100 protein-coding genes and 8 pseudogenes (2 of these 108 only partly in view) are annotated in these 114,645 nt (G+C 72.8%); 55 read left to right on the forward strand and 53 right to left on the reverse strand.

Features of this window, described 5'->3' with window-relative positions; genetic code table 11:
• Positions 1-202, reverse strand: partial view of an adenylyltransferase/cytidyltransferase family protein gene (locus KRR39_RS14615; protein ID WP_216937947.1) — the 5' portion only. 260 nt of this gene lie to the left of the window's left edge; 202 of the gene's 462 nt are visible here — the first part of the coding sequence; it begins with the start codon at positions 200-202; its stop codon lies off the left edge, out of view.
• Between the two features lie 60 nt (positions 203-262).
• Between KRR39_RS14615 and KRR39_RS14620 the strand changes: the two genes are divergently transcribed.
• A complete protein-coding gene (locus tag KRR39_RS14620) occupies positions 263-1,021 on the forward strand; it encodes a TIGR03089 family protein (RefSeq protein ID WP_216937955.1) in 759 nt (252 codons plus the stop codon).
• Positions 1,022-1,034: 13 nt separating this feature from the next.
• Here KRR39_RS14620 and KRR39_RS14625 read toward each other — a convergent pair whose 3' ends face one another.
• From KRR39_RS14625 to KRR39_RS14655, 7 genes are all read right to left on the reverse strand, one after another.
• On the reverse strand, positions 1,035-3,827 hold the full coding sequence (locus KRR39_RS14625) for an FG-GAP-like repeat-containing protein (RefSeq protein ID WP_216937957.1): 2,793 nt from the start codon (positions 3,825-3,827) through the stop codon (positions 1,035-1,037).
• A 434-nt stretch (positions 3,828-4,261) separates the two neighbouring features.
• On the reverse strand, positions 4,262-5,056 hold the full coding sequence (locus KRR39_RS14630; protein WP_216937959.1) for an ABC transporter ATP-binding protein: 795 nt from the start codon (positions 5,054-5,056) through the stop codon (positions 4,262-4,264).
• A 1-nt stretch (position 5,057) separates the two neighbouring features.
• Positions 5,058-6,020 carry an ABC transporter permease gene (locus tag KRR39_RS14635; protein ID WP_254185156.1) on the reverse strand — a complete coding sequence of 321 codons (963 nt, stop codon included), beginning with the start codon at positions 6,018-6,020 and terminating at the stop codon, positions 5,058-5,060.
• A complete protein-coding gene (locus KRR39_RS14640; protein WP_216937960.1) occupies positions 6,017-8,023 on the reverse strand; it encodes a glycosyltransferase in 2,007 nt (668 codons plus the stop codon). Before KRR39_RS14640 ends, KRR39_RS14635 begins: the two co-directional genes overlap by 4 nt.
• A complete protein-coding gene (glf, locus tag KRR39_RS14645; protein WP_216937962.1) occupies positions 8,020-9,192 on the reverse strand; it encodes a UDP-galactopyranose mutase in 1,173 nt (390 codons plus the stop codon). Before glf ends, KRR39_RS14640 begins: the two co-directional genes overlap by 4 nt.
• A gap of 81 nt (positions 9,193-9,273) precedes the next feature.
• Positions 9,274-11,070, reverse strand: a complete 1,797-nt coding sequence (locus KRR39_RS24940) for a glycosyltransferase (protein WP_254185157.1) — start codon at positions 11,068-11,070, stop codon at positions 9,274-9,276.
• A gap of 10 nt (positions 11,071-11,080) precedes the next feature.
• Positions 11,081-12,526, reverse strand: a complete 1,446-nt coding sequence (locus tag KRR39_RS14655) for an LCP family protein (RefSeq protein WP_216937963.1) — start codon at positions 12,524-12,526, stop codon at positions 11,081-11,083.
• A gap of 240 nt (positions 12,527-12,766) precedes the next feature.
• Between KRR39_RS14655 and KRR39_RS14660 the strand changes: the two genes are divergently transcribed.
• From KRR39_RS14660 to KRR39_RS14670, 3 genes are read left to right on the forward strand one after another with little or no spacing between them, the layout of a single operon-like run.
• On the forward strand, positions 12,767-14,104 hold the full coding sequence (locus KRR39_RS14660; protein WP_216937965.1) for an LCP family protein: 1,338 nt from the start codon (positions 12,767-12,769) through the stop codon (positions 14,102-14,104).
• Complete coding sequence (locus tag KRR39_RS14665) at positions 14,101-14,979, forward strand: crotonase/enoyl-CoA hydratase family protein (RefSeq protein WP_216937967.1); 879 nt, start codon at positions 14,101-14,103, stop codon at positions 14,977-14,979. Before KRR39_RS14660 ends, KRR39_RS14665 begins: the two co-directional genes overlap by 4 nt.
• A gap of 1 nt (position 14,980) precedes the next feature.
• Positions 14,981-15,205, forward strand: a complete 225-nt coding sequence (locus KRR39_RS14670) for a hypothetical protein (protein ID WP_216937968.1) — start codon at positions 14,981-14,983, stop codon at positions 15,203-15,205.
• A gap of 1 nt (position 15,206) precedes the next feature.
• On the opposite strand, the gene KRR39_RS14675 is transcribed toward KRR39_RS14670, so the two are convergent.
• The gene (locus KRR39_RS14675; protein WP_302053593.1) at positions 15,207-16,340 is read right to left on the reverse strand and encodes a carboxylate-amine ligase; all 1,134 of its coding nucleotides are present in this window, start codon (positions 16,338-16,340) and stop codon (positions 15,207-15,209) included.
• A 72-nt stretch (positions 16,341-16,412) separates the two neighbouring features.
• Here KRR39_RS14675 and KRR39_RS26180 point away from each other — a divergent pair.
• From KRR39_RS26180 to KRR39_RS14695, 4 genes and pseudogenes are all read left to right on the forward strand, one after another.
• Positions 16,413-16,979 (forward strand): annotated as a pseudogene (locus KRR39_RS26180) (molybdopterin-dependent oxidoreductase); the annotation flags it as partial.
• A gap of 19 nt (positions 16,980-16,998) precedes the next feature.
• On the forward strand, positions 16,999-17,469 hold the full coding sequence (locus tag KRR39_RS14685) for a molybdopterin-binding protein (RefSeq protein ID WP_216937972.1): 471 nt from the start codon (positions 16,999-17,001) through the stop codon (positions 17,467-17,469).
• A gap of 4 nt (positions 17,470-17,473) precedes the next feature.
• Positions 17,474-18,847: an FAD-binding oxidoreductase gene (locus KRR39_RS14690; protein WP_216937974.1), complete on the forward strand. Its 1,374-nt coding sequence runs from the start codon at positions 17,474-17,476 to the stop codon at positions 18,845-18,847.
• A gap of 135 nt (positions 18,848-18,982) precedes the next feature.
• Complete coding sequence (locus KRR39_RS14695) at positions 18,983-19,411, forward strand: hypothetical protein (RefSeq protein ID WP_216937976.1); 429 nt, start codon at positions 18,983-18,985, stop codon at positions 19,409-19,411.
• Between the two features lie 39 nt (positions 19,412-19,450).
• On the opposite strand, the gene KRR39_RS14700 is transcribed toward KRR39_RS14695, so the two are convergent.
• Positions 19,451-20,620 carry an acyl-CoA dehydrogenase family protein gene (locus KRR39_RS14700; RefSeq protein WP_216937978.1) on the reverse strand — a complete coding sequence of 390 codons (1,170 nt, stop codon included), beginning with the start codon at positions 20,618-20,620 and terminating at the stop codon, positions 19,451-19,453.
• Between the two features lie 62 nt (positions 20,621-20,682).
• A complete protein-coding gene (locus tag KRR39_RS14705) occupies positions 20,683-21,819 on the reverse strand; it encodes a serine hydrolase domain-containing protein (protein WP_216937979.1) in 1,137 nt (378 codons plus the stop codon).
• 52 nt (positions 21,820-21,871) lie between these two features.
• Here KRR39_RS14705 and KRR39_RS14710 point away from each other — a divergent pair, with 52 nt between their 5' ends.
• The 4 genes and pseudogenes from KRR39_RS14710 (at position 21,872) to KRR39_RS26560 (ending at position 24,397) form a co-directional block, all read left to right on the forward strand.
• Entirely contained in the window at positions 21,872-22,300 is a 429-nt protein-coding gene (locus KRR39_RS14710) for a CoA-binding protein (RefSeq protein ID WP_216937982.1), read from the forward strand.
• A pseudogene (locus tag KRR39_RS24945) lies at positions 22,300-22,374 on the forward strand (hypothetical protein); the annotation flags it as partial. The gene KRR39_RS14710 and the pseudogene KRR39_RS24945, both read left to right, overlap by 1 nt.
• Positions 22,375-22,399: 25 nt before the next feature.
• Positions 22,400-23,533 (forward strand): annotated as a pseudogene (locus KRR39_RS26555) (prolyl oligopeptidase family protein); the annotation flags it as partial.
• Between the two features lie 108 nt (positions 23,534-23,641).
• Positions 23,642-24,397, forward strand: coding sequence for a prolyl oligopeptidase family serine peptidase (locus KRR39_RS26560; RefSeq protein WP_436972058.1), 756 nt, complete (start codon positions 23,642-23,644; stop codon positions 24,395-24,397).
• A 9-nt stretch (positions 24,398-24,406) separates the two neighbouring features.
• Here the strand turns inward: KRR39_RS26560 and purE are convergent, their stop codons facing one another.
• The 6 genes from purE to KRR39_RS14745 all read right to left on the reverse strand — a co-directional run bounded on the left by purE (position 24,407) and on the right by KRR39_RS14745 (position 28,932).
• Positions 24,407-24,916: a 5-(carboxyamino)imidazole ribonucleotide mutase gene (gene purE / locus KRR39_RS14720; RefSeq protein WP_216937984.1), complete on the reverse strand. Its 510-nt coding sequence runs from the start codon at positions 24,914-24,916 to the stop codon at positions 24,407-24,409.
• Entirely contained in the window at positions 24,913-26,037 is a 1,125-nt protein-coding gene (locus tag KRR39_RS14725) for a 5-(carboxyamino)imidazole ribonucleotide synthase (RefSeq protein ID WP_216937986.1), read from the reverse strand. The genes purE and KRR39_RS14725 overlap by 4 nt, the downstream gene beginning before the upstream one ends.
• A gap of 101 nt (positions 26,038-26,138) precedes the next feature.
• On the reverse strand, positions 26,139-26,486 hold the full coding sequence (locus KRR39_RS14730; protein ID WP_216937988.1) for a winged helix-turn-helix domain-containing protein: 348 nt from the start codon (positions 26,484-26,486) through the stop codon (positions 26,139-26,141).
• 133 nt (positions 26,487-26,619) lie between these two features.
• Positions 26,620-27,606 (reverse strand): adenylate/guanylate cyclase domain-containing protein, encoded by a 987-nt coding sequence (locus KRR39_RS14735; RefSeq protein ID WP_216937990.1) that lies wholly within the window; start codon positions 27,604-27,606, stop codon positions 26,620-26,622.
• Positions 27,593-28,114: a PH domain-containing protein gene (locus tag KRR39_RS14740; protein WP_216937991.1), complete on the reverse strand. Its 522-nt coding sequence runs from the start codon at positions 28,112-28,114 to the stop codon at positions 27,593-27,595. The genes KRR39_RS14735 and KRR39_RS14740 overlap by 14 nt, the downstream gene beginning before the upstream one ends.
• Positions 28,115-28,140: 26 nt before the next feature.
• Positions 28,141-28,932, reverse strand: coding sequence for a biotin--[acetyl-CoA-carboxylase] ligase (locus tag KRR39_RS14745; RefSeq protein WP_254185159.1), 792 nt, complete (start codon positions 28,930-28,932; stop codon positions 28,141-28,143).
• Positions 28,933-28,984: 52 nt separating this feature from the next.
• Here KRR39_RS14745 and KRR39_RS14750 point away from each other — a divergent pair, with 52 nt between their 5' ends.
• Entirely contained in the window at positions 28,985-30,892 is a 1,908-nt protein-coding gene (locus KRR39_RS14750) for an acyl-CoA carboxylase epsilon subunit (RefSeq protein WP_367303745.1), read from the forward strand.
• Between the two features lie 106 nt (positions 30,893-30,998).
• Here the strand turns inward: KRR39_RS14750 and KRR39_RS14755 are convergent, their stop codons facing one another.
• Positions 30,999-32,444 carry an MFS transporter gene (locus tag KRR39_RS14755; RefSeq protein ID WP_216937995.1) on the reverse strand — a complete coding sequence of 482 codons (1,446 nt, stop codon included), beginning with the start codon at positions 32,442-32,444 and terminating at the stop codon, positions 30,999-31,001.
• Positions 32,445-32,516: 72 nt separating this feature from the next.
• Here KRR39_RS14755 and KRR39_RS14760 point away from each other — a divergent pair, with 72 nt between their 5' ends.
• From KRR39_RS14760 to KRR39_RS14780, 5 genes and pseudogenes are all read left to right on the forward strand, one after another.
• Positions 32,517-33,164 carry a TetR/AcrR family transcriptional regulator gene (locus KRR39_RS14760; protein WP_254185160.1) on the forward strand — a complete coding sequence of 216 codons (648 nt, stop codon included), beginning with the start codon at positions 32,517-32,519 and terminating at the stop codon, positions 33,162-33,164.
• A gap of 129 nt (positions 33,165-33,293) precedes the next feature.
• A pseudogene (locus KRR39_RS14765) lies at positions 33,294-34,493 on the forward strand (DUF885 domain-containing protein); the annotation flags it as partial.
• A 369-nt stretch (positions 34,494-34,862) separates the two neighbouring features.
• Entirely contained in the window at positions 34,863-35,510 is a 648-nt protein-coding gene (locus KRR39_RS14770) for a Maf family protein (RefSeq protein WP_216937997.1), read from the forward strand.
• Positions 35,511-35,578: 68 nt separating this feature from the next.
• Positions 35,579-36,316, forward strand: a complete 738-nt coding sequence (locus tag KRR39_RS14775; protein ID WP_216937999.1) for a glycosyltransferase family 2 protein — start codon at positions 35,579-35,581, stop codon at positions 36,314-36,316.
• Positions 36,313-36,687, forward strand: coding sequence for a DUF2304 domain-containing protein (locus tag KRR39_RS14780; protein WP_216938001.1), 375 nt, complete (start codon positions 36,313-36,315; stop codon positions 36,685-36,687). Before KRR39_RS14775 ends, KRR39_RS14780 begins: the two co-directional genes overlap by 4 nt.
• 33 nt (positions 36,688-36,720) lie before the next feature.
• Here KRR39_RS14780 and KRR39_RS14785 read toward each other — a convergent pair whose 3' ends face one another.
• Entirely contained in the window at positions 36,721-37,515 is a 795-nt protein-coding gene (locus KRR39_RS14785; protein WP_216938003.1) for a glycosyltransferase family 2 protein, read from the reverse strand.
• Between the two features lie 43 nt (positions 37,516-37,558).
• Entirely contained in the window at positions 37,559-38,527 is a 969-nt protein-coding gene (locus KRR39_RS14790; protein WP_254185161.1) for a GDP-mannose 4,6-dehydratase, read from the reverse strand.
• A gap of 178 nt (positions 38,528-38,705) precedes the next feature.
• Between KRR39_RS14790 and KRR39_RS14795 the strand changes: the two genes are divergently transcribed.
• The gene (locus KRR39_RS14795; protein ID WP_216938006.1) at positions 38,706-39,821 is read left to right on the forward strand and encodes a glycosyltransferase family 4 protein; all 1,116 of its coding nucleotides are present in this window, start codon (positions 38,706-38,708) and stop codon (positions 39,819-39,821) included.
• Between the two features lie 18 nt (positions 39,822-39,839).
• Here KRR39_RS14795 and KRR39_RS14800 read toward each other — a convergent pair whose 3' ends face one another.
• Entirely contained in the window at positions 39,840-40,310 is a 471-nt protein-coding gene (locus tag KRR39_RS14800) for a GtrA family protein (RefSeq protein ID WP_216938008.1), read from the reverse strand.
• 27 nt (positions 40,311-40,337) lie between these two features.
• The gene (locus KRR39_RS14805) at positions 40,338-41,528 is read right to left on the reverse strand and encodes an acyl-CoA dehydrogenase family protein (protein WP_216938010.1); all 1,191 of its coding nucleotides are present in this window, start codon (positions 41,526-41,528) and stop codon (positions 40,338-40,340) included.
• A gap of 77 nt (positions 41,529-41,605) precedes the next feature.
• Between KRR39_RS14805 and KRR39_RS14810 the strand changes: the two genes are divergently transcribed.
• From KRR39_RS14810 to KRR39_RS14845, 9 genes and pseudogenes are all read left to right on the forward strand, one after another.
• On the forward strand, positions 41,606-42,007 hold the full coding sequence (locus KRR39_RS14810; RefSeq protein ID WP_216938012.1) for a MerR family transcriptional regulator: 402 nt from the start codon (positions 41,606-41,608) through the stop codon (positions 42,005-42,007).
• A gap of 79 nt (positions 42,008-42,086) precedes the next feature.
• Positions 42,087-43,046 carry an NAD-dependent epimerase/dehydratase family protein gene (locus KRR39_RS14815; RefSeq protein ID WP_216938014.1) on the forward strand — a complete coding sequence of 320 codons (960 nt, stop codon included), beginning with the start codon at positions 42,087-42,089 and terminating at the stop codon, positions 43,044-43,046.
• A gap of 81 nt (positions 43,047-43,127) precedes the next feature.
• Positions 43,128-44,915 carry an acetyl/propionyl/methylcrotonyl-CoA carboxylase subunit alpha gene (locus tag KRR39_RS14820; RefSeq protein WP_216938016.1) on the forward strand — a complete coding sequence of 596 codons (1,788 nt, stop codon included), beginning with the start codon at positions 43,128-43,130 and terminating at the stop codon, positions 44,913-44,915.
• Positions 44,916-45,304: 389 nt separating this feature from the next.
• Complete coding sequence (locus KRR39_RS14825) at positions 45,305-45,745, forward strand: hypothetical protein (protein ID WP_216938018.1); 441 nt, start codon at positions 45,305-45,307, stop codon at positions 45,743-45,745.
• A gap of 100 nt (positions 45,746-45,845) precedes the next feature.
• Complete coding sequence (locus tag KRR39_RS14830; RefSeq protein WP_216938020.1) at positions 45,846-46,988, forward strand: glycosyltransferase family 4 protein; 1,143 nt, start codon at positions 45,846-45,848, stop codon at positions 46,986-46,988.
• A gap of 165 nt (positions 46,989-47,153) precedes the next feature.
• Positions 47,154-47,360, forward strand: coding sequence for a hypothetical protein (locus tag KRR39_RS14835; protein WP_216938022.1), 207 nt, complete (start codon positions 47,154-47,156; stop codon positions 47,358-47,360).
• A 2-nt stretch (positions 47,361-47,362) separates the two neighbouring features.
• A complete protein-coding gene (locus KRR39_RS14840; protein ID WP_216938024.1) occupies positions 47,363-48,178 on the forward strand; it encodes a hypothetical protein in 816 nt (271 codons plus the stop codon).
• Between the two features lie 44 nt (positions 48,179-48,222).
• A pseudogene (locus tag KRR39_RS24960) lies at positions 48,223-48,276 on the forward strand (hypothetical protein); the annotation flags it as partial.
• Positions 48,277-48,349: 73 nt separating this feature from the next.
• A complete protein-coding gene (locus tag KRR39_RS14845; protein WP_254185162.1) occupies positions 48,350-51,616 on the forward strand; it encodes a pyruvate carboxylase in 3,267 nt (1,088 codons plus the stop codon).
• Between the two features lie 115 nt (positions 51,617-51,731).
• On the opposite strand, the gene KRR39_RS14850 is transcribed toward KRR39_RS14845, so the two are convergent.
• Positions 51,732-52,964 (reverse strand): SpoIID/LytB domain-containing protein, encoded by a 1,233-nt coding sequence (locus tag KRR39_RS14850; RefSeq protein ID WP_216938026.1) that lies wholly within the window; start codon positions 52,962-52,964, stop codon positions 51,732-51,734.
• Positions 52,965-53,156: 192 nt separating this feature from the next.
• Between KRR39_RS14850 and KRR39_RS14855 the strand changes: the two genes are divergently transcribed.
• On the forward strand, positions 53,157-54,026 hold the full coding sequence (locus KRR39_RS14855) for a hypothetical protein (RefSeq protein WP_216938028.1): 870 nt from the start codon (positions 53,157-53,159) through the stop codon (positions 54,024-54,026).
• A gap of 34 nt (positions 54,027-54,060) precedes the next feature.
• On the opposite strand, the gene KRR39_RS14860 is transcribed toward KRR39_RS14855, so the two are convergent.
• Complete coding sequence (locus KRR39_RS14860; protein ID WP_216938031.1) at positions 54,061-55,461, reverse strand: NAD(P)H-quinone dehydrogenase; 1,401 nt, start codon at positions 55,459-55,461, stop codon at positions 54,061-54,063.
• 65 nt (positions 55,462-55,526) lie between these two features.
• Here KRR39_RS14860 and KRR39_RS14865 point away from each other — a divergent pair, with 65 nt between their 5' ends.
• The 6 genes from KRR39_RS14865 to KRR39_RS14890 all read left to right on the forward strand — a co-directional run bounded on the left by KRR39_RS14865 (position 55,527) and on the right by KRR39_RS14890 (position 62,609).
• On the forward strand, positions 55,527-55,979 hold the full coding sequence (locus KRR39_RS14865; RefSeq protein ID WP_216938033.1) for a gamma-glutamylcyclotransferase family protein: 453 nt from the start codon (positions 55,527-55,529) through the stop codon (positions 55,977-55,979).
• A 43-nt stretch (positions 55,980-56,022) separates the two neighbouring features.
• Complete coding sequence (locus tag KRR39_RS14870) at positions 56,023-56,817, forward strand: purine-nucleoside phosphorylase (RefSeq protein WP_216938035.1); 795 nt, start codon at positions 56,023-56,025, stop codon at positions 56,815-56,817.
• Between the two features lie 3 nt (positions 56,818-56,820).
• Positions 56,821-57,648 (forward strand): NAD-dependent epimerase/dehydratase family protein, encoded by an 828-nt coding sequence (locus tag KRR39_RS14875; RefSeq protein WP_216938037.1) that lies wholly within the window; start codon positions 56,821-56,823, stop codon positions 57,646-57,648.
• Positions 57,649-57,741: 93 nt separating this feature from the next.
• Positions 57,742-60,486 (forward strand): putative bifunctional diguanylate cyclase/phosphodiesterase, encoded by a 2,745-nt coding sequence (locus tag KRR39_RS14880; RefSeq protein WP_216938045.1) that lies wholly within the window; start codon positions 57,742-57,744, stop codon positions 60,484-60,486.
• Positions 60,487-60,537: 51 nt separating this feature from the next.
• Positions 60,538-62,217 (forward strand): phospho-sugar mutase, encoded by a 1,680-nt coding sequence (locus KRR39_RS14885; protein WP_216938047.1) that lies wholly within the window; start codon positions 60,538-60,540, stop codon positions 62,215-62,217.
• 23 nt (positions 62,218-62,240) lie between these two features.
• Positions 62,241-62,609: a VOC family protein gene (locus tag KRR39_RS14890; RefSeq protein ID WP_216938062.1), complete on the forward strand. Its 369-nt coding sequence runs from the start codon at positions 62,241-62,243 to the stop codon at positions 62,607-62,609.
• A gap of 12 nt (positions 62,610-62,621) precedes the next feature.
• Here KRR39_RS14890 and KRR39_RS14895 read toward each other — a convergent pair whose 3' ends face one another.
• Positions 62,622-63,293, reverse strand: a complete 672-nt coding sequence (locus KRR39_RS14895; RefSeq protein WP_216938064.1) for a hypothetical protein — start codon at positions 63,291-63,293, stop codon at positions 62,622-62,624.
• 65 nt (positions 63,294-63,358) lie between these two features.
• Between KRR39_RS14895 and deoC the strand changes: the two genes are divergently transcribed.
• The 6 genes and pseudogenes from deoC to KRR39_RS24975 all read left to right on the forward strand — a co-directional run.
• Positions 63,359-64,360 (forward strand): deoxyribose-phosphate aldolase, encoded by a 1,002-nt coding sequence (deoC, locus tag KRR39_RS14900; protein WP_254185163.1) that lies wholly within the window; start codon positions 63,359-63,361, stop codon positions 64,358-64,360.
• Positions 64,353-65,015, forward strand: coding sequence for an aldehyde dehydrogenase family protein (locus tag KRR39_RS24965; protein WP_254185164.1), 663 nt, complete (start codon positions 64,353-64,355; stop codon positions 65,013-65,015). The genes deoC and KRR39_RS24965 overlap by 8 nt, the downstream gene beginning before the upstream one ends.
• Complete coding sequence (locus tag KRR39_RS24970) at positions 64,990-65,796, forward strand: aldehyde dehydrogenase family protein (protein WP_254185165.1); 807 nt, start codon at positions 64,990-64,992, stop codon at positions 65,794-65,796. The genes KRR39_RS24965 and KRR39_RS24970 overlap by 26 nt, the downstream gene beginning before the upstream one ends.
• A 96-nt stretch (positions 65,797-65,892) precedes the next feature.
• Positions 65,893-66,678: an aldehyde dehydrogenase family protein gene (locus KRR39_RS14910; RefSeq protein WP_254185166.1), complete on the forward strand. Its 786-nt coding sequence runs from the start codon at positions 65,893-65,895 to the stop codon at positions 66,676-66,678.
• 3 nt (positions 66,679-66,681) lie between these two features.
• On the forward strand, positions 66,682-67,320 hold the full coding sequence (locus KRR39_RS14915; RefSeq protein ID WP_216938065.1) for an ATP-binding protein: 639 nt from the start codon (positions 66,682-66,684) through the stop codon (positions 67,318-67,320).
• Positions 67,321-67,540: 220 nt separating this feature from the next.
• A pseudogene (locus KRR39_RS24975) lies at positions 67,541-67,918 on the forward strand (DUF1097 family protein); the annotation flags it as partial.
• Between the two features lie 303 nt (positions 67,919-68,221).
• Here KRR39_RS24975 and trhA read toward each other — a convergent pair.
• The 4 genes and pseudogenes from trhA to KRR39_RS26185 all read right to left on the reverse strand — a co-directional run.
• On the reverse strand, positions 68,222-68,899 hold the full coding sequence (trhA, locus tag KRR39_RS14925; protein ID WP_254185167.1) for a PAQR family membrane homeostasis protein TrhA: 678 nt from the start codon (positions 68,897-68,899) through the stop codon (positions 68,222-68,224).
• 190 nt (positions 68,900-69,089) lie between these two features.
• Positions 69,090-71,399 (reverse strand): MMPL family transporter, encoded by a 2,310-nt coding sequence (locus KRR39_RS14930; RefSeq protein ID WP_216938067.1) that lies wholly within the window; start codon positions 71,397-71,399, stop codon positions 69,090-69,092.
• A 72-nt stretch (positions 71,400-71,471) separates the two neighbouring features.
• Positions 71,472-71,861 (reverse strand): hypothetical protein, encoded by a 390-nt coding sequence (locus KRR39_RS14935; RefSeq protein WP_216938069.1) that lies wholly within the window; start codon positions 71,859-71,861, stop codon positions 71,472-71,474.
• A gap of 37 nt (positions 71,862-71,898) precedes the next feature.
• Positions 71,899-72,087: pseudogene (locus KRR39_RS26185) on the reverse strand (TetR/AcrR family transcriptional regulator); the annotation flags it as partial.
• A gap of 241 nt (positions 72,088-72,328) precedes the next feature.
• On the opposite strand from KRR39_RS26185, the gene KRR39_RS14945 reads away from it, so the two are divergent.
• Together KRR39_RS14945 and KRR39_RS14950 are read left to right on the forward strand one after the other, a co-directional pair.
• Positions 72,329-74,368, forward strand: coding sequence for an RCC1-like domain-containing protein (locus KRR39_RS14945; protein ID WP_216938071.1), 2,040 nt, complete (start codon positions 72,329-72,331; stop codon positions 74,366-74,368).
• Between the two features lie 114 nt (positions 74,369-74,482).
• Positions 74,483-75,355, forward strand: a complete 873-nt coding sequence (locus KRR39_RS14950) for an oxidoreductase (RefSeq protein ID WP_216938073.1) — start codon at positions 74,483-74,485, stop codon at positions 75,353-75,355.
• Positions 75,356-75,359: 4 nt separating this feature from the next.
• On the opposite strand, the gene KRR39_RS14955 is transcribed toward KRR39_RS14950, so the two are convergent.
• Positions 75,360-76,463, reverse strand: a complete 1,104-nt coding sequence (locus KRR39_RS14955) for an adenosine deaminase (protein WP_216938075.1) — start codon at positions 76,461-76,463, stop codon at positions 75,360-75,362.
• A gap of 48 nt (positions 76,464-76,511) precedes the next feature.
• On the opposite strand from KRR39_RS14955, the gene KRR39_RS14960 reads away from it, so the two are divergent.
• A complete protein-coding gene (locus KRR39_RS14960; RefSeq protein ID WP_216938077.1) occupies positions 76,512-76,964 on the forward strand; it encodes a MaoC family dehydratase in 453 nt (150 codons plus the stop codon).
• A gap of 92 nt (positions 76,965-77,056) precedes the next feature.
• On the opposite strand, the gene KRR39_RS14965 is transcribed toward KRR39_RS14960, so the two are convergent.
• The 11 genes from KRR39_RS14965 to KRR39_RS15015 all read right to left on the reverse strand — a co-directional run bounded on the left by KRR39_RS14965 (position 77,057) and on the right by KRR39_RS15015 (position 90,480).
• Positions 77,057-78,355, reverse strand: a complete 1,299-nt coding sequence (locus KRR39_RS14965; protein WP_216938084.1) for a thymidine phosphorylase — start codon at positions 78,353-78,355, stop codon at positions 77,057-77,059.
• Between the two features lie 22 nt (positions 78,356-78,377).
• The gene (locus KRR39_RS14970) at positions 78,378-78,737 is read right to left on the reverse strand and encodes a cytochrome P450 (protein ID WP_216938086.1); all 360 of its coding nucleotides are present in this window, start codon (positions 78,735-78,737) and stop codon (positions 78,378-78,380) included.
• Positions 78,670-79,506: a cytochrome P450 family protein gene (locus KRR39_RS14975; protein WP_216938088.1), complete on the reverse strand. Its 837-nt coding sequence runs from the start codon at positions 79,504-79,506 to the stop codon at positions 78,670-78,672. Before KRR39_RS14975 ends, KRR39_RS14970 begins: the two co-directional genes overlap by 68 nt.
• Before the next feature lie 16 nt (positions 79,507-79,522).
• Positions 79,523-79,930, reverse strand: coding sequence for a cytidine deaminase (locus KRR39_RS14980; RefSeq protein ID WP_302053503.1), 408 nt, complete (start codon positions 79,928-79,930; stop codon positions 79,523-79,525).
• 1 nt (position 79,931) lies between these two features.
• The gene (locus tag KRR39_RS14985) at positions 79,932-81,188 is read right to left on the reverse strand and encodes an ABC transporter permease (RefSeq protein ID WP_216938090.1); all 1,257 of its coding nucleotides are present in this window, start codon (positions 81,186-81,188) and stop codon (positions 79,932-79,934) included.
• Positions 81,185-82,273 (reverse strand): ABC transporter permease, encoded by a 1,089-nt coding sequence (locus KRR39_RS14990; protein ID WP_216938092.1) that lies wholly within the window; start codon positions 82,271-82,273, stop codon positions 81,185-81,187. The genes KRR39_RS14985 and KRR39_RS14990 overlap by 4 nt, the downstream gene beginning before the upstream one ends.
• On the reverse strand, positions 82,273-83,877 hold the full coding sequence (locus KRR39_RS14995; RefSeq protein WP_254185168.1) for an ABC transporter ATP-binding protein: 1,605 nt from the start codon (positions 83,875-83,877) through the stop codon (positions 82,273-82,275). Before KRR39_RS14995 ends, KRR39_RS14990 begins: the two co-directional genes overlap by 1 nt.
• Before the next feature lie 108 nt (positions 83,878-83,985).
• Positions 83,986-85,047 carry a BMP family lipoprotein gene (locus tag KRR39_RS15000; protein ID WP_216938094.1) on the reverse strand — a complete coding sequence of 354 codons (1,062 nt, stop codon included), beginning with the start codon at positions 85,045-85,047 and terminating at the stop codon, positions 83,986-83,988.
• Between the two features lie 177 nt (positions 85,048-85,224).
• A complete protein-coding gene (locus KRR39_RS15005) occupies positions 85,225-86,409 on the reverse strand; it encodes an amidohydrolase (protein WP_216938096.1) in 1,185 nt (394 codons plus the stop codon).
• Between the two features lie 85 nt (positions 86,410-86,494).
• Entirely contained in the window at positions 86,495-88,735 is a 2,241-nt protein-coding gene (locus KRR39_RS15010) for a S8 family serine peptidase (RefSeq protein WP_216938098.1), read from the reverse strand.
• Between the two features lie 119 nt (positions 88,736-88,854).
• The gene (locus KRR39_RS15015) at positions 88,855-90,480 is read right to left on the reverse strand and encodes an acyl-CoA mutase large subunit family protein (RefSeq protein ID WP_216938099.1); all 1,626 of its coding nucleotides are present in this window, start codon (positions 90,478-90,480) and stop codon (positions 88,855-88,857) included.
• A gap of 98 nt (positions 90,481-90,578) precedes the next feature.
• Here KRR39_RS15015 and KRR39_RS15020 point away from each other — a divergent pair, with 98 nt between their 5' ends.
• The 6 genes from KRR39_RS15020 (at position 90,579) to KRR39_RS15045 (ending at position 96,890) form a co-directional block, all read left to right on the forward strand.
• Positions 90,579-91,988 (forward strand): amidase family protein, encoded by a 1,410-nt coding sequence (locus KRR39_RS15020; protein WP_254185169.1) that lies wholly within the window; start codon positions 90,579-90,581, stop codon positions 91,986-91,988.
• A gap of 1,166 nt (positions 91,989-93,154) precedes the next feature.
• On the forward strand, positions 93,155-93,559 hold the full coding sequence (gene sdhC / locus KRR39_RS15025; protein ID WP_302053504.1) for a succinate dehydrogenase, cytochrome b556 subunit: 405 nt from the start codon (positions 93,155-93,157) through the stop codon (positions 93,557-93,559).
• A 3-nt stretch (positions 93,560-93,562) separates the two neighbouring features.
• Positions 93,563-93,997 carry a succinate dehydrogenase hydrophobic membrane anchor subunit gene (locus tag KRR39_RS15030; RefSeq protein WP_216938103.1) on the forward strand — a complete coding sequence of 145 codons (435 nt, stop codon included), beginning with the start codon at positions 93,563-93,565 and terminating at the stop codon, positions 93,995-93,997.
• Positions 93,998-94,008: 11 nt separating this feature from the next.
• Positions 94,009-95,742, forward strand: coding sequence for a succinate dehydrogenase flavoprotein subunit (gene sdhA, locus KRR39_RS15035; protein WP_216938105.1), 1,734 nt, complete (start codon positions 94,009-94,011; stop codon positions 95,740-95,742).
• Positions 95,742-96,500 (forward strand): succinate dehydrogenase iron-sulfur subunit, encoded by a 759-nt coding sequence (locus tag KRR39_RS15040; RefSeq protein WP_254185171.1) that lies wholly within the window; start codon positions 95,742-95,744, stop codon positions 96,498-96,500. Before sdhA ends, KRR39_RS15040 begins: the two co-directional genes overlap by 1 nt.
• A 102-nt stretch (positions 96,501-96,602) precedes the next feature.
• Positions 96,603-96,890, forward strand: a complete 288-nt coding sequence (locus KRR39_RS15045; RefSeq protein WP_216938107.1) for a DUF1707 domain-containing protein — start codon at positions 96,603-96,605, stop codon at positions 96,888-96,890.
• A gap of 13 nt (positions 96,891-96,903) precedes the next feature.
• Here the strand turns inward: KRR39_RS15045 and KRR39_RS15050 are convergent, their stop codons facing one another.
• From KRR39_RS15050 to KRR39_RS15075, 6 genes and pseudogenes are all read right to left on the reverse strand, one after another.
• On the reverse strand, positions 96,904-97,155 hold the full coding sequence (locus KRR39_RS15050; RefSeq protein WP_216938108.1) for an SCO4848 family membrane protein: 252 nt from the start codon (positions 97,153-97,155) through the stop codon (positions 96,904-96,906).
• On the reverse strand, positions 97,152-98,045 hold the full coding sequence (locus KRR39_RS15055; RefSeq protein WP_216938110.1) for an alpha/beta fold hydrolase: 894 nt from the start codon (positions 98,043-98,045) through the stop codon (positions 97,152-97,154). The genes KRR39_RS15050 and KRR39_RS15055 overlap by 4 nt, the downstream gene beginning before the upstream one ends.
• Entirely contained in the window at positions 98,042-99,112 is a 1,071-nt protein-coding gene (locus KRR39_RS15060) for a YihY/virulence factor BrkB family protein (RefSeq protein WP_216938112.1), read from the reverse strand. Before KRR39_RS15060 ends, KRR39_RS15055 begins: the two co-directional genes overlap by 4 nt.
• 9 nt (positions 99,113-99,121) lie before the next feature.
• Positions 99,122-99,649, reverse strand: a complete 528-nt coding sequence (locus tag KRR39_RS15065; RefSeq protein ID WP_216938114.1) for a 2'-5' RNA ligase family protein — start codon at positions 99,647-99,649, stop codon at positions 99,122-99,124.
• 151 nt (positions 99,650-99,800) lie between these two features.
• A pseudogene (gene trpS, locus KRR39_RS15070) lies at positions 99,801-100,703 on the reverse strand (tryptophan--tRNA ligase); the annotation flags it as partial.
• Positions 100,704-100,776: 73 nt separating this feature from the next.
• The gene (locus KRR39_RS15075; RefSeq protein ID WP_216938116.1) at positions 100,777-102,192 is read right to left on the reverse strand and encodes a hemolysin family protein; all 1,416 of its coding nucleotides are present in this window, start codon (positions 102,190-102,192) and stop codon (positions 100,777-100,779) included.
• A gap of 74 nt (positions 102,193-102,266) precedes the next feature.
• On the opposite strand from KRR39_RS15075, the gene KRR39_RS15080 reads away from it, so the two are divergent.
• Positions 102,267-103,421 carry a GNAT family N-acetyltransferase gene (locus KRR39_RS15080; protein ID WP_216938123.1) on the forward strand — a complete coding sequence of 385 codons (1,155 nt, stop codon included), beginning with the start codon at positions 102,267-102,269 and terminating at the stop codon, positions 103,419-103,421.
• On the opposite strand, the gene KRR39_RS15085 is transcribed toward KRR39_RS15080, so the two are convergent.
• Positions 103,373-104,635, reverse strand: a complete 1,263-nt coding sequence (locus KRR39_RS15085) for an MFS transporter (protein ID WP_254185172.1) — start codon at positions 104,633-104,635, stop codon at positions 103,373-103,375. The two genes, KRR39_RS15080 and KRR39_RS15085, sit on opposite strands and share 49 nt — an antisense overlap.
• A gap of 193 nt (positions 104,636-104,828) precedes the next feature.
• Here KRR39_RS15085 and KRR39_RS15090 point away from each other — a divergent pair, with 193 nt between their 5' ends.
• Positions 104,829-105,452 carry a sulfite oxidase-like oxidoreductase gene (locus tag KRR39_RS15090; protein WP_216938125.1) on the forward strand — a complete coding sequence of 208 codons (624 nt, stop codon included), beginning with the start codon at positions 104,829-104,831 and terminating at the stop codon, positions 105,450-105,452.
• Entirely contained in the window at positions 105,452-106,174 is a 723-nt protein-coding gene (locus KRR39_RS15095) for an FAD-binding oxidoreductase (RefSeq protein ID WP_254185173.1), read from the forward strand. Before KRR39_RS15090 ends, KRR39_RS15095 begins: the two co-directional genes overlap by 1 nt.
• 69 nt (positions 106,175-106,243) lie before the next feature.
• Here the strand turns inward: KRR39_RS15095 and KRR39_RS15100 are convergent, their stop codons facing one another.
• Positions 106,244-108,463, reverse strand: a complete 2,220-nt coding sequence (locus KRR39_RS15100; protein WP_216938127.1) for an NADP-dependent isocitrate dehydrogenase — start codon at positions 108,461-108,463, stop codon at positions 106,244-106,246.
• A 309-nt stretch (positions 108,464-108,772) separates the two neighbouring features.
• Here KRR39_RS15100 and KRR39_RS15105 point away from each other — a divergent pair, with 309 nt between their 5' ends.
• Positions 108,773-109,189, forward strand: a complete 417-nt coding sequence (locus tag KRR39_RS15105; protein WP_367303746.1) for a DUF2231 domain-containing protein — start codon at positions 108,773-108,775, stop codon at positions 109,187-109,189.
• Between the two features lie 437 nt (positions 109,190-109,626).
• Here KRR39_RS15105 and KRR39_RS15110 read toward each other — a convergent pair whose 3' ends face one another.
• The gene (locus KRR39_RS15110) at positions 109,627-111,630 is read right to left on the reverse strand and encodes a glycogen debranching N-terminal domain-containing protein (protein ID WP_216938132.1); all 2,004 of its coding nucleotides are present in this window, start codon (positions 111,628-111,630) and stop codon (positions 109,627-109,629) included.
• A gap of 100 nt (positions 111,631-111,730) precedes the next feature.
• Here KRR39_RS15110 and KRR39_RS15115 point away from each other — a divergent pair, with 100 nt between their 5' ends.
• On the forward strand, positions 111,731-112,720 hold the full coding sequence (locus tag KRR39_RS15115; protein ID WP_216938134.1) for a malate dehydrogenase: 990 nt from the start codon (positions 111,731-111,733) through the stop codon (positions 112,718-112,720).
• A gap of 49 nt (positions 112,721-112,769) precedes the next feature.
• Here KRR39_RS15115 and KRR39_RS15120 read toward each other — a convergent pair whose 3' ends face one another.
• The 3 genes in view from KRR39_RS15120 to purH are tightly spaced (at most 31 nt apart) and all read right to left on the reverse strand, a layout consistent with a single transcriptional unit that may run on beyond the window.
• Positions 112,770-113,069: a DUF3017 domain-containing protein gene (locus KRR39_RS15120; protein ID WP_216938136.1), complete on the reverse strand. Its 300-nt coding sequence runs from the start codon at positions 113,067-113,069 to the stop codon at positions 112,770-112,772.
• 8 nt (positions 113,070-113,077) lie between these two features.
• The gene (locus KRR39_RS15125; RefSeq protein WP_216938138.1) at positions 113,078-113,935 is read right to left on the reverse strand and encodes a bifunctional methylenetetrahydrofolate dehydrogenase/methenyltetrahydrofolate cyclohydrolase; all 858 of its coding nucleotides are present in this window, start codon (positions 113,933-113,935) and stop codon (positions 113,078-113,080) included.
• Positions 113,936-113,966: 31 nt separating this feature from the next.
• Positions 113,967-114,645, reverse strand: partial view of a bifunctional phosphoribosylaminoimidazolecarboxamide formyltransferase/IMP cyclohydrolase gene (gene purH, locus KRR39_RS15130; protein ID WP_216938141.1) — the 3' end only. The gene runs 920 nt beyond the window's last position; the window shows 679 of its 1,599 coding nt (coding positions 921-1,599); its start codon lies off the right edge, out of view; it ends in the stop codon at positions 113,967-113,969.

Consider the following 114,645-nt stretch of genomic DNA (forward strand, 5'->3'; position numbering starts at 1 on the left):
GCAGCGCGGCCACGATCCGCGTCCGGACGTCCGCGGTCTGGATGATCCGGCCCTTCTTCAGCAGCTGCTGGGCGTCGTTGTTGACCACCACCACGAGGTAGCCGGTGCGCGCCCGGGCCTGCTCGAACAGGTCGAGGTGACCCTGGTGGAAGGGGTTGAAGTAGCCGCTGACGATGCTCGCCCGGCGAGGGTGTTCGGACATGCGCGGCAGTGTAGTCACCGGGGCGGCCGCCCCCGCCCCGACGCCCGGCCGGTCCGTACAGTGCGGGCATGGCCACCCCCCTCCCCCCCGACGTTCCCCGCCGCCCTCGCGGCACTGCTCCGCAGCGACCCGTCCCGGCCCCTGGTCACGTTCTACGACGACGCCACCGGCGAGCGGATCGAGCTGTCGGTGACCACCTACGCCAACTGGGTGGCCAAGACCGCCGGCCTCGCCACCGACGAGCTCGACGCCGAGCGCGGGGGGCTCGTGCTGGTGGACCTGCCGACGCACTGGCAGGGCGCGGTGTGGCTGGGTGCGGCCTGGAGCGTCGGCCTGACGGTGACCGACGACCCGGCGCTCGCGGGCCGGGCCGACCTGGTCGTGTGCGGGCCGGACCGCGTCGCGGCGTACGCCTCCCTCGCGGAGCGGGTGCCGGTGGTCGCCCTGTCGCTGCGGCCGCTCGGCGGCCGGTTCGCCGAGCCGCTGCCGGCGGGGGTGACCGACTACGGCGCCGTGGTGCTGGCGCAGCCGGACGTGTTCGTGGCCTACGACCCGCCGACCGGTGACGACGTGGCCTGGCGCGACGCGGAGGGTACGTCGACCCAGGCCGACCTGCTGGCCGGGGCGGCCGGCGTCGTGACGGCCGGCGGCCGGCTGCTCACCGACGTGAACCCGTGCACCCGGGCCGGCCTGGCGACCGTCCTGGGTCCGCTGGTCGCGGGCGCCGGGGTGGCGTGGGTCCGGCACCCGGACGGGTCCGGGTGGGACCGCCGTGCGGAGCAGGAGCGGGCGACCGACCTGCTCCGCCGGGCGGACTGAGGGCCGCGGGACCTCAGCCGGCGAGGTCGAAGCGCCCCAGGCTGCCCATGAACAGCTTGCGTGCCCCGAACCCGGTCGACGTGCCCGGCAGCGTCCAGAGCGTGCCGGTGCTCCTCTCCCGGGCCAGCAGGTCCTGCCGCTTGTCGCCGGTGACGTCCCCGACGGCCAGCAGCCAGTCGTAGCCGCTGCCCAGCGAGCCGATCCTCGTCGCGCCGGTGAGCCCGCCCGGGCCGTTGCCCGAGTAGAGCACCAGCGACCCGTCGCTGCGCCGCACCAGGCTGTCGGGGGACCCGTCGCCGTTCCAGAGCCCCATCCCGACCTGCTGCGTCGCCGTGACCGCGGCGTACGCCACGTAGCTGGCCCGGAAGCCGGACGAGCCGTTGCTCGGGTAGATCCGCATGGCACCGCCGGAGGGCTGGCCCATCAGGTCGGGGTAGCCGTCGCCGGTGAGGTCGCCCACCGCGGCGAGCAGCCGGACCGACCCGAAGCCGGTGCCGGCCTGCACCGGCGCCGCGAAGGAGCCGGTGCCCTGACCGCGCAGCAGGTACATCACGCCGTCCGCGGACCGCGACATCACGTCGCCCTTGCCGTCGCCGTTCCAGTCGCCGACGTTGAGCAGCAGGTTGGCGCTCGGGAAGGACCGGCCCATCGGGACCAGCGTCTTGCCGTTGGTGGCGCCGCTGCCGGTGAACACCATCAGCCGGCCCTTGGCGTCCCGGCCGACGAGGTCGCCGGCGGCCGAGCCGCGCACCTGTCCGGGCGAGAGCAGCCGGTCGACCCCGGACGCGGCGGTGAACGGCCCGCGACGGGCGGTGAGACCGCCCCGGCCGTTGCCCGGGTAGACCCAGGTCTGCTTGGTGGCGCGGTTGCGCGCCACCACGTCGGGCACGCCGTCCTGGGTGAGGTCGCCGCCCGCGGCCGTCAGGTCGAAGCCGGACCAGCTGCCGGAGAGCAGCCTGCGCGCGCCGAGCCTGCTGCCGGTGCCCGGGACCAGCCACAGCCTGCCGTCGCTGCTGCGGGCGACCAGGTCCGGGTGCCCGTCCTTGTCGAAGTCGCCGGCCCCCGTCGTCGTCGTGTAGCCGCCCCAGTGCAGCGACAGCGTGCGGTGCGTGGCGCCGAAGCCGCCCGAGCCGTCGCCGTAGTAGACGTAGAGCCGCTTGTTGGTGCCGTTGCGGCCGACGACGTCGCCGTGGCCGTCGCCGTTCCAGTCGCCGACGCCGGTGAGCTGGTCGGCCGCGGCGAACCGCTGGCTCGGCTTGATCCCGGTGCCGAAGTGCCCGGTGCCGTCCCCGGGGAGCACCTTGGTGCTGCGGGTCGAGCGGGTGCGGGCGAGGAGGTCCGTCGTGCCGTCACCGGTGACGTCGCCGACGGCGGTGAGCTGGTCGACGCCCGACAGCCCGGAGCGCGCGACCGAGCCCCGCGTGAAGCCGGACTGCCCGCCGCTGCGCAGCACGTAGCCCTGCTTGGTGGTCTTGTCGCGCAGCACCACGTCCGGCGCGGTCGTGCCGGTGAGGTTCGCGGTGCGGTTCCGGCTGGCGAAGGACTTCTGGTAGGCCACGGCGAGCTGCCGGATCCGCGGGATCTGGGCGTAGAGGTACTTCCCGGGGCACGCGGTCTGGCCGACGTCGCGGTGCCCGTTGATCGCCGGGAGGTAGCGCTTGGTGACCCACTGCTTCATGGAGCCGGCGCCGACGCCGTGCAGGCTGAGCTTCCAGGCGAACAGCCGGCCGTAGGCGTCCAGCACGGCCGCCGAGGGCTGGGCGGTCTCGTAGTTGCCGATCGCGGACATCGCGAACGCGTCGTCGTTGTAGCCGAGGGTGTGCGCCCCGACGACGGGACGGTCGACGCCGCCGTACCGGCCCTCCCAGATCCGCCCGAAGCGGTCGACCAGGAAGTTGTAGCCGACGTCCGACCAGCCGCGGGACTGCGTGTGGTAGGCGTAGATGCCGCGGATGATCGCGGGCACCTGGGCGGCGGTGTAGTTGTTCGCGTTCACGGTGTGGTGGACGAAGCCGGCGTGCACCTCGCCGTAGTGCAGCGAGGACGAGTCGCGCATCCGCTCGTCGGCGCCCCACTGGGCCCGCGAGTAGATCATCGGCTTGGCGGTGACCGCGCCCGCGGCCAGCGACGCGTCGTCCGCCGGGTCCGTCGTGGCGGGGTCGGTCGTGGCGGGGTCGGTCGTGGCGGGGTCGGTCGTGGTGGGGTCGGTCGCGGCGGGGTCGGTCGTGGCGGGGTCGGTCGTCGGGACCACCGGCTCGGTGGCCGGGTCGGTCGGGGTGGTCCCGGTCGTGTCGGCCGAGGACAGGTCGAGCGTGCCGGTGTCGATCGCCGGCTTCTCGACGGCCGCGGCGGTCTGGGCGCCCGGGTCGACGAGCGCGAGCTGCATGCCGGCCGGGGCCTGGCCGGAGTCCGTGACGGCCTTGATCTGCACGTCGTCGACGTGGCCGACGTACACCGGGTCGGTACCGGGGCGGGTCCGGCCGGACTCGGCGCTGCCCGCGTCAGGGCCGTGCTCGTCGTGGTACGGCATGGTCTCCCAGTCCGACCAGGTGCCGTCGGTCTCGGTGCGCACGGAGACCTTCAGGGCCTCCTCGGAGACCCGCTCGCCGTCGGCCCAGGTGACGCCGACGGTGGCCAGGCTGTCGACCGGCTGCGGGGCGGACAGCACGGCGAGGTCGTCGGTCTCGGGGTCGCCCTCGGCGGCGGCCAGGGTCGCCTCGCCTCCCGGCGCGCGGGAGGCCGGGCTGCCGGTGCCGAGCGCCTCGAGCCCCCGGCGGTTCACGCCACCCAGCGGTACGGCGGTCACCCGCGGCTTCCACGGGCCGGGAGGAGACCAGCGAGGGCGTGCCGCCCCCGCCCACGGCGGCGTCCGTCACGGAGCTGCTGCCCGACCCGTCACCCGCGGGGACGGGAGCGGTCACGCCGGCGGCGTGCGGACGGGCCGGGGCCACGATGTCCAGGGTCACCATGTTCGCCGCCGGGGCCGCGATGGCGGCCACCAGCGCGAACGCCAGACTCTGCTGGCACAGGAGCACGAATCGGCTTCTGTTCTCGGGCATCGGGGGGTACTCCTGTGGGTCTACGAGATTCACATGAGTACCAAATGTCACAGCAGCAACAGGGGCCCGCAAGGGCTTCCTGCTAACTACAAACGTGTAATTTCCCCTGCCCCGCTGGGGGAAACCCGAACCGTGACCTGCCCGTTATGCCCCCCCGGGACCGCCCGGTGTGGCCGGCGCCTCAGACGTCGGCGCCGAGCTCCTCGTCGTCGTTGTCCTGGTTGTCCTCGGAGCTCACGTCCTCGGCGTCCGTGTCGTCGTACTGCAGGTAGCGGATCCCCTCGTCGACGGGACCGTCGTACCCGAGCACGCCCTTCTCCAGGACCAGCACCCGGTCGCACATCTTGCGCACCGAGTTGGCGGCGTGGCTGACGTAGAGCATCGTGCGGCCCTCGTCGCGGATCTCCTGCATGCGGGCCATGCACTTCTTCTTGAACGGGCGGTCGCCGACGGCGAGCACCTCGTCGATCAGGAAGATGTCGGAGTCGGTGTTCACCGCGACCGCGAAGCCGAGCCGGGAGAACATGCCCGAGGAGTAGTGCCCGACGGGGGTGTCGAGGAACTTCCCGATGTCGGCGAACTCCACGATCGCGTCGAACTTGCGGTCCGTCTCGGCCTCGCTCATGCCCAGGATGGCGGCGTTGAGGTAGACGTTGTCGCGGCCGGTCATCTGCGGGTGGAAGCCGGCGCCGGTGGCGATCAGCCCGGCGATCCGGCCGCGGGTGAGCACCTCGCCCGAGTCCGGCTTCATCACGCCGTTGATGAGCTTGAGCAGCGTGCTCTTCCCGGAGCCGTTCAGTCCCATCAGGCCGACCGACTCGCCCTGCTCGATGGTGAACGACACGTCGTCCACCGCCAGGAAGCTGTCGCTGATCTTGTTGCGCCGCATCGCCGCGATCGTGATCTGCTTGATCGTGCGGTGGTAGCGCATGGTGAACTCTTTGCTCGCGTGGCGAGCGACGATCGACTCGGTCATCTCAGAGCCGCTCGGCGAACTTGCCCTCGAGGCGCGAGAACGCCCGCTGGCAGAGCACCAGGATGACGAAGGAGGCGGCGAGCATGATCCATCCCAGCAGGTAGAGGTGGTGCGGCAGGTCGGGGTAGCCGATCGCCGACGGGTTGCCGCCGGGCAGGCAGTAGGTCGTCACCGTCGCCGAGCAGTCCGGGAACGTCGGGATCCAGATGCCGCGCTGGATCAGGATCACCGCGATCGTCAGCGGGTTGGAGAGGTAGAGGTAGTAGAACCAGCTGTCCCCCATGCTGCTGGTCGCCAGCCGCGAGAAGGGGTACATCATCGGCACGATCCAGTGCGTGAAGAGCATGAAGGTCGCGACGATGTTCTGGAAGTCCTTGAAGAACACGTTCATCGCCGAGAACAGCAGCGCCAGGGCGGTGCCGAGCACCGTGATGATCGCGAACCCGAGGAACAGGGCGAAGACGCCCTGGGTGTCGGGACGCCAGCCCACCGCGATCGAGGCGATGAACAGGATCAGGATCTGCGGGAAGGTGTTGACCGCGGAGACGATCACCGTGGCGACCGGGAACATCTCCCGCGGCATCGCCATCTTGCGGACCAGCGCCTTGTTCTTCACGATCGCGCGGGTGCCGGCGGAGAACGTCTCGGTGAAGAAGTGCACCCCGACCAGCGCGCAGAACAGGTGGATCGCGAAGTTCGGCAGGTCCTTGTGCAGGCCGAGGACCAGGCCGATCACGAAGAAGTACATGGCGAACCGGACCAGCGGCAGCACGTAGGACCACAGCAGGCCGAGGATCGACCCCTGGTAGCGGGAGGTCAGCTCCTTCTGGACGAGCAGCTTGAGCAGGTAGCGACGCTGGAACACGTCGACGAGGCCGCCGCCGGAGAAGGGGGAGGCCAGCGGCGCGTCCGGCGGCGGACGCTTGTCCACCGTCGGCGGCGGCGACTCGGACCGGGTCGTCACGACTCCTCCTTGGCTGACGAGATGTCGAAGGTCTTGGCCCACTGGTCGGGCGAGACGATGTCCGGGAGCGCGCCGCGGTAGCGCCGGGCCAGCTCGGGCCACTCGCGGTAGAGCCGCTGGTGGATGTCCACGGTCCGCTTGAGCAGGTCGCGGAACTCCTCGGTGTCGCGCTGGTACCACGACGCGCTGGTGCCGTCGGGCATCGAGACGACGACGGAGTCGAACTGCGCGATCATCCACCACTTGGCGTCCATCGCGGCCAGCCGGGCCTCCGGGTGCCGCTCGGCGAGCGCGCGCACCGGCCGGGCCTGCCGGACCGCGCTGGTGGCCGCGGCGACGAGCTGCGCTGCCCGCCCCTTGGGCTGGGTCGGGTCCTGGCCCTTCTTCGGCGGCTTCGCGCGACGTACGGCGGGGAACGCCTCGGGGTCGGGCGTGGTCTGCGCGTCGGCGTACTGCTTGCGCTTGGCCTGGAGCTCGGGCAGCTTCGTGAGCAGGTCGCCGTGCAGCTTCTCCGGCCCGGCGAGCACGTCCTCGAGGGCGAGGTGCCGCAGCTCTGCGGTGGAGTACTGCATCGAGAACAGGTGCTTGACCTGGTGGTTGAAGCTCTCCCGGACGATCCGGCCACCCCGCTCGTAGGGCGAGTGCAGCAGCGCCGCGATCGTCCGGTTGCGCTGGTGGAAGTAGGACTGCCAGTCCAGGGCGTCGTTCTTGTCGGTCCACGGGACGTGCCAGACGGCGGCGCCGGGCAGGGTCACCGTCGGGAAGCCGGCCTCGCTCGCGCGGACGCCGAACTCCGAGTCGTCCCACTTGATGAACAGCGGCAGGCTGAGCCCGACCGTGCGCAGCACCTCGGTGGGGATCAGGCACATGAACCAGCCGTTGAAGTCCACGTCGATGCGGCGGTGCAGCCACCGCGAGCTGCGCAGGTTGCGGCCGGCGAAGTCCCAGTCGGTCTCCACCGTGGGCGGGGACTGCCACCAGAACCGGTAGGGGTTGATGATCTCGCCGAAGCTGTGCAGCCGGGCCTTGGAGTAGAGGCTGAACATGTGCCCGCCGACGATCGTCGGGGTGCGGCACAGGTCGCCGAACGTGACCGCGCGCACGATGCTCTCCGGCTCGCAGACCACGTCGTCGTCCATGCACATCATGTACGTCGACCGGCCGGCCTCGAGGGTCTCGAACTGCGAGCGGGCGTAGCCGCCGGAGCCGCCCATGTTGCCCTGCTCGATGAGCCGCAGCTTGCCGCGCAGGGACTCCTCGGCGGCCGGGTAGAGCGCGTCGTCGGCGACCTTCTTGGTGCCCTGCTCGACGACGATGACCTCGTCGAGGACCGCGTGCACGTCCTCGTCGCCACCGATCTGGGCGAGCAGCTTGGCGCAGAAGTCCGGCCGGTTCATCGTGGTGATGCCGATGGTCACGGAGCCGGAGGCGGCCCGGTCCGCGGGCACGTCCGCCACCCAGGTCGCCTCGTGGAGGGTGGCGCCCGACGGCCCGGCGACGATGTCGAACCAGTACCAGCCGCCGTCGCCGAACGGGGTCAGCGGCAGGTCGAAGCGGAACTCCTCGCGGTCCGTGCCGGACGTGGAGGCCGAGTCGACGCGCTGCGAGCGGCCGTTGGGCATCGAGCGGTAGACCACCACCGAGGAGGTCTCCCCGGTCAGCGCGACGTGCAGCGCGACCTCGGAGACGACCGTCCAGCGGCGCCAGTAGCTCGCCGCGAACCCGTTGAAGTAGGTGCCGAACGAGATCCGCTGGCTCTCCGGGACGCGGTAGCTGTGCCGGCCGAGCACCGCGTGCGGGTCGGGCTCCTGCTGGGCGTTGGGCTCGGTCGGCGGGAGCTTGCCGCGCTGGGTCTGGGTGAGGCCGGACTTGTCCACGTCGAGCTCGGGCCGGTCGGGGTCGACGTACAGCGGGAGCACGTCCATGTCCCGGTCGACCGGGAGCACCACCCGCTGCAGGACGCGGCGCACGGTGCCGGGGGTCGTTCCTGTGGTCACGGTCATGCGTCGACTCCTCCGCTCTGCAGCGCCGCTCCGGACTCGAAGTGGGGCTTGAGCTTGTTGTCGTACATCGACAGCGCGGACCCGATGGCCATGTGCATGTCGAGGTACTTGTAGGTGCCGAGCCTGCCTCCGAACAGCACCATGGGCTCCTGCTGGGCGAGCTCGCGGTACTTCAGCAGCTTCTCGCGGTCCTCGGCGGTGTTCACCGGGTAGTACGGCTCGTCGTCCTCCTCCGCGAAGCGGGAGTACTCGTGGACGATGACCGTCTTGCCGGAGATGTAGGTCCGCTCCGGGTGGAAGTGCTTGAACTCGTGGATCCGGGTCCAGGGCACGTCCTGGTCGTTGTAGTTCATCACCGCGCAGCCCTGGAAGTCGTCGACCTCCTTGACCTCGGCCTCGAGGTCGACGGTGCGCCACGACAGGCGCCCCTCGGAGTTGCCGAAGTACTCGTCGACCGGGCCGGTGTAGACGATCGGGACCTTGCCCTTGAACTCGTCGGCCACGTCGAAGAAGTCGGTCTCGAGGCGGACCTCGATGTTCGGGTGGTCGGCCATCCGGGTCAGCCACGCGGTGTACCCGTCGGTGGGGAGGCCCTCGTAGGTGTCGTTGAACCACCGGTTGTCGAAGTTGTAGCGGACCGGGAGGCGGGTGATGATGTCCGCGCTCAGCTTGGTGGGGTCGGTCTGCCACTGCTTGGCGGTGTAGCCCTTGATGAAGGCCTCGTAGAGCGGCCGGCCGATCAGGCTGATCGCCTTCTCCTCGAGGTTCGTCGCCTCCGACGTCTCGATCTCGCTGGCCTGCCCGGCGATCAGCTCGCGGGCCTCGTCCGGGGTGTGGCTCCTGCCGAAGAACTGGTTGATCAGCCCCAGGTTCATCGGGAGCGAGTAGACCTGGCCGTCGTACTGGCCGAAGACCCGGTGCTGGTAGTTCGTGAACGTCGTGAACCGGTTGACGTACTCCCAGACGCGCTCGTTCGAGGTGTGGAAGAGGTGCGCGCCGTAGACGTGCATCTCGATCCCGGTCTCCGGGTCGGCCTCGCTGTACGCGTTCCCGCCGAGGTGGTGGCGGCGCTCGAGCACGAGGACCTTCAGTCCCAGCTCGTTCGCACAGCGTTCGGCGATCGTCAGTCCGAAGAACCCGGATCCGACGATGACGAGGTCAGCGTTCAACACACACTCCTGGTTGGGGAAGCAGCGGTCAGTCTATCGGCCGTCGGCCCGGGGCCCCGCATCCGCGCGGCGTCGACCCGGTCACGCTCCCGCGGCGCCCCGGTTGGCGATCAGGGCGCGGTAGGCGAGCTTGCGCAGGACCTCCGGCACGAGACGGTACCCCCCGCGGACCACGACGTTGCGGAGGTACTGCCCGCGCGTGGTGATGCCGAGCTGCCGGAACCGCCGCTGCACGGCCAGCTCGGAGCGCAGCAGCTCGCGGCCCCCGCGGCGGGCGTAGGCGCCGGCGCCGACCCGGTAGCAGACCAGCGGCTCGGCGAGGTTCGCCGGCCGGGCGCCGGCGTCGACCATCCGGGCGAACAGGAGGTAGTCCTCCATCAGCGCCATGTCGGTGTAACCGCCGGCCGCCTGGACCGCGCTGCGCCGGTAGACCACGGTCGGGTGGTTGAACGGGTCGCGGAAGCGGATCGCGCGGCGGATCTCGTCGGGGTCGGTGGGCGGCGTACGGCGGCCGACCACGTCGTCGATGCCGGTGCCGAACTCCAGCAGCCCGCTGCCCACGATGTCCGCGCCCGCCTCGACCACCGGCAGCTGCTTCTCGAAGCGGGTCGGCACGCTGACGTCGTCGGCGTCCATCCGGGCCACGATCTCGTGGTCGCAGGCGGACAGCCCGCGGTCCAGGGCCGGGCCGAGCCCGAGGTTCTCCTCGATGACGAGGTGGTGGACCGGCACCGGGCTGCCCGCGACCAGGTCCGCGATCGTCCCGGCGAGCAGGTCCGGCACCGGGCCGTCCTGGACGAGCACCACCTGGTCCGGGCGCCGGGTCTGCTCCTGGACGCTGGAGGTGAACGCGTGCGCGAGGAAGCCGGCGTCGTCGCCGCCGTACACCGCGAGCAGCAGGGAGAACGGCTGGCCCGGGCCGACGACCCGCTCCTCCTCGTGCGGCGACCAGCCGGCCTCGCCGAGCACCACGCCGTTGGACCGGGGGCGCGTGGTCAGGCCGGTGCGCAGCCCCGTGCCGAGGCCGCGGGCCAGGGTGCGACGGTCGCCCGAGCGCGCGAAGGTGCGTCCCCAGCGGCGGACCGTCGAGCCGCCGTACAGGAGCTTCTCGGCGGGGCTCAGCCCGGTGCCCCGGGTGAACAGCCAGACCTTGTTGCGGACCTCGTAGAAGAACCGCTCCCCCGGGTCGGCGTCGGTGGACCCGAACACCTTGGTCTTGTGCACGACCACGCTGTCCGGCACCGACAGCCCGGCGCGGCCCCGGATCAGCCGGGTGGAGTACTCGAAGTCGTCGTTCCACAAGAAGTAGTCGGCGACCGGCAGCCCACGTTCGCGGACCACCGCGGCGTCGCACATGATCGAGACGAAGGACGCCGAGCGGACCGGGACGCAGCCCACCTGTGCGGCGGCCGCGCGCTCCCGCGACGAGGCGAAGGGCTTCGGGCGCGGGGTGTTCATCGGGTGGTCGCGGCCGTCGGTCCACACCACGCGGCTCGCGAGCACCGCGGGCCGCCGTGCCGGGCGCCGCCCCGAGCCGGTCGCGGGGTACGTCGACCAGGCGGCGACCAGCCGCTCGGCGGCGGTCGGCGTCGGCACGGTGTCGTCGTCGAGGAGCCACACCAGGTCCGGGGCCAGGGTCAGCGCGCGCTCGATGCCGGCGGCGAAGCCACCGGCGCCACCGGTGTTCGCGGTCAGGTGGACGACGTGCAGACCGGTGTGGTCGCGGGCCAGGAGCTCGGCCGTCCCGTCGGTGCTGGCGTTGTCCACGACCACCACCTCGAGGGGTGCGTGGGTCTGGGCGGCCAGCGCGGCCAGCGACTCCACGAGGAGGTCCCGCCGGTTCCACGTGACGACGACGGCGACGACCCGGGCACTCACAGGCGGCACCCTACCGACCGGTCAGCAGGCGCTCGACAGGTCGGTGGACTCGTTGGCCGCGTAGCCGTCGTGCAGGTTGCCGATCGAGCCGCCCACGGTCGTCTTCCGGCCGTGGGAGTACCCCTTCTTGGCGGTGCTCGACTTCGCGCCCGCCGCGGCCCCGGCGGCCCGGTCGCTGTTCGTGTCGGCGGCCGGCTTGGACCCCCTCGGAGCGGTCGATCGCGGCGCCCACCATCGACTGCACCTTCGCGATGTCGGGGTGACCGGTGTTGATCGTCGGCGGCACGAAGGACACCGTGCCGACCGGCTGCGAGCGGGCCTTCATCGCCAGCTCGGCGAACGTCCCGAGCTGGGAGGCGGGCAGGTCGGTGGTGAGGAGCTGCTCGCTGGCCTTGGCGATCTTCTCGAAGTTCGCGACCACGACCTGCGGGGAGAGCTGCTGCAGCATCGCGTTCATCACGCACTTCTGCCGGGCCATCCGCGAGTAGTCGTCCGCGCTCTCCCGGGAGCGCGCGAACCACAGGGTCTCGAAGCCGTTCAGCCGCTGCACGCCGGGCTCGATGTAGCCGGTGACCGGGCCGCCGACGCCGCCGATCGGGATCCGGTCGCGGACGTTCAGCGTGAGCCCGCCGACCGCCTGGACCATGTTGCGGAACCCCTGGAGGTTGACCATCGCGTAGTAGTTGATGCTCAGCCCGGTGATGCCCTCGACGCCCTCGACGGTGGCCTCGACGCCGGGGTTGGCGTAGCCCTTGAAGAGCTCCTTGTTGTCCTGGGCCCAGGTCGACAGGCTGTTCAGCTCGCAGCCGTCGCAGTCGTAGCCGTCGGGGAACTGCTCGGCCATCACCGAGTCCTTGGCGAACGGGAAGTTCATCATGTTGCGCGGCAGGCCGAACAGGATCGTCTTGCCGGTGTCGGCGTCGATGCTGGCCACGGTCAGGCTGTCGGGGCGCAGGCCCCAGCGGTCCGCGCCCGAGTCGCCGCCGAGCAGCAGCACGTTGTAGCGGCCGTGGGTGGCCGAGGAGGCGGTGCCGTCCCCGAACATCGCGCTGATGAAGCCGCGCTGCACGGCCACCATGTGCGAGGCGAACAGCAGCGAGCCGGCGACCGAGAAGCACAGCGCGCCGTTCAGCCCGACCATCGCGAGCCGCTGCTTCTGCCTCAGCTCCAGGGGCTGGCCGAGCCGCCAGGCGTCCACGAAGAGCACCGCCCAGCCGATCGCGAGGGCGCACAGCAGCAGCCGGATGAAGCCCAGGACGACGGTGTTGCTCGCGAACCAGAAGATGAACCCGTGCCAGACCAGGCCGAGCAGCACGACCGCGACGGCCGTGCCGACGACCGACAGCCACACGCGCAGCGCGATGCGGCCGACGTCGCGGCGACCGGCGACCAGCTGCGCGGAGCCGGGCAGGAACAAGGTCATCAGCAGCAGCGTGACGGCGCGACGGAAGCGCACGCGCGACAGCGCGGCGTCCTGCGAGGAACCGCCGAACCGCGACCCACGCGGTGCGGGAGCGCCTGACCCGGGGGAAGAGACGGGTGGCATGTTGTCTGGGCCTTTCGAGCGGGTGGCTGCGACGGTCAAGTATCACCAGTCACATCCGCCACATCCGTGACGGCGCGCCGGGCGACCGGTCCCGATCCCCCGCCCGCGCCGGTGCCCGGGTCGGACAGGTCCACCCGGTACCGTCTGCGCATGGCAGATCGTCCCGGGGGCAACAGCGACAGCGCCGAGGAGCCGGGCTACGACTGGCTCTACGGCACCCGGCGCCGTGGCGTGGGCGGATCCCCGGAGGCCGCCCGGGGCCCCGCGGGCGCCGACGACCCGACGCAGGTCCAGCCCGTCCAGCCGCGCCCGGCACGGGCCGGGCAGCAGCGTCCCGGCCCCCGCGACCCCGAGCCCACCCAGATGCTGCCGACCGTGCCACGCCCGGACGCCGCGTCCTCCAGCCGGTCCGCGGGCCGCTCCGGCGGCCCCTACGAGACCCCACCGCCCGCCCGGTCCCGCAGCACCGGCAGCTCCGGCGGCTCGGGCGGCCGGCGACCCGTGGCCCCGCCGCCGCCCTCGGGCCCGTCCCGGAGCCGGCCCCGCTTCCGGGTCGGCTGGCTGAAGTACGTCCTGGTGCTGTGGCTGGCGTTCCTGGTCGCCGTCCCGCTGCTGGCCTGGTCGAAGATCGACAAGGTGGACGCGACGCCCAGCGGTGAGCGCCCGTCGTCGCAGCCGGGGACGACGTACCTCCTGGTCGGCAGCGACAGCCGCGAGGGGCTCACCCGCAAGCAGCAGCTCGCGTACGGCGTCGGCCGGGCCGAGGGCCGCCGGACCGACACGATCATGCTGCTGCACACCGGGTCGGGCCCGAACATGCTGATGTCGATCCCGCGCGACTCGATCGTGCCGGTCCCGGGCCACGGCACGACCAAGATCAACGCCGCCTTCGCGTACGGCGGCCCGAAGCTCCTGGTCGAGACCGTCGAGCAGAACACCGGGATCCGGGTGGACGACTACGTCGAGATCGGGTTCGCCGGCTTCATCGGCGTCGTGGACGCCGTCGGCGGCGTGCGGATCTGCCCCAAGCAGGCGATGAAGGACAAGCTCGCCAGCCTCGACATCAAGAAGGGCTGCCAGGAGGTGCAGGGCACCGAGGCGCTCGGCTACGCGCGCTCCCGGCACACCTCCGGGCTCGGCGACATCGCCCGCGCCCAGCACCAGCGCGAGGTGGTCAGCGCGGTCGGCGCCAAGGCCGCCTCCCCGTGGACCGTCCTTAACCCGGTGCGCTACTACCGGCTCGCGATGGCCGGTGCCCAGTCGCTGCGGGTGGGCAAGGACACCGGGATGATCGCGACGATGCGGTTCGCCTGGGCGATGACCCGGGTCGACGGCAAGAACGGGCTGACCTGCGGCGTGCCGATCTCGGACCTCGCGGTGCACTGGGACCCCGAGCGCTCCCGGCGGATGTTCAAGCTGATCCAGGAGGACCGGACCGCCGACATCTCCAGGAGCCTGTGCCGGCAGAGCGGGCTGCGCAACCAGTGAGCGACTACGAGACCCTCGACTGGACCGTCGAGGACCGCATCGCGACGATCACCCTGGACCGTCCCGACCAGCTCAACGCCTTCACCGTCACGATGGCCGACGAGCTCGTGGACGCCTTCGACCGGGCGAGCGCCGACGACGCCGTGGCTGCGGTCGTGGTCACCGGACGCGGCCGGGCCTTCTGCGCCGGCATGGACCTGTCCTCGGACGGCAACGTCTTCGGGCTCGTGGAGTCCCTGGAGCCCACGCTCGAGGACCTGCACCTGCGCCTGGAGGACCCGGAGATCGTCGCCGGGGTCCGGGACACCGGCGGCCGGGTGACGCTGGCGATCTACCGCTGCACCAAGCCCGTGATCGGCGCGGTCAACGGCGCCGCGGTCGGCATCGGCGCCACCATGACCCTGCCGATGGACGTGCGGCTCGCCTCAGACCGGGCCCGGATCGGCTTCGTGTTCGGCCGGCTCGGGATCGTCCCCGAGGCGGCGTCCTCCTGGTTCCTGCCCCGGATCGTCGGGATCAGCCGGGCCCTGGAGTGGGTGTACTCCGCCGACGTCCTGAGCGCCGAGGAGGCGCTCGCCGGCGGACTCGTGCGCTCGGTCCACCCGGACGGGGAGCTGCTCGACGCGGCGTACGCCCTGGCCCGGAAGTTCACCGCGAACCGCTCCCCCGTCGCCACCGCGCTGGCCCGCCAGATGATGTGGCGCAACAGCGCCCAGCCGCACCCGATCGAGGCGCACCGGGTCGACTCGCTGGCGATGTTCTTCACGAGCCGCGGCGACGGCGCCGAGGGCGTGCGGGCGTTCCGCGAGAAGCGCGACCCCGAGTTCACCGGACGGACGACGGACATGCCGCCGTTCTACCCCTGGCAGGAGTGACATGAGCGCGGACTACACGGTCGTCTTCGACCTGTCGCCGACGGCGAAGGGTGCCTACTACGTCGCCGGGGACGTGGTGTGGTTCGACGCCCGGGTCTGCCTGGTGCAGGGCACCGTCCGGCTCGACGGCACCCGGTTCCGGGCCACCCTGCGGGTCGTGCCGCACCCGACGCCGGACCAGCGCCGGGCCGCCGAGGCGTGGCGCCGGCAGATGTACCCGGCCTGACCTACGCCCAGGACTCCTCCGTACGACGGGCCAGGTCCTCGACCACGGCGCGCAACGAGCCGGCCGACTCGAGCACCCGCCGCTGCCGCGTCGCTCCGGTCCCGGTGGCCACCAGCCGCTCGAACGACGCGCTGACCCGGTCCAGGTCCCCGCTCTCCCGGAGGGCCTCGCGGCAGTGCTCCACGGTCGCCTCGAAGACCTCGCGGGCCGGGGCGAGCCGCGCCTCGACGGGGTGCACCAGGTCACCGGCCAGGCCGTGCCGGGCGGCCCGCCAGCCGGCCACCTGGAGCAGGTCGCCGCGCCAGGTCGGCCGGGTCGGGTCGGCGGCCACGGTGGCGACCAGGGCCCGGGCCAGCAGCGCGACGAGCAAGGCGTCCTCCACGTCGGTGCAGACGTCGGCGACCCGGATCTCGACGGTCGGGTAGTCCGCGGCGAGCCGGACGTCGAAGTACAGCATCCCGGCGTCGAGTCCCGCCCCCCAGCCGAGCATCTGCTCGGAGACCGCGCGGTAGGTCGCGACGTCGCCGAACGGCTGGGCCGGTCCGGCGGTGGGCCAGCGGCTCCACACCTGCGAGCGCCAGCTGGCGTGGCCGGTGTCGCGGCCCTGCCAGTAGGGCGAGTTGGCGCCCAGCGCGACCAGCAGCGGCAGCCAGGGCCGGATGCCGTCGACCACCCGGACCGCCTCCGCGTCCGACGCCACGTCGACGTGCATGTGCATGGCGCACACCAGCGACTGGCGGGCCATCTCGCCGTACTCCGCCTGGATCTGCCGGTAGCGGGACTTGGGGGTGAAGTGCTCGTCCTGCTCGGCGAGCACCGGGGTCGCCATCGCCACCGCCCGTGCCCCCGCGGCGGCGGCCGCCTCGCCCACCGCGCGCCGGCCGGCCCGCAACCCGACGAGCAGGTCCTCGGCACGCTCGCAGGGCGGGGTCGAGGTCTCGATCTGCTGGAGGAACAGCTCGTGCCCCACCTCCTCGGGTGCCTCGTTGGCGAGCACGGCGGACTGGGACACGGCGGTCAGCTGACCGGTGGTCGGGTCGACGAGCATCAGCTCTTCCTCGACGCCGATCTTGCGGGGGGGACATGGGGGGCACCGTCCCCCACAGCGCCGGGACCATGCCCCGCCTGTGAGGATGAGCCCGACGGGACGGCGCCCGGCCGAGGGCCGCCGCGGACGGAGGCACGGGTGCAGGGCAAACGCGAGGACATGCTCGTCCACGAGCGGGAGCCGTACAACGCGGAACCCTGCCGTGCCGCGCTCGTAGGGGCGCCGCTCACCCCGGTCGACACGTTCTACAGCCGCAACCACGGGCCGGTGCCGGACCTCGACCCGGAGACCTGGCGGCTCACCGTCGACGGGCTCGTCGGGACCGCGCTGTCCCTGTCGCTGGCCGACCTCAGGACCCGGTTCGAGCGGCACGAGCTGGTGGCGACGCTGCAGTGCGCCGGCAACCGACGCACCGGCCTGCTCGCCGTGCGCGACATCCCCGGCGAGGCACCCTGGGACGGCGGGGCGACGGGCACCGCGTCCTGGGCCGGGGTCCGGCTCGGTGACGTGCTCGCCGAGGCGGGCGTCCTCGAGGGCGCCGCGCACGTCGAGCTGCTGGCTCCCGACCTGGCCGCCGACGCCAGGCCCGTGCAGCCGTTCGGAGGATCCCTGCCGGTCGCCAAGGCGGTCGCGCCCGAGGTGCTGCTGGCCTGGGAGATGAACGGCGAGCCCCTCACCCCGCTGCACGGAGCCCCGGTCCGGGTGGTCGTCCCGGGCTGGATCGGCGCCCGCAGCGTGGAAGTGGGTGGAGCGCGTGCACGTCCGCGCCGACCCCTCGGAGAACTACTTCCAGGCCACGGTCTACCGGCTGCTCCCGGCCGACGGCCGGGCCGCGCCCGGCCGGGGTACGTCGCTCGGCCCGGTCGCCCTCAACACCGAGATCCTGCACCCGGAGCCGGGAGCGGAGGTCGCCGCCGGCCCGGTCGAGGTGAGCGGCTACTCGTTCGCCGGCGACGACCGGGACGTCGTGCGGGTGGACGTGTCGACCGACGGCGGCGAGACCTGGTCGCAGGCCGACCTCGGCGACGACCAGGGCCCGTGGGCCTGGCGGCTGTGGCGGCTCACGGTCGAGCTCCCGGTGGGCGGGACCCGGATCCTCGCCCGCGCCTGGGACAGCACCGGCGCGACGCAGCCGTCCAGCCCGGCGCACGTCTGGAACCCGAAGGGCTACGTCAACAACTCCTGGGCCGACGTCACCGTCCACGCGGTCGACTGACCTCGTGGCCTCCTCCGTGCTGTCCTCGCTGCAGGACCTGCTCCCCGCCGACCGGCTCACCGACGACGCGGCGGTCCTCGCGTCCTACGTCCACGACGAGGCCGAGTGGGCGACCTTCGGCGCCCCCGTCGCGCTGGCGCGTCCCCGCACGACCGCCGAGGTGCAGGCCGTGGTGCTCGCCTGCGTGCGGACCGGCACTCCCCTGGTCACCCGCGGGGCCGGCACCGGGCTGTCCGGCGGCGCCAACGCGGTGGACGGGTGCGTGGTGCTGTCCACCGAGAAGATGACCGCGATCACCGAGATCAACTCCGTCGAACGGCTCGCGGTCGTGCAGCCGGGCGTCGTCAACGACCACCTCCGGGCCGCTTGCGCCGAGCACGGCCTGTGGTACCCGCCCGACCCGGCCAGCGCGCCGTGGTCCACGATCGGCGGCAACGTCGCCACCAACGCCGGCGGCCTCTGCTGCGTGAAGTACGGCGTGACGCGCGACTACGTGCTCGAGCTCGAGGTCGTCAACGGGCTCGGCGAGGTGGTCCGGCTCGGTCGACGTACGGCCAAGGGCGTCGTGGGCTACGACATGGTCGGCCTGATGGTCGGCTCCGAGGGGACGCTGGGCGTCGTCACCGAGGTCACCGTCCGGCTGCGCAACGCCCGAGCGCCGGAGCGGACCGTCGTCGGGTTCTTCGACAGCGTGGTCGACGCCGGCCGGGCCGTCGAGGCGATCGGCGCCGGCGGCGTGGTGCCCTCGGCCCTGGAGCTCGTCGACCGGCACTGCCTGAAGGCCGTCGACGACTGGAAGAACATGGGGCTCTCGGTCGACGCGAACGTCGTGCTGCTCGGCCGCAGCGACACCGCCGGGGCCGCGGGCGACGAGGAGGCGGCCACCATGCTGCGCTGCTTCGAGGAGTCCGGAGCCACGTTCGCTGCGGCGTCGACCGACGCCGCCGAGGCCGAGGCGCTGTTCGACGCCCGCCGGCTCGCCTACCCAGCCCTGGAGCGGCTCGGCCCGCTGCTGACCGAGGACGTCTGCGTCCCCAAGGCGGCGGTGCCGGAGATGCTGGCCCGCGTCGAGGCGGCCTCCGTCCGGCACGACGTGCTGATCGCCAACATCGCGCACGCGGGCGACGGCAACCTGCACCCGTTGATCAGCACCCCGCCCGGCGACGCGGCCGCGCAGTCCCGTGCGCAGGCCGCCTTCCGCGACATCATCGCGGACGCGCTGGCCCTCGGCGGCACGGTCAGCGGGGAGCACGGCGTCGGGCTGCTCAAGCGGGACGGCCTCGCCCAGGAGCTCTCCCCGCAGGTGGTCGCGATGCAGCGGGCGGTCAAGGCGGCGCTCGACCCGCACGGCATCCTCAACCCCGGCAAGGTGCTGTAACGGTGCCCTCTGGCCGCGGCCGCCTACCTCGTTGTGCATAACCACCCCGTAGCCGGCCGGGGATGGCAGGCTTGATGGGCAGACACGGGGGCGCATCGGTGAGCACGGTCGTCTCCCAGAGACGAACGGACCCCGATGAGCGACCACACCACGCCCGAGCCCTCCGGCTACACGCAGCCGATGGCGCCGTACGGGCAGCCACCCCAGCACCCGGCACAGGGTCCGGTCCCGTACGGCCAGCCGCAGCACCCCGGGCAGCCGCCGTACCCGCCCCAGGGCTACGTCACCGCCCCCGTCCCGTACGGCGCCTACCCGCCGATGCAGGTAGCCCCCAAGAGCCCTGGCCTGTCCCTGCTCGCGTCATTCTTCCTGCCCGGGCTGGGCAGCATGATCAACGGCGAGGCGGGCAAGGGCGTGGCGATCCTCCTCTGCTGGATCGTCAGCTGGGTGCTCACAATCGTGCTGATCGGCTTCCTCGGCCTGCTGGGCTTCTGGATCTGGGGGATGGTGGACGGCTACCAGGGCGCCCGCAAGTGGAACCTGGCCCACGGCATCATCAGCTGAGCCGATCCGACGACCGGGACCGCTGGATGCCCGGGCAGATCAGAGCTCGCTCTGGATCCCTGCCAGCAGCTGCCGTGCCATCACGATCCGCTGCACCTGGTTGGTGCCCTCGTAGATCTGGGTGATCTTGGCGTCGCGCATCATCCGCTCGACCGGGTAGTCCTTGGTGAACCCGTAGCCGCCGAGGACCTGCACCGCGTCCACGGTGACCGCCATCGCGGTGTCCGAGGCGAAGCACTTCGCGGCGGCGCCGAAGAACGTGAGGTCCTTGTCGTTGCGCTCGGAGCGGCCGGCCGCGGCGTAGGTGAGCTGGCGGGCCGCCTCCACCTTCATGCCCATGTCGGCGAGCATGAACTGGAGGCCCTGGAAGTCGGCGATCGGCTTGCCGAACTGGGTGCGCTCCTGGGCGTAGTCCAGCGCGTAGTCCAGGGCGCCCTGGGCGATGCCGACGGCCTGCGCGGCGATCGTCACGCGGGTGTGGTCCAGGGTGCGCATCGCGGTCAGGAAGCCGGTGCCCTCCGCTCCGATGATCCGGTCCGCGGGGATCCGCACGTTGTCGAAGTAGACCTCGCGGGTCGGGGACCCCTTGATCCCGAGCTTCTTCTCCGGGGCACCGAAGGAGACGCCGGGGTCGGACTTCTCGACCACGAACGCCGAGATGCCGGTGGACCGCTTGGCGGGGTCGGTGACCGCGAAGACCGTGTAGTACTCCGAGACGCCGGCGTTGGTGATCCAGCGCTTCACGCCGTTGAGGACCCACTCGTCGCCCTCGCGCACGGCGCGGGTCTTCATGGCGGCGGCGTCCGAGCCGGCCTCGGGCTCGGACAGGCAGTAGGAGAACATCGCGGTGCCGGCCGCGACCGGGGAGAGGTACTTCTTCTTCAGCTCCTCGGAGCCGGCCAGGATGATCGGCATCGTGCCGAGCTTGTTGACACCGGGGATCAGCGACGACGAGGCGCAGGCCCGGGCGATCTCCTCGATGACGATGCAGGTCGCGAGCGCGTCGGCCCCCGCGCCGCCGTACTCCTCGCCGATGTGCGGCGCGGCGAAGTCCGAGGCGACCAGTGCGTCGTACGCCGCCTGCGGGAACTCGCTGAGCTCGTCGACCTCGGCCGCGTGCGGGGCGACCTTGGCGTCGCAGACCGCACGCACGGCCTCGCGGATCGCCTGGTGCTCCTCGGACAGCGCGTACAACGGATAGTCGTTCATGCTCGGATCCTACTGCTCAGTAGCCCTGCTGCGGGTGTCGGATACGCCACGTGCGGGGCGCCTCAGACACCGCACAGCGCGGTCTCCAGCACGTCGTGCAGCAGGCCTGCCCGGAGGTCCCGGTCGGTGGTCGCCACCAGCACCACCGAGACGTCGGCGTCCCGGCGCGTGTAGGCCGCCGACACGTAGCCCGAGACGTCGCCCGTGTGACCGACCGCGGGACCGCACCGGGTGGGCAGCCGGGCCAACCCGAGCCCGTAGCCCGACCACTGCCCCAGCCAGCCGGCCCGCGGCCGGGCCATCTCGTCGACGAGCCGCGGCGCGAGGAGCCGGCCGGTGAACAGCGCGTGGAAGAACCGGTCGACGTCCGGGGCGTCGCTCACCAGCCCGGCGGCCGCCCAGCCCCACGTCAGGTCCCACCCGGTGGTGTCCGCCCCGTAGGCGTAGCCGTGTGCGACCGGCGGCTCGTCGATCCGGGCCCGCCGCAACGACGCGCTGCGCATCCCGAGCGGGCCGAACACCTCCCGGTCCAGCACCCGTGCGAGGGGTCGGCCGGTGACCCGCTCGACGACCATCCCGAGCACCGCGTAGTTGGTGTTGGAGTAGGACTGCCCCTGCCCCGGCTGGAACGTCGGCGGCGCCCGGCCGGCGGCGGCGACCAGCGCCTGCTGGTCGACCGGGTGCCGCTTCAGGACCGGCCAGGCCGCCGGGACCCGGTTGTACTCCGCGAGCCCGCTGGTGTGGGACAGCAGGTCGGCGACCGTGATCCGGTCCCCCGCCGGGAGCAGCCCGGGCAGCCACTCCGCCACGGTGTCGTCGAGGAACAGGTCGCCGCGCTGCACCAGCCGCATCACGGCCGCGGCGACCACCGGCTTGGTCAGGCTCGCGACGTGGAACCTCCGGTCCGAGGTCATCGCCGCGCCCGTCCCCACGTCGGCCGCTCCGGCGGTGAGCACCTGGACGTGGCCGCCGCGCCGCAGCACGACGACCACACCCGGTGCGACGTGGGTGGCGACGACGGCCGACAGCATCCGTCGTACGGCGGCCGTGGTCGCGGACCGCCCGGCGCCCGGCGATCCGCTCACCCCGGGCTGCGGGGAGGCGCGCTGCGGACCGGCGGGCAGGCACCCGGCGACGCACGTCAGGGCGACCGTCACGAGCCCGAGCACCCACGACCGCCGCCGGAGCGGCTGCGGCACGGCGTGACCTCCCTCCCGCGCCCCATCTTGGCGGGTCGGTACCGTCTGCACCATGGCACCCACACCCTGGCTCGACCGGGACACCATCCGCTTCCTGCTCGAGGAGTGCGAGACCTGGGCGGTGGTCGGCCTGTCCGGCAACCCCGACCGCACGGCCCACCGGATCGCGCACTTCCTGCAGCAGCAGGGCAAGCGGATCGTGCCCGTGCACCCCGACGCCCCGACGGTCCTCGGCGAGCAGGGGTACGCCGCGCTCGCCGACGTGCCCTTCGAGGTCGACGTCGTCGACGTGTTCCGCCGCTCGGAGCACGCCGGCGCCTTCGCCGACCAGGCCGTCGCGATCGGCGCCCGGGGCGTGTGGTTCCAGCTCGGGGTCGTCGACCACGACGCCTTCCGGCGCACCACCGAGGCCGGCGTCCCGATGGTGATGGACACCTGCCCGGCCATCGAGTGGCCCCGGCTCGCGGCGGCGGGTGCCTGATGGCCGCGCCGCAGGCCCGCCGCGACGACACCGTCGACACGCTGCACGGGCAGCAGGTCGCCGACCCGTACCGGTGGCTGGAGGACCCCGACTCCCCCCGAGACCCGCGCCTGGGTCGTGGAGCAGAACCGGCACAGCCGCGAGCACCTGGACGCCCTGGGGTCCCGCGAGTGGTTCCGCCGCACGATGACCGGTGTCGTCGGCCGCCCGCGCGCGGGCACCCCCGACAAGGTCGGCGGCCGCTACGTCGTCAGCCGCAACGACGGCTCGCAGCAGCAGGACCTCTGGTTCGTCGCGGACACGCTCGACGAGCTCCGGCACGGCGGCCGGCTGCTGCTGGACCCGAACACGTTCTCCGAGGACGGCACCTCCTCCCTGGCCGGCTACCACGCCAGCGAGGACGGCCGCTGGCTGGCCTTCCTGGTCAGCGACGGCGGCAGCGACTGGAGCAGCATCCGGCTGCTCGACCTCGCCGGCGGCCACGAGGTCGACGACGTGGTCCGCAAGGTGAAGTTCAGCGAGGCGACCTGGCTGCCCGACAACTCCTCCTACCTCTACCTCTACTTCCCGACCGAGGGCTCCGGCGTCGGCACCGAGGCGGCCGCGCTGCCCGGCGGCCAGCTGCGGCGGCACTACGTCGGCGAGCCGCAGGACAACGACGAGCTGGTCCTCGAGATCCCCGAGAACCCCCGGATCAGCATCGGCCCGACCCTCTCGCACGACGGCCGCTGGCTCGCGGTCTCGCTGCACGAGGGCACCTCGGAGAAGAACCGGCTGTGGTTCTACCCGGTGCAGACTTCCGACGGCGCCACCGTGATCGGCGAGCCCCTCAAGGTCGTCGACGAGGCGGTCGCCGGCTTCGACCCGGTGCGCTTCGACGGCGACCAGGTCTACCTCTGGACCGACCTCGACGCGCCTCTGGGCCGGGTGGTCCGGCTGGACCTCACGGCGTTCCCCGACACCGGCCGCGCGGACCTCGTCGACGTCGTCCCCGAGAGCGACTCCGCACTGCGCGGGGTGCACGCCGTCGGCGGGGAGCTGCTCGCCGTGCACCTGGTCGACGTACAGCCCCGGCTGACGCGGTACGCCCTGGACGGCTCGGTGCTCGGCACCGTCGACGTGCCCGGCGGTGCGGTGGTCGCGCTCAACGGCGACGTCGACGACGACGAGGTGTTCCTCGGCATGTCGTCGGTGATGCGGCGTACGACGGCCTACCGGCTCGACCTGGCCGGTGGCGACGTCAAGGAGCTCACCGGGCTCGAGCCGGCCGGGGACACCGACTGGACCGCCCCCGAGGTGGTCACCGAGCGGCGTCGGGCGACGAGCACCGACGGCACCGAGGTGCCCTACTTCCTGGTCCGTCGCGCGGACCTGCCGCTGGACGCACCGCGCCCCACGCTGCTCTACGGCTACGGCGGCTTCGACATCCCCGAGCTGGCGACGTTCCGGCCGGTCTTCGCCGGCTGGCTCGCGGCCGGCGGCGTGCTGGTGATCGCGAACCTGCGCGGCGGTGGCGAGTTCGGTGCCGCCTGGCACGACGCGGGGCGGCTCGAGCGCAAGCAGAACGTCTTCGACGACTTCCTCGCGGTCGCCGACCACCTGGTGGCCGAAGGCGTCACGACCCGGGCGCAGCTCGCGCTGCACGGCGGCAGCAACGGTGGTCTGCTGGTCGGCGCGGTGATCACCCAGCGGCCCGACGTGGCGGCGGTCGCGCTGCCCGCCGTGGGCGTGATGGACATGCTGCGCTTCCACCTGTTCACGATCGGCGCGGCCTGGATCTCCGACTTCGGGTCCCCCGAGGACCCGGCGATGTTCGAGACGCTGCTGGCCTACTCGCCGCTGCACAACGTCCGCGAGGGGACGGCCTACCCGGCGACGCTGGTGACCACCGGCGACCACGACGACCGGGTGGTGCCGGCGCACAGCTTCAAGTTCACCGCGGCGCTGCAGCACGCGCACGCCGGGGACGGTCCCGTGCTGGCCCGGATCGAGACCGCCGCGGGGCACGGCCTGGGCAAGCCGGTCTCGGTGGTGGTGGCCGAGTGCACCGACCAGCTCGCGTTCGCCGCCGAGCACACGGGGCTCGTCCCGGGGTGACCGCGCCGGTCAGAAGCCGATCGAGCGCTGCGTCTGGTTGCGGACGACCTTGCCCTTCTCGTGCGCGCTCTCGCGCAGCGAGGCCTGGAACTCCACCATCTTGGTGCGCAGCGACTCGTCGGACGCCGCCAGGATGCGGACGGCGAGCAGGCCGGCGTTGCGCGCGTTGCCGACCGCGACCGTCGCGACCGGCACCCCGGCCGGCATCTGCACGATCGAGAGCAGCGAGTCCATGCCGTCGAGGTACTTCAGGGCCACCGGGACGCCGATGACCGGGAGCGGGGTGACGGCGGCCAGCATGCCGGGCAGGTGGGCGGCCCCGCCGGCGCCGGCGATGATCACCTGCAGCCCGCGGCCCGCGGCGTCCTTGCCGTAGGCCAGCATCTCCTCGGGCATCCGGTGCGCCGAGACGACGTCGGCCTCGAAGCCGACCCCGAACTCCTCGAGCGCATCGGCGGCCGCCTTCATCGTCGGCCAGTCGGAGTCCGACCCCATGACGATCCCGACCTGGGTGTTCATGCGCTCTCCATCCCTAGGTCGCCGCGGAACCACGCGGCCGCGTGCCTCGCCCGCTCGCGCACGTCGTCCAGGTCGTCGCCGTAGGCCGTGACGTGGCCGACCTTGCGGCCGGGCTTCACGTCCTTGCCGTACAGGTGCACCTTGAGGCCCGGGTCGCGCGCGAAGGCGTGCGGGTAGCCGCCGTACAGGTTCTCCGAGACCGCGCCGTGGTCGCCGCCGAGGATGTTCACCATCACCGTCCAGGGCGCGCGGGGAGCCGGCGAGCCGAGCGGCAGGTCGAGGACCGCGCGCAGGTGGTTCTCGAACTGCCCGGTGACCGCCCCGTCCATGCTCCAGTGCCCGGTGTTGTGCGGGCGCATCGCGAGCTCGTTGACCAGCACCCGTCCGTCGGTGGTCTCGAACATCTCCACCGCGAGGATGCCGGTGACATCGAGCTCGCCGGCCACACGCATCGCGATCCGCTGCGCCTCGACGGCGAGGGTCTCGTCGAGGTCGGGCGCGGGGGCGGTGACCTCCCAGCAGACGCCGTCGCGCTGCACCGACTCCACGACGGGGTAGGCCGCGACCTGGCCGGAGGGCGAGCGGGCCACCAGCGCGGACAGCTCGCGCCGGAAGTCGACCTTTTCCTCGGCGAGGATCTGCACCCCCGTGGACTCGGCGACCGCGAACGCGTCGGCGCAGTCGTCCTCGGAGGAGACCACCCAGACGCCCTTGCCGTCGTAGCCGCCGCGGGTGGTCTTGAGCACGACGGGGAAGCCGCCCACCGAGGCGGCGAAGGCGACCGCCTCCGCGGTGTCGGCGACCACCCGGTGCCGCGGGCTGGGCACGCCGAGGGCGTCCAGCCGGGCCCGCATCACGGACTTGTCCTGGGCGTGCACCAGGGCGTCGGGGCCGGGCCGGCAGGCGTGCCCCTCCTCGGTGAGCGTGTGCAGGTGCTCGGTGGGCACGTGCTCGTGGTCGAAGGTGACCACCGAGCAGCCCTCCGCGACGGTGCGGAGCGTGGCGAGGTCGCGGTAGTCGCCGACCAGCGGGTCGCGCACGACCTGCGCGGCGGAGACGTCGGGGCCCTCGGCGAGCAGCCGGATGGGGACGCCGAGGGCGATGGCGGCCTGCGCCATCATCCGGGCCAGCTGCCCCCCCGCCGATGACCGCGAGAGCAGGGGTCGGGACGGAGGAGGGGGCGGTCACGCGACGAGCGTAACCAGGCGCCGGTCGGGTCGGGTCAGGAGGCCGTCTTGGCGATGCGGGCGGCCACGTCGGCGTACACCGGGGCGACGGTCTCGAAGCGCAGCCCGCGGCCGCGGATCGTGGTGATCAGGGTCGGGCGCCGGGTGTCGTCCCCGAGCTTCTTGCGGACCCAGCCGAGGTGCACGTCGATGGTCTTCGCGGACGTCCAGAAGTTGGTCTGCCACACGTCGCGCATCAGCTCCTCGCGGGTGACGATCTCCCCGGGCCGGCTGATCAGGGCATGCAGCAGGTCGAACTCCTTGTTGGACATCCGGATCTCGATCCCGTCGCGCCACACGCGACGCGCGGTCTCGTCGAGCTCCACGCCCTGCACACTCATCATGGGATGAGCGTAAAGAGACAAAACGGACACCGGATGGGGAACTCCCAGATTGACCCGGAATGACTACTCCCGGGTCTAGTCATTCCGGGCGTTCGGCTTCCGAACGGGGCAGCGGCGAGCGTCCGCAGACCGCTCAGTGCCGGCGTACGGCGACCGGCTCGACGATCCCGAACCCGCGCAGCGGGCGGGCCGGCAGCAGCCGCGAGTCGAACAGCCCCGGAGAGAGCCGGTCGGAGGTGGCCCGGTCGGTGATCACCCGGTTGCGCCGGGCCACCCCGGTGAGCCGCGCGGCCATGTTCACCGGCGGGCCGAACACATCGCCGAGCTGCATGATCACCGAACCGGTGGCGAGCCCCAGCCGGACGTCGGGCAGCCGGCTGTCGTGCCCGATCACGTCGACGATGTTCAGCGCGATGTCCATCGCCCGGGTCGGGTCCTCGGAGACGAACAGCACCGAGTCGCCCAGCGTCTTGATCACCCGGCCGCGCTGCTGGGCGACCACGTCGGCGCAGCGCGACTCGAAGATCTCGACCAGGTCGCCGATCCGGTCCTCGTCGAGCTCGTTGGACAGCGCGGTGAACCGGACCAGGTCGGCGAAGCCCACCGTGACCTCGGTGGTGTGCAGGTCGGAGTCGTTGGCGCCGAGCGCCTCGACGCGGGCGACCGCGGCCGCGAGGTGCCGGCGCCACGAGTAGATCAGCAGCTGCTCGAACGGCACGCCGACCTCCTCGACGAGCCGCAGCGCGCTGCCCACCCGGCTGCCGGTGGCCTGGTCGCCGGCCTCCAGCTGCTCGACCCGGGCCGAGAGGGTGGCCACCTCCCAGTCGGCGAGCCGCGCCATCGTCTGGCCGACCGCGCGGGTCAGGCGCACCGCGGTGTCGAAGTCGATCGCCCCGCGGTCCACGGCGCCGACCATGGTGCTCAGCGCCGCGCGGTCGCCGTCGGTGAACGCGGCCTGGTCGCCGGCGTCGGGGAAGCCCAGCGCCCGCCAGAGCCGGCGGGCCTCCTCCAAGGTCACGCCGGCCGCCTCGGCGACCTCCTCGCTGGTGAGCGACGGGTTCTCGCCGAGGATCGCGCCCTCGAGCGCCTGGCGGGTGAAGCGGGGCTCAGGTTCCGTCATCGAGGCGGCGTTCCCGTGCGTCGTCGGTGTGCCCGAAGAGCAGGTCGCTGATCGCGAGGTGCACCTGCTCGGCGTGCGGGATGTCGTGGAGCCGGACGCTCCCGCGCTCGCTGGCGTCGGAGACCACCAGGGTGCCGCAGCCGAGCATCCGGTCGACCAGCCCGTGCTCGTAGGCGACGTCGTTGATCCTGGCCAGCGGGATGTCGTGCCCGCGGCGGCTCAGGATGCCGGTCCGGGTGATCAGCCGCCGGTCGGTGACGGTGTAGGAGGTCGTCATCCAGCGCAGGAACGGCTGGACCACGAGCCGGAGCACGACGACCAGCGCCAGCATCCAGATCACCGCGAGCAGCAGCGGACGCGCGCGGCCGGACGGGAACGTCGAGACGAAGCCGGCGATCGCGGCGACCAGGATCAGCCAGAGGGCCGGCAGCAGCAGCGCCTTGACGTGGGTGCGGGTGGACACCACGACCTGCTCGCCGTCGTTGAGGAGCCGCTGGGAGATCACCACCGGGGAATCATGACACGCAGCGCCCCTCAGACCGGGCGGACGTGCACGACGTCGCCGGCGCCCAGCGCGTGCACCCGGCTCCCGTCGTCGACCAGCAGCCGGCCGTCCTCGTCGACGTCGAGGGCCCGGCCGTGCAGCGGCGCCCCGCCGGGCAGGTCGACCCGGACGTCCCGGCCGATCGTCGAGCAGCTCCGGGTGTACGACGGGCGCAGGCCCTGTCCCGCGGCGCCGACCCAGCCGCCGTACAGGTCGGAGAAGGCGGTCAGCACCGCGACGAGCAGCGCCGAGCGGTCCACCGGCGGGGCGCCCGCGAGCTCCAGGGAGGTGGCCGTGGGCACCGGCAGCTCGTCCGGGGTCGAGGACACGTTGAGCCCGACGCCGACGACGGCCGCCGCCCCGTCCGGTGCCTCGACCCGCTCGACCAGGATGCCGGCGACCTTGCGCTCCTCGACGAGCACGTCGTTGGGCCACTTGAGCACCGCGTCGAGCGGGCTGCTGCGACGTACCCCCTCGACGACGGCCAGCCCGGTCAGCAGCGGCAGCCACGGCCAGCGCGCGACCGGCACCGCCTCGGGCCGGACCAGGAGGGAGAACGTCAGGGCGGCGCGCGGCGGGGTGACCCACACCCGGTCCAGGCGGCCCCGCCCGGCGGTCTGGTGCTCGGTCACGACGACCAGTCCGGGCGCCTCGCCGGCGCGCGCCCGCAGGGCCACGTCGGCGTTCGTCGACGGGGACTCCGGCACCACCTCGACGCGCCAGCCGGGGGCGACCAGGGCGGCCGGGTCGAGCGGTGGGCGGCTGGGAGGGGGGATCGACACAGGCACTAGATTGCACCCCGTGAGCCAAGGATCAGCGAAGCCCGCCCAGGAGATGCCGTCCGACGACCAGCCGGGTCAGGGCACCGAGGTGCCCGAGGGCATCGACATCCACACCACCGCCGGCAAGGTCGCCGACCTCGACCGGCGGCTGCACGAGGCCGTGCACGCGGGCTCCGAGCGGGCCATCGAGAAGCAGCACGCCAAGGGCAAGAAGACAGCCCGCGAACGGGTCCTCGAGCTGCTCGACGAGGACTCCTTCGTGGAGCTCGACGAGCTGGCCCGGCACCGCTCGACGGCGTTCGGCCTGGAGAAGAACCGGCCCTACGGCGACGGCGTGGTCACCGGCTACGGCACCATCGACGGCCGCCAGGTGTGCGTGTTCGCCCAGGACTTCACGGTGTTCGGCGGCTCGCTGGGACAGGTCTTCGGCGAGAAGATCGTCAAGGTCATGGACCTCGCCATGAAGACCGGGTGCCCGATCATCGGCATCAACGACTCCGGCGGCGCGCGCATCCAGGAGGGTGTGGTCTCGCTCGGCCTGTACGGCGAGATCTTCCGGCGCAACGTGCACGCGTCCGGCGTGATCCCGCAGATCTCCTTGATCATGGGCCCCTGCGCCGGTGGCGCGGTGTACTCCCCCGCCGTCACCGACTTCACCGTGATGGTCGACCAGACCTCGCACATGTTCATCACCGGACCCGACGTGATCAAGACCGTCACCGGCGAGGACGTCTCGATGGAGGACCTGGGCGGCGCCCGGTCGCACAACACCAAGTCCGGCAACGCGCACTACATGGGCTCCGACGAGTCCGACGCGATCGACTACGTCAAGGCGCTCATCGGCTTCCTCCCGCAGAACAACCTCGACGAGCCGTTGACCTACGACGAGGTGGCCGACCTGGAGATCGGCGAGGAGGACCGGGCGCTGGACACGCTGATCCCGGACTCGCCCAACCAGCCCTACGACATGCACACGGTGATCGAGTCGGTCGTCGACGACGGCGAGTTCCTCGAGGTCCAGCCGCTGTTCGCGCCGAACCTGCTGATCGGCTTCGGCCGGGTCGAGGGCCGGCCCGTCGGCGTGGTGGCCAACCAGCCGATGCAGTTCGCCGGCACCCTCGACATCGACGCCTCCGAGAAGGCCGCCCGCTTCGTGCGCACCTGCGACGCGTTCAACGTGCCGGTGCTGACCTTCGTCGACGTACCCGGCTTCCTGCCCGGCACCGACCAGGAGTGGAACGGCATCATCCGCCGCGGCGCGAAGCTGATCTACGCCTACGCCGAGGCGACCGTGCCGCTGATCACCGTGATCACCCGCAAGGCCTACGGCGGCGCGTACGACGTGATGGGCTCCAAGCACCTCGGCGCCGACATGAACCTCGCCTGGCCGACCGCGCAGATCGCCGTGATGGGCGCGCAGGGCGCGGTCAACATCCTGTACCGCTCCGAGCTCGCGGACGCCGACGACGCCGACGCCAAGCGCGCCGAGCTGGTGCAGGAGTACGAGGACCACCTGGCCAACCCCTACCTCGCCGCCGAGCGGGGCTACATCGACGCGGTCATCCAGCCGCACGAGACCCGCGGCGAGATCGTCCGGGCCCTGCGGCTGCTGCGCTCCAAGCGCGAGACCCTGCCGCCCAAGAAGCACGGGAACATCCCCCCTGTGACCGGCCCTGTGACCGGCCCTGTGACCGGCCCTGTGACCGGCCCTGTGACCGGCCCGGACGCCGACCCGGCGACTCTGGCGGCGGAACCGCAGCGCCCGCTGCTGCGCGTGGTCAAGGGCGACCCGAGCGACGAGGAGCTGGCCGCCCTGGTCGCGGTCGTCTCCGCCGTGGCGGCCGCGCAGGTCACGACCGCGGCGAAGCCGGTCTCCCCGTGGTCGGCCCCCGCCCGCGGCCACCGCACCCCCCTCGCGGCCGGCCGCGGCGGCTGGCGCGCCAGCTCCCTCCCCCGCTGACCCGGCGACTCTGGTTGCCCGAAAGCCGCCGACCCGGCGACTCTGGTTGCTGACAGGCAACCAGAGGCGCCGGGTCGGGGGCGGTCCGGCCGCCAGAGGCGCCGGGTCAGGGGGTGCGGGGACGGCCGGGGGCGAAGAGGGCGGCCACCACCGCCACCCCGACGGCGGCCGCGCCGACGAGCAGGGCCGGGCCGATCGCACCGGTGTACCCGGTCGGCGTGAGCTCGCCGCCGTTGCCGAGGAACACCGCGGTCAGCCCGGCGACGCCGAGGGCCACGCCGAACTCCCGGATCGTGGAGTTCGCCGAGCTCGCGGTCCCGAAGTCGTCGTCGGACATCCCGTCGAGGACCGCGGTGGCGCTCGGCGCGAAGGTCAGCCCCATGCCCACGCCGGCCATCACCAGGCCCGGCACGAACGAGGCGTACGTCGATCCCGCCTCGGTCACCACGGCGAGCCACACCAGCGCACCGGCCTGCAGGACCAGCCCGCTCACCAGCAGCACCCGCAGCCCGGTCCGCGAGGCCAGCATCCCGGCGACCGGCGCGACCAGCATCGGCGCCGCGGTCCACGGCAGGGTCCGCAGGCCGGCCTCCAGCGGGCTGTAGCCCATCACGATCTGCAGGTTCTGGGCCAGCAGGAACACCGCGCCGAACATCCCGATGGTGAAGCTGAGCCCGATCACGTTCGCCACCGAGAACCCGCGGGACGCGAACAGCCGCAGCGGCAGCACCGCGAAGTCGCGCCGGGAGGTGGACCGGGCGTGCGCGACGTACCCCGGCACCAGCAGCGCCGCCCCGACCAGCGGCACCAGCACCCGCACCGAGCCCCAGCCGTCGTCGTTGCCGTGCACGATCCCCCAGATGCCGAGGAACACCGCGCCGCCGAGCACCAGGGTGCCGCGCACGTCGAGCCGCTGGCGACGGCCGAACGACTCGGGCACCGCGAACCGCAGCAGCGGGGCGGCGACCAGGGCCACCGGGACGTTCAGCCAGAAGATCGCCTGCCAGCTGACCCCCTCGACGACGGCGCCGCCGATCACCGGGCCGAGCGCGACGCCGAGCCCGGACACGCCGCCCCAGATGCCGATCGCCACCGGCCGCATCGCGACCGGGACCGCTGCGGCGAGCAGGGTCAGGGACAGCGGCATCACCGCGGCGGCCCCGAGGCCCTGCACGGCGCGGGCGGCGATCAGCGCCCCGGAGGACAGGCTGAGCGCGGAGGCGATCGAGGCCAGCGTGAACAGGGTGAGCCCGCCGAGCATCATCCGGCGCCGTCCCCAGCGGTCGCCGAGGGTGGCCATCGGCAGCATGAACGTGGCGAAGCTCAGCGTGTAGGCGTTCACGAACCACGCGAGGTCGTCCACCGACGCCGCGAGGTCGGTGCGGATCACCGGCAGCGCGCTGGTCATCACCAGGTTGTCCAGGGTGGCCATGAACATCGGCAGCGAGGTGGCGACGACGGCGAGCCAGACCGGCACCGTCCTGGCGCCGCGGGTCCGTCGGACCGGCTGCGGGTCGCGGGCGACCGGGGCCGGGGTGGTGAGAGAGGCCATCACGTCTCCAAGAAGGCATTGGATGATTACTTAGATCGGCACTCTAAGTAATCAACTGATAACCTGTCAACCATGTCTGCCCCGAAGACCCCGGTCCCCCGCATGAACGCCGACGAGCGACGCACCCAGGTGCTCGCCGCCGCGACCCGGGCCTTCGCGCGCACCGGGTACGCCGGCACCAGCACCGACGTGGTCGCGCGCGAGGCCGGCGTCTCCCAGCCGTACGTCGTGCGGATGTTCGGCACCAAGCACGCGCTGTTCCTCGAGGTCTTCGAGCGGGCCACCCGGCGGATCCAGGACGCGTTCGAGGCGGTCCTCGACGAGCAGCCGTTCGACCCCGAGGACGAGGACGACTGGGGCCGGCTCGGGACCGCCTACACCGACCTGCTCGTCGACCGGGACTTCCTGCTGGTGATGATGCACGGCTTCGCCGCCGGCGACGACGACGCGATCGGGGCGCGGGCGCGGGCCTGCATGGGCGACATCTACGACGTGATCCTCCGGACCGGCTGCACCCCCGAGCGGGCGACCGCCTTCGTGGCGCACGGGATGCTGCTCAACGTGATGCTCGCGATGCGCGCACCCGAGCACGTCGACGAGTCCGGGGCGCTCGCCGACATGACCGCCTGCGCCTTCGGCAGCGAGGGCCTCGACGTGGTCGCGGGCACCGCGGATCAGGCCGGGAAACCCCCGGGACCGGTGGGGGGGACCCGGGTCTAGGGTGCTCGCGTGACCCACGACCCCGCACCCTCCCGTCCCGTCGACGCCCTCGCCGAGCGGTACGTCGACGAGTACGCCGCCCTCGACCCGATCGCCGCCACCTTCATCGGTCTGCCGGGCCACGAGGACGTGCTCACCGACCTCTCCCCCGACGGGTACGCCGCCCGCGCCGACCTGACCCGCCGGGCCCTGGCCGACGCCACCGCGGCGACGCCGAGCGACGAGCGCGAGCAGGTCGCCAAGGACGCGTTCCTCGAGCGGCTCGGCCTCGAGGTGGAGATGGTCGACGCCCACGTCCCGCAGTCCGAGGTGTCGGTGATCGTCAGCGGCCTGCACGAGGTCCGCTCGGTGTTCGACCTGATGAGCACCGAGGGCGAGGAGGCCTGGAGGAACATCGACGCCCGGCTCGCGGCCGTCCCGGCCGCCCTCGAGGGCTACCGGGAGACGCTGTCGCAGGCCGCCGACCAGGGCCACGTCTCGGCGCGCCGGCAGCTCGGCGCGGTCGCCGAGCAGGTGCGCAGCTGGACCGGGCAGGACGGGGGCGACGACTTCTTCCTCGGGCTCGCCGCCCGCAGCGACGTGGACGGTCTTCGCGGCGAGCTCGACCGGCACGCCCGCCGGGCCAGCGAGGCGTTCGCCGACTTCGGCCGCTGGCTGGGGGCGGACCTCGCCCCGCGGGGCCGCGAGCGCGACGCCGTCGGCCGCGAGCGCTACGCCCTCGGCTCGCGCTACTTCCTCGGCGCCACCGTGGACCTCGAGGAGACCTACGCCTGGGGCTTCGAGGAGCTCAAGCGCATCGAGGACGACATGGCCCGGGTGGCCGGCGAGATCGTCCCCGGCGGGTCGGTCGACGACGCGGTCGCCGCCCTGGAGGCCGACCCGGCCCGGCAGATCGCCGGCAAGGAGAACTTCCGGGAGTGGATGCAGGACCTCGCCACCCGCACCCTCGAGGACATGGCCGACACGCACTTCGACATCCCCGGGCCGGTCCGCCGCATCGAGTGCTGCATCGCGCCGACCACGGACGGCGGCATCTACTACACCGGACCCAGCGAGGACTTCTCCCGCCCCGGCCGCATGTGGTGGGCGGTCCCGGACGGCGTCGAGAGCTTCTCCACCTGGCGCGAGGTCACCACGGTGTTCCACGAGGGCGTCCCCGGCCACCACCTGCAGGTCGCCCAGACGGCCTACCGCAAGGAGAAGCTGAACCGCTGGCAGCGGTTGATGTGCTGGGTCTCTGGCCACGGCGAGGGCTGGGCGCTGTACGCCGAGCGGCTGATGGACGAGCTCGGCTACCTCGCCGACCCGGGCGACAAGCTCGGCATGCTCGACGGCCAGGGCTTCCGGGCCGCCCGGGTCGTGGTCGACATCGGCATGCACCTGGAGAAGGAGATCCCCCCGGGACAACCCGTTCGGCTTCCACCCCGGCGAGACCTGGACCCCCGAGCTCGGCCTGGAGTTCATGCGCCAGCACTGCCGGATGGAGGACGCCTTCCTCACCTTCGAGGTGAACCGCTACCTCGGCTGGCCGGGCCAGGCCCCGTCGTACAAGGTGGGCGAGCGGATCTGGCTGCAGGCCCGCGAGGACGCCAAGGCCCGGCTCGGCAGCTCCTTCGACCTCACGTCGTTCCACCGCTCGGCGCTCGACCTCGGCTCGCTCGGCCTCGACCCCCTGCAGGCCGCGCTCGCCCGCATCTCGTGACCCGCCTGGTCCTGGCGAGCGCCTCCCCGGCCCGGCTCGCGACGCTGCGCTCGGCCGGCCTCCACCCCGAGGTGCTGGTCTCCGGGGTGGACGAGTCGGTGGTGACCACCCCCGACCCGGCCGCGCTGGCGTCCGAGCTGGCCTCGCTCAAGGCCCGGGCCGTCGCGGCCCGGGTCCCGGACGCGGTCGTGGTCGGCTGCGACTCGGTGCTCGCGCTGGACGGGTCGGTGCACGGCAAGCCAGCCGACGCCGACGAGGCCCGGAGCCGGTGGCGCGCGATGCGCGGCCGCTCCGGGGTGCTGCACACCGGCCACTGCGTGATCGCCCCCGGCGGGCGCGAGCTGGTCCGCGGCGCCGCCACCACGGTGCACTTCGCGGACGTCGCCGACGACGAGATCGAGGCGTACGTCGCGACCGGCGAGCCGCTCCAGGTCGCCGGCGCGTTCACCGTCGACGGGCTCGGCGGCGCGTTCGTCACCGGCATCGAGGGCGACCACCACAACGTGGTCGGGATCAGCCTCCCGGTGCTGCGCACGATGCTCGCCGAGGTCGGCGTGCCCTGGGTGTCGCTGTGGCGGACCGACCGGTCGCGGGACCCGTCGACGGCGCCCGGAGAGGGCTCCGCGACGGGACACGTGGGGTAAACTCCTGCGCGGTCAGGGGGCGTCACGCCCCAAGCCTCGTTCTCGGCGAGGCCCTTGGAGGGGAATTCATGACAACGGAGACGGTCACGGCGCCTGCTGAGCAGGACACGCTCGGCCCCCACCGGCACGACGACGTCTGCGTCATCGTGCCGATGTACAACGAGGCGGTGGTCATCGGGGACGTGGTCCGCGAGCTGTCGAAGACCTTCTCCCGGGTGGTCTGCGTCGACGACGGCAGCAAGGACGACACGGCCCGTCTCGCCAGCCAGGCCGGCGCCACCGTCGTGCACCACCCCGTGAACCTCGGCCAGGGCGCGGCCCTGCAGACCGGCGTCGACTACGCGCTGCAGTCGGGCGCCCGGTACTTCCTGACCTTCGACGCCGACGGGCAGCACCGCATCGAGGACGCCGTCGCGATGATCGAGCGGCTGCGCGAGGGCGACCTCGACATCGTGCTCGGCTCCCGGTTCCTCGGCACCGAGCTGCAGGTCCCCCGGCTGCGCAAGGCCGTGCTGCGCGCCGCGGTGGTGTTCACCCGGGCCACCACCGGCCTGGCGCTCACCGACACGCACAACGGCCTGCGGGTGATGAACCGCTCCACCGCCGTGCTGTTCAAGATCCGGCTCTGCGGGATGGCGCACGCCTCCGAGATCCTCGACATCGTGGCCCGGCACAAGCTGGCCTACGAGGAGATGCCGATCTCGGTCGTCTACTCCGACTACTCACGCGGCAAGGGGCAGTCCAGCATCAACGCCATCAACGTCCTCGTCGACCTCGTTCTCGCGCGGCTGCGGGTCATCCGATGATCATCAAGCTCATCCTGATCGCCGGGCTGACCCTGGCCGGGCTGTTCGCCTACCGGGCCGGCCGCGGAGCCCGCTCGCTCGCCCTCCGCCGGATCGGCTTCCTCCTGGCGATGGCGCTGTGCATCGTGGCCGTCCTCGCCCCTTCGACGATCTCCGGGGTCGCGCGCCTCGTCGGCGTGGGACGCGGCACCGACCTGGTGCTCTACATCTTCGTGCTGGCGTCGCTGTTCATCTGGATCGGCCTGTACCGCCGGCTGCACGACATGGAGGAGCGGTTCGTCGACCTGGCGCGGCAGATCGCCCTGGGCAAGATCTCCCCGCCGGAGACGCCGTCGGTGGAGGTCCCGGCCAACGGCCACGGCCGCTCCTGACCGGCCGCTCCTGACCGGTCGCCCTGACCGCCGTCAGCCCTCTGCAGCGACCTTGCGCGACCGGGAGCCGACCTGGCGTGCCGCCACCCGGGTGGCCCACCGCACCGGGAGCTCCCAGGCGGGTGCCACCCTGCGCAGACCGGCGGGCAGGTAGCGCCGCTTGATCATCTCGGACTCGGCCAGGGAGGCGTTGCGGTTGGCCACCGTGATCGAGTCGGCGTGCCACCGGAAGGCGGCGACCTCCTGCTTGGTGCTCACGAACCGCCCGCTGCGCTTGAGCCGCAGGAACATGTCGAGGTCCATGGCGTAGCGCAGCGTCTCGTCGTACGGTCCGGCCGCGACCAGGTCCGGGACGCGGGTCATCGAGGCCGGCTGCGGCAGCAGGTTCGGGCCCCAGCCCATGATCCGCGCGGCCAGGTCGCCGGCCCGGCTGACCGCGACGGTGCGGCCGCGCTCGTCGATGTAGGGGCAGGCGCCGTAGGCCACCACGGCGCCGTCCGTGTCGCGGAGCAGCCCCGCGAGCGTCGCCAGCCCGCCGGGCAGCAGCAGGTCGTCGTCGCCCAGCCAGGCGTAGAGCTCCTCGTCGCCCCGCCGGGCGGCGATGCCGGTGTTCACGGCGCCGGACAGCCCGGTCCGGTTGTCGTCGACGACGGTGGCGCCGTGCCGGGCCGCGGTGGCCCGGGCCTCCACGGCCGCGGGAGGCACCACCACCACCAGGTGTACGTCGACCCCCTGCTGGGCGCGCACGCTGGCGAGGGACTCCTCGAGGGTCTCGAGCCGCTCGCCGAGCGTGGGCACGACCACCAGGACCGACGGCTGGCCGGTCACGGGTGGACGGGACGGGTCGTGGGACAGGACATGGCGGAGCTCCTCATGGGGTCTGGGCAGGGGTGGCGTGGTCGAGCGCGTCCAGGTCCGCCTGGACCATGATCCGCACCAGCTCCTCGAACGTGACGGACGGCCGCCACCCCAGGGAGCGCAGCCGGGTCGGGTCGCCGACCAGGGCCCGCGGGTCCGCGGGCCGGTAGAGCGAGGCGTCGATGGTGACGTGGCCCTCCCAGTCGGTGATGCCGACGACCGAGAACGCCTCGCGCACGAATTCGCGCACCGAGCGCGGCTCACCGGTCGCCACGACGTAGTCGTCCGGGCGGTCGGCGTCGAGGATCCGGATCATCCCGTCGACGTGGTCGGGCGCGTAGCCCCAGTCACGCAGCACGTCGATGTTGCCGAGCGTGAGCGGGTCACGGCTGCCGCGCGCGATCGACGCGACCGCGCGGGTGATCTTGCGGGCCACGAACGTCGCGGGCCGCCGGGGAGACTCGTGGTTGTAGAGGATGGCGGCGGTCGCGAACATCCCCCGCCGCCGGTAGACGCCGACCATCGTGTGGGCGAAGTCCTTGGCGGCGCCGTACGGCGTCACCGGGTTGCGGGGCGTGCTCTCGTCCTGCGGGGCGCCGACCGGGTCGCCGAAGATCTCGGCGCTGGAGGCCTGCAGGAACCGCACCTCGCGTCCGGTGCGCTCCCGCAGCCGCCAGGCGGCGTCCAGCAGGCGGACGGCACCCACGCCAATGACGTCGGCCGCCTCCACCGGCTCGTCCCACGAGCGGGCGACCGAGGTCGAGCCGGCGAGGTTGAAGATCCGGTGGGGGGCGACCTCGGCGACCACCGCACCCAGGCGGCAGGCGTCCTGGAGGTCGGCCACGTGCGCGGTCAGCCCGGGCAGCTGGGCCGAGGCGCGCGCGACGTCGGCGGGGTCCCGGACGATCCCGTGCACCTCGGCGCCGGCGGCGAGCAGCCGCTCCGCGAGGTACCAGCCGTCCTGGCCCGAGACTCCCGTCACCAGGGCACTTCCGGGCACGACGTCCGCCACCTCACCACCCCGTCATCCGTGCCGACCCGATGCCGGCAGACGGACCAGGCTAGCCCGTCGGGTCCCGGCGCTCCACGCGACTCCCGCTAGCATCACCGCGTTCACCGCGCCTCCCCGGGAGACGCGCCCGCGACGAGGGTGAGGTTCCATGCCAGACGACGACCGTGCCGCAGGCGGCCGGCCGCTGCGGGTCGCGCTGCCGATGCTGACGCTGGTGCGCGGCGGGATGGGCGGCAGCGAGACCTACGCCCGCGAGCTCACCCGCGGCCTGGCGGACCGGCCCGGCATCGCGGCGACCACCACCGTGGCCGCCGCGGCGGCCGGCTTCTCCCAGGGGGTTCCCGAGCGGGTCGCCCACCGCATCCGCGGCGGCGCGTCGGCGGTCCAGCGCGTGGCCACCCAGCTGCAGGCCGGTCTGCTCAGCCCGTCCCTGCGCCGCGGCCTGCGCAGCGCCGACGTGGTGCACTACCCGCTCTCCGTGCCGTCCCCGCCGCCGCCGAGGGGCGTGCCCTTCGTGCAGACGCTGCTCGACGTGCAGCACCACGACCTGCGCGACCTGTTCGGCCGCGGCGAGGTGGCCTACCGCGCGCTGACCTACGACCGTCCCGCCCGACGGGCGGCCGCGGTGATCACGATCAGCGAGTTCTCCAAGCAGCGGATCGTGCACCACCTCGGCGTGCCGGCCGAGCGGGTGCACGTCGCGCACCTGGGCGTGGACACCGAGCAGTTCGTCGCCCGCCGCGGGGACCGCGAGGACTTCGTGCTCTACCCGGCCCGCGGCTGGCCGCACAAGAACCACGCCCGGCTCCTGGAGGCGATGGAGATCGTCCGCCGGGAGGCGCCCGGACTGCGCCTGGTGCTCACCGGCGGCGGCCTGGACGGGCTGGGGCCGCTGCCGGAGTGGGTCGACAACCGCGGGCTGGTCAGCCGCGAGGAGCTCGTCGGGCTCTACCAGCGCGCCGCGTGCCTGGTGTTCCCGAGCCGCTACGAGGGGTTCGGCCTGCCGCCTCTCGAGGCGATGGCCGCGGGCTGCCCCGTGGCCGCCGCGGACGCCGGCTCCCTGCCGGAGATCTGCGGGGACGCCGCGGCGCTGTTCGACCCCGACGACGCCGCCGCGATGGCGGCCGCCGTGCTGACGGCCCGCGCGCTCGGCGACCGGGGAGTGGACCGCGGCCTCGAGCAGTGCCGGAAGTTCACCTGGGCCGCGTGCGTCGACGTGCACGAGCGCGTGTACGGCGCCGTGGCCGGCGTACGCCGCGGCTGACCGGACCCGCGGAGGGGCTCAGCGGCGGGCCAGCTCGCGCTGCTCGATGCGGGCCGGGCTCAGGAAGATGAACCGGCGGATCGCCCAGAAGCGGGCCAGGGTGCCCAGCGAGAGACCGACCACGTTCGCGGAGATGTTGTCCGCGAACGGGTCGGTGAGCCCGAGGACGTAGCGGGTGAACGACAGGCAGCCCAGCGGGATCACCATCGAGACGATGTTGATCACGAAGAACGCCAGCCGACCGCCGGCCACCCCCACCGCGGAGCGGTTGCGGAACGCCCAGGAGCGGCTGCCGCGGTAGCTGACCACCATGCCGACGGTGTTCGCGATCACGAACGCCCACAGGGGCTGCTCGTGCATCGCGCCGGGTCCACCGACGTAGCCGTGGACCAGCCCGTTGAAGATCACGAACGACACCACCGTGGCGACTCCGCCGACGGTGAGGAACTTGGCGCCCTCGGAGAGGAAGCGCTGCCAACGGAGACCCACGGAGACCCAATGTAGTCGCAGCGCCACTTATTCCACGGGAAGGCCACGCCCGCGGGCGATCAGCATCCGCTGCACCTCGGAGGTGCCCTCGCCGATCTCGAGCACCTTGGCGTCGCGGTAGAAACGGGTGACGGGGTACTCCTCCATGAAGCCGTAGCCGCCGAAGACCTGGGTGGCGATCCGGGTCGCGGTGACCGCCGACTCGGTCGCGTAGAGCTTGGCGATGGCCGCGGCCTGCTTGAACTCCTTCATCGGCCGGCCGGCGTCCTTCATGGCGGCCGCCTTGTAGGTCAGCATCCGGGACGCCTCGAGCATCACCTCGAGGTCGGCGACCTGGAACGCGACGCCCTGCTTGGCGCCGATCGGGACGCCGAAGGTGGTGCGCTCCCCGGCGTACGCCACGGACATGTCCAGGCAGGCCTGGATGCAGCCGACCGCGAGCGCGGCGATCGCGACCCGGCCGTCGTCGAGGGTGGCGAGGAACTGCGCGAAGCCACGGCCCCGCTCGCCGAGCAGGTTGGCCTCGGGGACGCGGGCGTCGGTGAAGGTCAGCGGGTGGGTGTCGGAGGCGTGCCAGCCGAGCTTGTCGTAGGCCGGCTCGGCGGTGAAGCCGGGCGTGCCGGACGGCAGGATGATCGTGCTGACCTCGGCCCGGTCCGGCTTCCCGTCCACCCCGGGGCGGGTGCCGGTGCGGGCGGTCACCGTGACGACGGAGGTGATCTCCGAGCCGGAGTTGGTGATGAACTGCTTGGCGCCGTTGACCACCCACTCCCCGTCGACCAGCTCGGCCTTGGTCCGCGTGGCGCCGGCGTCGGAACCCGCACCGGGCTCGGTGAGCCCGAAGCCCGCGAGCGTGCGGCCGGCCACCAGGTCGGGCAGCCACTGCTGCTTCTGCTCGTCCGTGCCGAAGGTCAGGATCGGGTTGATGCCCAGGCCGACGGCCGCCTCGAGGGTGATGCCCATCGACTGGTCGACCCGGCCGATCTCCTCGATCGCGACGCACAGCGAGGTGAAGTCGCCGTCCTCCCCCATCCCGCCGAACTCCTCGGGCGCGGTCAGGCCCATCAGCCCGAGGTCGCCCATCTTGTGCACGACGTCGGTCGGGAAGTGGTGGTCCTTGTCCCACTGCGCGGCGTGCGGCGCGATCTCGGCGAGGGCGAACTCGCGGACGCTCTTGCGGAAGGTCTCGTGGTCGGGGGACAGCTCGAACGGCGACACGGGGGGCTCCTCTGGCTTTACGCTTACGTGAACGTAAGCAAGACTAGGACGCTTCCGTAGCGGAAGGGCAACACCTGATGGACGACGGAACCGACGACGGGCCGACCTGGTCGATCGCCTCGCTGGCCGAGGAGTTCGGCGTCACCCTGCGCACCATCCGGCACTACGAGGACGTCGGGCTGATCACCCCGGGGCGCCGGGGCACCACCCGGGTGTTCCACGCCCGCGACCGGATCCGGCTGCGGCTGATCCTGCGCGGCAAGCGGCTGGGGTTCTCGCTGCCGGAGATCCGCACGATCGTGAACATGTACGACGAGCAGCCCGGTGAGGCCGGCCAGCTGCAGTACCTCCTGGACCAGATCGAGGTACGACGGGCGGAGCTGGACCAGCTGCGCCGCGACATCGACGAGACGATGGAGGAGCTGGCGCACGTCGAGGACCGCTGCCGCGAGGACCTCGCCGGCCTCGCCCGGGGGTGAGCCGGGCCCCGCTCCCCGCCCACCCGGGCCTCCCGTCACGGCGAGCCGGGCCTCCCGTCGGCCGTGGTTGGATCGGCCCATGCGCTACGCCATCACCGGTGCGACCGGTTTCGTCGGGGGCGCTCTCGCCCGCCAGCTCCGCGCTGCCGGTCACGAGGTGCGCGCGCTGGTCCGCGACCCGTCCGCGGCCGGCGCGCTGGCCGACCTCGGGATCGAGCTGGTGCCCGGCGACCTCGCCGACAGCGCCGCGCTCGACCGGCTGTGCGCGGGCGTGGACGGGCTGTTCCACGTCGCGGGCTGGTACCGGCTCGGCCAGCGCGACCCGTCGGTCGGCGACCTGGTGAACGTCGCGGGCACCCGCTCGGTGCTGGCCGCCGCGCAGCGCGCCGGGGTGCCCAAGGTCGTCTGCACGAGCACGCTGGCGGTGAACTCCGACACCCACGGCGAGGTCCGCGACGAGACCTACCGGCACACCGGTGGCTACACCAGCCACTACGACCGCACCAAGGCGGAGGCGCACCGGGTCGCCGAGCTGTTCGCGGCCGACGGGCTGCCGGTCGTGATCGTCTCGCCGGGGGTCGTCTACGGCCCCGGTGACACCGCCCAGACCGGCGCCCTGCTCGCACAGGTCGTGGCCGGCAGGCGGCCGCAGGTGCCGGCCGGCGGCGAGGGCTGCTGGGCGTACGTCGACGACGTCGCGGCCGGTCACGTGCTGGCCATGGAGCGTGGCGTGCCGGGCCAGACGTACATGCTCGCCGGCCCCCGGACCACGCTGGCCGACGTGCTGCGCCGGACCGCGACGATCGCGGGCACCAAGGGCCCGCGGGTGCTGCCGGACCGCGTGGTGCGGGCGACGGCGTCGCTCACCGGGGCGCTGGGCCGCGTCGTACCCGTGCCGCCGGACTTCGCGGCGGAGACGATGCGCGCCTCGCTGGCGACGTACCTCGGCTCGCCGGCGAAGGCCGAGCGCGAGCTCGGCTGGCGGGCCAGGTCGCTCGACGCGGGGCTGCGGCTCACCGCCGGAGCGCTGCGCGGCTGACCGGCCGGTCCGGCCGGAGGGGGTGCGGGCCCGCGAGCGGAACGTCCTAGACTCCGCGAGAAGGTCGAGCAGCCCAGCAGCATGCCCAGCAGCGAGGAGAGTCACGTGGTCGAGGTCAACCCGCTCCAGAAGGTGCTCGTCGCCAACCGGGGCGAGATCGCCGTCCGGGTGATCCGGGCCTGCAAGGACGCCGGCATCGGCTCCGTCGCGGTGTACGCCGACCCCGACCGTGACGCGCTGTTCGTGCGGCTGGCCGACGAGGCGCACAGCCTCGGCGGCGCGACGCCCGCCGAGTCCTACCTCGACATCGCCAAGATCGTGAAGGTCGCGCGCGACACCGGCGCCGACTCCGTGCACCCCGGCTACGGCTTCCTCGCCGAGAACCGGGACTTCGCGCAGGCCGTGATCGACGCCGGCCTGGTGTGGATCGGTCCCCCGCCGGTCGCCATCGAGAACCTCGGCGACAAGGTCAAGGCCCGGCACATCGCGGAGAAGGTCGGCGCCCCGCTGGTCGCCGGCACCAAGGACCCCGTGGAGAACGCCGAGGAGGTCGTCGCCTTCGCCGAGGAGAACGGCCTGCCGATCGCGATCAAGGCGGCGTTCGGCGGCGGCGGCCGCGGGCTCAAGGTGGCCCGCACGATCGACGAGGTCGCCGAGATGTTCGAGTCGGCAGTCCGCGAGGCGGTCAGCGCGTTCGGCCGCGGCGAGTGCTTCGTGGAGAAGTACCTCGACAAGCCGCGCCACGTCGAGACCCAGTGCCTGGCCGACCAGCACGGCAACGTCGTGGTGGTCTCCACCCGCGACTGCTCGCTGCAGCGTCGGCACCAGAAGCTCGTCGAGGAGGCTCCCGCGCCGTTCCTGACCGACGAGCAGATGAAGACGCTCTACGACTCCTCCAAGGCGATCCTGCGCGAGGCCTCCTACGTCGGCGCCGGCACGTGCGAGTTCCTGGTCGGCCAGGACGGCACGATCTCGTTCCTCGAGGTGAACACCCGCCTGCAGGTCGAGCACCCGGTCTCCGAGGAGGTCACCGGGCTCGACCTGGTCCGCGAGATGTTCCGGATCGCCGCCGGCGAGGAGCTCGGGTACGACGACCCGGAGGTCGTCGGCCACTCCATCGAGTTCCGGATCAACGCCGAGGACCCGGGCGCCAACTTCATGCCGGCACCCGGCACGCTGACCCGCTGGCACGCGCCTGCCGGCCCGGGCGTGCGGCTCGACGGCGGCTACGACCAGGGCGAGACCGTCCCCGGCGCGTTCGACTCGCTGGTCGCCAAGCTGGTCGTCACCGGCCGCGACCGCACCCAGGCCCTGGAGCGCTCCCGCCGCGCGCTGTCCGAGTTCGTCGTCGAGGGCATGCCGACGGTGATCCCGTTCCACCGGACCGTGGTCGACGACCCGGCCTACATCGGCGACGGCCGCACCTTCGGCGTCTACACCAGCTGGATCGAGACCGAGTTCGACAACCAGATCCCGCCGTACGCCGGCGGCGCCGACGACCCCGAGGCGCAGGGCGAGCGGCAGTCCGTCACCGTCGAGGTCGGCGGCCGCCGGCTCGAGGTCGTGCTCCCCGCCGGGTTCGCCGCCGGGGCCGCGGCCGGTCCGGCCAAGAAGCCCAAGCGCGAGAAGAAGAAGGCCGGCGCGGCCGCCGGCGGGGACAGCGTCGCCTCGCCGATGCAGGGCACGATCGTCAAGGTCGCCGTCGAGGAGGGCCAGGAGGTCGCCGAGGGCGACGTGATCGTGGTCCTCGAGGCGATGAAGATGGAGCAGCCCCTCAAGGCCCACAAGGCGGGCACCGTCACCGGCCTGTCCGCGTCCGTCGGCGACAGCGTCACCAGCGGTGCCGTCGTCTGCGAGCTCAAGGACTAGACCCGCAGGGTCCGGTCGTCCGGACGGACCGGACCGACCGGGCCATGCCCGGCCCCGGGCCAGAGGCCACCAAAGCCGGGCATCCCCTCCCGGCGACCGTCGCCCGGGCCGCGCCGGGCCGCGGGAGCGGCGGTCCCGCGACGCCCCGGGCCAGCCCTCGCGGGCCACAGACGCCCCCTCGGGGTAGTCCCTACGTTCGGGACCAGGCCCGTCCCCGCCGGACGAGCGACCCCGGAGGGACACCATGAACCACTTCATCCGCAGCAACGGAAAGCTCCTCGTCGTGGCCGTCGTCTGCCTGACGGCCGGGATGGCCACCCCGGCGCTGGCCGGCGGCGTCGTGCCGTTCGCCAGGAACGCCGACAAGGTCGACGGCAAGCACGCGGTCCGTGCGGGGGGCCTCGGTCAGCGAGCGCGCCGGCAAGCTGGTCGCCACCAGCGGCACGACCGGCCGGCTGCCCGGCAACATCATCGGGAAGGTCCCGGACTCCGAGACCCTCGACGGCCTCGACTCCTCGGCCTTCCTGCGCGGCGTCTCGGTGAAGATGCGCAAGGGCGCGGACTTCAGCGTCGCCCGCAACAACTTCGCCACCGGCACGGTGGACTGCCTGCCCGGCGAGCAGGCGACCGGCGGCGGCGCCTACCCGACCAACAACGTGTTCTTCCCGCAGATCGCGGCGAGCTTCCCGGTCCCGAACGCCGCCTCCTTCGGCAGCTCGAACACCGACACCGTGGCGACCGGCTGGCGGGTGTGGGTGGCGAACACCGACCAGGGCGGGTCCACGGCGCCGACGGTCACCATGACGCCGTACGTGCTGTGCCTCCGGTAGCCCGACCCACGGGCGGCCGCGGGGTGCACATCGGGTGAACACCGCCGCCGGGGCGCCCGTCCGGCGTGCCCCGGGCCCGGCCGGCGGTGACGATGGCCGGATGGACCGACCCGTCACCTTCCTGATGCACGACGCGACCGGGCACGGCGGCGTCGCCCGGTCGGTGCTCAACCTGGCCGGGCACCTCGCCGGGCACCGGGACGTGCGCGTGGTCAGCCTGTTCCGGCGCCACGACGAGCCGGCCTACGCCCTCGACCCGCGGGTCCGGCTCGAGGTGCTGCTCGACGTACGACGCGGGCCGGGGCCGGTGGACCGGTTCCGGCAGCGCCGGCCCACGGGGCTGCGGCCGACGCCGTCGGAGCAGCACCTGACCGGGCTGACCGACCACCTGCTGCGCAAGCGCCTGGGGGCGCTCGAGCCCGGGACCGTGGTCTCGACCCGGCCCTCGCTGCACCTCGCCGCGACCCGCTGGGCCGCCCCGGGCGTCCGGGTCGTCGGCCAGGACCACAAGAACTTCCCGACCCGGTTCGCCAACCGGCGCCAGGCCGCGCTGCTCCGCGCGGCGGTGCCCCGGCTCGACGCCTACGTCGTGCTCACCCACGCCGACGCCGCGGACTACCGGCGGGAGCTGCCCGACGCGCCCGCGGTCCGGGTGATCCGCAACGCGCTGCCGTGGACCCCGGCGCGGACCCCGGCGGCGCTCGACACCAAGGTCGTCGTGGCGGCCGGCCGGCTGGCCCGGGAGAAGGGCTTCGGCCGGATGGTGGACGCCTTCGCGCCGGTGGCCCGCGCGCACCCGGACTGGCAGCTGCACATCCACGGCGAGGGCACCGAGCGCGGGCCGCTGCTGCAGAAGGTGGCGCGGCTCGGGCTCGACGAGCAGGTCCGGCTCCCGGGCTACGCCGACGACTTCCGCTCGGTGCTGGCCGGCGCCGCGGCGTACGCCCTCACCTCGCGCGCCGAGGGCTTCCCGATGGTGCTGATCGAGGCCATGAGCGCCGGGGTGCCGCTGGTCGCGATGGACTGCCCGCGCGGGCCGGGCGAGATCGTCACCGACGGCGCGAACGGCTTCCTCGTCGACGACGGCGACGTGGCCGGCTTCAGCGAGGCGCTGCGCACGCTGGTCGAGGACGACGAGCTGCGCCGGTTGTGCGGCCGGCAGGCGCACGAGGACTCCCGGGCGTACGTCGCCGACGTGGTCGTCGCGGACTGGCTGGACCTGTTCGCGCGACTCGACTCCTGACCCACACGCCGCCGCCACCCGCCGGTCACGCCGCGTTCACCGCGGGGGGTCAGCGTCGGGGCATGAGCCAGCGCGTGTACCTCCACGTCGGGGTCCCGAAGTCCGGCACCACGTTCGTGCAGGCCTCCCTCGCCGCGAACCGCAAGGGTCTGCGGGCCGCGGGGGGTGCTCTACCCCGGCGGCGAGGAGCGGATGTTCCTGGCCGCGGTGGACGTGCGCGGCTCGCACAAGGCGTGGGGCCGCAAGCGGTCCGAGGTCGCGGGCGCCTGGGACCACGTGTGCCGCAAGGCGCGCGGGCACGACGGCGTCACGGTGATCAGCCACGAGCTCCTGGGGGGGGCGCGTCCAGCCGGCAGGTCACCGAGGCGCTGACCATGCTGAAGGGCGTCGAGGTGCACCTGGTGGTCACCGCCCGCGACCCGGCCCGGCAGGCCACCGCGGAGTGGCAGGAGGGCATCAAGCACGGTCGGCGGCTGACGTTCGAGCAGTTCCGCACCCGGGTGCTGAGCAGCTCCTCGGAGACCGACTACGCCCGCCGCTACCGCGCCTCGCAGGACCTGCCCGACGTGCTCTCCCGGTGGGGAGCCACGCTGCCGGCGTCCCGCGTGCACGTGGTGTGCTGCCCGCCGCCGGACGCGGACCCGGGGCTGCTGTGGCAGCGGTTCGCCGGGGTCGTCGGCTTCGACCCCGCGGGGTTCCCGCCCGTCGGCCCGGAGAGCGCCAACCCGTCGCTGGGCACCACCGAGATCGACCTGCTGCGCCGGGTCAACGTCGCCCTCAACAAGCGGCTGGTGCAGCCGGGCTACGGGCAGGTGGTCAAGCAGCTCTACGCCCAGGAGCTGTTGGAGACGGGCCGCTCGCCGCGTCCGGTCGTGCCCCTCGCGATGCACGACGACCTGCGGGTCGTCGGCGAGCGGTGGGCCAAGGAGATCGACACGGCTGGGTACGACGTGCACGGCGACCTGGCCTCGTTGGTCCCCGTCGCCCCCGCGGAGCCCGCTCCGCACCCCGACGACGTACCGCCTCGCGACCAGGTCGACTCGGCGGTCGCGGCGACCGCGGAGCTGCTGCTCGAGGTGCAACGCGGCCGGACCGAGGTGGCGCGGCTCGAGGCGGACAACGCCCGGCTCCGCAAGAAGCGCAAGCTGCTCAAGCGGCGGCTGGGCGAGACCGCGGCCGACCCGGCGTGAGACACGACGTCCGCCGGTGACACGGGCCCACTAGCCTGCAGGGCATGTTCTCCAAGGTCCTGGTCGCCAACCGCGGCGAGATCGCCGTCCGAGCCTTCCGCGCCGCCTACGAGCTCGGGGCGCAGACCGTCGCGGTCTTCCCCCCACGAGGACCGGGGGTCCGAGCACCGGTTGAAGGCGGACGAGGCCTACGAGATCGGCGAGCGGGGCCACCCGGTGCGCGCCTACCTCGACCCGGAGGTCATCGTCGCGGCCGCCGTGAACGCCGGCGCCGACGCGGTCTACCCCGGCTACGGCTTCCTGTCCGAGAACCCCCAGCTCGCCGAGGCCTGCGCGAACGCCGGGATCACCTTCATCGGCCCGACCGCCGAGGTGCTCACCCTCACCGGCAACAAGGCCCGGGCGATCGCCGCCGCCAAGGCCGCCGGCGTGCCCACCCTCGCGTCGGTCGCCCCGGGCACCGACGCCGACGCGCTCATCGAGTCGGCGCAGGGCATGCCCTACCCGCTGTTCGTCAAGGCGGTCGCCGGCGGTGGCGGCCGCGGCATGCGCCGCGTGGACGAGGCCGGCGACCTGCGCGAGGCGATCGAGACCTGCATGCGCGAGGCCGAGGGCGCGTTCGGCGACCCGACCGTGTTCATCGAGCAGGCCGTCGTCGAGCCGCGGCACATCGAGGTGCAGATCCTCGCCGACGGCGCGGGCAACGTCATCCACCTCTTCGAGCGGGACTGCTCGGTGCAGCGCCGCCACCAGAAGGTCGTGGAGATCGCCCCGGCGCCGAACCTCGACCCGGCGATCCGCGAGAGCATGTGCGCGGACGCCGTCCGCTTCGCGACCGAGATCGGCTACCGCAACGCCGGCACCGTGGAGTTCCTGCTCGACCCGGCCGGCAACTACGTGTTCATCGAGATGAACCCGCGGATCCAGGTCGAGCACACGGTCACCGAGGAGGTCACCGACGTCGACCTCGTGCAGGCCCAGATGCGGATCGCGTCCGGCGAGACGCTAGCGGACCTGGGGCTGTCCCAGGACACGATCACCCTGCGCGGCGCCGCGCTGCAGTGCCGGATCACCACCGAGGACCCGGCCAACGGCTTCCGTCCCGACACCGGCCGGATCACCACCTACCGCTCCCCCGGCGGCGCCGGCGTGCGGCTCGACGGCGGCACCACCTACACCGGAGCCGAGGTGAGCGCGCACTTCGACTCGATGCTCGCCAAGCTCACCTGCCGCGGCCGGGACTTCCCCGCCGCCGTGGACCGGGCCCGCCGGGCCGTTGCGGAGTTCCGGATCCGGGGCGTGTCGACGAACATCCCGTTCCTGCAGGCGGTGCTCGACGACCCGGACTTCCGCTCCGGGCACATCACCACCGCGTTCATCGAGGACCACCCGCAGCTGCTGACCGCCCGCTCCTCGGCCGACCGCGGCACCCGGCTGCTGACCTACCTCGCGGACGTGACCGTCAACAAGCCGTACGGCGAGGCGCCGGTCGCCGTCGACCCGGTCAGCAAGCTGCCGCGCGTCGACCTGGCCGTGCCGGCCCCGGACGGCACCCGCCAGGCGCTGCTCGCGCTCGGCCCCGAGGGGTTCGCGCGGGCCCTGCGGGAGCAGAAGGCCGTCGCCGTCACGGACACCACGTTCCGCGACGCGCACCAGTCGCTGCTCGCGACCCGGGTCCGCACCCGCGACCTGACCGCCGTCGCCGGGCACGTCGCCCGTACGACGCCGCAGCTGTGGAGCCTGGAGGCGTGGGGCGGGGCGACGTACGACGTGGCGCTGCGGTTCCTGTCCGAGGACCCGTGGGAGCGGCTCGCCGTGCTGCGCCAGGCGGTGCCGAACATCTGCCTGCAGATGCTGCTGCGCGGGCGCAACACGGTCGGCTACACGCCGTACCCGACGGAGGTCACCGAGGCGTTCGTCCAGGAGGCCGCGCTCACCGGCATCGACGTGTTCCGGATCTTCGACGCGCTCAACGACGTCGAGCAGATGCGCCCGGCGATCGAGGCGGTGCGGGCCACCGGCACGACCGTCGCGGAGGTCGCGCTCTGCTACACCGGCGACCTGTCCAGCCCGGACGAGAAGCTCTACACGCTCGACTACTACCTGCGGCTGGCCGAGCGGATCGTCGCCGCCGGCGCGCACGTGATCGCGATCAAGGACATGGCGGGGCTGCTGCGCGCGCCGGCCGCGCGGACCCTGGTGCGGGCGCTGCGCGAGCGCTTCGACCTGCCCGTGCACCTGCACACCCACGACACCCCCGGCGGGCAGCTCGCGACCCTGGTCGCGGCGATCGAGTCCGGCGTGGACGCGGTGGACGCGGCGACCGCGTCGATGTCGGGCACCACCTCGCAGCCGGCGCTCTCGGCGCTGGTCGCGACGACCGACCACACCGCGCGGGCCACCGGCCTGGACCTCGGCGCCGTGTGCGACCTCGAGCCCTACTGGGAGGCGACCCGCCGGGTCTACGCGCCGTTCGAGTCGGGGCTGCCCTCGCCGACCGGCCGGGTCTACACCCACGAGATCCCCGGCGGGCAGCTGTCCAACCTGCGCCAGCAGGCGATCTCCCTGGGGCTCGGCGAGAAGTTCGAGCAGATCGAGGACATGTACGCCGCCGCGAACCGGATCCTCGGCAACATCGTCAAGGTCACGCCGTCCTCCAAGGTCGTCGGCGACCTCGCGCTGCACCTCGTCGCGGTGGGCGCGGACCCCGACGAGTTCGAGGCCGAGCCCGGCCGGTTCGACGTACCCGACTCCGTCATCGGCTTCCTGTCCGGCGACCTCGGCGACCCGCCCGGCGGCTGGCCCGAGCCGTTCCGGACCAAGGCGCTGGCCGGCCGCACCGTGAAGCCGGCGGTGGCCGAGCTCGACGCCGAGCAGCGAGACGGCCTCCGCCCCGGGGACAGCAGCCGCCGGCGCGGCACGCTCAACCGGCTGCTGTTCCCCGGTCCGAGCAAGGAGTTCGCCGAGTCCCGGCAGAAGTACGGCGACGTCTCGGTGCTGCCCACCGCACACTACCTCTACGGCCTCACCACCGGCGAGGAGCACCAGGTCGAGCTCTCCGAGGGCAAGCGGCTGATCTTCGGCCTGCAGGCCGTCAGCGAGCCCGACGAGCGCGGCATCCGGACGGTGATGTGCACGATCAACGGGCAGCTGCGCCCGGTCAACGTGCGCGACCGCTCGGTCTCCGCCGACGCCCCCACGGTCGAGAAGGCCGACGCCTCGAAGCCCGGCCACGTCGCCGCCCCGTTCGACGGGGTGGTGACGATCGTGGTGGCCGACGGTGACACCGTCGAGGCCGGCGCCACGGTGGCGACGATCGAGGCGATGAAGATGGAGGCCTCGATCACCGCGCCGCTCGGCGGCACCGTCGAGCGGCTGTCGTTCACCGGCACCCAGCAGGTGGAGGGCGGCGACCTGGTGCTGGTCCTGTCTCCCTGAGGGTCCCCAGCCGGCTGCCGACCCGGGCCTTGGTCCTGTCGCGGCGACCGGAGGCCCGGGTCGAGGCGACCGGAGGCCCGGGTCGAGGCGACCGGAGGGCCGGGTCGACCGGGGGTCAGGAGACGGTGAACCAGGAGGAGCGCAGGCCGAAGCGGGCCCGGAACTCGTCGCCGGAGACGGTGACGTCGGACTTGCTGCCGTCCAGGACCAGCGTCCAGACGCGGCCCCTCCACTCGCCGTTCCCGTCGCGCCGGGTGACCCGGATCCGGTTCAGCGTGCCGACCCTGGGGTACGCCCGCTCGACGGACCGCGCGCTGAGCGACAGCGTCCAGGCGTGCACCGGGTTGCCGTCGTAGTCGTCGTACGGGTCGGCGTTCGCGGCGAGGTAGGGCACGCTCCCCGCGGAGGTCCAGCCGCCGCTGCTCGAGGAGAACTGCGTGAACGCCGGCTTGCCGTCGTAGGTGAGGATCTGGCGCGCGGTGGCGGTGACGGCCGCGTTGCTGCGCGGGTCCTCGGCTCCCTGGCCGCCGTACACCTGGCAGTAGGAGGTGTCGCAGATCTGGTAGTAGCGCGTGGGGTACTGGCTGCGCGACCAGGTCGCGTAGGTGCGCGCGGCGACCGACTGCGCCTTGACCGCCTCGGGCTGCCAGGACGCGGGCATCTCGGTCGGGATCACGCCGCGCACGTAGTCGTCCATCGTCAGCACGTTCACGGTGTCGCGGGCCTTGCCGCCGGGGACGGGGGTCGCGGAGCGCAGCGAGCCGCGGTAGCTCCGCTGGCCGGACGGGGTCACGAGCGTGAGCGGGGTGGGCGCGCCGAACTGCGCGTTCCCGACCAGCGTCGGGCGACCGCCGGGCTTCCAGCGGTGCCACGTGTCGGTGAAGTAGTCCACGACGCTCTTGTTGCCCGCGCCGACGGCGATCCGCCAGCGGGTCGCGGCGGCGGGCGTCGTCAGCTGGTACGTCGCCTTGTTGCCGATGTCGTGCAGCCGCAGGCCGGGGACGGCGAGCACGACCACGTCGGAGGTGGTGTCCGCGCTGATCAGCACCCGCACCTTGCCCTCGACCTCGGACCAGGAGGTGCCCGGGTAGTAGAAGTCGATGATCTGCCGGTAGCCGAGGCCCTGCTTGGCAGCCCCCTGGGCGCCGTACTGGGACATCCCGTGGCCGTGCCCGAACCCGTGCCCGCGCAGCACGACGGTCCGCCCGGCCGGGACCGTGAAGGACTGGTCGACGTCGACCCCGGCGGACGACACGGCGGTCAGCGGGACGCTCGCCAGGGGGGTGACGACGAGGCCGGCGAGGGCCAGCGCGGCTGCGCGTCGACGATGGGGAGGACGACTGCTCATCCGGGGGTCCTCCTGCGGGCGCGAGCCAGGAAATTGGTCGGGAAGGGGCTGGTGTGACAGCAGGGTATGCCGGGAAAGGAGTGCCCCAACAGCGAATCGGCGCATCCGGCGGCGGCCTTGAGGAACTACATCGCTGTAGTTCGAAACCCTTGTGGCACAAGGGATTCCGCGCCGCCAGGTAGCCTCGCCGCTATGACCCTCCTGGTGATCCTGGTCCTTGTCGGCGCCGCGGTGCTCGTGGCACGCGCGGTGTCCCGCCGCACCGAGCAGCGGGCCCTCGAGGAGCGCCGGGTCGCCGACCTCGACGCCGTGCGCAAGGTGGCCGACGAGGACGTCACCCGGTTCGGCGAGGAGCTGCAGCGACTCGACACCGACATGCTCACCACCGAGCTCGACGAGCCGACCCGGCAGGACTACCAGCGGGCGCTGGACTCCTACGAGTCCGCCAAGGAGTCGCTCGGCCGGGTCGCCGTCAGCGAGGACGTCCGGCACGTCACCGAGGCGCTCGAGGACGGCCGGTACGCCGTCGCCTGCGTGCACGCGCGCACGTCCGGGCGGCCGCTGCCGGTGCGCCGGCCGCCGTGCTTCTTCAACCCCGCGCACGGACCGTCGACGACCGACGTCGAGTGGGCGCCGGCCGGCGGTCAGCAGCGGCAGATCCCGGTCTGCGCGGCCGACGCCGACCGGCTCGCACAGGGCGCCGAGCCGGACATCCGCACGGTGCAGCAGGGCGTCGGCCGGGTGCCGTACTGGCAGGGCGGCCCGGCCTACTCGCCGTGGGCGTCGGGCTACTTCGGCGGCTACGCGGCCTCGGGCCTGCTGCCGTCGTTCCTGCTGCTGACGATGCTCTCGCCGACCTGGGACGGCGTCGGCGGTGACGGGTTCGACACCGGCGGGGACGGCGGCGGTGACTCAGGAGATGGCGGCGACGGCGGCGACGGCGGCGCGGGTGACGCGGGTGACGGCGGCGGGTACGACGGCGGTGGGGACTCCGGCGGGGACGGTGGCGGCTGGGGCTTCGGCGACGGCGGCGGGTTCGACGGCGGCGGCTTCGACTTCTGACCGGGACCGGGACCGGCAGCAGGCGGGCCCGGGGTCAGGTCTTGAAGACGTGCAGCCGCCGGGCGGCCTCGGCGACGGAGCCGCTCATCGAGGGGTACACCGTGAACGCGTGCGCGAGCTGGTCGGCGGTGAGGTTCTGCGCGACGGCGATGGCGACCGGATGGATCAGCTCGGAGGCGCGCGGGCCGACGACCACCCCGCCGACGATGGTGCCGGTGCCGGGGCGGGCGAACAGCTTCACGAAACCGTCGCGGACCCCCTGCATCTTCGCGCGCGGGTTGCCCGACAGCGGCAGCGTGATGCACTCCGCGTCGATCTCGCCGGCGTCCACGGCGTTCTGCGACCAGCCGACGGTGGCGATCTCCGGGGCGGTGAACACGTTGGACGACACCGTCTTGAGGTCGATCGGCGCGACCGCGTCGCCGAGGAAGTGCCACATCGCGATCCGGCCCTGCATGGCGGCGACCGAGGCGAGCATCAGCACGCCGGTGCAGTCACCCGCGGCGTACACCCCGCGGGCTGCCGTCCTCGACACCCGGTCGACCGACACGAAGCCGCCCTCGTCGAGGGTCACCCCGGCCTCGGCCAGGCCCATGTCGGCGGTGTTCGGCACCGAGCCGAGCGCCAGCAGGCAGTGCGACCCCTCGACCGTGCGACCGTCCGTGAGCGTCACGGTCACGGCGTCCCCGGAGCGGGTCACCGACTGCATCCGTGACTTCGACAGCACGGTCATGCCGCGGCGGGTGAAGACGTCCTCGAGCACCTCGGCGGCGTCGGCGTCCTCCCCGGGCAGCACCCGGTCGCGGCTGGAGACGAGGGTGACCGGGACGCCGAGCGCGTTGTAGGCGCTGGCGAACTCGGCGCCGGTGACGCCCGAGCCGACGACGATCAGGTGCTCGGGGACCTCGTCGAGCTCGTAGACCTGCTCCCAGGTGAGGATCCGCTCGCCGTCGGGCTGGGCGGACCCCAGGGTGCGCGGGGAGGCGCCGGTGGCCAGCAGGATCGCGTCGGCCTCGAGCGTCTCCTCCGGGCCGCCGTCGACCGGGGTGGCGACCACCATCGGCGCCGCCTGCCCGGAGCCGGTCGACGGGTCGAGCCGTCCACGGGCCTTGAGGACCCGCACGCCCTCGCGGGTGAGCCGGCGCTCGATGTCGGCGGACTGCGCCTGCGCCAGGCGCATCACCCGGGCGTTGACGGTGCCGAGCTCGGCGACCAGGGAGCCCTCGAAGCGGATGCCGAGCTCCTTGGCCTCCTCCATGTCGGCCATCAGCTCGGCGGTCGCGATCAGCGTCTTGCTGGGCACGCAGTCGGTGAGCACGGCGGAGCCGCCGAGGCCGTCGGTGTAGACGACGGTGACGTCGGCCCCCAGCTGGGCAGCCACCAGCGCCGCTTCGTACCCGCCGGGACCGCCACCGACCACCACTACACGATTCACGGGGCCCATCCTCGCAAGCCCGAGACACATGTGGGTATCTGCCCCTGGATCGGTAGTCTGCCGCCGTGCCCCTCTACGCCGCCTTCGGGTCGAACATGGACCCCCGTCGCATGGGCGAGCGCTGCCCGCACTCCCCGCTGCAGGGGACCGGCTGGCTGGTCGGCTGGCGGCTGACGTTCGGCGGCGAGGAGCACGGCTGGGACGGCGCCCTGGCCACCATCGTCGAGGACCCGCTCGAACAGGTCTTCGTGGCGATCTACGACATCACCGGCGACGACGAGGAGCACCTGGACGCGCTGGAGAGCGCGGACACCGGGCTCTACCGCAAGACCCGCGTCCGGGTCTCGACGATGACCGGCGAGCAGCTGGTGTGGACCTACGTCCTGGACGCCTACGAGGGCGGCCTGCCCTCCGCGAGCTACCTCGGCATCCTCGCCGAGGCCGCCCAGTCCGCCGACGCCCCCGAGGACTACGTCGCCGCGCTGCGCGCCCGTCCCTGCCGCTCGATCGGCAGCTGAGCCGCGCGAGCCCCCCAGGCGGGCGCCGGATAGGGTGCGCGGCATGACGAGTCCTGCCGACCTCGCCGCCGAAGCGGCTGCCGTGCTCCGTGAGAAGACCGGCGTCGAGACCCACGACGTGGCCCTGGTGATGGGCTCCGGGTGGCTGCCCGCCGTGGACGCCCTGGGCGAGGCCACCGCCGAGCTGAGCACCACCGACCTGCCCGGGTTCGCGCCGCCCGCCGTGCAGGGGCACGCCGGCAAGATCCGGTCGGTGCGCTCGGGGGACCGCAACCTGCTGGTGTTCCTGGGCCGCACCCACTACTACGAGGGCCTCGGGGTCCGCTCGGTGGTGCACGGGGTGCGCACCGCCGCGGCCGCCGGCTGCCGGGTCGCGGTGCTCACCAACGGCTGCGGCGGCCTCAAGGAGACCTGGACGCCCGGCACCCCGGTGCTGATCAGCGACCACATCAACCTCACCGCGGCCTCCCCGATCGAGGGCGCGAACTTCGTCGACCTGACCGACCTGTACTCCCCCCGGCTGCGGGCGCTCTGCCACGAGGTCGAGCCCGGCCTCGACGAGGGCGTCTACTGCCAGTTCACCGGGCCGCACTACGAGACCCCGGCCGAGATCCGGATGGTGCGCGCGATCGGCGGCGACCTGGTCGGCATGTCCACGGTGCTCGAGGCGATCGCCGCCCGCGAGGCCGGCCTGGAGGTGCTCGGCATCTCGCTGGTCACCAACCTGGCCGCCGGGATCACCGGCGAGCCGCTGAACCACGCCGAGGTGCTCGAGGCCGGCAACGCCGCGGCCTCGCGGATGGGCCAGCTGCTCGGTGCGATCCTCCCGAGGGTCTGACGCGTGCGCGTGCTCGTCACCGGCGCCGCCGGCAGCATCGGCGCGGTGCTCTGCGCGGGGCTCGTGGACCGTGGGCACACCGTGGTGGGCCTGGACCTGATCCCGGAGCCGGGCGGCTTCCCCGGCGAGTGGGCGACCGCCGACTGCGCGGACCCGGACGCCGTCGAGGCGGTCTTCGTGGCGGCGGCGCGGACCGGCGCCCTGGAGGCGGTCGTGCACCTCGCCGGCATGCCCACCGAGGCCTCCCTGCCCGAGGAGCTCACCTCGCACGTGGTGACCACCGGCGCCCTGCTCGACGCGATGGTGCGGCACGGCGTCACCCGGATCGTCTACGCCAGCAGCAACCACGCCGTGGGCCGCACCCCGCGCGGTGACGACCTGCTCGAGGTCGACGTACGCCCGCGGCCGGACACCTTCTACGGCGTGGCCAAGGTGGCCGCCGAGGCCCTGCTGTCGCTGTACGCCGACCGCTACGGCCTCGACGCGGTCGCCACCCGGATCGGCAGCTTCCTGGCCGCGCCGGAGAGCGTGCGCCACCTGTCGACCTGGCTGTCGCACGACGACGCGGTGCGGATGTTCGAGGCCGCGCTGACCACCCCCGACCCGGGCTTCGCGGTGCTCTACGGGATCTCCGCGAACACCCGCGCCTGGTGGGACCTGGACGCCGGCCGCGCGCTCGGCTACCACCCCCAGGACGACGCCGAGCGGTACGTCGACCAGGTGACCCGGGACCCGGGGCGCGACGACGTCGAGGGTGCGCACGTCGGCGGCTCCTACCTCTCCGAGACGCTGCACCGCCCCGCGCTGGACGGACCCACCCGTCCGGGCTAGTCCCTTCGGACACTTCCCCCCGCAAACCCCGCGGGTCCGCCCTCCGCCAGCCGAAACTGTGGACGACAGTTCGGGCCGACGGGGAGGGCACCGGTGACTTCCATCGAGCACGTCGTCCGGCCCGAGCCGGCACCGGCGCACCTCGCGCGCACCCCCGGCCGGTCGGAGCGGCGGTACCGCGCCGCGGTCGCGCTCGCCCTGGGGAGCGTGCTGCTCTTCGGGCTGTGGCTCGGCGCCGGGGTGGGCGGCGCGGCCACCCGCCGGCTGGTCAGCGACCTGGTCTTCGTGGTCGCCCCGACCGTGGCCGCGCTGAGCTGCCGGCACGCCCACCGGGTGCGGCACGGCCGGCACACGGGCTGGGCCTGGCTGGCGGCCGGTTGCCTGACCTGGGCCGCGGGGTCGCTGGTGTGGACCGTCTCCGGGACCGTGCTGGACGCGCCCTCACCGTTCCCGTCGCTCGCCGACGTCGGCTACATCGGCTACGCGGTCCCGATCGCGATCGGCATCGCGCAGTTCCCGCGCTCGGCCGGCAACCTGTGGTCCCGGCGCCGGGTCTACCTCGACTCCGTCGTGGTGGCGGGCGCGCTGCTGCTGGTCAGCGCCCTGTGGGTGCTGGGCCCCGTCGTGCACGCCACCAGCGAGCCGCTGGTCCGGTTGGACGCCCTCGCCTACCCGCTCGCCGACGTGCTCGTCGCGTCCTTCGTGCTGGTCCGCTGCATGGTGCTGCCGCAGGCCCGGCTGCGCGTGTGGGTCCCGCTGTGCGTGGGACTGCTGGTGCTCGCGGTCACCGACAGCCGCTACGTCACGCAGACCTTCACCGGCACCTTCCGCTCCGGCGGGATGACCGACCTCGGCTGGCTGCTCAGCTTCCTGCTGGTGGCGCTGGCCGCCCAGGTCCCGGCCGGCGACTCCGACCTGCCGGTCCAGGACGACCTCGGCCGGCCGCCGTCGCTGGCCCAGGAGCTGCTGCCCTACGCCGCCCTCGCGCTGGCCGCCTGGGCCTACCTCACCACGCCGGCCGCCGTCGCCCACCCGGGCCGGTACCTCTGGCTGACCGGGCCGCTGGCACTCGCCGTCGCCGTCCGGCAGCTGCTCGTGGTCGCCGACCACCTGCGGCTCGGCCACGACCTGGGCGCGGCCGTGGAGCGTCGTACGTCGCAGCTGCTGCACCGCGACCAGTGGTGGAAGGACCTGGTGGCCAACCTGTCCGACGTCGTGATCGTCGTCGGCGTCGACGGGGCGGTCGGCTACGTCAGCCCGTCGGCGCACACCGCGCTGAGCCACTGGCAGCGGCTCGCGGACGCCACCGACCTGCAGGCCCAGGTGCACCCCGAGGACAAGCGCGGCACGTTCGACACGATCCGGCCGGTGCTCGAGGGCGAGCACCGCTTCGGCTTCGTGGAGTGCCGGCTGCGCCGCGCGGACGGCAGCTGGGGCTGGTTCGAGGTGACCGCCGTCGGGCAGCTCGACGGACGCGCGCTCCGCGGCGCGGTGCTGACCCTGCACGACGTCAGCGACAGCCACCACCTCACCGACCGGCTGACCCACCAGGCCTACCACGACGCGCTGACCGGGCTCCCGAACCGGGCGCTGCTGATGGAGCGGCTCGACGCGGCGCTGGCCCACGACGACGGGACCGGGTTCGCGCTGCTGCTGATGGACCTCGACGACTTCAAGGTGATCAACGACCGGCACGGGCACGCCTCGGGCGACGCGGTGCTGGAGGTGATCGGCGCCCGCCTGGTGGCGACCGTGCGGGCCGGCGACACCGTGGCCCGGCTCGGCGGTGACGAGTTCGCGCTGCTGCTGTCCGGGTCGCGGGGGTCCGTGCGCCGGACCGCCGAGCGGCTCGTCGAGCAGGTCGTCGCGCCGATCGAGGTCGGCGGTCGCCGGTTCCTGGTGCGCGCCAGCATCGGCGTGGTCTTCCCGGCCCCCGGCGACGTGGAGACGCCGCACTCGCTGCTCTCGCACGCCGACATCGCGCTCTACGAGGCCAAGGCCCGCGACAAGGGCGGGATCGTGGTGATCGACGGCCCGGAGCGCGAGGCCGCCGCCAAGCAGGTCTTCCTCCGCGAGCAGATCGCCCAGCCGGTGCTCGAGGAGTTCTCCGTCGTCTACCAGCCGATCGTCGACCTCGGCAGCGGCGTGGTCCGCGGCGTCGAGGCGCTGCTGCGCTGGCAGCACCCCGAGCTCGGCGCGGTCTCCCCCGCCGACTTCATCCCGATGTCGGAGTACGGCGGCTCGATCCGGGTGCTCGGCTGGCACGTGATGACCGAGGCCTGCACGCAGCTCGGCCGGTGGCGCCGGGAGCTGCCCGACCACCGGCTCGCCGTCGGCATCAACGTGTCCATCCGGCAGCTCGACGAGCCGCGGTTCGCCGAGCGGGTGCTGGCCCTGGTCGCGGCCCACGGGATCGAGCCGGACCAGATCGTCCTGGAGCTCACCGAGCAGGCGCTGGCCGTCGACTTCGAGACCGCCGTGACGGTGGTGGCAGACCTGCGGGCCGGCGGGGTCTCGGTGGCCGTCGACGACTACGGCACCGGCTACTCCTCGCTGCGCTACCTGCACCGCTTCGCCGCGGACGTGGTGAAGATCGACCGGTCCTTCGTGGCGCAGCTCGAGGGCAGCGCGCACACCGAGAAGATCGTCCGCTCGGTCGTGCACATGGCCGAGGGCCTCGACCTCCAGTCCATCGCCGAGGGCATCGAGACCGTCGCCCAGCTCGAGCTGCTGCGCGACCTCGGCTGCGAGCTCGGCCAGGGCTTCCTGTTCTCCCGGCCGGTCCCGCCCGGCGAGATCACCGCGCTGCTGCGGGACGGGCACCCGCTGTCGGTGTGACCCCACCCGGCGCGGGGGCGGCCACTAGTGTTCCGCCCATGAGCGAGACCCGTGACCCCCCAGGAGCTGCTCGGACGTGCCCGCGCCTGGGCCGCCGAGGACCCCGACCCGCAGACCCGCGCCGAGCTGGAGGACCTCCTCGGCCAGGCGTCCGCCGAGACCTGGGCGGACACCACGACCGGGTCCGGTGCGGCCGCGGAGCTCGCCGACGCGTTCGACGGGCGGCTCGAGTTCGGCACCGCCGGCCTGCGCGGGAAGCTCGGCGCCGGCCCCAACCGGATGAACCGGGTCGTGGTCATCCGGGCCGCGGCCGGCCTCGCGGCGTACCTCCTGAAGCAGGGGCACGCCGGCGGCACCGTCGTGGTCGGGTACGACGCCCGGCACAACTCGGCGGTCTTCGCCGAGGACACCGCCGCGGTGATGGTCGGCGCCGGCCTGGACGCCGTGCTGCTCCCCCGCCCGCTGCCCACCCCGGTGCTGGCCTACGCGATCCGGTCGCTCGGCTGCGTCGCCGGTGTGATGGTGACCGCGTCGCACAACCCGCCCGAGGACAACGGCTACAAGGTCTACCTCGGCGACGGCAGCCAGATCGTGCCGCCCGCGGACGCGGAGATCTCCGCCGCGATCGACGCGGTCGGTCCCCTCGACACCGTACGACGGGCCGACGGCTGGACCCGGCTCGGCGAGGACGTCGTCGACTCCTACCTCTCCGACGTCGTCGCCCTCGTCGACCCGGACGGTCCGCGGGACCTCACGGTCGTCTACACGCCGCTGCACGGGGTCGGCGGCGAGACCGTGGCGCGGGTGATGGAGCGGGCCGGGTTCGCGGCACCGCACGTCGCGACAGCCCAGGCCGAGCCGGACCCGGACTTCCCCACCGTGGCGTTCCCCAACCCCGAGGAGCCGGGCGCCATGGACCTCGCGATGGCGCTCGCCGCCGAGGTCGGCGCGGACGTCGTCGTCGCCAACGACCCGGACGCGGACCGGTGCGCGGTGGCGGTGCCGGACGCGCACGGCTGGCGGATGCTGCGCGGCGACGAGGTCGGAGCCCTGCTCGGCGACTTCCTGCTCCGCTCGGGGGCCGAGGGCGTCTACGCCAACTCGATCGTGTCCTCCACGCTGCTCGGCACGCTCGCGGCGGCCGCCGGACAGCCGCACCGCGAGACGCTCACCGGCTTCAAGTGGATCGGCCGCGTCGAGGGCCTCGCGTTCGGCTACGAGGAGGCGCTCGGCTACTGCGTGGCGCCCGGCCTGGTCCGCGACAAGGACGGCGTGTCCGCGCTGCTCCTGGTCCTCGAGCTCGCCGCCCGGCTCAGGAGCGAGGGCCGCACGCTGACCGACCGGCTCGACGACCTGGCCCGCGAGCACGGGCTGCACGCCACCGACCAGCTCTCGGTGCGGGTCACCGACCTCAGCCTGATCGCCGCCGCGATGGACCGGCTGCGCACCGCTCCCCCGGCCACGCTCGGCGGCCTGGCCGTCGAGTCCGTCGACGACCTCGCCGAGGGCGGCGCGGACCTGCCCCCGACCGAGGGTCTGCGCTTCCGGCTGGCCGACCGGGCCCGGGTGATCGTGCGCCCGTCGGGCACCGAGCCCAAGATCAAGTGCTACCTCGAGGTCGTGGTGCCCGTGGAACCCGGCGAGCCGGGCGGCGTGGACGCGGCCCGGATCTCCGCGGCCGGGCGCCTCGACGCGATCCGGGGCGACCTCGCGGCCGCCGCCGGCCTCTGACCCCGATGATGCAAGGAGCACCCATGGACATGCGACTCGAGCTGGTCCCGTTGCGCTCGACCGACGTGGACCGGAGCCTGGCGTTCTACGTCGACCAGGTGGGCTTCGGCCTCGACCACGACGTGCAGCCCGGCAACGGCATGCGGATCGTCCAGCTGACCCCGCCGGGGTCGGCCTGCTCGGTGGTGGTCGGCGTCGGGATCGGTGACCCCGACGCGGCACCCGTGCAGGGTCTGCACCTGGTGGTGGACGACCTCGACGCCGTGCGCGCGTCGCTGGTCGGCACCGGGGTGGCCGTGTCCGAGGTCAGCGACATGGGCGGCGGGGTGCGCTACGCCTACTTCAGCGACCCCGACGGCAACTCGTGGGCGCTGCAGCAGATCTCCCGCTGAGCGGCAGGGCGGCTAGACCCACAGGCTGACCACGAACGCCAGCGCGGTCACGGCCAGCGCCACGATCTCCGGCACGGCGCACGGCTGGCGGACGTGCAGCCCCTCGGTGCTGCCGCCGCGTCGGGCCAGCTCGCGCTTGGCCTGGTCGACGAGCTCCTCGATCCGGGTGACCACGAACGTGTGGTAGCTCATCGCCGTCTGGTCCGGGGCGGCCATCTCGGCCTTGTCGGAGAACTCGCGGCTGCGGCTCTTGCCGGCCAACGACCCCTGGCGTGCGGCCTTGCCGCGCTGGCGCATGTCGGAGACCAGCGACCGGCCGATCCCGATGCAGACGTACCGGCGCTCCCCCACCCAGACGTTGAGTGTCTGGCCCATCGTCACCTCGTCGATGAGCACGTAGGGCAGCAGGGTGTCCCGCACGGAGCCCTGCAGCTTCAGCCGAGCGGTGTACGCCGTGACGCGCGGCCGCAGCTGCGAGACCCAGACCAGCACGCCCGCGAAGGCGGCGGCCAGCGCGATCCGGAGCCCGACGAGCGTGTGCACGCCGATCACCACGTAGCCGACCGCGAGGACCGCCAGCACCACACCGGCCCAGCCCACGAACATCCCGGTGGTGGGCTTGAACCGCTCGAGCACGCGCTCGGCACCGGGCTCGTCCGCGGGGGTCTGCGCTGAGGGGGCCATGGCCCGATTCTGCACCGGCGCGGGCGGTTCTCCGCAACCGGAGGCCCGGTCCTAGGATGGGCGCCGTGACACAGACCCTGAGCTCGACGGCGAGCTCGACGCCCGACGGCGCGCTGCCCGGCCACCTGGCCGAGGCGACCTCGTCCGACGCGTCCCTCCGCCGGTTCCTGCACGGGCTGCCGGGGGTGGACCAGGTCGGCGCCGAGGCGCGGGCCGCGTCGCTCGGCACCCGGTCGATCAAGACCACCGCCAAGGCCTTCGCCCTCGACCTCGCGGTCCGGATGGTCGACCTCACCACGCTGGAGGGGTCCGACACCCCCGGCAAGGTGCGGGCCCTGTGCTCCAAGGCGATGCGGCCCGACCCGGCGGACCCCTCGTGCCCCGCCGCGGCAGCGGTCTGCGTCTACCCCGACATGGTCGCGACCGCCAAGCAGGCGCTCGCCGGCAGCGGGGTGCGCATCGCCTCGGTCGCCACCGCGTTCCCGTCGGGCCGTGCGGCGCGGGACATCAAGCTGGCCGACACGCGTGACGCGGTCGAGGCCGGCGCCGACGAGATCGACATGGTGATCGACCGCGGCGCGTTCCTCTCCGGCCGCTACCTCGACGTGTTCGAGGAGATCGTGGCGGTGCGGGAGGCGTGCGGGGACGCGCACCTCAAGGTGATCTTCGAGACCGGCGAGCTGCAGACCTACGACAACGTCCGCCGGGTCTCCTGGCTCGCGATGATGGCAGGGGCGCACTTCATCAAGACCTCCACCGGCAAGATCCAGCCGGCCGCCACCCTGCCGGTGACGATGGTGATGCTGGAGGCGGTCCGCGACTACCGCGCGGCGACCGGCCAGATGGTCGGCGTGGAAGCCCGCCGGCGGCATCCGCACCGCCAAGGACGCGATCAAGTACCTCGTGATGGTCAACGAGGTGGCCGGCCAGGACTGGCTGGACCCGGACTGGTTCCGCTTCGGCGCCTCCACGCTCCTCAACGACCTGCTCATGCAGCGCACCAAGATGACCACCGGCCGCTACTCCGGTCCCGACTACTTCACGCTGGACTGATCCCCTGTGACTGAGCAGAACCTGTTCGAGTACGCGCCGGCCCTCGAGTCGCGCTCGATCGTCGACATCCGCTCCTCCTACGGCCTGTTCGTGAACGGCGAGTTCGTCGACGCGACCGGCGGCGGGTCGTTCAAGACGATCAGCCCGTCCACCGAGGAGGTCCTCGCCGAGGTCGCCGAGGCGTCGGAGGCCGACGTCGACCTGGCCGTCCGGGCCGCCCGGCGCGCGTACACCCGGGTCTGGTCACGGATGTCGGGCCGCGAGCGCTCGAAGTACCTCTTCCGGATCGCCCGGCTGCTGCAGGAGCGCAGCCGTGAGTTCGCGGTGCTGGAGACGATCGACAACGGCAAGCCGATCAAGGAGTCCCGCGACGTCGACGTCCCGACGGCCGCGGCGCACTTCTTCTACTACGCCGGCTGGGCCGACAAGCTCGGGCACGCCGGCTTCGGCGCGGACCCGCAGCCGCTCGGCGTCGCCGGCCAGGTGATCCCCTGGAACTTCCCGCTGCTGATGCTGGCCTGGAAGATCGCCCCGGCGCTGGCCGCCGGCAACACCGTGGTGCTCAAGCCGGCCGAGACGACCCCCCTGACCGCGCTGCTGTTCGCGGAGGTCTGCCAGCAGGCGGACCTCCCCCCCGGGAGTGGTGAACATCCTCACCGGAGCCGGTGACACCGGCCGGGCGATCGTGGCCCACCCCGACGTCGACAAGGTCGCGTTCACCGGCTCCACCGAGGTGGGCCGGATGATCGCCAAGACGGTCGCCGGCACCGACAAGCGGGTCACCCTCGAGCTGGGCGGCAAGGCCGCGAACATCGTGTTCGACGACGCCCCGGTCGACCAGGCCGTCGAGGGCATCGTCAACGGCATCTTCTTCAACCAGGGCCACGTCTGCTGCGCCGGCTCGCGGCTGCTCGTCCAGGAGTCCGTCGCCGAGGAGGTCCTCGAGCGGCTGAAGCGCCGGATGGCCACCCTGCGCTTGGGCGACCCGCTGGACAAGAACACCGACGTCGGTGCCATCAACTCCGCCGAGCAGCTCGCCAAGATCCGGGAGCTCTCGGACGTCGGCGACGCCGAGGGCGCCGAGCGCTGGTCCCCCGCCTGCGACCTGCCCGCCAAGGGCTTCTGGTTCCCGCCGACGGTGTTCACCGGCGTCTCCCAGGCGCACCGCATCGCCCGCGAGGAGATCTTCGGGCCGGTGCTGTCGGTGCTGACCTTCCGCACCCCGGCCGAGGCCGTGGAGAAGGCGAACAACACGCCGTTCGGCCTGTCCGCCGGCATCTGGACCGACAAGGGCTCGCGGATCCTCTGGGTCGCCGACCAGCTGCGCGCCGGCGTGGTCTGGGCCAACACGTTCAACAAGTTCGACCCGACCAGCCCGTTCGGCGGGTACAAGGAGTCCGGGTACGGCCGCGAGGGCGGTCGCCACGGGCTGGAGGGATACCTGCGATGAGCCCGACCCCCGACACACGGATCGACGTGAAGAAGACCTACAAGCTCTACGTCGGCGGCGCGTTCCCCCCGCTCGGAGTCCGGCCGCACCTACCTCGTGCACGACCACAAGGGCCGGTTCCTCGCGAACGCGTCGGCAGCCTCCCGCAAGGACGCCCGGGACGCGGTGCAGGCCGCCCGGAAGGCCTTCGGCGGCTGGTCCGCCCGCACGGCGTACAACCGGGGCCAGGTCGTCTACCGGATCGCGGAGGTGCTCGAGGGTCGTCGCGTCCAGTTCGTCGACGAGGTGCAGCGCTCCGAGGGGCTGACCAAGCGGCAGGCCGAGGCGGTCGTGGACGCGTCGGTGGACCGGCTGGTCTGGTACGCCGGCTGGGCCGACAAGATCGCGCAGGTCGTCGGCGGCACCAACCCGGTGGCGGCGCCGTTCTTCAACTTCTCGCTGCCCGAGCCCACCGGCGTGGTCGGCGTCCTCGCCCCGCAGCAGTCCTCGCTGCTCGGCCTGGTCAGCGTGGTCGCGCCGGTCGTCGTCACCGGCAACACCTGCGTGGTCGCCTCGTCCCACGAGCGGCCGCTGCCGGCGATCACGTTCTCGGAGGTGCTGGCCACCTCCGACGTGCCCGGCGGCGTGGTCAACGTGCTCACCGGTGCGCTCGCGGACACCGCCCCCACGCTCGCCTCGCACATGGACGTCAACGCCGTCGACCTCACCGGGGTGTCCGGCGACGCCGAGACCGCCCGCGAGCTCGAGGTCGCCGCGGCCGAGAACCTCAAGCGGGTCGTCCGGGCCCGGGCCGCCGAGCCGGACTGGACGCTCGAGCCGGGCATCGACACGATGACCGCGTTCCTCGAGACCAAGACGGTCTGGCACCCGGTCGGCATCTGAGGCGTGCACGCCCAGGTGATCGTGGTGGCCGGGCCGTCCGGCTCCGGCAAGTCACGGCTCTGCAGCCGGCTCCAGGAGCACCCCGGCGTCCCGGTGGTGAACCTCGACGACTTCTACAAGAACGGCGACGACCCGACGCTGCCCCGGATCAGCCTGGCCCCCGGCCAGGAGATCGTCGACTGGGACGACCCCACCTCCTGGTCGCAGGACGACGCCCTCGACGCCCTGGAGCGCCTCTGCCGCGACGGTGCCGCCGACATCCCGGTCTACGACATCGCCCGGGACGGCCGGGTCGGCAGCACCTCGCTCGCGCTGGCGGGAGCGTCGTACGTCGTCGCGGAGGGGCTGTTCGCCCAGGAGGTCGTGCGCGGCTGCCGGGAGCGCGGCCTGCTCGCCGACGCGGTGTGCGTGCGCAACCACCGGCTGGTCACCTTCTGGCGGCGGCTGACCCGCGACCTCCGCGAGCACCGCAAGCCGCCGCTGGTGCTGCTGCGCCGCGGCTGGCTGCTGATGCGGGCCGAGCCCGACGTGGTCGCGCACGCGGTCTCCTGCGGGGCGACGCCGATGACCCCGGACGAGGCGTACACCCGGTTGTCGGCGCTCGTCGTGCCGGTCACCGGGCGGTCGTCCCGACGGGGCTGAGCCGGGACCGCCCGCCCTCGTATCGCAAAGTGAGACCCTGGCCCGCGGACCGGGCACCGACAATCGTCGGGCACCGTCCCCCGCGAGCACGGGTGGTCGATCCACGGGGAGCCGGCGGTGCGACTCGTCACGCCGTCGCCGTCGTCCGGGGCGGCGGCCGGGGCCTGCGCACGGGCGGCCGGGTCGAGTGCCACGCTCCACCGGTCCAGAGGAGTCCCTCATGGTTTCCCGAGCACGATCCGCCGCTCCGCTCGCCCTCGTCATCGCCGTCCTGGCGTTCGCCTGGGTCGAGATCAGCTTGAACTTCACGTTCCACTGGGTCGCCGACGGTGACCTGGGCAACGGCCTGAGCCTGCCGAGCAGCTTCCACCTCATCGTGCCCGCAGCCTTCGTGTCGTGGGGGCTGTTCTTCGCCGCCGGCGCCGACTCGCCGGCCCTCACCAAGGTCCTCGCCGCCTCCGGGATCGGGTCGGTGGGCGGCCTCGTGGTGATGGCCCTGGCCCCCCAGGTCGCCGACCTGCCGGACTTCTGGGGCATCGCCCTGGTGGTCGCGGTCGCCGCGTTCCTGCTCGTGCTGCTGTCGGTCGTCGGGGACTGGTACTACGTGCCGGGGATCTTCGCCGCGTTCGCGGCCACCATCTTCTGGTGGATCGCCACGGGCCTGGACAACTGGGCCGCCGGCGGCGGTGGTGTCGGCAACAGCGTGGCCGCCCTGGGAGACCCGGCCACGGCAGGCGCGGGCGCCTTCGGGGGCGTGCTCTCGACCCCCCTACGGCTGGGTCTGGGCCGACACCCTCGTGTCGCTGCTGATCGGGTGCCTGCTGGGTCTGCTCTCCGTCAAGCTGGCCGGGCTGTTCGCCCCTGTGCAGCAGGCCCAGGAGCTTCCGGCGGACCTGGCGGCTCAGCGCAGCGAGTAGGTCGCGATCGAGACGCCCGCGTAGTGCGCGGCGAACGCGACCACGGTGAAGGTGTGGAACACCTCGTGGAACCCGAACCACTGCGGGACCGGGTTCGGCCGGCGCAGGCCGTAGACCACGCCACCCACGGTGTAGAGCAGGCCGCCGAGCGCGAGCAGCACCACCACCGAGGTGACGTGGTACCGCGCGAAGTCGCCGGCGAAGAACACCGCCGCCCAGCCGAGCGCGATGTAGATCGGGGTGTACACCCACCGCGGGGCGCCGGGGACGAACATCCGGAACGCGATTCCGAGCGCGGCGCCGCCCCAGGCCACGGCGAGCAGCACCACCCGGTCCGAGCCCTCGAGGAGCAGCAGGCTGAACGGGGTGTAGCTGCCCGCGATCAGCAGGAAGATGCTGGCGTGGTCCATCCGGGTGAGCACCAGCTGGACCCGCGGCGACCAGCCGCCGCGGTGCATGGTGGCGGACACCGTGAACAGCACCAGGGCGCAGGTGGCGAAGATGGCCGAGCCGATCCTCGGGGCGCCGCCGGGCGAGAGCAGGACCAGCAGCACGCCACCGACCAGGGCCAGCGGAGCGGTGCCGGCGTGCAGCCAGCCGCGCATCCGGGGACGGACCTCGGCGACCATGTCGGCGACGTGCCCAGCCACGTGCTCGCTCACGGAGTGGGCAGCGGAGACGGAGGGGGGGCACCAGGGAGATATACCCCGTACCGGGCCGCGCGAAGCGGCCTCCGGCTGCCGGTCCAGACCCGTGGGGCAGCAGTGACGGCTGGGGCTCACGCGTCGACATCGGGGCCACCTCTCCGCCGAAGACCGGTCCCCGCCGAACGGACCGGCCCAGCCGGTCGGGCTACCGGACGGGCTGCGTCTCGTCCGCGACCTCGCGGGCGTCGTCGGGGACCCGCATCGCGGTGAGCTTGCCGCCCTCGATGTCGACGTTCGGCAGCAGCCGGTCGAGCCACCTCGGCAGCCACCAGGCGGCGTCGCCGAGCAGGTACATCACCGAGGGGATCAGCACCATCCGCACCACGAAGGCGTCGAGGAAGACGGCCGCGGCGAGCGCGAACCCGATCGACTGGATGAGCGCGTTGTCCTGCAGCATGAAGGCCGCGAACACCGAGATCATGATCGTCGCGGCCGCGGAGACCACCCGGGCACCGTGCCGGAACCCGTCGACGACCGCCTCGCGGGCCGAGGCGCCGTGCACGTAGGCCTCGCGCATCCGGGTCACCAGGAAGACCTGGTAGTCCATCGCCAGGCCGAAGACGATCCCGATCACGATGATCGGCATGAAGCTCACCAGCGGCTGCCCCTCGACCAGGCCGAGGTGGCCCTCCTGGAAGACCAGCACCGTGGCGCCGAGCGTCGCGAGCACCGAGAGCAGGAACCCGAGGGTGGCGGTCAGCGGCACCAGGATCGACCGGAACACCAGCATCAGCAGCAGGAACGCGAGACCGATGACGACCGCGAGGTACGTCGGCAGCGCCTCGGTCAACCGGTCGGAGACGTCGGTCTGGATCGCGGTGATCCCGGTGACGCCCACGGTCGTCGAGGTCTTCGCCTCGATGGCGGACTGGCCGTCGCGCAGGGCGCCGAGCAGGTCCACGGTGGCCTGCGCGTCGGGGCCGCTCCTCGGCGTGACCAGGATCTGGGCCCCGGTGCCGGCCTCGTTCATCCCGACGACCTGCGCGCTGGCGACGTCCCGCTGGCCGGCGGCCCAGTCGACGACCTGGCCGTACGCCGCGGGACGGTCCGCCTCGGCGGCGCCGCGTCCGTCGACGACGAGCAGCAGCGGTGCTTCCCGCCCGGGGCCGAACGCGTCGCTGACCAGGTCGGAGGCCTGGCGCTGCGTGGTGCTGGTTGCCGCCGTCGAGTCGCTGGGCAGCGCGAGGTGCAGGCTCCGGGCCGGCAGGGCCAGGGCGCCCAGGGCGACGACCACGAGCAGCAGGACCGCCACCGGGGCCCGGCCGAGCAGCCGCGCCCACCGGACCCCGTTGTTGTGCAGCCGGCCGTCGGCGTCGCGCTCGACGCGCTCGCGACGTACCCGGCCGCCGAAGGCCTTGGACTTGAGCATGCCCAGCACGGCCGGCAGCAGGGTCAGCGCCACGAGCACCGCCATGAACACGGTGCCGGCGGCGGCGAGGCCCATGCTGGTCAGGAACGGGATCCGCACGATCGCCAGCGCGGACAGGGCGATCAGCACGGTCAGGCCCGCGAACACGACGGCCGACCCGGCGGTGCCGACCGCGCGGCCCACGGCCTCCTGCCGGTCGTCGGTGTGGTGCAGCTCGGTGCGGTAGCGGGACAGGATGAACAGCGTGTAGTCGATGCCGACGGCGAGCCCGATCATCGTGGCCAGGATCGGGGTGGTGGTGCCGACGGTGGTGAAGGCGGTGGCGATGCTGATGCCGGACACGCCGAGACCGACGCCGACGAGGGCCGACAGGATCGGCAGGCCGGACGCGACGAGCGAGCCGAAGGTGATGATCAGCACGACGAGCGCGACGCCGATGCCGAGCAGCTCGCTGGTGCCGCCGGTCTCCACCATCGCCTGCGTGCCCGACCCGTTGGCCTCCGCGGTCAGGCCGTCGGCGCGGGCGTCGGCCAGCACGTCGAGCAGCTTCTGCTGGGTGGCCGGCGCCACGTCCGCGACCGACGCCACGTCGTAGGTCCACGAGACGGTGCCGACCCGGCTGTCCGGGCTCAGTGGCAGCAGCGCCCTGGCGTTGGCACGCGCGACGTCGGCGGGCGTGCCGGACTTCGTCGCGGCGCCGACGGCCTGCCGGTACTGCGCGTCCGAGGCCGGCACCGGGTCGGCCAGCTTCGTCGCCGGCATCTGCGGCAGGGCCTGCAGGTCCCCGACCAGGCGGTCGACGCGGTCGATGTACGCCGGCTCCCGGAGGGTGTGGCCCTGGGGTGCGGCGACCACGACGGTCACGCTCGCCTGGTCCTCGGCGTCCTCGGTGTCGGTGAAGAGCTGCTTCTGCAGGTCCTGCGCGGTGAGCGAGGGGATGCCGGGGATGGAGAACGTGTCGACCATCGGCTTGGAGACCGTGCCGGCCAGCACGCCGACGCCGATCAGCGCGACGAGCCAGGCGGCGACGAACGCCGGCCAGCGGCGGTAGGCGGTCTTGCCGAGGCGGTAGAGCAGGGTGGCCATGGAACAACTCCTGGGGAGGGCGTGGGGCGGCGACGCCGCACCGACCGGTGGACGTGGCAGGGGCGGGACGGGTCAGGTGGCGAGCAGGTCTCGGGCGGTGGCGAGCGACGCGGTGAACAGGGACGAGAGGTCGGTCTCGACGTCGTCGTCGAGGTAGCGCTCCATGGCGATGTGGAAGCAGACGAGCACCAGGCCGATGGCGACGTCGAGGCGGCGCCGGTCGAAGTGCCCGCCCTCGCGCTTCTCGGCGTGCACCACGCAGGACTCCACCGACTGCCGCAGCCGCTCGGCGGCCAGCGCGATCAGGCGCGGGTTCTCGACCATCACCTGCCGGCCGCGGGCGGCGTCCTCCCGCGTCTCGGGGCTGTCCCGCAGGATCGCGAGCACGATCGCCGCGAGGTCGTCGACGAGGTGCCCGGTCGGGCCGCCGGCGCTGAAGGTGCGCAGCAGCTCCTCGTCCATCGACGGCGGGCCCCCCCAGGACGGCGTCGTCCTTGCTCGGGAAGTAGTTGAACAGGGTCCGGCGCGAGACGCCGACCCGCTCGGCGAGCTGCTCCATGGTGAAGCCGTCCAGGCCGTGCTCGAGGACGAGCTGCTGGGCGGACGCGGTGATCCGGTGGGCGGTGAGTGCGCGCTTGCTGATCCGCGACGCGCCCGGACCGGCCTGCTGAATTGCACTCTCCTCCATAGAGTGCAGTTTTGCACCTTGTTTCCGGAAGTGCAAATCTGGTGCGGTCGTCCCTCCTGGCGGCACCCGGCCGGGTAGTCCCTCCGGGCGGTGCCGCTCCGTTCGGGTGGGACTCGGAGCCGAACGGGGGGCGGGCGTCCGCTTCGCCGTCCCGCGCCGGCCGGGCGCCCCTAGGTTGAGCGACGTCGGGCCGCGACCGGGACTGTTCGCGGCCGAATCCCCCTCGACGTCAGGACTCCTCGTGCCCCGCACCCACCGACTGGGTCGTGTCGTCGCCTCGACGACCGTCACCCTCGTCTCCCTCGGCGGTCTGACCGCCCTCGCCCCGCCCGCCTCCGCCGTCCCGCCGACCCTCGGCACCGTCACCGCCTGGGGCAGCAACGACGCGGGGCAGAACGCCGTGCCGGCCAGCCTGGGCGGCCAGGAGGTGGTCGCCGTCTCCGACGCCATCAACAACTCGATGGCGCTCACCGCCGACGGCAAGGTCACCGCCTGGGGATCGGGCGACCCGGTGACCAGGGTGCCGGCCGGCCTGGACCACGTGACCGCCATCTCCGCGGGCTACATGACCGACCTCGCGCTCGACGGCGACGGCAAGGTCACCGCCTGGGGAACGAACTACAACGGTTCGACCGTCGTGCCGGCCAGCCTGGCCACCAAGACCGTGACCAAGATCGCCGCCGGCGTGTACCACGAGCTCGCCCTGGATCAGGACGGCAAGGTCACCGCCTGGGGGCACAACGGCTTTGGCGCCACCAACGTCCCCCCCGTGCTGAATGCCAAGACGGTGACCGCGATCGCGGCCAGCGACCAGACCAGCATGGCACTCACCTCCGACGGCACGATCGTCTTCTGGGGCTACCCCCAGACTGGGCTCACCGCCGTGCCGACCAGCCCCGCCGGCACCCGCTTCGTCGACATCGCGCTCGGCAACCAGAGCGCGATGGCCCTCACGTCCGACGGCCGGGTCGTGGCCTGGGGGACCGGTCCGGCAAGTGTGGTTCCGGGCAGCCTCAACGGCAAGACGGTGACCGCCATCGACGCCGGCATGGGGCACAACACCGCGCTGCTCTCCGACGGCACGGTGGCGTCCTGGGGGAGCAACACCTACGGCGAGAGCGCCGTTCCCGCCGGCCTGACCGGCGTCACCCAGGTCTCCGCCGGCTCCGGGCACACCCTGGCGCTCGTTGGCGGGCGCGCCGGCACCTTCGACACCGCGCCCACCGCATCGATCTCCGGTACGCCGCGGGTCGGCGTGCCGCTGACCGCCTCACCCGGCACCGTGTCACCGACGCCTGACTCCTACACCTACCGCTGGTTCGCCGACGGCACCGCGATCCCCGGCGCCGACCAGGCGACGTACGTGCCGGCCCCGGCGCAGAAGCACACCGCGATCACCGTCACGGTGACCGCGCACCGGGCCCGGTACGTCTCGTCCGCCAGCACGTCCGCACCCACCGCTGACGTGGCGACGAACCTCGCGCCGACCCTCGACCTGACCGTGGCCGACGCCTCGATCCGGCGCGGCAGCTCGACCCGGCTGACCTGGACCTCCCACGAGGCCACCGGCTACCTCACCGCGGCCGGCGGCTGGTACGGCGCCCAGGCCACGTCCGGCACCGCGACCATCCGGCAGAACGCGCTCGGCGCCACCACCTACGTCCTGCGGGCGACCAACGCCAACGGCACCACCACCGCCCAGATCACCTTGCACGTCACCCGCCAGGCCAAGGCGCTCGCCGTCTCCGCCGGCGACGGCCTGCGGCTGCGCGGCACGGACCTGATCGTCACCGCGTCGAGGCTGGACCCCGCCGAGCCCTACACCGTCCGCGTGGCCGGCACCCGGGTCGCCACCGGGACCGCCAACTCGTCGGGTCACGTGGTCCGCACGGTGACGATCCCGAGGAGCACCGACGAGGGCCGCGCCCGCGTCACCGTCACCGGGGCGGAGTCCGACCGCACCGGCCGCGACACCGTGCGGGTGGTCCGGGCCAAGCACCTCGGCCTCGCCCTGGCGAAGAGGGTCCGCGCCTCCGCGCACCAGTCGGTGAGGGTCACCGGCCTCGCCGGGGGCGAGAAGGTCACCGTCCGCTACCAGGGCCGGCGCGTGTCGCCGCAGGGCGCGCACGCCGACGCCCGCGGCACCTACGCGACGACGTTCGGCGTCGCCGCGTCCTGGGGCACCAAGACCGTGCAGGTGACCGGGCGGTTCGCCGGCCGCACCGCGGTCCGGAGCTTCGAGGTCGTCCGGCGCTGCCGGGTCGGGCACATCTGCGGCTGACCCGCTCGACCTGCCCGGCCCGTGACCCACGGACGCCCGCGGAGCTCGCACCCCGAGCCCCGCGGGCGTTCGTCCGCCCGGTCGGCCTTCCCACCGTTGGATAGGTTCGAGGACATGTCCACCTTTCTTCTCGGTACGTCCACCGTGCAGCGCGTCGGCTTCGGCGCCATGCAGCTCCCCGGCCCCGGTGTCTTCGGGCCGCCCCGCGACCACGACGCCGCGATCGCCGTGCTCCGCCGTGCCGTCGAGCTCGGCGTCAACCACATCGACACCGCGCAGTACTACGGCCCCGACGTCTCCAACGCGCTGATCCGCGAGGCCCTGCACCCCTACCCCGAGGACCTCGTGCTGGTCTCCAAGGTCGGTGCCGTCCGCGACGACCAGGGCGGCTGGGTCCCGGCCCAGGAGCCCGCCGACCTGCGCGCCGGCGTCGAGGACAACCTCCGCTCGCTCGGCGTGGAGCGGCTCGGGGCGGTCAACCTGCGCCGGATGCCGGACGACCACCTCCCCGAGGGCATGCAGCCCGTGCCGTTCGAGGACCAGCTCGCCGAGATGGTGGCGCTGCGCGAGGAGGGCAAGATCGCCGGCATCGGCGTCTCCACGGTGACCCTCGCGCAGGTCGAGCTGGCCATCGCGAGCGCCGGGATCGTCTGCGTGCAGAACGCCTTCAGCCTGCTGGACCGCAGCGACGCGGCGGTGCTCGACGCCTGTCGCGACGCGGACGTCGCCTACGTCCCCTACTTCCCGCTCGGCTCCGCGTTCCCGGGGATGCCGAAGGTCACCGAGAACGACGTCGTGCGCGGCATCGCCGGGCGGCTCGGCGCGTCCCCGGCGCAGGTCGGCCTCGCCTGGCTGCTGGCCCACCGGGAGAACGTGCTGCTGATCCCGGGCACGTCGAGCGTCGCGCACCTCGAGGAGAACCTCGCGGCCGGCGAGATCATCCTGTCCGACGACGACGTCGCCGAGCTCGACAAGATCGCCGGCTGACCGCTCAGCTCATCACGCCCAGCACGGCGTACGCCGGCTTGATCTGCTCGTCGATGATCGCGAGCCGCTCGTCGAACGGCAGGAAGGCGGACTTCATCGCGTTGATCGTGAACCAGCGCACGTCGTCCATGCCGTAGCCGAACGCGTCGACCAGCTTGGCCATCTCCTCGGTCATCGAGGTGCCGCTCATCAGCCGGTTGTCGGTGTTGACGGTCACCCGGAACCGCAGCTCGGTGAGCGTCCCGATCGGGTGCTCGGCGATCGAGGAGGCGGCGCCGGTCTGGATGTTGGAGGACGGGCACATCTCCAGCGGGATGCGCTTGTCCCGCACGTAGGACGCGAGCCGGCCCAGGACCGGCGCTCCGTCGGGGCCGGTGTCCACGTCGTCGATGATCCGGACGCCGTGGCCGAGCCGGTCGGCGCCGCACCACTGGATCGCCTGCCAGATCGACGGCAGCCCGAACGCCTCGCCGGCGTGGATCGTGAAGTGCGCGTTCTCGCGCTGGAGGTACTCGAAGGCGTCGAGGTGCCGGGTGGGCGGGTAGCCCGCCTCGGCGCCGGCGATGTCGAAGCCCACGACGCCCTGGTCCCGGTAGGCGGTGGTGAGCTCGGCGATCTCCCGGCTGCGGGCCTGGTGCCGCATCGCGGTCAGCAGCTGGCGTACGACGATCGGCTGCCCGTCGCGCTGCGCCTCGTCCTGCCCCTCGACGAACCCGTCGCGCACCGCCTCGACGACCTGCTCCAGGGTGAGCCCCTCGGCCAGGTGCTGCTCGGGGGCGTAGCGGATCTCGGCGTACACCACGCCGTCGGCGGCGAGGTCGAGGACGGCCTCGCGGGCCACCCGGCGCAGGTTGTCCCGGGTCTGCATCACCGCGACGGTGTGGTCGAACGTCTCGAGGTAGCGCTCGAGGGAGCCGGAGTCCGCGGAGTCGCGGAACCACTTCCCCAGGCTCTCGGCGTCCTGGACCGGCAGCTCGTGCCCGGCGCCGGGCGCCAGGTCGATGATCGTCTGCGGACGCAGCCCACCGTCGAGGTGGTCGTGGAGCAGGACCTTGGGCGCCCGGGCGAGCAGCTCGCGGGACGGGGTACGTTCGGTGCTCTCGGCCATGGGGCACATCCAACCAGGCCGACCGACCATCAAGGAGTAGGGGCGAGCATGCGGGTCTTCACGACGTTCGACGAGCTGTCCGGGGCGGTGGGCCAGGACCTCGGCACCACCGAGTGGTTCGAGGTCACCCAGGAGCGCGTCGACGCGTTCGCGGACGCGACCGGTGACCACCAGTGGATCCACGTGGACGTCGAGAGGGCGAAGGACGGCCCGTTCAAGGGCACCATCGCGCACGGCTACCTCACCTTGTCGCTGATCCCGCAGTTCACCCCCGAGCTGTTCAGCCTCGAGACGCCGGGCGCCAAGCTGAACTACGGCGTCAACAAGGTGCGGTTCCCGAACCCCGTCAAGGTCGGCTCCCGGATCCGCGCGCAGGCCGAGATCGTCGACGTCAGCGACGTACCGGCGGGCAAGCAGCTGGTGACCCGCTACACGATCGAGATCGAGGGCGAGTCCAAGCCGGCCTGCGTCGCCGAGACGGTCGTCCTGCTGCTCTCCTGACCCGGCGCGTCTGGCGGCGCGGCACCCGCCCACCCGGCGCGTCTGGCGGCCGTCCTCGGACGAGAGGCCGCCAGAGGCGCCGGGTGGGCGGGCTAGGGGGCGACCCGGTCGAGGACGATCGGCACCGCGTCGTACGACGTCCCGGCGGGCGAGACCACGACGCCGTCCTCGAGGGCGGCCAGCGCGCGCTCGAACCGCTCGGGCTCGTCGGTGTGCAGCCGCAGGAGGTCCTGCCCCTCGGTGACCGGGTCACCGGGCTTGGCGAGCATCTCGACGCCGGCCGCGGCCTGCACCGGGTCCTCCTTGCGGGACCGGCCGGCGCCCAGCCGCCACGCGGCGAGCCCGACGGCCATCGCGTCGAGGGTGGTGAGCACGCCCGAGGAGGTGGCCCGGACGACGTGGGTCTCGCGCGCGGTCGGCATCGCCGCGTCCGGGTCGCCGCCCTGGGCCGCGATCATCCGTCGCCAGGCGTCCATCGCGGAGCCGTCGCGGAGCCGCTCGGCCGGGTCGACGTCGTGCACGCCGGCGGCCCGGAGCATCTCCCCGGCCAGCGCGAGGGTCAGCTCGACGACGTCGGCGGGGCCCCCGCCGGCGAGCACCTCGACCGACTCGGCGACCTCGAGCCCGTTGCCCGCGGTCAGGCCCAGGGGCGTGGACATGTCGGTGAGCAGCGCGACGGTGGTCACCCCGGCGGCGGTGCCGAGCGCCACCATCGTCTCGGCGAGCTCACGGGCCTGCGCGAGGTCCTTCATGAACGCGCCGCTGCCGACCTTGACGTCGAGGACCAGCGCGCCGGTGCCCTCGGCGATCTTCTTGCTCATGATCGACGACGCGATCAGCGGGATGGCCTCGACGGTGCCGGTCACGTCGCGCAGCGCGTAGAGCTTCTTGTCCGCGGGCGCCAGGCCGGTGCCGGCCGCGCAGATCACCGCGCCGACGTCCTCGAGCTGGCTCAGCATCGCGTCGTTGGACAGGTCGGCCCGCCAGCCGGGGATCGCCTCGAGCTTGTCGAGGGTGCCGCCGGTGTGGCCAAGTCCGCGGCCGGAGAGCTGCGGCACCGCGACCCCGCAGGCCGCCACCAGCGGGGCGAGCGGCAGGGTGATCTTGTCGCCGACGCCGCCGGTCGAGTGCTTGTCGGCGGTGGGCCGCGACAGCGAGGAGAAGTCCATCCGCTCGCCGGAGGCGATCATCGCCGCGGTCCACCGGGAGATCTCCCGCCGGTTCATCCCGTTGAGCAGGATCGCCATCGCCAGCGCCGACATCTGCTCGTCGGCGACCGCGCCGCGGGTGTAGGCGTCGACGACCCAGTCGATCTGCGAGTCGCTCAGCTCGCCGCGGTCGCGCTTGGCGGTGATCACCTCGACGGCGTCGTGCGTCTCGTGACGGGACATGGTGCTCCTCAGGTGTGGTGGGTCAGACGCCCACGGGGACGGAGGTGAAGCCGCGCAGCACGAACGTGCCCCGCGGCTCGGGAGTGCCGGCCAGGTCCAGGCCGGGGAGCTCGCGCAGCAGCAGGCCGAGCGACTCGACGAGCTCCATGCGGGCCAGCGGCGCACCCAGGCAGAAGTGCACGCCGGCGCCGAACGCCAGGTGCGGGTTGGGGTCCCGGTCGGGGCGGAAGGTGTCCGCGTCGGCGAAGACGGCCGGGTCGCGGTTGGCGGCACCGAGCAGCGCCGCGATCCTCTGCCCGGGCTCGACGGTGACGTCACCGACCCGGACCGGCTCGGTCGCGGTGCGCTCGAACAGCTGGAGCGCCGAGTCGTAGCGCAGCATCTCCTCCACGCAGGTCGGCACCTGCTCGGGGGCCGGCCGGGTCCCGGACCGGAGCATCGCGACGAGGCCGTTGCCGAACACGTTGACCGAGGCCTCGTGGCCGGCGTTGAGGAGCAGCACGGCCGACGCCACCACCTCGTCCTCGCTGAGCCCGCCCTCGCCGTCCTGGGCGGCGACGAGGTCGGAGACCAGGTCGCCGCGGGGCTCGGCGGCGCGGGCGCGGGCCAGCGCGCGGATCGTGTCCGCGAACTCCCCCCGCGGCGGTCACGGCGGCGTCGACGACGTCCTGGCCCGGCGCCACCTCGTACATCCGCACGATGGCCTGCGACCACGCCCGCAGCTGCGGCACCAGCCCGGTGGGCACGCCGAGCAGCTCGGCGATCACCAGGACGGGCAGCGGCTCGGCGTACTCCCCCACCACGTCGAACCCGGACCGGTCGACCTCGCGGAGCAGCTGCCCGGCGAGCTCGCGCACCCGGGGCCGGAGCCGCTCGACGTGGCCGCGGTTGAACGCCCCGACGACCAGCCGGCGCAGCCGGGTGTGGACGGGCGGCTCGTTCTCCATCATCTGGTTGCGGTGCAGCAGGTTGAACGGCTCGAGCGCGGCGGCCGGCTCGCGGTCGGTCCAGATCCGGCCGAGCCGGCGGTCCCGCAACACCGCGCTCGCACAAGCGTGGTCGAAGGTGAGGTACGTCGAGGACGGCTCGTGCCACGCCACGCCCCCGAGCCGGCGCTCCTCGGCGAACAACGGGTAGGGGTCGGCCACCACGTCGGCAGCCGTCAGGTCACACCGCGTCGAGCGCATCGGGACCGAACGCGTCCGGGAGCACCTCGCTCATCGGGCGCACCCCCGAGACCGACAGCAGCAGCATCCCCGGCCCACCGTTCTCGAACAGCACCTGGCGACAGCGCCCGCACGGCATGATCACCTCGCCGTCCTTGTTCACGCAGACCGCGTGGGTGAGCCGGCCACCGCCGGTGGCGTGCATCGAGGAGACCATCCCGCACTCGGCGCACAGCCCGAGACCGTACGACGCGTTCTCGACGTTGCAGCCGACCACCAGGCGGCCGTCGTCGACCAGCCCGGCCGCACCGACCTGGTAGTCGGAGTAGGGCGCGTAGCCGCGGCGCATGATCGCGGTCGCCTCCTCGACGAGCCGCGGCCAGGGCTCCTCCTCGGGCGTCCCCGGCACGTCAGCCCGCCTCGCCGCGGCGGTACCTCAACCCGTCGGCGGCGGGCATCCGCAACCGTTGCGCCGAGAACGCGAGCACGAACAGGGTGGCGACGTACGGCGTCATCCGGGTGAAGTCGCCCGGCACCTCGTCGGTGGTGAAGAACCACAGCGCGAACAGCCCGGCGGCGACCACGGTGACGATGCCGGCGCGGCGGGCGCCCCTGCGGAGCTGGTAGATGCCGTAGGCGAGCAGCACGATCGCGATCACGATCAGCAGCGCGTGCACGGCGCCGCCGCCGGCCCGCAGCTGCAGGGCGTCGGTGTAGCCGAACAGCAGCGCGCCGAGGATCAGGCCGCCGGGTCGCCAGTTGCCGAAGATCATCGCCGCGAGACCGATGTAGCCGCGGCCGTTGGTGATGCCGTTCTGGTAGAGCCCGGCGCCGACCAGCACGATGAAGCCGCCGGCCAGGCCCGCGATGGCGCCGGAGACCAGCACCGCGATGATCTTGTAGCGGTAGACGTTGACGCCGAGGGTCTCCGCGGCGCTCGGGCTCTCGCCGCAGGAGCGCAGCCGCAGGCCGAAGGCCGTGCGCCAGAGGATGAAGTACGTCGCCACGATGAGCAGCACCGCGACCACGGTGAGCGAGGACAGGTTGCGGGTCAGCGCACCGAGCACCGAGGCGAGGTCCGAGACCATGAACCAGTGCTTGTCCTCGACGGTCTTGGCCCAGTCCGCCACGGCGGGCAGGTCCAGGGACGCGGGGCCGTCGACCGGCGGGGACTGGGTCGGGCCGCCGCCCTGCAGCCCGGAGAACCACAGGTCCGCGAGGAACGCCGCGACGCCGACGGCCATGATGTTGATCGCGACGCCGGACACGATGTGGTCGACGCCGAAGATCACCGTGGCCAGCGCGTGCAGCGCGCCGCCGATCGCACCGAACGCCATGGCGGCGACGACGCCCTGCCAGGGGCCGTAGAACGTGCCGAAGTAGCCCGCGCCGATCGTGCCGAGGATCATCATGCCCTCGAGGCCGATGTTGACCACGCCGGCGCGTTCGGACCAGAGGCCGGCCAGGCCGGCCAGCGCGATCGGGATGAACGCGGAGATCGCCTCGCGCAGGGTGCCCGCGGAGTCGAGCTCGTTGCTGCCGGTGAGCACCCGGGCGAAGGAGACCAGCGCGAAGGCGACCACCAGCCAGGCCCACACCGGCACCTTGCGGCGCGGGGTGGACACCTCCGCGAGGCCCTGGGCGAGCGGCTCGTTGGCGACGGTCATGCCGGGACCTCCGTCTTCGGTGCGGTCGGGGCGAGCTGTTCGGCCACGGTGCGCTGCTCCTGGGCCTTGGTGTAGCGCCGGACGATCTCGTAGGCGACCACCACGCTGAGCACGAGCACGCCCTGGGTGATCGAGACGATGTCGTTGGAGACCCCCGCGTTGATCTCCAGCAGGCTGCTCTGCTCGACGAGGAACGCGAACAGCAGCGAGCCGAACGCGATGCCGACCGGGTTGTTGCGGCCGAGCAGGGCCACCGCGATGCCGGCGAACCCAAGGCCGGACTGGAACGTGGTGCCGTAGGCGTGCGTGTCACCGAACAGCAGCGGCAGGCCCACGAGCGCGGCGATGCCTCCGGAGATGACCATCGAGATCACCACCATCCGGCGTACGTCGATCCCGCTGGCCACCGCGGCGGTCGCCGAGGCGCCGGTCGCGCGGAGCTCGAAGCCGAACCGGGAGCGGTTCAGCAGCACGGCGTACCCGACCCCGGCGAGCAGCGCGATGACGGCCAGGCCGAGCACCTCGTTGGGGGCGCCGGGGACCAGCGGGAGGCCGGGCACCCAGGAGTCCTTGGGCAGCTGCTTGGTCTGGATGCTGTTGCCGACGATGCCGCCCCACTTGCGCAGCAGGTAGGCCGTCAGCGACACCGCGATGGCGTTCAGCATGATCGTCGAGATCACCTCGGACACCCCGCGGGTGACCTTGAGGAGACCGGCGATGGCGGCCCAGGCCGCGCCGCTGACGATCGCGATCAGGACCGCGACGAGCACGTTGAGCGGGCCGGGCAGCCAGCCCTGGCCGGCGAAGGCGGCAGCCGCGAAGACCGCGACGCGGTACTGCCCCTCGACACCGATGTTGAACAGGTTCATCCGGAACCCGATCGCCGCGGCCAGCGCGGAGAGGTAGAGCACCGAGGAGTTGTTGATGATGTTGACGACGTTGCGGGGCGCCGGCACCGAGAAGATCGTGCTCATGAAGCCGGACACCGAGTTGCCGGCGAGCAGCAGGATCACGACGGTGATCAGCATCGCCATCACGATGGCCAGCACCGGCGCGGCCGCGCCGACGAGGATGCGCCTGAGCATCAGTGGTCCTCCTTGCTCTCGGAGCGGCCGGACCGGGCGTCGTCCGCACCGGTCATCGCCGACCCGAGCTCCTGCGGGGTCACGTCCCGCGGGTCGAAGTCACCGACGAAGCGACCCCGCAGGATCACCTTGATCGAGTCGGACAGGCCGATCAGCTCGTCGAGGTCGGCCGAGATCAGCAGCACGGCCAGGCCCTGGCGGCGCGCCGCACGGATGTGGTCCCAGATCGCGGCCTGGGCCCCGACGTCGACGCCCCGGGTCGGGTGCGAGGCGACCAGCAGGACCGGGTCGCCGCTCATCTCGCGGCCGACGATGAACTTCTGCTGGTTGCCGCCGGACAGCGCGTGCGCGGTGGTCTCGATCGACGGGGTCCGCACGTCGTAGGCGTCGACGATCCGCTGCGCGTCCGTGCGGGCGCCGGCGCGGTCGATCCAGGCGCCCTTCACCGACGGCTCGCGGGTCTGGTGGCCGAGGATCCGGTTCTCCCACAGCGGTGAGTCCAGCAGCAGCCCGTGCCGGTGCCGGTCCTCGGGGATGTAGCCGATCCACTCGCGGCGCTTCTTCGTCGACCAGTCGGAGATGTCGGTGTCGGCGAGCTCGACCCGGCCGGTGGTCGGCTTGCGCATCCCGATCACCACCTCGGTCAGCTCCGTCTGGCCGTTGCCCTCGACGCCGGCGATGCCCAGCACCTCGCCGCGGTGGATCGTCAGCGACACGTCGGTGAGCAGCCGGCGGCCGGCCGCGTCGGTGAGCGTGACGTCGACGAGCTCGAGCATCTCCTCGTCGGTGACCGTGGACTCCTCGGTGTTCGGGGAGGGCAGCTCCGAGCCGACCATCAGCTCGGCGAGCTTGCGCGAGGTCACGTCGGCCGGGCGTACGGCGGCCACGGTGGTGCCGCGACGCACGACCGTGATGTCGTCGGCGACGGCGAGCACCTCGTCGAGCTTGTGGGAGATGAAGATGAGGGTGTGCCCCTCCCTCTTCAGGTCGCGGAGGTTCGCGAACAGCGCGTCGACCTCCTGCGGGACCAGCACGGCGGTCGGCTCGTCGAGGATGATCACCTGGGCGCCGCGGTAGAGCACCTTGAGGATCTCCACGCGCTGCCGCTCGCCGACCCCGAGGCCCTCGACGAGCTCGTCGGGGTCGAGCCCGAAGCCGTAGACCCGCGAGATCTCCTCGACCTTCGAGCGGGCCTTGTCGCCGATGCCGTGGAGCTTCTCCGCGCCGAGCACGACGTTCTCGAGCACGGTGAGGTTGTCCGCGAGCATGAAGTGCTGGAACACCATGCCGATGCCGAGCTTGATGGCGTCGGCCGGCGAGCTCATCGTCACCGGCGTGCCGTCGACCTCGATCGTGCCGTCGTCGGGCTTCTGGACGCCGTACAGGATCTTCATCAGCGTCGACTTGCCGGCGCCGTTCTCCCCCACGATCGCGTGCACCGTGGCGGCGCGGACGTCGATGTCGATGTCGTGGTTGGCGATGACGCCGGGGAACCGCTTCCCGATGCCGCGCAGCCGAACGGCGACCTTCTCGGTGCTCCCGGCGCGGTCGGTGCTGGGTGTCGTGGTGACAGAACCACTGCCTGACGAAGAGATGGCACACACTCCCGGATGGTGAGGTTCGGCTGGACGCGCCACGGGCTCGGACGGAACGCTACCGCGTCCTGTTCCGAGCCCGTGGCCCAGTGATGCTCCCGTGCGAACGGGGGTCGATCAGAGGGTGTTGGGAACCTTGATCTCGCCGGAGACGATCTTCTCCTTGTAGGAGTCGATCTGGTCCTTGATGTCGTCGATCTGGCCGCCACTGGTGGCGTAGCCGACACCGTCGCGCTTGAGGTCGTAGACGTCGAAGCCGGCCTTGGTGGTGCCGTCCTTGAAGGCCTTGGCGAAGTCGTAGACCGCGACGTCGACGCGCTTGAGCGCCGAGGTCAGGATGTGCGACTGCTGGTCCTTGGGGGCGGTGAGGTACTGGTCGGAGTCCACGCCGATGGCGAGCTTGTCCTCGGCCGCGGCCGCCTCGAAGACGCCGTTGCCGGACAGGCCGGACGCGTGGAAGACGATGTCAGCACCGTTGTCGTAGAGCGCCGTCGCGGCTGTCTTGCCACCCGGCGGGTTGGCGAAGGCCTTCTGGTCGGCCTGGTCGGAGAGCCACTTCATCTCGACGGTGGCCTTCGGGTTCACGGCCTTGACGCCCGCCTGGTAGCCGGCGGCGAACGGGTCGATGATCGGACCCTTGACGCCACCCACGAAGCCGACCTTGTTCGTCTTGGTCTTCAGGCCGGCGGCGACACCGACCAGGAACGAGCCCTGCTCGGGGGAGAAGGCCAGGTTGGTGACGTTGTCACCCTCGGCCGCACCGTCCACGATCGCGAACTTCAGCTTCGGGTACTCCTTGGCGACCGTGGTCACCATCGGGGTGTAGACGAAGCCGACCGCGATGATCGGGTCGTAGCCCGCGTCCGCGAGGGTGCGCAGGCGCTCCTCCTTGGCGGAGTCCGGCTCGTCAGGAGCCGCCTCGGACTCCTTGCAGGTCGCGTCGAGGTCCTCGCTGGCCTTCTTGGTGCCGGCCGCGGCCAGGTCGTTGAACGACTTGTCGCCCCGCCCGCCGATGTCGTAGGCCAGGCCGATCTTCGGGCCGCTGCCGCCGGACGCGCAGAGGCCGCCCTTGTCGGAGCTGCCGCTGGCCGAGCTCGTCTGTGTGTCCTTCTTGGCACAACCGGTCACCGCGAGCGCCATGACAGCGGTGACAGCTGCAATCTTGGTCAGCCGACGCAAGATGCCTCCTTGTTTTGTGCGCCACCTGTCAGGCGCAAACCAGGCCACACCCTAATGCCCGGAACCGGTCCGGGAGCCCGCTCACGGGACGCCGCACGAAGTTGTTACCAGTTCGGTAGCAAGCGCGGGTTTCGGAAGAGCCGCGGAGGGTCACGGGCAGTGCCCGGCCGGTCCCCGTCAGGCGTCGAAGGTGGTGAGCACGGCGCCGGCGAGCACCTTGGCGCCCACCCCGATGGCCCGCTCGTCGATGTGCAGGTCGCCCTGGTGCAGGTCGTAGGTGCGGCCGCCCGGCGTGCGGGTGCCCAGCCGGCCCATCGCGCCCGGGATGTCCTCGAGGTACCACGCGAAGTCCTCGCCACCGAGGCTCTGCGGGGTGGACACCTCGCCGTCCTCGCCGAGGACCGCGTGCACGGCGCCCGCGAGCAGGGCGGTCGAGAATGGCTCGTTGACGACCGGCGGGACGCCCCGGACGTAGGTGACCTCCGCCCCGACGCCGTACGGCGCCAGGATCTGCCCGATCAGCCCGCGGACCAGGTCCTCGGCGTCGGCCCAGGCGACCGCGTCCAGCATCCGCAGGGTGCCGGCGCACTCGCCGGAGGCCGGGATGACGTTCTTCGCCGACCCGGCCCGGACCACGCCCCACACCAGGCTGGCGCCGGCCCGCGGGTCGAGGCGGCGGGACAGCGCGCCGGGCAGCTCGGTGACGAGCTTGCCGAGCGCGTAGGTCAGGTCCTCGGTGAGGTGCGGGCGGGAGGTGTGCCCGCCGCGGCCGGTCAGCCGGACGGTGAGCGCGTCGGCGGCCCCGGTCAGCGGACCGACCCGCAGCCCGACCCGGCCGACGTCGATGGTGGGGTCGCAGTGCAGCCCGTAGACGTGGCCGACGCCCTCGAGGGCGCCCGCGGCGATCACCTCCAGCGCGCCGCCGGGCATGACCTCCTCGGCGGGCTGGAACAGCAGGCGGACCCGTCCGGCCAGCGGCGACTGCTCGTGGGCCCGGGCCAGCGCGATGCCGGCGCCGACCAGGGCCGAGGTGTGCACGTCGTGGCCGCAGGCGTGCGCGACGCCGTCCGCGGTGCTGACCCACGGCTCGCCGCCCCGGTCGTCGACCGGGAGGCCGTCGAGGTCGGCACGCAGCGCCACCATCGGGCCGTCCGCGGCGCCCAGCTCGGCGAGCAGCCCGGACTTGGGCAGCAGCTGCACGTCCAGACCGGCGCGCTCCAGCCGTTCGGCGATCAGCGCCGTGGTGCGGGTCTCCTGCCAGGCCAGCTCCGGGTGGGCGTGCAGGTCGCGCCGGAGCGCCACCAGCTCCTCCTCCAGGGCGTCGACGGCGTCGATGCTGAGACGGAGAGGGGAGGGGGGCATGTGAGCAGACGTTACCGGAGCGGACGCGCACGAATGGGGGCGGACCACCGTCGCGGCGGCCCGCCCCACGGTTCGTGCGCAGTGGTTACTTGGCGAACGCGTAGAGCACCGAGTGCGCCACCCCGCCCAGGTCCAGCGTCGCCGAGTGGTCACCCTTGGCGACCGCCCTGCCCGGGCTGTAGCTGACCGTGACGGTCACCGACCCGGTCGCGGGCACGACGACCGACGCCGGTGAGGCGCTGAACGCGTCGTCGCCCTTGACCGTCAACGGCAGCTTCTGGGCGACACCGGTGAGGCCGGTCAGCGTGAGGGTCCGGCTCAGCGCCTTGCCGCTCCCGGACGGCACCGCACCGAACGAGGTGCTGACCGAGGAGAGCGCGACCTCGGCGGTGACCGCCGCGTCGACGTCCTCGAGCCCGGCGCCGATGACCACCGGGTCGGTCTCCTCCTTGCCCAGCACCTTGTAGTTGTCCAGCACACCCTGCTTGGCGGTGTTGGTGATCGCCGAACGGACCTGCCACGCGTCCCACAGCGGGTGGGCCTGGAGGACCACGGCCGCCGTGCCGGCGAGGTGCGGGCTGGCCATCGACGTACCGGAGAAGAACGCCCAGCAGCCGTCGGGGTTCGTCCCCGCCTCGCAGAAGCTGCTCGGGATCGAGGACAGCACGTTGACACCGGGCGCCACCACGTCGGGCTTGACCCGGAAGTCCACGTCGGTCGGACCCTGGCTGGAGAAGCCGGCCATGATGTCGCTGTTCGCGGTCTGGACGTAGCTCCTGTCCGTCCCGATGGTGGTCGCGCCGCCCGCAGCGGCGATGCCGGTGAGCGCCGCCTTGTCGGCGAGGCCCGCCATCACGGCCGGCAGCTTCGTCGGGAAGGCCGCGTCGGCTGCCATCGCCGTCGGGTCGCCCGCGACGTTGTTCACCACGATGACGGCGGTGGCCTTCTGGGCCTCCGCGACGGCCACCTTGTTGCCGAAGGTGCAGTCACCGCGGGACACGAGGGCGATGTTCCCTGCCACCGAGGCCGGGTAGCTCCCCGTGGCGCAGCCGAGTCCCAGGTCTCCGGCCGCGGTCGGCTTCGCGGCGACCAGCACGCCGCTCAGCGGGGTCATCGGCGTCGTGAAGTCACCGGCAGCCGTCTCGAAGCGGGACGCTCCCGACGTGACCGGGACACTGATGAAGTGCCCCACAGATGCGGCGCCGGCGGTCAACGCCCGCTCCGCCGACCCGGGCGACCCGACCGTGTAGTGGCCCGGGCCGTCGTTGCCGGCCGAGACCGCGACGACGATGCCGGCGCGGTCGAGGTTGTCGACCGCGACGGTCAGCAGGTCCTGGTTGCCGTGGGCGTTGCCGCCCAGGCTCATGTTGATGACGTCCATGCCGTCCTCCGCCGCCGCCTGGAGGGCGTTGAGGATGTCCTCGCTGCGGGCGTCGGTGATGTCGCCGGGGAAGACGTTGTAGCTGCCGAGCAGCGCGCCGGGGGCGACGCCGCTCGGGTCGTAGGTGATGTCGACGCCGTCGATGCTGGCGGGGGTACGCGCGTCGCAGGCGATCGTGCCGGCGACGTGGGTGCCGTGGTCCTGGACGGCCTTCGCGTCGTACCCGAGGCCGGCCGCCTTGTTCGCGAACACCCGGGCGACGATCACCTTGTTGTTGGTGTACGCGCGGTTGCCGAGCTGCGTGGTCGCCGGGAAGCCCTGCTGTCCGAAGCACGGGTGGGTCACGTCGATGCCGGTGTCGACGACGCCGACCTTGATCCCGTGCCCTGCGTTGACGGCGCCACCGTCCCGCACACCGAGGGCGGGGCTGCCGGCCGCGGCCCAGCCGGCCATCGCGTCGATCAGGGACAGGTCGGGGTCGTCTGCCGTCGGCGAGTAGGAGCCCTGGTAGCCGACGGAGGTGACACCCGGACCGGAGCGCAGGGTGCTCAGCGACGTGCCGTTCAGCCGGACGGCCACCGCGTTGACGGCCACGTCGTACTCGCCGGTGACCTTGGCGGACGGGGCGTTCTTCTTCAGCCACTGCTTGAAGGTGTTGCGCTGGTCGACCAGGAGCGCGCGCTCGCTCTTCACGGCGGTGCTGCCGAAGTCGATCTTGCGTCCCTTTGCGGGAGCGGTCCGGGCATCGGTGGCGAGCGGGGCGCGCGAGAGCCCGACGACGGCGCTGCTGCTGTCCACTCCCGTCGGGGCGACCGTGTCACTGTTCGGGTTGCGCCCCGACGAGGCCGGCGCGGCGGAGGCGTCGAACCCGCCCGTCACGCCGAGGGTGAGGGCCGCACCGGCGGCCAGCAGGGCAAGGCTTCGGCGTTGTCTCGAGGTGGGCACGTCTCTCCAGAGGGCTCGCGAGCGCCGTCGGCGCTGGGTCGTGGTCGGAACGTAGCCCCTCGCACCCTGTGAGCGGTAGATCCTGCTGTGAGCCAGATGTCCGCCGAGAGACTTTTTTGCTAGAACGCGTCCGGCGGGACGTAGGCCCCCCACACGTCGCGCAGCGCGTTGCAGACCTCCCCCACCGTCGCCTTCGCCCGGAGCGCCTCCTTCATCGGGTAGAGCACGTTGTCGTCGCCGCGCGCGGCCTCCACGAGCGCCGCCAGCTGGCGGTCCACCTCGCCCTGGTCCCGCTCCGCGCGCAGCTTCGCGAGCCGCTCGGCCTGCTGCTCCTCGATGGCCGGGTCGACGCGCAGCCCCTCGAACGGCTCCTCCTTCTCGGAGGTGAACCGGTTGACGCCCACGACGATCCGCTCGCCGGTGTCGATGTCGCGGGCGATCTGGTAGGCCGCCTTCTCGATCTCGTTCTTCTGGAAGCCCCGCTCGATCGCGGCGACCGCGCCGCCCATCTCCTCGACCTGGTCCATCAGCTTGCGGGCCTCGGCCTCGACGTCGTCGGTGAGCGCCTCCATGACGTAGGACCCCGCGAACGGGTCGACGGTCTTGGTCACGTCGGTCTCGTAGGCGATGACCTGCTGGGTGCGCAGCGCCAGGCGCGCCGACTTCTCGCTGGGCAGCGCCAGCGCCTCGTCGAACGAGTTCGTGTGCAGCGACTGGGTGCCGCCGAGCACCGCGGCCAGGCCCTGGATCGCGACCCGGACCAGGTTCACCTCGGGCTGCTGGGCGGTCAGCTGGACGCCGGCGGTCTGGGTGTGGAACCGCAGCATCTGCGACTTCGGGTCCTGGGCCCCGAACTCGTCGCGCATCACCTGGGCCCAGATCCGGCGGGCCGCCCGGAACTTCGCGACCTCCTCCAGGATCGTCGTACGCGACACGAAGAAGAAGGACAGCCGCTTGGCGAAGTCGTCGACGTCGAGCCCGGCCTTGACCGCCGCGCGGACGTACTCGATCCCGTCAGCCAGCGTGAACGCGATCTCCTGCGCGGGCGTCGCCCCGGCCTCGGCCATGTGGTAGCCGGAGATCGAGATGCTGTTCCACCTCGGCACCTCCGACTTGCAGTAGGCGAAGATGTCGGTGATCAGCCGCAGCGACTGCGCCGGCGGGTAGATGTAGGTGCCGCGGGCGATGTACTCCTTGAGCACGTCGTTCTGGATCGTGCCGGTGATCTTGTCGCCGGGGACGCCGTTCTCCTCCGCGACGAGCTGGTACATCAGCAGCAGCAGCGCGGCGGGGGCGTTGATCGTCATCGAGGTCGAGACCTCGTCGAGCGGCAGGCCGTCGAACAGCAGCCGCATGTCCTCGATCGAGTCGATCGCCACCCCGACCTTGCCGACCTCGCCGTGCGCGATGGCGGCGTCGGAGTCGTGGCCCATCTGGGTGGGCAGGTCGAAGGCGACCGACAGCCCGCCGGTGCCGTTCGCGACGAGCTGCTTGTAGCGCTGGTTGGACTCCTTGGCGGTGCCGAAGCCGGCGTACTGCCGCATCGTCCAGGGCCGGCCGGTGTACATCGACGGGTAGACGCCGCGGGTGAACGGGTACTGCCCCGGCTCGCCGAGGCGGGTCTCCGGGTCGAAGCCCTCGAGCGTCTCGGGGCCGTACAGCGTCTTGAAGGGGAGCCCGGACTCGGTGAGGTTCTGGTCGCCGGCGCCGGGCGGGCCGGCCGTGGGAGCTTCGCCTGCAGTCATGCCCGAACAGTACGGCGACCGGTCCTCGCCGCGCACCGTGAACATTCCCACTCCCCCGGTGCACCGGGTGGTGTGGTGCGGGGTGCGAGGATCGGCGGGTGACTCTGGAGACCGCCGTGGAGCGGGTGGAGCGGGCGCTGGCCCGGGCCGACGAGGTGGACGGGATGGTCGCGGCGGTGTGCACGCCCGACCCGGCGGCGCGGACCCGGGCGCGGGAGCGGGACGCGGAGACCCGCGAGGGTCGCTCCCGCGGGCCCCTGCACGGGTGGCCGGTGCTGGTGAAGGACAACGTCGACACCGCGGACCTGCCCACCACGGCCGGCTCCCTGGCCCTGGCCGCGCAGCCGAACCCGGCCCGCGACGCGGCCCTGGTGACCCGGCTCCGCGAGGCCGGCCTGGTCGTCCTGGGCAAGGCCAACCTCAGCGAGTGGGCGAACATCCGGGACGAGGGCTCGGCGTCCGGGTGGAGCGGGTACGGCGGCCTGACCCGCAACCCGTACGCCCTGAACCGGTCCGCCGGCGGGTCGAGCTCGGGCAGCGGCGCCGCGGTGGCCGCCGGCATCACGCCCCTCGCCGTGGGCACCGAGACGGACGGCTCGATCTCCTGCCCGGCCGCGTTCAACGGCTGCGTCGGGATCAAGCCGACGGTGGGCCTCGTGCCGACCGACGGGGTGGTGCCGATCTCCCGGTCCCAGGACTCCCCCGGCCCGATGGCGTCGACGGTGCGGGACGCGGCCGCGCTGCTCGGCGTGCTCGCCGGCAACGGCACCGACTACGCGTCGTACGCCGTGGACGGCCGGCTCGCCGGGAAGCGGATCGGCGTCCCGCGGGCGAGGTACTGGGGCTACAGCAGCCACGCCGACGGGCCGGCCGAGCGCGCGGTGCAGCTGCTGGCCCGGCAGGGCGCGACGATCGTGGACGGCACCGACCTCACCAGCATGGAGGAGTTCGACGGGCACGACGAGCTGCTGGTGATGCTGGCCGAGCTGCGCAGCGGCCTGGAGGGCTACCTCGCCGGCCGGCCGGGCGACGGCCCCCGCACGCTCGCCGACGTGGTCGCCTGGAACCGCGCGCACGCCGACGTCGAGCTGCAGCACTTCGGCCAGTCCCTGTTCGAGCAGGCCCTGGAGGGGCCGGGCGTCGGGAGCCGGGAGTACGCCGAGGCCCGGGCCCGCTGCCTGCGGGCCGGACGCGACGACGGCATCGACGCGGTCCTCCGGGCCCACGACCTGGACGCGCTGGTCACCCCGTCCTACGGACCCGCGGTCCCCATCGACCTGGTCAACCCGGAGGCGCACACGGGCTCCTGCACCACGCCGAGCGCGATCGCGGGCTACCCGCTGCTCACCGTGCCGTCGGGGCTGTCCGCCGGGCTGCCGGTCGCCGTCTCCTTCTGGGGTACGGCGGCCAGCGAGCCGACCCTGGTCGAGATCGCCGCGGGCTACGAGGCCGCGCGGGACCGCGACACCGGGCCGCTGCCGGCGCCGACCTTCCCGACCTTCGTCTGAGGAGCGCTCCGGCTACTGCATCAGCGTCGCCGCGCTGGCGAGCAGCGCGGTGAGCTCGGGGGGTGACCCGCAGCGGCTTGCGGGCCGGGGTGTCCGGCGGGAAGTCCCCGACGACCGAGACCGCCTGCCCGTCCTTCGCGACGACGTAGCCGGTGCCGGGGATCGTGAACGCGGTGCCGGCGTCGATGCCGGGCACCGGCCGGCTGTCGAGGTACCTCTTCTGCGAGAGGAAGAACGGCCCGGCCTGGGTGTTGCTGTAGACGCCGACGGTGACCGTGCGGGGGTCCCGGGGCCCGGTCGCGAACGTGCACATCGCCGAGCGGTCCTTGTACTCCAGGGTCCGCGAGACACCGGCCGGTGCGCCGAGCACGCCGTCGACGGCCCGCTGGTCCAGACGGGAGCAGACGCCCTTGGTCTGGTCGTCGGTCTCCGGCGGGTCCGTGGGGACGCTGCGGGCGACCGCCGCGGCCACCGCGGTGACGTCCTCGAGCCGCGAGGCCTCGTCGCTGGGCTTCACGGCGAGCACCCGCGCCAGCGTGTTGCCGCGCAGGAACGACACCGTGGTGAACCGGGCCAGGTCCGCGGCCCGCGCGGCGTCCCCGACCCCGTCGACCGGCTCGCCGGGCATCCGGGCCAGGTCGGCACGGGTGGCCGGGGCGCGCCCGACGCTGACCACGAACGTGTAGGAGTCGAACGAGACGCCGAACCCGCACTGGTCGACGAGGCCGCCGTACCCCTTGAGCGTGGTGAGCTGGCGGCTGGTCGGCTCACCGGCCTGCCCGGCGGCCCGGCGGACCTGCGCGGGCGTCGCCAGCGAGCAGACGTCGAGGGCGCTCAGCAGCGGCCCGGCCGACACGGTCGGGGCGGTGCCGGTGGCCGGGGACGAGGCGGACGTCGCGGGGGTGGCACCGGCTCCGGCCGGGCGGTCGGTGCTCCCGGACGAGCAGCCGGACAGCAGCAGCGCGAGCACGGCGACGAGGAGCAGACCGGTCGGGCGGTGACGGCGTGGCACGAGGGCATCCCCCCTGGTCGAGACGGAGGATCACGGTAGCGCCCGCCCGCCGTCGTTTCGCGAAGGGCGCCGTGCGGTAATTGATCTCACAGGCCTCGCCGTACGTCGCGGTCCAGACCGCGGATAGAGTGCTGAGGTTGCCCGTTCACCAGCTATGCATGTCGAGTTCGGAGGAATCGGAGTGGCTACCTCTCCGGCAGGAACGCTTTATCGGGGCCGTGAAGGCATGTGGAGTTGGGTCCTGCACCGGATCACCGGTGTCTCGATCTTCTTCTTCCTCTTCGCCCACGTCGTCGACACCGCCATGGTGCGGGTGTCGCCGGACGTCTACAACACGGCCGTCGAGACCTACAAGAACCCCATCGTCGGGGTGATGGAGGTCGGGCTCGTCGGCGCCGTCCTCTTCCACGGCCTCAACGGCGTGCGGATCATCCTGGTCGACTTCTGGGAGAAGGGTCCGCGCTACCAGCGCCAGCTGACGTACGGCGTCGCCGGGCTGTTCGTGGTCCTCTTCGTGCCGTTCGTGATCCGGCACCTGTCGCACGTGTTCGGAGGCTGACCCATGACCACGACCGCTCCCCAGATCGTCCCGCCGCGCTCGAGGTCCTCGCGCGGCAACTTCGAGCTGAACAGCTGGCTGTTCATGCGCGGCTCCGGCCTGCTGCTGCTCGTGCTCGTCTTCGGGCACCTGTTCGTCAACCTGATGCTCGGCGAGGGCATCACCCAGATCGACTTCGCGTTCGTCGCCGGCAAGTGGGCGAACCCGTTCTGGCAGGTCTGGGACCTCGCGATGCTCTGGCTGGCGATGCTGCACGGCTGCAACGGCCTGCGCACGATCATCAACGACTACGCAGCCAAGCCGAACTCCCGGTTCGCGCTGAAGACGCTGCTCTACTTCGGGACCGCCGTGGTCATCGTGCTCGGCACGCTGGTGATCTTCACCTTCGACCCGTGCATCGACCCGAAGTCCACTCTCGACGTCTGCACGATGAAGTGAGGCACTGACCCATGGTCCAGCAGCACAAGTACGACGTCGTGATCGTCGGAGCCGGCGGCGCCGGCATGCGTGCGGCCCTCGAGTCGGGCAAGCGCACGCGTACGGCGGTCCTCACCAAGCTCTACCCGACCCGGTCCCACACCGGCGCTGCGCAGGGCGGCATGTGCGCCGCCCTCGCCAACGTCGAGGAGGACAACTGGGAGTGGCACACCTTCGACACCGTCAAGGGCGGTGACTACCTGGTCGACCAGGACGCCGCGGAGGTGATGGCCAAGGAGGCCATCGACGCGGTCCTCGACCTGGAGAAGATGGGCCTGCCCTTCAACCGCACCGACGAGGGCAAGATCGACCAGCGCCGGTTCGGCGGCCACACGCGCAACCACGGCGAGGCCGCCGTACGTCGCTCGTGCTTCGCCGCGGACCGCACCGGCCACATGATCCTGCAGACGCTCTACCAGCAGTGCATCAAGCACGACGTGGAGTTCTACAACGAGTTCTACGTGCTGGACATGTGCATGACCGACGGCCGGGTCAGCGGCGTGGTCGCCTACGAGCTGGCCACCGGCGAGATCCACGTCTTCAACGCCAAGTCGGTCATCTTCGCGACCGGCGGCTTCGGCAAGGTCTTCCGCACCACGTCCAACGCGCACACGCTCACCGGTGACGGCATGGGCATCGTGTGGCGCAAGGGCCTCCCGCTCGAGGACATGGAGTTCTTCCAGTTCCACCCGACCGGCCTGGCCGGGCTCGGCGTGCTGCTCTCGGAGGCGGCCCGCGGCGAGGGCGGGATCCTGCGCAACAGCGAGAACGAGCGCTTCATGGAGCGCTACGCCCCCACCATCAAGGACCTCGCGCCGCGCGACATGGTCGCCCGGGCGATGGCCAACGAGGTGCGCGAGGGACGCGGGTCCGGGCCGGACAAGGCCTACGTCTACCTCGACCTGACGCACCTGCCGCGCGAGCAGATCGACGCGAAGCTCCCCGACATCACGGAGTTCGCCCGGACCTACCTCGGCGTGGAGCCCTACACCGAGATGATCCCGGTGTTCCCGACCGCGCACTACGCGATGGGCGGCGTCCCGACCAACATCAAGGGCGAGGCGCTGGCCGACAACCACACCGTCATCCCCGGCCTGTACGCCGCCGGCGAGGTGGCCTGCGTGTCGGTGCACGGCGCGAACCGGCTGGGCACCAACTCGCTGCTGGACATCAACGTCTTCGGCCGTCGCGCGGGCACCTACGCCGCGGACTACGCCTTGGGCACGGACTACGACGAGCTCCCGGAGAACCCGGAGGCCATGGTCGTGGAGATGATCGAGCAGATGCGCGACGCGGGCGGCTCGGAGCGGGTGGCGGCGATCCGCCAGGAGCTCCAGGCCACGATGGACATCAACGCGCAGGTCTACCGCACCGAGGGGTCGCTGAAGCAGGCGCTCTCCGACCTCGAGGGCCTCAAGGCGCGCTACGCCAACGTGTCGGTCCAGGACAAGGGCAAGCGGTTCAACACCGACCTGCTGGAGGCCATCGAGCTGGGCTTCCTGCTCGACCTGGCCGAGGTGCTGGTCACCTCGGCGCTGGCCCGCAACGAGTCGCGCGGCGGTCACTTCCGCGAGGACTACGCCACCCGCGACGACGTGAACTTCATGCGTCACACGATGGCCTACCGCAACGAGGACGGCAGCATCCGGCTCGACTACAAGCCGGTCATCGAGACGCGCTACAAGCCGATGGAGCGGAAGTACTGATGAGCACCGACACCGCGACCGACACCCCCACCGGGCCGGCCCCGAGCACCACCACCATGACCGTCACGGTCAAGATCCTCCGCTACAACCCGGAGGTCTCCGAGGAGTCCAGGTGGGAGAGCTACCAGGTCACGGCCGAGCCGACCGACCGCGTGCTCGACGCCCTGCACAAGGTCAAGTGGGACCTGGACGGCTCGCTGACCTTCCGCCGCTCGTGCGCGCACGGCGTGTGCGGCTCGGACGCGATGCGGATCAACGGCAAGAACCGGCTGGCCTGCAAGACGCTCCTCAAGGACGTCAACCCCAGCCAGCCGATCACCGTGGAGCCGATCAAGGGCCTGCCGGTCCTCAAGGACCTCGTCGTCGACATGGAGCCGTTCTTCGCGGCCTACCGCTCGGTGATGCCGTTCCTGGTCACCACGGGCAACGAGCCGACCCGCGAGCGGATCCAGACCCAGGCCGACCGGGAGCGCTTCGACGACACCACCAAGTGCATCCTGTGCGCGGCGTGCACCACGTCGTGCCCGGTCTACTGGAGCGACGGGCAGTACTTCGGCCCGCAGGCGATCGTGGGCGCGCACCGGTTCATCTTCGACAGCCGGGACGAGGGCGGCGACCAGCGCCTGGAGATCCTCAACGACAAGGAGGGGGTGTGGCGCTGCCGCACCACCTTCAACTGCACCGAGGCCTGCCCGCGCGGCATCGAGGTCACCAAGGCGATCCAGGAAGTGAAGCGCGCGCTGATCTTCCGCCGCTGACGCCGTCCTCGGCACCGGCGCACCGGTCCCCGCTCCGTCCTCGGAGCGGGGATCGTCGCGTTTCCGGGTCCGGCGGCTCCGTCCGGTGTGAGAATCGGCGGCATGGAGGAGTACCAGCTCGAGGACGAGCAGCGCGAGAGGGCGGTCGCCTACCTCGAGCAGGAGCACGCCCGCGGCGTCTTCGACGACGTCGAGCTGGCCCGTCGTACGACGGAGGTGCGGGAGGCGAGGACCGTCGCGCAGCTGCTGGCCGCCACCGCCGACCCGGCCGTCGCGGCCCTCGAGCCGGCGCCGCGCGCGGTGCCGAGCAACCGCACCGCACTGGTCGCCGGGCTGCTGGTCGCGGTCCTGGTCGTGGTGCTGCTCGTGGCGGCGTCCCGGATCCTCTGAGGGAGGCGCTACGTCACGGCGCGTCGACCCGGTCCGCCGTCCGGCTGCCGGTGGCCCGCCACGCCTGGACGCCGACCCGGGCGAGGACCCCGGCGATCACCAGGTTCACCACGATCAGCACGACGTGCGCGACCCAGTAGCCGGTCGGCCGGTCCTCCCCGGCGGCGTGCGCCGCGGCGAGGTTCTTGGTGAAGGTCGCGTAGGTGAAGACGTTCCAGGCCGCGACGGCCAGGAGCAGGACGGCGTGCTTGCGTCGGAAGATCACGGGTCCAGTCTGACGGACACGGGCAACCGGACCTCGTCCAGGGCGTCGGCCACCGCGCGGGCGCCGGCCTCCCCCAGCACGATCGTGTAGTGGTTGGTCCCGGGCACGTCGCGGGCCACCAGCCCGGGCAGCGCGCGCAGGTGCTCCGCGACCGCCTCGGCCGGGTAGAGCCCTCCCGGGTCGCCCAGCATCCCGGCCGGCGCCCGCAGGAACACGGTGCCCTCCGGGAGCGCGGCCACGCGTACGGCGGCCCCGTCGGCGTCGAGCAGGTCGGCGGAGTCGTCGCGGACGGCGGCCAGCGAGACGCTGGACCGGTCGCCGTCGAGGTCGTAGGCGAGGTAGTCCTCCACCTCGGGGGTCCAGGCGCCGGCGAACGCGGGGTGCGGGCGCCAGAAGTCGAGGTACTCCTCGAGGGAGCCGAAGGTCATCGTGAGGCGCCGGGCGGCGGGCCCGATCGTGGCGTTCAGGGCCTCCTCGGGGGTGGTGCCCTCCGGCGGGCCCGGGAGCGGCAGCCCGCCGTCGACGAGCACGGCGCCGGAGCCCCGGTCGGGGTGCCGCGCGCCGAACGCGGCCGCCACGAATCCGCCCATCGAGTGGCCGAGGACCAGCGGGGCGGGCAGCTCGAGGTGGTCCAGGACGGCGAGCAGGTCATCGGCGTGCCGGTCCATGCCGGCCGGGCCCTCCAGTCCCCCGCTGCGGCCGCGCCCGCGCAGGTCGGGGGCGACGACGGTGCACCGGTCGAGGGCGGCGAGCGTCTGCCAGCACCGGTGGTTGCCGGTGACGCCGTGGGCGGCCAGCACCACCGGCGCCCCGGGGTCGCTCGCCGTCCACCGGCCCACCCGGAGCAGGCCGCCGGGGACCGGGACGTCGAGGGTGTCGTAGGTGGTCATCGGGTTCCTCCTCGTAGGACGCGCATCAGGGCCGCGCCGAGCAGCGCTCCCGCGCCCGCGGCGACGGCGATCGCCCACGGCCGGTCGGTGACGGCCGCCGGGGCGGGCGCGCGGGTGTCGGCCGCCTCGAGGGCGAGCGCCGCCCCTGGGGCCCGCATGGCCTCCGTGGTGCGCCGCTCCAGCGCGGTCGTCGCGGTGTAGGCCCAGGCCGCGGCGTACATCACCAGCCGGGAGAAGTAGTTGATCCAGACCAGCAGGATCAGCGTGACGCCGAACACCTGGAAGGCCGGGTTGCCCTGGGTCTGCTTGAGCAGCAGGTTGGCGCCGAGCTTGAGCACCTCGAAGCCCACCGCACCGAGCAGGGCGCCCCGCAGCAGCGCGCCGCGCGGGACGTGCGACTCGGCGACCAGCAGCCGGAACATCGTCAGCAGCAGGACCGTGGAGGCCGCGAGGGCCAGCGCGTGCCCGACGACGCCGACCAGAACGGTCGGCACCAGCGATCCGGAGTCGATGCCGACCCAGCCCAGGATCAGCCCGGTGAACCCGGTCACCGCGGCGGACAGGGCGACGGACACGGTCAGCGTCAGGCCGACCAGGACCAGGGTGCCGAGGTCGCGCAGCTTGCCGACCAGGAAGTTCGGCTGCTCCTGGCGGGGCACCACGAACATCACCTCGAGGGCCTGCCGCATGCCCGAGAGCCAGCCGAGCCCGGCGTAGACCACCACGACCAGGCCGACGATCCCGATCGTGCCCGAGTAGGACTCGATCGTGGACAGCTTGATCTGGCCCGGGTCCGAGCCGATCACCCCGGGCACCAGCTTGTTGATCTCGACGACCATCTGGTCCTTGAGGTCGGGGTAGAGCTGGGCGAGCAGGCCGATCACGAAGAACCCGAGCGCCAGGATCGGGAAGAACGACAGGAAGCCGAAGAACGTCACGGCGCCGGCCTGGGCGTTGCCGTTCACGGCGCCGTAGTGCTGCACCATCCGGACGACGTGGTCCAGCCACGGGTACGTCGCACGCAGCCGGGCGACGGCGGCAGCGGCGCGGTCCTTCAGGGACGCCACGACGGGGACCTACCCATCGAGCGGTGCCGCCAGCACGAAGTCGCGGGTGGGCGCCCAGCCGGAGTCCCGGTCGTGCACGTAGAGCGAGAAACGGTCGACGATGAAGTCGCACTCGAAGCCGGCCAGGTCGTCGAACGCCCGGTCGAGGGTCTCGTCGGCCAGGTGGTGGGCGACGGTGACGTGCGGGTGGTACGGGAACTGCAGGTCCGCGTCGAGGGGCCCGCGGCGCACCGACCCGGCGAGCTGCTCGCAGCCGGAGATGCCCTCGGCGACCATCACGAATACCACCGGGGAGACCGGGCGGAACGTCCCGGTGCCGCGCAGCCGGATCCGGAAGGCGACGTTGGTCGCGGCCGCCTCGGCGAGGTGCTTCTCGAGGGTGGCCACCGCTTCCTCGTCGACCTCCACCGGCGGCATCAGCGTGATGTGGGTGGGGATCCCCGAGGCCGTCGCGTCGCCGAGGCCCTCGCGGTAGCTCTGGAGCTGCTCGCCCCAGGGTTCCGGGACGGCGATGGCAACCCCGATCGTCGTCGTCACGGTGCGACCCTAGCGGCCCGGGCGGGCGGCCGGAGCCGCGAACCCGACCCGGTCGTAGACGTCGGCCAGCGTGCGCTCCGCCACGGCCCCCCGCCTTCTCGGCCCCGGCGAGCAGGATCTCGTCGAGCCCGGCGGTGTCGTCGAGCAGCTCCAGGGTGCGGTCCCGGAACGGCGTCACGAACTCCACCACGGCGTCGGCGAGGTCCTTCTTGAGGTCGCCGTACCCCCGTCCGTCGTACGTCTGCTCGAGGTCGGCGATGCTGCTGCCGGTCAGCGCGGAGAAGATCGTCAGCAGGTTCGAGACGCCCGGCTTCTCCGCCTCGTCGAAGCGCACCTCGGAGCCGGAGTCGGTGACCGCCGAGCGGATCTTCTTCGCCGACACCTTCGGGTCGTCGAGCATCTCCACGATGCCGGCCGGCGAGGAGGCGGACTTGGACATCTTCGCGGTCGGGTCCTGGAGGTCGGTGATCTTCGCCGTCTCCTCGAGGATGTACGGCTCCGGGAGGCGGAACGTCTTCTTGTAGCGGTGGTTGAACCGCTGCGCGAGGTCGCGGGTGAGCTCGAGGTGCTGGCGCTGGTCCTCGCCCACCGGGACGTAGGCCGGCCGGTAGAGCAGGATGTCGGCGGCCTGCAGGATCGGGTAGGTGAACAGCCCGACCGACGCGGCGCCCTCGCCGCCCTTGGCGGACTTGTCCTTGAACTGCGTCATCCGGCGGGCCTCGCCGAAGCCGGTCAGGCACTGCAGCACCCAGCCGAGCTGGGCGTGCGCGGGCACCTGGGACTGCACGAAGACCGCGGAGCGCTGCGGGTCGATGCCCATCGCGAGCAGCTGGGCGGCGGCCCGGCGGACCCGGTCGCGGAGCACCTTCGGGTCCTGCTCGACGGTGATCGCGTGCAGGTCGGCGATGAAGAAGAACGGCTCGTAGTCGTCCTGCAGGGCCACCCACTGCCGCAGCGCGCCGAGGTAGTTGCCGAAGTGGAACGAGTCGGCGGTCGGCTGGATCCCGGAGAGGACCCGGGGACGGGCGGCGGGGGCGTCGGACATGCCGGGCATTCTTCCAGGGTCGGGGTCGGTGGCCCCCGGCAGGCCCACCGGCGGACGCGCGGCTGACGTCGGGACGTCGGGGCTACTGGGCCGGCTGGTCCGCCCGGTCCTGCTCGGCCGGCTCGGCCTCCCGCTCGGCGGTCGGCTCGGGCGCGGGCTCCGGCACGGGCTCCGGCACGGGCTCGATGCTGGTCGGAGGGTCCGGGTTCACGGTCGCCTGCACGGGTACGGCGGTCACCAGCACGCGCCCGACCCGGCGGCCCTCGACCTCGCGCACGGTGATCCGGCGCTCGGCGTAGTCCACCCAGTCACCGGCCTGCGGGATCCGGCCGAGCCGCTGCATCAAGAACCCCGACACCGTCTCGTAGGGTCCCTCGGGCAGCTCGACGCCGGTCTCGTCCTCGAAGTCGTCGAGGTTCAGCAGGCCGTCGACCTCGACCTCGCCGCCGCCGTGCACGGTGGTCTCGGACTCGTCGAGGTCGTACTCGTCCTTGATGTCGCCGATGAGCTCCTCGACGAGGTCCTCCATCGTGACGATGCCCGCGGTGCCGCCGTACTCGTCGGCGACGATCGCGAGGTGCATGCCCTCGCGCCGCATGTCGGCGAGCGCCGCGAGGATCGGGCGGGTCCAGGGCAGCACGAGGATCTGCCGGGCCAGCTCGCCGACCCGCAGCGAGCGGTTGGCCATCTCGGGGTCGAGCAGGTCGCGCACGTGCACGAAGCCGATCACGTCGTCGGCGGAGCCCCGGATGACCGGGTAGCGGGAGTGCGGCTGGTGCAGCGCCTCCCGGGCGGCCCGGAACACCGGGGTCGAGGAGTCCAGGAAGTCCACCTCGGTGCGCGGGATCATCACCTCGCGGATCTGCCGGTCGCCGGCCTGGAAGACGTCCTCGACGATCCGCCGCTCCTCCTCGCCCAGGGTCTCGTGGGCGTTGACCAGGTCGCGCAGCTCCTCGTCGGACATCTGCTCGCTCTTGGCGTTCGGGTCGCCGCCGACCAGCCGGACCACGACGTTGGTCGAGACCGACAGCAGCCAGATGACCGGACGCGAGATCTTGGCGATCCGGTCGACGGTCGGGCCGAGCGCCATCGCGAACCCCTCGGCGCGCTGCAGCGCGAGCCGCTTGGGAGCCAGCTCGCCGAGCACCAGGGAGACGTAGGAGATCGCGATCGTCACCAGCACCAGCGCGACGATGTCCGCGGCGCCGGCCGGCACGCCCCAGTCGACGAGCTTCGGCGACAGGTCGCCGGCGAGCGTCGCCCCACCGAAGGAGGCGGACAGGAACCCGGCCAGCGTGACGCCGACCTGGACCGCGGCCAGGAACCGGTTGGGGTCCGCCGACAGCCGCGCGACGGCCTCGCCGCGACGCCCTCGGCCCGCCATCGCCCGCACCTGCCCGTCGCGCAGTGACACCAGCGCGATCTCGGCAGCGGCGAACATGCTGCCGATGAGGACGAAGACGACGACAAGCCCGATGTTCGCGAGCGTGCCGTTCATGGTCTGTGACTCTCGTCCATGCCCACAACGATAAGGGTTTGCAGAGGCGACCGTGACTGGGCAGGGTGGGCGCGGTGACGACCGCCACCTTCCCCGAGGCCGTGCCCGTGCTCACCGACGGCGTGGTGACCCTGCGCGCGCACCACGCCGGCGACGTCGACGGCGTCCTCGAGCAGTGCCTCGACCCGGTCAGCCGGGCCTGGACGACCGTGCCGGTCGACTACACCCGCGAGCAGGCCGAAGGGTTCGTGGGCGCGCGGGTGCCCGCGGCCTGGGCCGCCGGCAGCTGGGTCTTCGCGGTCGAGGCGACCGACGACACGGGCGTCGCGCGCTTCTGCGGCACCGTCGAGCTGCGCCACGAGGGCGACGCCCGCGCCGAGATCGCCTACGGCGCGCACCCCTGGGCCCGCGGCCGCGGGATCGTGCACCGGGCCCTGGAGCTGCTGCTGGCCTGGGGGTTCGAGGAGCAGGGACTGCAGACGGTGATCTGGTGGGCCAACCGCGGCAACTGGGCGTCGCGGCGGGCCGCCTGGCGGCTCGGCTTCACCCTCGAGGGCACCGTGCCGCAGTGGCTGCCCCAGCGCGGGGTGCTGCGCGACGCGTGGGTCGGCGTGCTGCGGGCCGGCGACGAACGGGCCCCGCGCACTGACTGGCTGGTGGCGCACCGGGTGGAGGGCGAGAAGGTGGTGCTGCGGCCCTGGCGCCTCGAGGACGCGGAGCGGGTCGTGCAGGCGTGCACCGACGAGCGCACCCGGCACTGGCTCTGGCGGCTCCCGGACCCGTACACGCGCCCCGACGCCGAGGACTACCTCGCCTCCCGGGTGGAGCTGCTGGCGACCGGGGCCGGGGTCGGATGGGCCGTCGCCGACGCCCGGACCGACGAGCTGCTGGGCAGCATCGCGCTGTTCGACCTGACCCGCGGCCGGGACGCCGAGATCGGCTACTGGGCGCACCCGGACGCCCGCGGACGGGGCGTGATGAGCGAGGGCTGTGCCCTGGCGGTGCGGCACGCGTTCGCGTCCGCGGACGACGGAGGTCTCGGTCTGCAGCGGCTGCAGGTCAGCGCCGCCGAGGGCAATGCCGCCTCGCAGCGGGTGATCGCGGCGAACGGCTTCGTCCGCACCGGCCGCGAGCGCCGCTCGCTGCGCCTGGGGGACGGCAGCCTGACCGACTGCGTGACCTACGACCTGCTGGCCGAGGAGTACGCCGGGACCGCCTCGGCGCGCTGAGCGGCCGCCGCCGTGAGCTCCTCGCGGCCGAGCACCGCCGCGACCCGGCGCCGCTCGACGAGCATCCCGATCCCGAACACCACCAGCCCGGCGGCCGCGAGGCCGGCGCCCAGCAGGCTGGGCGCCCGGTAGCCGTAGCCGCCGGAGATCACCACGGCGCCCAGCCAGGCCCCGAGCCCGTTGGCGGTGTTCAGCGCCGAGTGGTTCAGCGCGGCCCCGAGCATCTGCGCGTCGCCCGCGGCGTGCATCAGCCGCAGCTGCAGGTTGATCGCCAGCACCGAGCCGAGCACGCCGACGAGGAACACCAGGACCACGGTCGGGACGGCGTACGGCGAGAGCAGGTAGAACAGCACCAGGGTCACGATGCTGGCCAGGAACGCCGCCACCACCGAGCGGTTGACGTTCCAGTCCGCGAGCCGGCCGGCCACCCAGGTGCCGACCACCGACCCCAGCCCGAAGGCCAGCAGGAAGCCGGGGATCGTCGACCGGGACAGCCCGGTCACGTCGGTGACGACCGGGGCGACGTAGCTGTACATCGCGAACACGCCACCGAAGCCGACCATGCCCGACGCGGCCGCGAACAGCACCTGCGGCTTCTTCAGCGCGGCCAGCTCGCCGCGCAGGGTGGCGGTCCGGTCGCCCGGCGTGGACGGCACGAACGCGAGGATCAGCAGGGCGGTGAGCACGGTCACGCCGAGCACCGCCCAGTAGGCGGTGCGCCAGCCGAGGTTCTGCCCGAGCCAGGTGCTGGCCGGCACCCCGGCGACCGTGGCGACCGAGAGACCGAGCATGACCGAGGACACCGCCCGGCCGCGGTACTGGACCGGGACCAGGGAGGCCGCGATCAGGGAGGCCACGCCGAAGTAGGCGCCGTGCGGCAGCCCGGCCACGAAGCGGGCCGCCATCACCGGCCAGTAGCCGTGCGCGGAGGCGGTGATCGCGTTGCCCACGCCCAGCGCCAGCACCAGCCCGATCGCCAGCGCCCGCCTGGGGAGCCGGGCGGCGAGCGAGACGATCACCGGCGCACCCACGACCACGCCGAGGGCGTAGGCGGTGATGATGTGCCCGGTGGTCGGGATCGACTCGCCGATGCCGTCGGCGATGTCCGGGAGCAGCCCCATCGTCACGAACTCGGTGGTGCCGATCCCGAACCCGCCGGTGGCGAGCGCGATCAGAGCGAGCGTGACGTGCGGCGGGCGGGAGGGGGAGGGCACAGCGGGATCCTTGATCTCACGGGTGTGGCGCGGGGCTGGACGCAGTGACATGTCCACTTCGTGCAAGACGACCCGCCTGACCCGGTATTCCCTTGAGCGCTACAGAACACACCTCCCAGCGGGCCGGGTTGACCGAGGTGACACTCCTCGCCGCTCCTTGACGTCGGGGAAGCCGCGGCCGGAGACTCCCGGCATGGCCCCCAGCACCCCGCCCCCGACCCGTGGCTTCGTGGGCCGGCGCCGTCCCCGGCAGCCGGACCGCCTCCCGCCGGGCCAGTACGACGTCGGACGGGACTGGCCGGTGCTCACCGCCGAGGTCACCCCGGTGCTGGACCCGCAGCGCTGGACGATGACCGTCGACGGCCTGGTCGCGACGCCGACGACCTGGACGTGGGACGAGGCGCACGCGCTGCCGCAGTCGGAGTACGCCGGCGACATCCACTGCGTGACCACCTGGTCGAAGTTCGGCACCCGGTTCTCCGGGGTGAGCGTGGACGAGCTGCTCGCCGTCGCGGACCCGGCGCCCGAGGCGTCGTACGTCCTGGCGACCTGCACCACCGGCTACACCACCAACCTGCCGCTCGCCGACGTCACCGGCGGCCGGGCCTGGGTGGTCTGGACGTACGACGGGCAGCCGCTCCCCCGCGACCACGGCGGGCCGGTCCGGCTGCTGGTGCCGCACCTGTACTTCTGGAAGAGCGCGAAGTGGGTCACCCGGCTGACCCTGCTCGACCACGACCAGCAGGGCTTCTGGGAGCAGAACGGCTACCACGACCGCGGCGACCCGTGGCTCGAGCAGCGCTACCAGGGGGACTGATGAGCTCCCCGATGACCGAGACGGCGAGCGGCGCGCCCAGCGGCGGCTGGTGCACCGGGGTGGTCCGCGAGGTCCGGCACCCGCACCCGGACGCCGTGCTGCTGCGGATCGAGGTGGCCGGCCGCACCGACCACCTGCCCGGGCAGCACTACGTGTTCCGGCTGCGCGCCGAGGACGGCTACACCGCGTCCCGGTCCTACTCGGTGGCCTCCTCCCCCGCCGACCCGCTGCTGGAGTTCTGGGTCGAGCGGCTCGACGACGGGGAGGTGTCCCCGCACCTCGCGGACGTCGTCCGGGTCGGCGACGAGCTCGAGCTGCGCGGCCCGGTCGGCGGCTGGTTCGTCTGGGCCGGTACGACGCCCGCGATCGGGGTCGCGGGCGGCACCGGCGTCGTCCCGCTGGTCGCGATGCTGCGGCACGCCCGCGACCTCGGCCGCGAGGACCTGCTCGACCTGGTGGTCTCGGCGCGCACGACCGATGACGTGCCCTACCGCGAGGAGCTCGCGGGGCACCGGCTGGTGGTCACCCGGCAGGACGTGGACGGCCGCCGGGCGGGCCGGGTGAACGCCGACGACCTGCGGCCGGTGCTGCGCGAGGACCTGCGCACGGCGTACGTCTGCGGCTCCACGGGGTTCGCGGAGACCGCCAGCCGGCTGCTGGTGGACCTCGGCGTGCCGGCGGACGTGGTCCGGGTGGAGCGCTTCGGGCCGACCGGCACCTGAGCCCGGACGCACGCGTGCCCGGGCACGCACGGCAGTGCGCACCCGGGCACGGGCCCGTGGGCGGGACGGTCAGCCCAGGGCGGACAGCGTCTCGTTCAGCGTCTTCGAGGGCCGCATCACCGCGGCGGCCAGGGCGGCGTCGGGACGGTAGTAGCCCCCGATGTCGGCCGGCGAGCCCTGGACCGCGAGCAGCTCGGCGTTGATCGCGTCCTCGTTGCTGCGCAGCGCCTTCGCCAGCTCGCCGAACGCCGACGCGAGCTCCGCGTCGTCGGTCTGGCTGCTGAGCTCCTCGGCCCAGAACAGCGCGAGGTAGAAGTGGCTGCCCCGGTTGTCGATCTCCCCGACCTTGCGGCTCGGGGACTTGTTCTCGTTGAGGAACGTGCCGGTCGCCCGGTCGAGGGTCGCGGACAGGATCCGGGCCCGGGCGTTGTCGGTGGACTCCCCGAGGTGGCCGAAGCTCTCGGCCAGGGCCAGGAACTCGCCCAGGCTGTCCCAGCGCAGGTGGTTCTCCTTGACGAGCTGCTGCACGTGCTTGGGGGCCGAGCCACCGGCGCCCGTCTCGAACAGCCCGCCGCCGTTGATCAGCGGCACGACCGACAGCATCTTGGCGCTGGTGCCGAGCTCGAGGATCGGGAACAGGTCGGTGAGGTAGTCGCGCAGCACGTTGCCGGTCACCGAGATGGTGTCCTCGCCGCGCCGGATCCGCTCGAGGGAGAACGCGATCGCGTCCTCGGGCGCCATCACCCGGATGTCCAGGCCCTCGGTGTCGTGCTCGGGGAGGTAGGCGTGCACCTTGGCGATCAGGTTCGCGTCGTGCGCGCGGCCCGCGTCGAGCCAGAACACCGTCGGGTCGCCGGTGGCGCGGGCGCGGGTGACGGCCAGCTTGACCCAGTCGCGGACCGGGACGTCCTTGGTCTGGCACATCCGCCAGATGTCGCCGGCGCTGACGGCGTGCTCGAGCAGCGCGGTGCCCGACCCGTCGACGACCCGGACGGTGCCGGTGGCCGGCACCTCGAAGGTCTTGTCGTGGGAGCCGTACTCCTCGGCGGCCTGCGCCATCAGCCCGACGTTGGGCACCGAGCCCATCGTGGCCGGGTCGTAGGCGCCGTGCGCGCGGCAGTCGTCGATGACGACCTGGTAGATGCCGGCGTAGGAGGAGTCCGGGATCACCGCGAGGGTGTCGGCCTCGGCGCCGTCCGGGCCCCACATGTGGCCGCTGGTGCGGATCATCGCGGGCATGGAGGCGTCCACGATGACGTCGCTGGGGACGTGCAGGTTGGTGATGCCCTTGTCCGAGTCGACCATCGCGAGCGCGGGTCCCTCGGCGATGCACCGGTCGATGACGGCCTTGATCTCCGCGCCCTGCGGCAGGGACTCGATGCCCTTGAGGATGCCGGCGAGCCCGTCGTTCGGGCTGAGGCCGGCGGCCGCCAGCGCGTCGCCGTGCTCCGCGAACAGCTCGGGCAGGAAGGCGCGCACGACGTGGCCGAAGATGATCGGGTCGGAGACCTTCATCATGGTGGCCTTGAGGTGCACCGAGAACAGCACGTCCTCGGCCCGGGCGCGGGCGATCTGGGCGGTGAGGAACTCGCGCAGCGCGGCGACCCGAAGCACGGTGGCGTCGACGATCTCGCCGGCCAGCACGGGCACGGACTCCCGCAGCACGGTGGTGGTGCCGTCGTCGCCGACGAGCTCGATGCGCAGCGTGTCGTCGGCCCCGAGGACCGCGGACTTCTCGTTGGAGCGGAAGTCGTCGGCGGTCATGTGCGCGACGTTGGTCTTCGACTCCGGCGACCAGGCGCCCATCGAGTGCGGGTGGTTGCGGGCGTACTGCTTGACCGAGGCGGGGGCGCGGCGGTCGGAGTTGCCCTCGCGGAGCACCGGGTTCACGGCGCTGCCCTTGATCTTGTCGTAGCGCGCGCGGGCGTCCCGCTGCTCGTCGGTGGTCGGGTTGTCCGGGTAGTCCGGCACGTCGAAGCCCTGCGACTGCAGCTCGGCGACGACCGCCTTGAGCTGCGAGACCGAGGCGCTGATGTTCGGCAGCTTGATGATGTTGGCCTCGGGCTTCTTGGCCAGCTCGCCGAGCTCGGCCAGCGCGTCGTCGAGCCGCTGCTCGGGCCGGAGCCGGTCGGGGAAGGCGGCGATCACCCGGCCCGCGAGGGAGATGTCGCGGGTCTCGACGCTCACCCCGGCCGTGGAGGCGTAGGCCGAGATGATCGGCAGGAGGGAGTACGTCGCCAGCAGGGGCGCCTCGTCCGTGTGCGTGTAGATGATCTTCGAGTCCGTCACCGGGGCTCCGTTCCACGTCTGTCCGGAATTATGTCTTGACGTCAAGATAACTTACCGACCCCTGCAACGCTAACGGCGGGGATCCGCGCCAACCACCCCCGTCTCGCCCGCGCCCGCGGGTGATACTGGTGGTCCCCGGCGAGAGGAGCACCATGACCCCCCGTTCCCGCAGCCCTGGCCTGGACGCGTCGGCTGGAGACCGCTTCGGCGCTCGACCCGCTGGTCCGCACGGTCCGCCCGCTGGCGGACCTGTTCGTCGCGGACCCGACCCGGCGCGACGTCCTGCAGGGAGCCTGGCTCGGCCATCCCCTGCACCCGGTGCTGACCGACCTGCCGATCGGCCTGTGGACCTCCGCGGTCACTCTGGACCTCGTCGGCGGTCGCTCCGCGCGGCCGGCCGCCACCCGGCTCGTCGGGCTCGGGCTGCTGACCGCCGGCCCCACCGCCTGGAGCGGCTGGGCCGACTGGACCACCCTGGACGAGCCACGCCAGCGCGTCGGCGTGGTGCACGCGGTCACCAACGGGGTGGCCGTCGCGCTGTTCGCGTCGTCCTGGCTGGCCCGCCGCCGCGGGGCGCACGGCCGCGGCCGGACCCTCGGGCTGGCCGCCTCGTCCGTGCTCGCCGTCGGCGGCTACCTCGGCGGCCACCTGATGGCCTCCCGCGTCGCCGCCACCCCGCCCCAGGACCAGACCCAGCCCCACCTCCAGGGCCACACCCCAGCCTGACCCACCCCGACCCGGCCCTGGGCACACATCGACCCGGCCCTCGGCACACGCCGACCCGGCCCTCGGCACACGTCGACCCGGCCCTCGGCACACGTCGACCCGGGCCTGGGCACATGCCGACCCGGCCCTAAGTCCACCCCGACCCGGGCCTGGGTTCATGCCCACCCGGGCCCGGGTTCACCCCGACCCGGGCCTGGGTTCATGCCCACCCGGGCCTGGGTTCACCCCGACCCGGGCCTGGCAGCACCGGCCTTGCGTGAGACCCGGGTCGGCCTTGCGTGAGACCCGGGTCGGCCTTGCGTGAGACCCGGGTCGGCATTGTGTGAGACCCGGGTCGGGCTTGCACCAGACCCGGGTCGGGCTTGCGTGAGACCCGGGCCGGCATTGCGCGAGGCCCGGGTCGGGCTTGCACCGGGCCCGGGTCGGCTCCCTTCCTGTCAGGCGGGGAGGACGTGCACGTGGCCGGCCCCGTCGACGCGGACGGTGAGCTCGCGGTCGCCGACGCGCACCCCGTGCAGCGTGAACGACCCGAGCCGGGTGCTCACCACCTCGGGGACCTCCACCCGCCCGGTCGCGGCGTCCACGTCGAGGCCGGTGACCGCCACCAGGCAGGCCAGCGGTGCGGCCGCCGCCCAGGCCTGTGGGCGGCACGACGCCGGGTAGTCCACCGGGAACGCCACGTCGGTCGACTGGTCACCGCCGTACAGCTCGGGCAGGCGGTAGGCCACGCCCTCGCTCGCGGCCACGAGCCCGGCGGTGAGGTCGGCGGCCGCGTCGACGTACCCGTCGAGCGCGAGGCCGCGCACCGCGACCGCGGTGTCGTGCGGCCACACCGAGCCGCCGTGGTAGCTGAGCCGGGAGAACCGCGGGGACCGGCTGGTCAGCGTGCGCAGCCCGAAGCCCGAGGCCATGTCGGGGGCGGTCAGCACCTCGACGACGCGCGCCGTCCGCTCGTCGTCGAGGATCCCGGTGCCCAGCAGGTGGCCCATGTTGGAGGCCACCGAGTCGACCTGGGCGCCGGTGCCGTCGAGCGCGATCGCGACGTGCCCGCCCTCGGCGGTGTCCACCCAGAAGTCGCGGGCGAACCGCGCCCGGAGGTCCGTCGCCCAGTCGGCGAGACCGGCGACCGGCTCCTCGCCGAACGCCTCGAGGAGCGCGGCACCCCGAACGGCGGCCTCGTAGGCGTAGCCCTGCACCTCGCTGAGCGCGATCGGCGCCTCGGCGAGCCGGCCGTCGGCGAACTGCACCGAGTCGACGCTGTCCTTCCAGCCCTGGTTGGCCAGGCCGCGCCCGGACAGGTCGACGTAGCGCAGCCAGCCGGACTCCCGCGACTGCTCGACCACCCACGCCAGGCACCGGCGTACGACGGGCAGCAGGTCGGCCACCTGCTCGCGGTCGGCGCCCCACTGCCAGGCGTCGGCGAGCGTGCAGACGAACAGCGGCGTCGCGTCGACGGTGCCGTAGTAGACCGGCGGCAGGCTCATCCCGCCGAGCTCGAGGGTGGTGTTGCGGACCTCGTGGAGGATCTTGCCGGGCTGCTCCTCGGAGTCCGGGTCGACCTTCGTGCCCTGCCGCCGGGCCAGGGTGCGCAGCGTCGAGAGCGCCAGCCCGGTCGTGAACGGCATCATCAGCCGGGCCACCCACAGCGAGTCGCGGCCGAACAGGGTCAGGAACCAGGGCGCGCCGGCCGCGACGAACGCGTCGTCGCCGTCCTTCATCAGCAGCCCGCCGAGGTCGGCCAGGCTCTGCCGGACCAGCCGCGGCAGCCGGACGTCGGGCGCGTCGACGGCGACCCCGCCCCACGGTGCCGGTCCTCCGGGCCCCAGCGCGGGGGTGCCGTGCGCGGTGAAGGTCAGCCGGACGGTGAACGACCCCCCGGGCGCGAGGGTGGTCGACCAGCTCGCGCGGCGGCCCTCGTCCACGTCGTCGGGGGCCGGCGCGAACGCCACCTCCACACCGGTCTCGCCGCGCCGCCAGGCCAGGCCGTGCTCGGTCCGCTCCCCCGCGACGGCGTGGTCCTCGAGGTGCCGGCCGCCGCGGACCTCGGCCATCGGGGCCAGGTCGGTCGCGAGGTCGACGTACAGGGTGAGCGGGACGTCCTCCTGGGCGCGCGAGGCGACCTCGATCTCCTCGACCAGGCCGGCCGCGGTCAGCGAGCGCCGGCGGTCCACGCTCACCTGCGGGTCGTGGATCCAGCCGCCGAGCCGCCGCGCGACGTAGGTGTAGGACTGCCGGTCGGCGCCGCTCAGGTCGGACCCGATCAGCTCCAGGTCGCTGCCCCGCACCGAGACGGACAGCTCGGCGAGCAGCCGCACGTCGTCGACGAACCACCCCTGGACGCCGCCGCGACCGACCTGGCCGTCGGGGCCGGACAGCACGATGGCGGGGGCGGCGACGCTCACGGCGAGGTCGTTGAGCAGCGGGGTCAGGTGCTGGGTCACGCGAGCACCCTACGAGCCGGGGTGCCCCCGCGGGCCGGACCCTTGCTAGCGTCGGCCCCGAAGCCCAGACAACTGGACCCAGACAGACCAGGAGCCTCCCGTGAGCACTACCCCCGTCAAGGTCGCCGTCACCGGCGCCGCCGGCCAGATCGGCTACAGCCTGCTCTTCCGGATCGCGAGCGGGGACCTGCTCGGCAAGGACACCCCGGTCCAGCTGCAGCTGCTGGAGATCACCCCGGCCCTCAAGGCGCTCGAGGGCGTCGTGATGGAGCTCGACGACTGCGCGTTCCCGACGCTGGCCGGCGTCGAGATCGGCGACGACGCGAACACCGTCTTCGACGGCGCGAACCTCGCCCTGCTCGTGGGCGCCCGTCCCCGGACCAAGGGCATGGAGCGCGGCGACCTGCTCGAGGCCAACGGCGCGATCTTCACCGCCCAGGGCAAGGCGCTCAACGAGGTCGCGGCCGACAACATCCGGATCGGCGTGACCGGCAACCCGGCCAACACCAACGCGCTGATCGCGATGACCAACGCCCCGGACATCCCGCAGGAGCGCTTCACCGCGCTGACCCGCCTGGACCACAACCGGGCCCTGTCCCAGCTCGCCGCCAAGACCGGCAGCACCGTGCGGGACATCAAGAAGCTGACGATCTGGGGCAACCACTCCGCGACCCAGTACCCCGACATCTTCCACGCCGAGGTCGGTGGCAAGAACGCCGCCGAGGTCGTGGGCGACCAGGCCTGGATCGAGAACGACTTCATCCCGACCGTCGCCAAGCGCGGCGCCGCGATCATCGAGGCGCGCGGCTCGTCCTCGGCGGCGTCCGCCGCGTCGGCCACCATCGACGCCGCCCGTGACTGGCTGCACGGCAGCCCCGCGGGCGACTGGGTCTCGATGGCGGTCCGGTCCGACGGCTCCTACGGCATCCCCGAGGGCCTGATCTACTCCTACCCCGTCGTCACCAAGGGCGGCGACTGGGAGATCGTCCAGGGCCTCGAGATCGACGACTTCTCGCGCGGCCGGATGGACGCCACCGCGGCCGAGCTCGTCGAGGAGCGCGACGCGGTCACCGGTCTCGGCCTGATCTGAGCACAGCGGAACGGAGCGGCCGGTCCCCGAGGGGGCCGGCCGCTCTCGTCTAGGTCGGCGGCTGGTTGGGCACGACGATCGTGAGCACGATCAGGCCGACGCCGGCGACGGTCAGCATCAGCACGTCGGACCACTTGCGGCGCACCCGGAGCATCCCGGCCCGGCGCTCCGAGAGCACCAGCCGGGTGCCGGCCGAGACCAGCAGGGCGGTGCCGACCCAGGCGAGCCCGGTGCGCCAGGCCCCGAAGAAGACGATCCCGAGGCCCACCACCGACGCAGCGACCACGGCGAGGTAGACCACTCCGCCGAGCGTCTGCGGCCGCTTCAGCGGGCCGTCGGGAGGAGGCATCGACGCCGTCAGCCCCGCTCGAGGGACTGCTCGGCCACCGACACGATGTTGGACAGCAGCATCGCCCGGGTCATCGGGCCGACGCCCCCGGGGTTCGGGGAGACCCAGCCCGCCACGTCGTGCACGTCGGCGGCGACGTCGCCGGCGATCTTTCCGTCCACCCGGGACACCCCGACGTCGAGCACCGCGGCGCCGGGCTTGACCATGGCGCCGGAGATGATGCCGGGCACGCCGGCCGCGGCCACCACGATGTCGGCGTTGCGCACGTGCGCGGCCAGGTCGCGGGTGCCGGTGTGGCACAGCGTCACGGTCGCGTTCTCGCTGCGCCGGGTCAGCAGCAGGCCCAGCGGGCGGCCCACGGTCACGCCACGGCCGACCACCACCACCTCGGCGCCGGCGATCGCGACGTCGTGGCGACGGAGCAGCTCGACGATGCCGTACGGCGTGCAGGGCAGCGGCGCGGGCTTGCCGAGGACCAGCCAGCCGAGGTTCGTGGGGTGCAGGCCGTCGACGTCCTTGGCCGGGTCCATCCGGCCGAGCACGTCGTGCTCGCTCATGTGCTTGGGCAGCGGCAGCTGGACGATGTAGCCGGTGCAGGCCGGGTCGGCGTTCAGCCGGTCGACCTCCGCCTCCACCTCGGCCTGCGTCGCGCTCTCCGGGAGGTCCACCCGGATCGAGGTGATGCCGACCTCCGCGCAGTCCTTGTGCTTGCCGCCGACGTACCACTTCGAGCCCGGGTCGTCGCCGACCAGGACGGTGCCGAGGCCGGGCACCACGCCCTGCTCGCGCAGCGCGTCGACACGGACGGTGAGCTCGGACTTGATGGCCTTGGCGGTCGCGTTGCCGTCGAGGATCTGTGCGCTCACGGGGGTCATCCAATCATTCGCGGGGACGGGCTCAGTGGAAGAAGTGCCGGGTGCCGGTGAAGTACATCGTCACGCCGGCCGCCTCGAGCGCCGCGACGACCTCGTCGTCGCGCTTGGAGCCGCCGGGCTGGACGATCGCGCTGATCCCGGCGTCGACGAGGACCTGGGGTCCGTCGGCGAACGGGAAGAACGCGTCGGAGGCGGCGACCGAGCCGGCGGCTCGCTCCCCGGCCCGCTCGACGGCGAGCCGGCAGGAGTCGACCCGGTTGACCTGGCCCATGCCGACGCCGACCGAGGCGCCGTCGGAGGCCAGCAGGATCGCGTTGGACTTCACCGACCGGCAGGCCTTCCACGCGAACGCGAGGTCGGCGAGCTGCTCGGGCGAGGCGGCCCGGCCGGTCGCGAGCGTCCACTTCGACGGGTCGTCCCCGCCGCCGTCCACCTCGGCGTCGACGGCGTCCCGGGCCTGGATCAGCAGGCCGCCGGAGATCCCGCGGGTCTCGAGGCCGCCGCGGGTCGCCGGGGCGCACTCGATGACCCGGATGTTCTTCTTGCGGGCCAGCACCTCGACGGCGCCCTCGTCGTACCCGGGCGCCACGACGACCTCGGTGAAGATCTCGGCGACCTGCTCGGCCATCGCGACCGAGACCGGCACGTTGGTGGCGATCACCCCGCCGAAGGCCGAGACCGGGTCGCAGGCGTGCGCCTTG

The sequence above is a fragment of the Nocardioides panacis genome, assembly GCF_019039255.1.
Classification (GTDB): Bacteria; Actinomycetota; Actinomycetes; order Propionibacteriales; family Nocardioidaceae; genus Nocardioides_B; species Nocardioides_B panacis.

What these genes read in the sequence shown, in the direction of transcription:
- KRR39_RS14630 (WP_216937959.1), bottom strand. Translation starts at nt 5,056, where the DNA reads ATGACCGAGTCGATCGTCGCTCGCCACGCGAGCAAAGAGTTCACCATG.
- KRR39_RS14640 (WP_216937960.1), bottom strand. Translation starts at nt 8,023, where the DNA reads ATGACCGTGACCACAGGAACGACCCCCGGCACCGTGCGCCGCGTCCTG.
- KRR39_RS14660 (WP_216937965.1), top strand. Translation starts at nt 12,767, where the DNA reads ATGGCAGATCGTCCCGGGGGCAACAGCGACAGCGCCGAGGAGCCGGGC.
- KRR39_RS14670 (WP_216937968.1), top strand. Translation starts at nt 14,981, where the DNA reads ATGAGCGCGGACTACACGGTCGTCTTCGACCTGTCGCCGACGGCGAAG.
- KRR39_RS14695 (WP_216937976.1), top strand. Translation starts at nt 18,983, where the DNA reads ATGAGCGACCACACCACGCCCGAGCCCTCCGGCTACACGCAGCCGATG.
- KRR39_RS14700 (WP_216937978.1), bottom strand. Translation starts at nt 20,620, where the DNA reads ATGAACGACTATCCGTTGTACGCGCTGTCCGAGGAGCACCAGGCGATC.
- KRR39_RS14710 (WP_216937982.1), top strand. Translation starts at nt 21,872, where the DNA reads ATGGCACCCACACCCTGGCTCGACCGGGACACCATCCGCTTCCTGCTC.
- purE (WP_216937984.1), bottom strand. Translation starts at nt 24,916, where the DNA reads ATGAACACCCAGGTCGGGATCGTCATGGGGTCGGACTCCGACTGGCCG.
- KRR39_RS14725 (WP_216937986.1), bottom strand. Translation starts at nt 26,037, where the DNA reads ATGATGGCGCAGGCCGCCATCGCCCTCGGCGTCCCCATCCGGCTGCTC.
- KRR39_RS14730 (WP_216937988.1), bottom strand. Translation starts at nt 26,486, where the DNA reads ATGATGAGTGTGCAGGGCGTGGAGCTCGACGAGACCGCGCGTCGCGTG.
- KRR39_RS14735 (WP_216937990.1), bottom strand. Translation starts at nt 27,606, where the DNA reads ATGACGGAACCTGAGCCCCGCTTCACCCGCCAGGCGCTCGAGGGCGCG.
- KRR39_RS14750 (WP_367303745.1), top strand. Translation starts at nt 28,985, where the DNA reads ATGCCGTCCGACGACCAGCCGGGTCAGGGCACCGAGGTGCCCGAGGGC.
- KRR39_RS14755 (WP_216937995.1), bottom strand. Translation starts at nt 32,444, where the DNA reads ATGGCCTCTCTCACCACCCCGGCCCCGGTCGCCCGCGACCCGCAGCCG.
- KRR39_RS14760 (WP_254185160.1), top strand. Translation starts at nt 32,517, where the DNA reads ATGTCTGCCCCGAAGACCCCGGTCCCCCGCATGAACGCCGACGAGCGA.
- KRR39_RS14775 (WP_216937999.1), top strand. Translation starts at nt 35,579, where the DNA reads ATGACAACGGAGACGGTCACGGCGCCTGCTGAGCAGGACACGCTCGGC.
- KRR39_RS14780 (WP_216938001.1), top strand. Translation starts at nt 36,313, where the DNA reads ATGATCATCAAGCTCATCCTGATCGCCGGGCTGACCCTGGCCGGGCTG.
- KRR39_RS14795 (WP_216938006.1), top strand. Translation starts at nt 38,706, where the DNA reads ATGCCAGACGACGACCGTGCCGCAGGCGGCCGGCCGCTGCGGGTCGCG.
- KRR39_RS14810 (WP_216938012.1), top strand. Translation starts at nt 41,606, where the DNA reads ATGGACGACGGAACCGACGACGGGCCGACCTGGTCGATCGCCTCGCTG.
- KRR39_RS14815 (WP_216938014.1), top strand. Translation starts at nt 42,087, where the DNA reads ATGCGCTACGCCATCACCGGTGCGACCGGTTTCGTCGGGGGCGCTCTC.
- KRR39_RS14820 (WP_216938016.1), top strand. Translation starts at nt 43,128, where the DNA reads ATGCCCAGCAGCGAGGAGAGTCACGTGGTCGAGGTCAACCCGCTCCAG.
- KRR39_RS14830 (WP_216938020.1), top strand. Translation starts at nt 45,846, where the DNA reads ATGGACCGACCCGTCACCTTCCTGATGCACGACGCGACCGGGCACGGC.
- KRR39_RS14840 (WP_216938024.1), top strand. Translation starts at nt 47,363, where the DNA reads ATGCTGAAGGGCGTCGAGGTGCACCTGGTGGTCACCGCCCGCGACCCG.
- KRR39_RS14850 (WP_216938026.1), bottom strand. Translation starts at nt 52,964, where the DNA reads ATGAGCAGTCGTCCTCCCCATCGTCGACGCGCAGCCGCGCTGGCCCTC.
- KRR39_RS14855 (WP_216938028.1), top strand. Translation starts at nt 53,157, where the DNA reads ATGACCCTCCTGGTGATCCTGGTCCTTGTCGGCGCCGCGGTGCTCGTG.
- KRR39_RS14870 (WP_216938035.1), top strand. Translation starts at nt 56,023, where the DNA reads ATGACGAGTCCTGCCGACCTCGCCGCCGAAGCGGCTGCCGTGCTCCGT.
- KRR39_RS14890 (WP_216938062.1), top strand. Translation starts at nt 62,241, where the DNA reads ATGGACATGCGACTCGAGCTGGTCCCGTTGCGCTCGACCGACGTGGAC.
- KRR39_RS14895 (WP_216938064.1), bottom strand. Translation starts at nt 63,293, where the DNA reads ATGGCCCCCTCAGCGCAGACCCCCGCGGACGAGCCCGGTGCCGAGCGC.
- KRR39_RS14930 (WP_216938067.1), bottom strand. Translation starts at nt 71,399, where the DNA reads ATGGCCACCCTGCTCTACCGCCTCGGCAAGACCGCCTACCGCCGCTGG.
- KRR39_RS14935 (WP_216938069.1), bottom strand. Translation starts at nt 71,861, where the DNA reads ATGGACGAGGAGCTGCTGCGCACCTTCAGCGCCGGCGGCCCGACCGGG.
- KRR39_RS14950 (WP_216938073.1), top strand. Translation starts at nt 74,483, where the DNA reads ATGTCCACCTTTCTTCTCGGTACGTCCACCGTGCAGCGCGTCGGCTTC.
- KRR39_RS14955 (WP_216938075.1), bottom strand. Translation starts at nt 76,463, where the DNA reads ATGGCCGAGAGCACCGAACGTACCCCGTCCCGCGAGCTGCTCGCCCGG.
- KRR39_RS14960 (WP_216938077.1), top strand. Translation starts at nt 76,512, where the DNA reads ATGCGGGTCTTCACGACGTTCGACGAGCTGTCCGGGGCGGTGGGCCAG.
- KRR39_RS14965 (WP_216938084.1), bottom strand. Translation starts at nt 78,355, where the DNA reads ATGTCCCGTCACGAGACGCACGACGCCGTCGAGGTGATCACCGCCAAG.
- KRR39_RS14970 (WP_216938086.1), bottom strand. Translation starts at nt 78,737, where the DNA reads ATGCTGCGCTACGACTCGGCGCTCCAGCTGTTCGAGCGCACCGCGACC.
- KRR39_RS14985 (WP_216938090.1), bottom strand. Translation starts at nt 81,188, where the DNA reads ATGACCGTCGCCAACGAGCCGCTCGCCCAGGGCCTCGCGGAGGTGTCC.
- KRR39_RS14990 (WP_216938092.1), bottom strand. Translation starts at nt 82,273, where the DNA reads ATGCTCAGGCGCATCCTCGTCGGCGCGGCCGCGCCGGTGCTGGCCATC.
- KRR39_RS15005 (WP_216938096.1), bottom strand. Translation starts at nt 86,409, where the DNA reads ATGCCCCCCTCCCCTCTCCGTCTCAGCATCGACGCCGTCGACGCCCTG.
- KRR39_RS15015 (WP_216938099.1), bottom strand. Translation starts at nt 90,480, where the DNA reads ATGACTGCAGGCGAAGCTCCCACGGCCGGCCCGCCCGGCGCCGGCGAC.
- sdhC (WP_302053504.1), top strand. Translation starts at nt 93,155, where the DNA reads ATGCATGTCGAGTTCGGAGGAATCGGAGTGGCTACCTCTCCGGCAGGA.
- KRR39_RS15030 (WP_216938103.1), top strand. Translation starts at nt 93,563, where the DNA reads ATGACCACGACCGCTCCCCAGATCGTCCCGCCGCGCTCGAGGTCCTCG.
- sdhA (WP_216938105.1), top strand. Translation starts at nt 94,009, where the DNA reads ATGGTCCAGCAGCACAAGTACGACGTCGTGATCGTCGGAGCCGGCGGC.
- KRR39_RS15040 (WP_254185171.1), top strand. Translation starts at nt 95,742, where the DNA reads ATGAGCACCGACACCGCGACCGACACCCCCACCGGGCCGGCCCCGAGC.
- KRR39_RS15045 (WP_216938107.1), top strand. Translation starts at nt 96,603, where the DNA reads ATGGAGGAGTACCAGCTCGAGGACGAGCAGCGCGAGAGGGCGGTCGCC.
- KRR39_RS15055 (WP_216938110.1), bottom strand. Translation starts at nt 98,045, where the DNA reads ATGACCACCTACGACACCCTCGACGTCCCGGTCCCCGGCGGCCTGCTC.
- KRR39_RS15075 (WP_216938116.1), bottom strand. Translation starts at nt 102,192, where the DNA reads ATGAACGGCACGCTCGCGAACATCGGGCTTGTCGTCGTCTTCGTCCTC.
- KRR39_RS15090 (WP_216938125.1), top strand. Translation starts at nt 104,829, where the DNA reads ATGGCCCCCAGCACCCCGCCCCCGACCCGTGGCTTCGTGGGCCGGCGC.
- KRR39_RS15095 (WP_254185173.1), top strand. Translation starts at nt 105,452, where the DNA reads ATGAGCTCCCCGATGACCGAGACGGCGAGCGGCGCGCCCAGCGGCGGC.
- KRR39_RS15120 (WP_216938136.1), bottom strand. Translation starts at nt 113,069, where the DNA reads ATGCCTCCTCCCGACGGCCCGCTGAAGCGGCCGCAGACGCTCGGCGGA.